This is a genomic window from Streptomyces hygroscopicus subsp. hygroscopicus, from assembly GCF_030269125.1.
GTDB classification, from domain to species: domain Bacteria; phylum Actinomycetota; class Actinomycetes; order Streptomycetales; family Streptomycetaceae; genus Streptomyces; species Streptomyces hygroscopicus_C.
Map to the genome: position 1 here is coordinate 114,338 of NZ_BSSM01000005.1, position 113,782 is coordinate 228,119.

Annotated in this window: 103 protein-coding genes, 3 tRNA genes and 6 pseudogenes (2 of these 112 cut by a window edge); 58 read left to right on the top strand and 54 right to left on the bottom strand. The window is 70.5% G+C overall.

Going from position 1 to position 113,782, the window contains the following annotated elements; all coding sequences use genetic code 11:
- Positions 1-238, top strand: the end of a protein-coding gene (locus QSK45_RS13610; protein WP_285556523.1) for a YibE/F family protein. It extends 1,211 nt beyond the left edge of the window; the window shows 238 of its 1,449 coding nt (coding positions 1,212-1,449); its start codon lies off the left edge, out of view; it ends in the stop codon at positions 236-238.
- Positions 239-403: 165 nt separating this feature from the next.
- Here the strand turns inward: QSK45_RS13610 and QSK45_RS13615 are convergent, their stop codons facing one another.
- From QSK45_RS13615 to QSK45_RS13630, 4 genes are all read right to left on the bottom strand, one after another.
- Complete coding sequence (locus QSK45_RS13615) at positions 404-841, bottom strand: SsgA family sporulation/cell division regulator (protein WP_285556525.1); 438 nt, start codon at positions 839-841, stop codon at positions 404-406.
- A 98-nt stretch (positions 842-939) separates the two neighbouring features.
- Positions 940-1,800: an IclR family transcriptional regulator gene (locus QSK45_RS13620; protein ID WP_285556527.1), complete on the bottom strand. Its 861-nt coding sequence runs from the start codon at positions 1,798-1,800 to the stop codon at positions 940-942.
- A gap of 202 nt (positions 1,801-2,002) precedes the next feature.
- Entirely contained in the window at positions 2,003-2,215 is a 213-nt protein-coding gene (locus tag QSK45_RS13625) for a DUF5326 family protein (protein WP_285556528.1), read from the bottom strand.
- A gap of 153 nt (positions 2,216-2,368) precedes the next feature.
- Positions 2,369-2,686: a cupin domain-containing protein gene (locus QSK45_RS13630; RefSeq protein ID WP_285556530.1), complete on the bottom strand. Its 318-nt coding sequence runs from the start codon at positions 2,684-2,686 to the stop codon at positions 2,369-2,371.
- Between the two features lie 59 nt (positions 2,687-2,745).
- On the opposite strand from QSK45_RS13630, the gene QSK45_RS13635 reads away from it, so the two are divergent.
- The 6 genes from QSK45_RS13635 (at position 2,746) to QSK45_RS13660 (ending at position 7,464) form a co-directional block, all read left to right on the top strand.
- Complete coding sequence (locus QSK45_RS13635; RefSeq protein WP_285556532.1) at positions 2,746-3,123, top strand: phage holin family protein; 378 nt, start codon at positions 2,746-2,748, stop codon at positions 3,121-3,123.
- 6 nt (positions 3,124-3,129) lie between these two features.
- Positions 3,130-3,651 (top strand): low molecular weight protein-tyrosine-phosphatase, encoded by a 522-nt coding sequence (locus QSK45_RS13640; protein ID WP_285556534.1) that lies wholly within the window; start codon positions 3,130-3,132, stop codon positions 3,649-3,651.
- Complete coding sequence (locus QSK45_RS13645; protein WP_285556536.1) at positions 3,648-4,793, top strand: cystathionine gamma-lyase; 1,146 nt, start codon at positions 3,648-3,650, stop codon at positions 4,791-4,793. The genes QSK45_RS13640 and QSK45_RS13645 overlap by 4 nt, the downstream gene beginning before the upstream one ends.
- Positions 4,794-5,039: 246 nt before the next feature.
- Entirely contained in the window at positions 5,040-5,945 is a 906-nt protein-coding gene (locus tag QSK45_RS13650) for a LysR family transcriptional regulator (protein WP_285556538.1), read from the top strand.
- Between the two features lie 82 nt (positions 5,946-6,027).
- A complete protein-coding gene (locus QSK45_RS13655; RefSeq protein ID WP_285556540.1) occupies positions 6,028-6,510 on the top strand; it encodes an NUDIX domain-containing protein in 483 nt (160 codons plus the stop codon).
- An 87-nt stretch (positions 6,511-6,597) separates the two neighbouring features.
- Positions 6,598-7,464 (top strand): GNAT family N-acetyltransferase, encoded by an 867-nt coding sequence (locus QSK45_RS13660; protein WP_285556542.1) that lies wholly within the window; start codon positions 6,598-6,600, stop codon positions 7,462-7,464.
- An 80-nt stretch (positions 7,465-7,544) separates the two neighbouring features.
- On the opposite strand, the gene QSK45_RS13665 is transcribed toward QSK45_RS13660, so the two are convergent.
- Together QSK45_RS13665 and QSK45_RS13670 are read right to left on the bottom strand one after the other, a co-directional pair.
- Complete coding sequence (locus QSK45_RS13665; RefSeq protein WP_285556544.1) at positions 7,545-7,964, bottom strand: GlcG/HbpS family heme-binding protein; 420 nt, start codon at positions 7,962-7,964, stop codon at positions 7,545-7,547.
- An 80-nt stretch (positions 7,965-8,044) separates the two neighbouring features.
- Positions 8,045-9,256 carry an MFS transporter gene (locus QSK45_RS13670; RefSeq protein WP_285556546.1) on the bottom strand — a complete coding sequence of 404 codons (1,212 nt, stop codon included), beginning with the start codon at positions 9,254-9,256 and terminating at the stop codon, positions 8,045-8,047.
- 141 nt (positions 9,257-9,397) lie between these two features.
- On the opposite strand from QSK45_RS13670, the gene QSK45_RS13675 reads away from it, so the two are divergent.
- On the top strand, positions 9,398-9,856 hold the full coding sequence (locus QSK45_RS13675; protein WP_285556548.1) for a MarR family winged helix-turn-helix transcriptional regulator: 459 nt from the start codon (positions 9,398-9,400) through the stop codon (positions 9,854-9,856).
- Between the two features lie 9 nt (positions 9,857-9,865).
- Positions 9,866-10,318 (top strand): GNAT family N-acetyltransferase, encoded by a 453-nt coding sequence (locus QSK45_RS13680; protein ID WP_285556550.1) that lies wholly within the window; start codon positions 9,866-9,868, stop codon positions 10,316-10,318.
- A 91-nt stretch (positions 10,319-10,409) separates the two neighbouring features.
- On the opposite strand, the gene QSK45_RS13685 is transcribed toward QSK45_RS13680, so the two are convergent.
- Positions 10,410-11,795 carry a serine hydrolase domain-containing protein gene (locus QSK45_RS13685; protein ID WP_285556552.1) on the bottom strand — a complete coding sequence of 462 codons (1,386 nt, stop codon included), beginning with the start codon at positions 11,793-11,795 and terminating at the stop codon, positions 10,410-10,412.
- Positions 11,796-12,000: 205 nt separating this feature from the next.
- Here QSK45_RS13685 and QSK45_RS13690 point away from each other — a divergent pair, with 205 nt between their 5' ends.
- Complete coding sequence (locus tag QSK45_RS13690) at positions 12,001-13,299, top strand: HEAT repeat domain-containing protein (protein WP_285556554.1); 1,299 nt, start codon at positions 12,001-12,003, stop codon at positions 13,297-13,299.
- Positions 13,300-13,450: 151 nt separating this feature from the next.
- Here QSK45_RS13690 and QSK45_RS13695 read toward each other — a convergent pair whose 3' ends face one another.
- From QSK45_RS13695 to QSK45_RS13705, 3 genes are all read right to left on the bottom strand, one after another.
- Positions 13,451-13,843: a hypothetical protein gene (locus QSK45_RS13695; protein ID WP_285556556.1), complete on the bottom strand. Its 393-nt coding sequence runs from the start codon at positions 13,841-13,843 to the stop codon at positions 13,451-13,453.
- A gap of 103 nt (positions 13,844-13,946) precedes the next feature.
- Complete coding sequence (locus QSK45_RS13700) at positions 13,947-14,303, bottom strand: immunity protein TriTu family protein (protein WP_285556557.1); 357 nt, start codon at positions 14,301-14,303, stop codon at positions 13,947-13,949.
- Positions 14,300-14,716 carry a hypothetical protein gene (locus QSK45_RS13705; protein ID WP_490993561.1) on the bottom strand — a complete coding sequence of 139 codons (417 nt, stop codon included), beginning with the start codon at positions 14,714-14,716 and terminating at the stop codon, positions 14,300-14,302. The genes QSK45_RS13700 and QSK45_RS13705 overlap by 4 nt, the downstream gene beginning before the upstream one ends.
- Before the next feature lie 119 nt (positions 14,717-14,835).
- Here QSK45_RS13705 and QSK45_RS13710 point away from each other — a divergent pair, with 119 nt between their 5' ends.
- The 3 genes from QSK45_RS13710 (at position 14,836) to QSK45_RS13720 (ending at position 17,198) form a co-directional block, all read left to right on the top strand.
- The gene (locus QSK45_RS13710) at positions 14,836-16,077 is read left to right on the top strand and encodes a hypothetical protein (RefSeq protein WP_285556559.1); all 1,242 of its coding nucleotides are present in this window, start codon (positions 14,836-14,838) and stop codon (positions 16,075-16,077) included.
- Between the two features lie 324 nt (positions 16,078-16,401).
- Entirely contained in the window at positions 16,402-16,800 is a 399-nt protein-coding gene (locus tag QSK45_RS13715; protein ID WP_285556561.1) for a hypothetical protein, read from the top strand.
- Positions 16,797-17,198: a hypothetical protein gene (locus QSK45_RS13720; protein ID WP_490993562.1), complete on the top strand. Its 402-nt coding sequence runs from the start codon at positions 16,797-16,799 to the stop codon at positions 17,196-17,198. The genes QSK45_RS13715 and QSK45_RS13720 overlap by 4 nt, the downstream gene beginning before the upstream one ends.
- Before the next feature lie 12 nt (positions 17,199-17,210).
- Here QSK45_RS13720 and QSK45_RS13725 read toward each other — a convergent pair whose 3' ends face one another.
- From QSK45_RS13725 to dnaB, 7 genes and pseudogenes are all read right to left on the bottom strand, one after another.
- A complete protein-coding gene (locus QSK45_RS13725) occupies positions 17,211-19,211 on the bottom strand; it encodes a LysR family transcriptional regulator (protein ID WP_285557083.1) in 2,001 nt (666 codons plus the stop codon).
- Positions 19,212-19,472: 261 nt separating this feature from the next.
- A pseudogene (locus QSK45_RS13730) lies at positions 19,473-19,865 on the bottom strand (TniQ family protein); the annotation flags it as partial.
- A complete protein-coding gene (locus QSK45_RS13735; RefSeq protein WP_490993563.1) occupies positions 19,862-20,977 on the bottom strand; it encodes an AAA family ATPase in 1,116 nt (371 codons plus the stop codon). The pseudogene QSK45_RS13730 and the gene QSK45_RS13735, both read right to left, overlap by 4 nt.
- Entirely contained in the window at positions 20,974-21,342 is a 369-nt protein-coding gene (locus QSK45_RS38515) for a hypothetical protein (RefSeq protein ID WP_490993564.1), read from the bottom strand. The genes QSK45_RS13735 and QSK45_RS38515 overlap by 4 nt, the downstream gene beginning before the upstream one ends.
- The gene (locus tag QSK45_RS13740; protein WP_490993565.1) at positions 21,333-23,093 is read right to left on the bottom strand and encodes a helix-turn-helix domain-containing protein; all 1,761 of its coding nucleotides are present in this window, start codon (positions 23,091-23,093) and stop codon (positions 21,333-21,335) included. The genes QSK45_RS38515 and QSK45_RS13740 overlap by 10 nt, the downstream gene beginning before the upstream one ends.
- A gap of 79 nt (positions 23,094-23,172) precedes the next feature.
- Positions 23,173-23,808 (bottom strand): annotated as a pseudogene (locus QSK45_RS13745) (TnsA-like heteromeric transposase endonuclease subunit); the annotation flags it as partial.
- Between the two features lie 204 nt (positions 23,809-24,012).
- Positions 24,013-25,491 (bottom strand): replicative DNA helicase, encoded by a 1,479-nt coding sequence (gene dnaB / locus QSK45_RS13750; RefSeq protein WP_285556564.1) that lies wholly within the window; start codon positions 25,489-25,491, stop codon positions 24,013-24,015.
- Between the two features lie 482 nt (positions 25,492-25,973).
- On the opposite strand from dnaB, the gene QSK45_RS13755 reads away from it, so the two are divergent.
- Positions 25,974-27,311, top strand: a complete 1,338-nt coding sequence (locus tag QSK45_RS13755; protein WP_285556566.1) for an MATE family efflux transporter — start codon at positions 25,974-25,976, stop codon at positions 27,309-27,311.
- Positions 27,312-27,420: 109 nt separating this feature from the next.
- Here QSK45_RS13755 and rplI read toward each other — a convergent pair whose 3' ends face one another.
- The 4 genes from rplI to rpsF form a co-directional block, all read right to left on the bottom strand.
- Positions 27,421-27,867 carry a 50S ribosomal protein L9 gene (gene rplI, locus QSK45_RS13760; protein WP_285556568.1) on the bottom strand — a complete coding sequence of 149 codons (447 nt, stop codon included), beginning with the start codon at positions 27,865-27,867 and terminating at the stop codon, positions 27,421-27,423.
- 18 nt (positions 27,868-27,885) lie between these two features.
- The gene (rpsR, locus tag QSK45_RS13765; RefSeq protein ID WP_003949403.1) at positions 27,886-28,122 is read right to left on the bottom strand and encodes a 30S ribosomal protein S18; all 237 of its coding nucleotides are present in this window, start codon (positions 28,120-28,122) and stop codon (positions 27,886-27,888) included.
- A gap of 42 nt (positions 28,123-28,164) precedes the next feature.
- Entirely contained in the window at positions 28,165-28,752 is a 588-nt protein-coding gene (locus QSK45_RS13770; protein WP_285556570.1) for a single-stranded DNA-binding protein, read from the bottom strand.
- Between the two features lie 73 nt (positions 28,753-28,825).
- Entirely contained in the window at positions 28,826-29,116 is a 291-nt protein-coding gene (rpsF, locus tag QSK45_RS13775) for a 30S ribosomal protein S6 (RefSeq protein WP_285556572.1), read from the bottom strand.
- A 283-nt stretch (positions 29,117-29,399) separates the two neighbouring features.
- Between rpsF and QSK45_RS13780 the strand changes: the two genes are divergently transcribed.
- The 3 genes from QSK45_RS13780 (at position 29,400) to QSK45_RS13790 (ending at position 32,066) form a co-directional block, all read left to right on the top strand.
- Positions 29,400-29,711 (top strand): hypothetical protein, encoded by a 312-nt coding sequence (locus tag QSK45_RS13780; protein ID WP_285556574.1) that lies wholly within the window; start codon positions 29,400-29,402, stop codon positions 29,709-29,711.
- Positions 29,712-29,829: 118 nt separating this feature from the next.
- Complete coding sequence (gene femX, locus QSK45_RS13785; protein WP_146468723.1) at positions 29,830-30,951, top strand: peptidoglycan bridge formation glycyltransferase FemX; 1,122 nt, start codon at positions 29,830-29,832, stop codon at positions 30,949-30,951.
- Between the two features lie 83 nt (positions 30,952-31,034).
- A complete protein-coding gene (locus tag QSK45_RS13790; protein WP_285556576.1) occupies positions 31,035-32,066 on the top strand; it encodes an alanine racemase in 1,032 nt (343 codons plus the stop codon).
- A gap of 102 nt (positions 32,067-32,168) precedes the next feature.
- Here the strand turns inward: QSK45_RS13790 and QSK45_RS13795 are convergent, their stop codons facing one another.
- Together QSK45_RS13795 and QSK45_RS13800 are read right to left on the bottom strand one after the other, a co-directional pair.
- Positions 32,169-33,710 (bottom strand): glycosyltransferase family 87 protein, encoded by a 1,542-nt coding sequence (locus QSK45_RS13795; protein WP_285556577.1) that lies wholly within the window; start codon positions 33,708-33,710, stop codon positions 32,169-32,171.
- Between the two features lie 129 nt (positions 33,711-33,839).
- Positions 33,840-36,521: a transglycosylase domain-containing protein gene (locus QSK45_RS13800; protein ID WP_285556578.1), complete on the bottom strand. Its 2,682-nt coding sequence runs from the start codon at positions 36,519-36,521 to the stop codon at positions 33,840-33,842.
- A gap of 394 nt (positions 36,522-36,915) precedes the next feature.
- On the opposite strand from QSK45_RS13800, the gene QSK45_RS13805 reads away from it, so the two are divergent.
- The 3 genes from QSK45_RS13805 (at position 36,916) to QSK45_RS13815 (ending at position 40,201) form a co-directional block, all read left to right on the top strand.
- On the top strand, positions 36,916-37,599 hold the full coding sequence (locus QSK45_RS13805; RefSeq protein WP_285556579.1) for a PadR family transcriptional regulator: 684 nt from the start codon (positions 36,916-36,918) through the stop codon (positions 37,597-37,599).
- 43 nt (positions 37,600-37,642) lie between these two features.
- The gene (locus tag QSK45_RS13810; RefSeq protein WP_285556580.1) at positions 37,643-38,725 is read left to right on the top strand and encodes an inositol-3-phosphate synthase; all 1,083 of its coding nucleotides are present in this window, start codon (positions 37,643-37,645) and stop codon (positions 38,723-38,725) included.
- A gap of 171 nt (positions 38,726-38,896) precedes the next feature.
- Positions 38,897-40,201, top strand: coding sequence for an MFS transporter (locus QSK45_RS13815; protein WP_285556581.1), 1,305 nt, complete (start codon positions 38,897-38,899; stop codon positions 40,199-40,201).
- Positions 40,202-40,267: 66 nt separating this feature from the next.
- Here QSK45_RS13815 and QSK45_RS13820 read toward each other — a convergent pair whose 3' ends face one another.
- Complete coding sequence (locus tag QSK45_RS13820) at positions 40,268-41,734, bottom strand: CCA tRNA nucleotidyltransferase (RefSeq protein ID WP_285556582.1); 1,467 nt, start codon at positions 41,732-41,734, stop codon at positions 40,268-40,270.
- 276 nt (positions 41,735-42,010) lie between these two features.
- Between QSK45_RS13820 and QSK45_RS13825 the strand changes: the two genes are divergently transcribed.
- The 7 genes from QSK45_RS13825 to trxA all read left to right on the top strand — a co-directional run bounded on the left by QSK45_RS13825 (position 42,011) and on the right by trxA (position 51,938).
- On the top strand, positions 42,011-44,383 hold the full coding sequence (locus tag QSK45_RS13825; RefSeq protein ID WP_285556583.1) for a DUF6049 family protein: 2,373 nt from the start codon (positions 42,011-42,013) through the stop codon (positions 44,381-44,383).
- 46 nt (positions 44,384-44,429) lie between these two features.
- Positions 44,430-46,820 carry a murein biosynthesis integral membrane protein MurJ gene (gene murJ / locus QSK45_RS13830; protein WP_285556584.1) on the top strand — a complete coding sequence of 797 codons (2,391 nt, stop codon included), beginning with the start codon at positions 44,430-44,432 and terminating at the stop codon, positions 46,818-46,820.
- A 118-nt stretch (positions 46,821-46,938) separates the two neighbouring features.
- Complete coding sequence (locus QSK45_RS13835) at positions 46,939-48,633, top strand: protein kinase family protein (RefSeq protein ID WP_285556585.1); 1,695 nt, start codon at positions 46,939-46,941, stop codon at positions 48,631-48,633.
- A 135-nt stretch (positions 48,634-48,768) separates the two neighbouring features.
- The gene (sigM, locus tag QSK45_RS13840) at positions 48,769-49,479 is read left to right on the top strand and encodes an RNA polymerase sigma factor SigM (protein WP_285556586.1); all 711 of its coding nucleotides are present in this window, start codon (positions 48,769-48,771) and stop codon (positions 49,477-49,479) included.
- Complete coding sequence (locus tag QSK45_RS13845; protein ID WP_285556587.1) at positions 49,476-50,432, top strand: anti-sigma factor family protein; 957 nt, start codon at positions 49,476-49,478, stop codon at positions 50,430-50,432. The genes sigM and QSK45_RS13845 overlap by 4 nt, the downstream gene beginning before the upstream one ends.
- A gap of 147 nt (positions 50,433-50,579) precedes the next feature.
- Positions 50,580-51,551, top strand: coding sequence for a thioredoxin-disulfide reductase (gene trxB / locus QSK45_RS13850; protein ID WP_285556588.1), 972 nt, complete (start codon positions 50,580-50,582; stop codon positions 51,549-51,551).
- Between the two features lie 57 nt (positions 51,552-51,608).
- The gene (gene trxA / locus QSK45_RS13855; protein ID WP_285556589.1) at positions 51,609-51,938 is read left to right on the top strand and encodes a thioredoxin; all 330 of its coding nucleotides are present in this window, start codon (positions 51,609-51,611) and stop codon (positions 51,936-51,938) included.
- Positions 51,939-52,059: 121 nt separating this feature from the next.
- On the opposite strand, the gene QSK45_RS13860 is transcribed toward trxA, so the two are convergent.
- The 9 genes from QSK45_RS13860 to rpmH all read right to left on the bottom strand — a co-directional run bounded on the left by QSK45_RS13860 (position 52,060) and on the right by rpmH (position 58,909).
- Positions 52,060-52,677, bottom strand: a complete 618-nt coding sequence (locus QSK45_RS13860; protein WP_285556590.1) for a GNAT family N-acetyltransferase — start codon at positions 52,675-52,677, stop codon at positions 52,060-52,062.
- A gap of 197 nt (positions 52,678-52,874) precedes the next feature.
- Positions 52,875-53,978, bottom strand: coding sequence for a ParB/RepB/Spo0J family partition protein (locus QSK45_RS13865; RefSeq protein ID WP_285556591.1), 1,104 nt, complete (start codon positions 53,976-53,978; stop codon positions 52,875-52,877).
- On the bottom strand, positions 53,975-55,048 hold the full coding sequence (locus tag QSK45_RS13870; protein ID WP_285557085.1) for a ParA family protein: 1,074 nt from the start codon (positions 55,046-55,048) through the stop codon (positions 53,975-53,977). Before QSK45_RS13870 ends, QSK45_RS13865 begins: the two co-directional genes overlap by 4 nt.
- Positions 55,049-55,343: 295 nt before the next feature.
- Complete coding sequence (rsmG, locus tag QSK45_RS13875; protein ID WP_285556592.1) at positions 55,344-56,060, bottom strand: 16S rRNA (guanine(527)-N(7))-methyltransferase RsmG; 717 nt, start codon at positions 56,058-56,060, stop codon at positions 55,344-55,346.
- Between the two features lie 117 nt (positions 56,061-56,177).
- Positions 56,178-56,690 (bottom strand): Jag family protein, encoded by a 513-nt coding sequence (locus QSK45_RS13880; protein WP_285556593.1) that lies wholly within the window; start codon positions 56,688-56,690, stop codon positions 56,178-56,180.
- Positions 56,691-56,705: 15 nt separating this feature from the next.
- Positions 56,706-58,004, bottom strand: a complete 1,299-nt coding sequence (gene yidC, locus QSK45_RS13885) for a membrane protein insertase YidC (protein ID WP_285556594.1) — start codon at positions 58,002-58,004, stop codon at positions 56,706-56,708.
- 3 nt (positions 58,005-58,007) lie between these two features.
- A complete protein-coding gene (gene yidD / locus QSK45_RS13890; RefSeq protein WP_285556595.1) occupies positions 58,008-58,382 on the bottom strand; it encodes a membrane protein insertion efficiency factor YidD in 375 nt (124 codons plus the stop codon).
- Positions 58,379-58,750, bottom strand: coding sequence for a ribonuclease P protein component (gene rnpA / locus QSK45_RS13895; RefSeq protein WP_285556596.1), 372 nt, complete (start codon positions 58,748-58,750; stop codon positions 58,379-58,381). Before rnpA ends, yidD begins: the two co-directional genes overlap by 4 nt.
- 21 nt (positions 58,751-58,771) lie before the next feature.
- Positions 58,772-58,909: a 50S ribosomal protein L34 gene (gene rpmH, locus QSK45_RS13900; protein ID WP_003956500.1), complete on the bottom strand. Its 138-nt coding sequence runs from the start codon at positions 58,907-58,909 to the stop codon at positions 58,772-58,774.
- A gap of 396 nt (positions 58,910-59,305) precedes the next feature.
- Between rpmH and dnaA the strand changes: the two genes are divergently transcribed.
- The 9 genes from dnaA to QSK45_RS13945 all read left to right on the top strand — a co-directional run bounded on the left by dnaA (position 59,306) and on the right by QSK45_RS13945 (position 72,128).
- Positions 59,306-61,270 carry a chromosomal replication initiator protein DnaA gene (dnaA, locus tag QSK45_RS13905; protein ID WP_285556597.1) on the top strand — a complete coding sequence of 655 codons (1,965 nt, stop codon included), beginning with the start codon at positions 59,306-59,308 and terminating at the stop codon, positions 61,268-61,270.
- A gap of 957 nt (positions 61,271-62,227) precedes the next feature.
- Positions 62,228-63,358 (top strand): DNA polymerase III subunit beta, encoded by a 1,131-nt coding sequence (gene dnaN / locus QSK45_RS13910; RefSeq protein ID WP_285556598.1) that lies wholly within the window; start codon positions 62,228-62,230, stop codon positions 63,356-63,358.
- Between the two features lie 173 nt (positions 63,359-63,531).
- Positions 63,532-64,407: a phosphogluconate dehydrogenase (NAD(+)-dependent, decarboxylating) gene (gene gnd / locus QSK45_RS13915; protein ID WP_285556599.1), complete on the top strand. Its 876-nt coding sequence runs from the start codon at positions 63,532-63,534 to the stop codon at positions 64,405-64,407.
- A gap of 61 nt (positions 64,408-64,468) precedes the next feature.
- Positions 64,469-65,590, top strand: coding sequence for a DNA replication/repair protein RecF (gene recF, locus QSK45_RS13920; protein WP_285556600.1), 1,122 nt, complete (start codon positions 64,469-64,471; stop codon positions 65,588-65,590).
- On the top strand, positions 65,587-66,123 hold the full coding sequence (locus QSK45_RS13925) for a DciA family protein (protein ID WP_285556601.1): 537 nt from the start codon (positions 65,587-65,589) through the stop codon (positions 66,121-66,123). Before recF ends, QSK45_RS13925 begins: the two co-directional genes overlap by 4 nt.
- 374 nt (positions 66,124-66,497) lie before the next feature.
- Positions 66,498-68,570, top strand: coding sequence for a DNA topoisomerase (ATP-hydrolyzing) subunit B (gene gyrB / locus QSK45_RS13930; protein WP_285556602.1), 2,073 nt, complete (start codon positions 66,498-66,500; stop codon positions 68,568-68,570).
- A gap of 42 nt (positions 68,571-68,612) precedes the next feature.
- Positions 68,613-71,207, top strand: a complete 2,595-nt coding sequence (gyrA, locus tag QSK45_RS13935; RefSeq protein WP_285556603.1) for a DNA gyrase subunit A — start codon at positions 68,613-68,615, stop codon at positions 71,205-71,207.
- Positions 71,208-71,225: 18 nt separating this feature from the next.
- Positions 71,226-71,951 carry a DUF3566 domain-containing protein gene (locus QSK45_RS13940; RefSeq protein WP_285556605.1) on the top strand — a complete coding sequence of 242 codons (726 nt, stop codon included), beginning with the start codon at positions 71,226-71,228 and terminating at the stop codon, positions 71,949-71,951.
- 100 nt (positions 71,952-72,051) lie between these two features.
- Positions 72,052-72,128: transfer RNA gene (locus tag QSK45_RS13945), tRNA-Ile, on the top strand.
- Positions 72,129-72,354: 226 nt separating this feature from the next.
- Here QSK45_RS13945 and QSK45_RS13950 read toward each other — a convergent pair.
- Complete coding sequence (locus QSK45_RS13950) at positions 72,355-76,437, bottom strand: nSTAND1 domain-containing NTPase (RefSeq protein WP_285556607.1); 4,083 nt, start codon at positions 76,435-76,437, stop codon at positions 72,355-72,357.
- A gap of 915 nt (positions 76,438-77,352) precedes the next feature.
- Here QSK45_RS13950 and QSK45_RS13955 point away from each other — a divergent pair.
- Complete coding sequence (locus QSK45_RS13955; protein WP_285556608.1) at positions 77,353-77,541, top strand: ferredoxin; 189 nt, start codon at positions 77,353-77,355, stop codon at positions 77,539-77,541.
- Between the two features lie 91 nt (positions 77,542-77,632).
- Here the strand turns inward: QSK45_RS13955 and QSK45_RS13960 are convergent, their stop codons facing one another.
- A complete protein-coding gene (locus QSK45_RS13960) occupies positions 77,633-78,409 on the bottom strand; it encodes a glycosyltransferase (RefSeq protein WP_285556610.1) in 777 nt (258 codons plus the stop codon).
- A 187-nt stretch (positions 78,410-78,596) separates the two neighbouring features.
- On the bottom strand, positions 78,597-78,995 hold the full coding sequence (locus QSK45_RS13965; RefSeq protein WP_285556612.1) for a DUF6344 domain-containing protein: 399 nt from the start codon (positions 78,993-78,995) through the stop codon (positions 78,597-78,599).
- A 349-nt stretch (positions 78,996-79,344) separates the two neighbouring features.
- On the opposite strand from QSK45_RS13965, the gene QSK45_RS13970 reads away from it, so the two are divergent.
- Positions 79,345-79,473 (top strand): DLW-39 family protein, encoded by a 129-nt coding sequence (locus QSK45_RS13970; RefSeq protein WP_003999697.1) that lies wholly within the window; start codon positions 79,345-79,347, stop codon positions 79,471-79,473.
- 193 nt (positions 79,474-79,666) lie between these two features.
- On the top strand, positions 79,667-81,007 hold the full coding sequence (locus QSK45_RS13975; RefSeq protein ID WP_285556613.1) for a hypothetical protein: 1,341 nt from the start codon (positions 79,667-79,669) through the stop codon (positions 81,005-81,007).
- Here the strand turns inward: QSK45_RS13975 and QSK45_RS13980 are convergent.
- A complete protein-coding gene (locus QSK45_RS13980) occupies positions 80,971-82,287 on the bottom strand; it encodes a serine/threonine-protein kinase (RefSeq protein WP_285556614.1) in 1,317 nt (438 codons plus the stop codon). The genes QSK45_RS13975 and QSK45_RS13980 overlap by 37 nt on opposite strands.
- Positions 82,288-82,362: 75 nt before the next feature.
- A complete protein-coding gene (locus QSK45_RS13985) occupies positions 82,363-82,911 on the bottom strand; it encodes a helix-turn-helix domain-containing protein (protein ID WP_285556615.1) in 549 nt (182 codons plus the stop codon).
- A 183-nt stretch (positions 82,912-83,094) separates the two neighbouring features.
- On the opposite strand from QSK45_RS13985, the gene QSK45_RS13990 reads away from it, so the two are divergent.
- A tRNA-Ala gene (locus QSK45_RS13990) sits at positions 83,095-83,167 on the top strand.
- 169 nt (positions 83,168-83,336) lie between these two features.
- On the opposite strand, the pseudogene QSK45_RS38520 reads toward QSK45_RS13990, so the two are convergent.
- Positions 83,337-83,777, bottom strand: a pseudogene (locus QSK45_RS38520) (MmyB family transcriptional regulator); the annotation flags it as partial.
- Positions 83,778-83,821: 44 nt separating this feature from the next.
- On the opposite strand from QSK45_RS38520, the gene QSK45_RS13995 reads away from it, so the two are divergent.
- Positions 83,822-84,364, top strand: a complete 543-nt coding sequence (locus tag QSK45_RS13995; RefSeq protein ID WP_285556617.1) for a DUF4232 domain-containing protein — start codon at positions 83,822-83,824, stop codon at positions 84,362-84,364.
- Here the strand turns inward: QSK45_RS13995 and QSK45_RS14000 are convergent.
- Positions 84,345-84,712 (bottom strand): annotated as a pseudogene (locus QSK45_RS14000) (hypothetical protein); the annotation flags it as partial. The gene QSK45_RS13995 and the pseudogene QSK45_RS14000 overlap by 20 nt on opposite strands.
- 670 nt (positions 84,713-85,382) lie before the next feature.
- On the opposite strand from QSK45_RS14000, the gene QSK45_RS14005 reads away from it, so the two are divergent.
- On the top strand, positions 85,383-85,811 hold the full coding sequence (locus tag QSK45_RS14005) for a DUF7144 family membrane protein (protein ID WP_285556618.1): 429 nt from the start codon (positions 85,383-85,385) through the stop codon (positions 85,809-85,811).
- A gap of 135 nt (positions 85,812-85,946) precedes the next feature.
- Here the strand turns inward: QSK45_RS14005 and QSK45_RS14010 are convergent, their stop codons facing one another.
- On the bottom strand, positions 85,947-86,612 hold the full coding sequence (locus QSK45_RS14010; protein ID WP_285556619.1) for a DUF5324 family protein: 666 nt from the start codon (positions 86,610-86,612) through the stop codon (positions 85,947-85,949).
- A gap of 193 nt (positions 86,613-86,805) precedes the next feature.
- Between QSK45_RS14010 and QSK45_RS14015 the strand changes: the two genes are divergently transcribed.
- Together QSK45_RS14015 and QSK45_RS14020 are read left to right on the top strand one after the other, a co-directional pair.
- Positions 86,806-87,336 (top strand): peptidylprolyl isomerase, encoded by a 531-nt coding sequence (locus tag QSK45_RS14015; RefSeq protein ID WP_285556621.1) that lies wholly within the window; start codon positions 86,806-86,808, stop codon positions 87,334-87,336.
- A 94-nt stretch (positions 87,337-87,430) separates the two neighbouring features.
- Complete coding sequence (locus tag QSK45_RS14020) at positions 87,431-88,351, top strand: rhomboid family intramembrane serine protease (protein WP_285556622.1); 921 nt, start codon at positions 87,431-87,433, stop codon at positions 88,349-88,351.
- A gap of 269 nt (positions 88,352-88,620) precedes the next feature.
- Here the strand turns inward: QSK45_RS14020 and crgA are convergent, their stop codons facing one another.
- Entirely contained in the window at positions 88,621-88,875 is a 255-nt protein-coding gene (gene crgA, locus QSK45_RS14025; RefSeq protein ID WP_046423655.1) for a cell division protein CrgA, read from the bottom strand.
- A 152-nt stretch (positions 88,876-89,027) separates the two neighbouring features.
- Between crgA and QSK45_RS14030 the strand changes: the two genes are divergently transcribed.
- The 6 genes and pseudogenes from QSK45_RS14030 (at position 89,028) to QSK45_RS14055 (ending at position 92,730) form a co-directional block, all read left to right on the top strand.
- Positions 89,028-89,816 carry a DUF881 domain-containing protein gene (locus tag QSK45_RS14030; protein ID WP_285556627.1) on the top strand — a complete coding sequence of 263 codons (789 nt, stop codon included), beginning with the start codon at positions 89,028-89,030 and terminating at the stop codon, positions 89,814-89,816.
- 7 nt (positions 89,817-89,823) lie between these two features.
- A pseudogene (locus QSK45_RS14035) lies at positions 89,824-90,060 on the top strand (class E sortase); the annotation flags it as partial.
- A 61-nt stretch (positions 90,061-90,121) separates the two neighbouring features.
- Positions 90,122-90,283, top strand: coding sequence for a hypothetical protein (locus tag QSK45_RS14040; RefSeq protein WP_285556629.1), 162 nt, complete (start codon positions 90,122-90,124; stop codon positions 90,281-90,283).
- Entirely contained in the window at positions 90,280-90,918 is a 639-nt protein-coding gene (locus tag QSK45_RS14045) for an aminodeoxychorismate/anthranilate synthase component II (protein WP_285556630.1), read from the top strand. The genes QSK45_RS14040 and QSK45_RS14045 overlap by 4 nt, the downstream gene beginning before the upstream one ends.
- Positions 90,915-91,955, top strand: coding sequence for a class E sortase (locus QSK45_RS14050; protein WP_395483363.1), 1,041 nt, complete (start codon positions 90,915-90,917; stop codon positions 91,953-91,955). Before QSK45_RS14045 ends, QSK45_RS14050 begins: the two co-directional genes overlap by 4 nt.
- 13 nt (positions 91,956-91,968) lie before the next feature.
- Positions 91,969-92,730 (top strand): class E sortase, encoded by a 762-nt coding sequence (locus tag QSK45_RS14055; RefSeq protein ID WP_285556631.1) that lies wholly within the window; start codon positions 91,969-91,971, stop codon positions 92,728-92,730.
- Positions 92,731-92,830: 100 nt separating this feature from the next.
- On the opposite strand, the gene pknB is transcribed toward QSK45_RS14055, so the two are convergent.
- From pknB to QSK45_RS14085, 6 genes are all read right to left on the bottom strand, one after another.
- Positions 92,831-94,822 (bottom strand): Stk1 family PASTA domain-containing Ser/Thr kinase, encoded by a 1,992-nt coding sequence (gene pknB / locus QSK45_RS14060; RefSeq protein ID WP_285556633.1) that lies wholly within the window; start codon positions 94,820-94,822, stop codon positions 92,831-92,833.
- A 170-nt stretch (positions 94,823-94,992) separates the two neighbouring features.
- Entirely contained in the window at positions 94,993-96,468 is a 1,476-nt protein-coding gene (locus tag QSK45_RS14065; protein WP_285556635.1) for a peptidoglycan D,D-transpeptidase FtsI family protein, read from the bottom strand.
- Positions 96,465-97,913, bottom strand: a complete 1,449-nt coding sequence (locus tag QSK45_RS14070) for an FtsW/RodA/SpoVE family cell cycle protein (protein WP_285556637.1) — start codon at positions 97,911-97,913, stop codon at positions 96,465-96,467. Before QSK45_RS14070 ends, QSK45_RS14065 begins: the two co-directional genes overlap by 4 nt.
- Positions 97,914-97,940: 27 nt before the next feature.
- A complete protein-coding gene (locus QSK45_RS14075) occupies positions 97,941-99,503 on the bottom strand; it encodes a Stp1/IreP family PP2C-type Ser/Thr phosphatase (RefSeq protein WP_285556639.1) in 1,563 nt (520 codons plus the stop codon).
- Positions 99,504-99,643: 140 nt separating this feature from the next.
- Complete coding sequence (locus QSK45_RS14080; RefSeq protein ID WP_285556641.1) at positions 99,644-100,177, bottom strand: FHA domain-containing protein FhaB/FipA; 534 nt, start codon at positions 100,175-100,177, stop codon at positions 99,644-99,646.
- Between the two features lie 10 nt (positions 100,178-100,187).
- Entirely contained in the window at positions 100,188-101,060 is an 873-nt protein-coding gene (locus tag QSK45_RS14085) for an FHA domain-containing protein (protein ID WP_285556643.1), read from the bottom strand.
- A 645-nt stretch (positions 101,061-101,705) separates the two neighbouring features.
- On the opposite strand from QSK45_RS14085, the gene QSK45_RS14090 reads away from it, so the two are divergent.
- From QSK45_RS14090 to QSK45_RS14115, 6 genes are all read left to right on the top strand, one after another.
- A tRNA-Leu gene (locus QSK45_RS14090) sits at positions 101,706-101,789 on the top strand.
- A gap of 370 nt (positions 101,790-102,159) precedes the next feature.
- Positions 102,160-103,596: an MFS transporter gene (locus QSK45_RS14095; protein ID WP_285556644.1), complete on the top strand. Its 1,437-nt coding sequence runs from the start codon at positions 102,160-102,162 to the stop codon at positions 103,594-103,596.
- Between the two features lie 454 nt (positions 103,597-104,050).
- A complete protein-coding gene (locus QSK45_RS14100) occupies positions 104,051-104,560 on the top strand; it encodes a MarR family winged helix-turn-helix transcriptional regulator (RefSeq protein WP_285556645.1) in 510 nt (169 codons plus the stop codon).
- Positions 104,561-104,711: 151 nt separating this feature from the next.
- Positions 104,712-106,181, top strand: a complete 1,470-nt coding sequence (locus QSK45_RS14105; RefSeq protein WP_490993574.1) for a DUF2252 domain-containing protein — start codon at positions 104,712-104,714, stop codon at positions 106,179-106,181.
- Positions 106,182-106,410: 229 nt separating this feature from the next.
- Complete coding sequence (locus QSK45_RS14110) at positions 106,411-107,223, top strand: hypothetical protein (RefSeq protein ID WP_285556647.1); 813 nt, start codon at positions 106,411-106,413, stop codon at positions 107,221-107,223.
- Positions 107,224-107,272: 49 nt separating this feature from the next.
- Entirely contained in the window at positions 107,273-107,602 is a 330-nt protein-coding gene (locus QSK45_RS14115; RefSeq protein ID WP_285557090.1) for a rhodanese-like domain-containing protein, read from the top strand.
- Positions 107,603-107,623: 21 nt separating this feature from the next.
- Here the strand turns inward: QSK45_RS14115 and QSK45_RS14120 are convergent.
- From QSK45_RS14120 to paaA, 6 genes and pseudogenes are all read right to left on the bottom strand, one after another.
- Positions 107,624-108,030, bottom strand: a pseudogene (locus QSK45_RS14120) (acyl-CoA dehydrogenase family protein); the annotation flags it as partial.
- 171 nt (positions 108,031-108,201) lie between these two features.
- Complete coding sequence (locus QSK45_RS14125; RefSeq protein WP_285556649.1) at positions 108,202-109,266, bottom strand: 2Fe-2S iron-sulfur cluster-binding protein; 1,065 nt, start codon at positions 109,264-109,266, stop codon at positions 108,202-108,204.
- Entirely contained in the window at positions 109,266-109,793 is a 528-nt protein-coding gene (paaD, locus tag QSK45_RS14130; RefSeq protein ID WP_285556651.1) for a 1,2-phenylacetyl-CoA epoxidase subunit PaaD, read from the bottom strand. Before paaD ends, QSK45_RS14125 begins: the two co-directional genes overlap by 1 nt.
- A complete protein-coding gene (paaC, locus tag QSK45_RS14135; RefSeq protein WP_285556653.1) occupies positions 109,787-110,518 on the bottom strand; it encodes a 1,2-phenylacetyl-CoA epoxidase subunit PaaC in 732 nt (243 codons plus the stop codon). Before paaC ends, paaD begins: the two co-directional genes overlap by 7 nt.
- The gene (paaB, locus tag QSK45_RS14140; RefSeq protein WP_014673816.1) at positions 110,515-110,802 is read right to left on the bottom strand and encodes a 1,2-phenylacetyl-CoA epoxidase subunit PaaB; all 288 of its coding nucleotides are present in this window, start codon (positions 110,800-110,802) and stop codon (positions 110,515-110,517) included. Before paaB ends, paaC begins: the two co-directional genes overlap by 4 nt.
- Positions 110,799-111,833, bottom strand: a complete 1,035-nt coding sequence (gene paaA, locus QSK45_RS14145; protein ID WP_285556655.1) for a 1,2-phenylacetyl-CoA epoxidase subunit PaaA — start codon at positions 111,831-111,833, stop codon at positions 110,799-110,801. The genes paaB and paaA overlap by 4 nt, the downstream gene beginning before the upstream one ends.
- Positions 111,834-112,627: 794 nt before the next feature.
- Between paaA and QSK45_RS14150 the strand changes: the two genes are divergently transcribed.
- Together QSK45_RS14150 and QSK45_RS14155 are read left to right on the top strand one after the other, a co-directional pair.
- On the top strand, positions 112,628-113,437 hold the full coding sequence (locus QSK45_RS14150) for a DUF5819 family protein (RefSeq protein WP_285556657.1): 810 nt from the start codon (positions 112,628-112,630) through the stop codon (positions 113,435-113,437).
- Positions 113,434-113,782: the beginning of an HTTM domain-containing protein gene (locus QSK45_RS14155; RefSeq protein WP_285556658.1), read on the top strand. Its footprint extends 965 nt past the window's final position; 349 of the gene's 1,314 nt are visible here — the first part of the coding sequence; its start codon is at positions 113,434-113,436; its stop codon lies off the right edge, out of view. Before QSK45_RS14150 ends, QSK45_RS14155 begins: the two co-directional genes overlap by 4 nt.

The window sequence follows — 113,782 nt, forward strand, 5'->3', positions numbered from 1 at the left end:
GCTGCTCTTCTCCATCGCGCAGAGCAGCGTGGGGGCGGTGGCCAACAGCGAGCTGGTGGCCGAGGAGATCGTGCGCACCCTGGTGGGCTCCATCGGACTGGTCGCCTCGGTTCCGGTCACCACCGCGCTCGCCGCCCTGGTGGTCGCGGCCGACCGCAGCGCCCCGGAGGCGGAGACCTCCACCGGCGGCCATCCCCTGCCGACGCGTGGGGGCCGGGGGCGGCGTCGGAAGCGGTGAGGGGGACGGGCCGGCCGACGGAGGGATGCCGGGCGGCCGCCCGGTGGTGGTGAGGCGGGACGGGGACACCCGCCGCACCGTACGGGAGCCCCCGCGAAGGCCCGTGAAGAAGCGTTACTGCACGACCCCGCGCCATCCGGTGGAGCGTCCCCGCCCCGCGGCGTCTCAGCCCGCGCTCTGCTCCTCGGCCAGGATGCGGTCCAGCGCCTCGTCCAGATGCGCGTCGAAGTCGGCGAGCGCTCCTTCCTGGCCGAGCGGCACCAGCTTGTCCGTACGGTCGAGGAAGGCCACCAGCGGCGACGCCGACGAGCGGAACAGGGCCTGGTCGCTGCCGACCTGAAGCCTGATCAGCACCTCGCCCAGCACCTCGGCCTCGACGGGGGAGATCCGCACATCGCCCTCCCCGCACGGCCGTCCGACGCCGTCGATCAGCAGTTCGCGGCCGAAGACCCAGGAGACCGGGGCATCGCCGGGCAGGTGGAAGGTGAGCCGCACGGCGTAGGGATCGCCGGTCTCGTAGCGCAACTCCACCGGAATACGGAAGGAGAGCTCCTCCGAGACGAGAAAGCTCATCATGACCTCTGCCTGTACGGACTCGCGCATCGCCTACCCCGTCATATGACATCGACTGGCCGGGTTTGATCCCTCTGACCGTGGTAAATCTTGCTGAAAGTACTCGATGTATCACAAGGAGTAAGTTTTCAGATGCTGATAGAGAGGGCGAGGGACCCCACGTGCCGGCCGACCTCGGCATGCAGCCGCTGGACGGCGGGCAGCAGCCGGTCGGCCTGATGGGCGGGGAGCGAGAGGGCCACGGTGGCCGCGGTCGTGCCGACTGTGATGGGGACCGCCGCGCAGACCGTGCCGACCGCATACTCCTGGCGCTCCGTCACCGGTTCCATGCGCCGCACCCGGGCCAGCCGCCGCAGCAGGGCGTCGCTGTCCCGCACCGTGTACGGCGTGAGGGTCTGCACCGGATAGCGCGCGAGATGCTCCCGCCGGGCGCCCTCGTCCAGCTGGGAGAGCAGGCACTGCCCGATGGCGTGCGCGTGCCCGGTCTCGCGGAAGTCGGCCCATTCCTCGGCCGCGGGGGCCTCACGGGAGTCGGCGACGCACAGCACCTCGACCTCCCCGTCCCGGTACATCGCGTAGTACATCGGGGCGCCGATGGAATCGCGCCAGTGCGCGAGCGTGTCCGCGACTCTGCCGCGACGTTTCTCCCGTGCCCCGCTGCTGCTCAGTCGCTCGGCCGCGTCACCGAGGAAGAAGAGCCCCTTGTCCCGGCGCAGATAGCCCTCGTGCACCAGGGTGCGCAGCAGGTGGTAGGTGGTGGGCAGGGCCAGGCCGGTCGCGCGCGCGAGCTGCTTGGCGGGGGCGCCGTACGGATGAGCCGCGACCGTCTCCAGCAGCCGCATGGCGCGCTGCACGGAGCCGATGAGGGTCGTGGGGGCCGACTGCCGCGGGACGGCCATCCCGGACGGCCGCCGGGCGGGCGGGGTGCGGGGGCGGGGCTGGACGGGGAGTGCGGGGGTTTCCGCCGGTGCGGTGTCGACCGTGGCCAAGGGTTTACTCCGGAAGCGCGAGGGGGCAGCCCGTGCGTGGGCGGGAAGCACGGATGGGGTGTCTGCGCCACCCGCGGGGCCGCACCCCGCGGGGAGTTCCGGACTCTAACCGCCCGCCACCGCGTGCGGCCGGGCTCACGGGGAAACTTCCCTCCCCCGAGGGAACCGGCACCCCCTTACCGGTCACCGGCTCCCTCGTGCGTCACCAGTCGCCGTGCGAGGACGAACCGGACATGAACTTGCGCACGACGTAGATCAGTCCGCCGACCAGCGCCACGAACACCAGCGCCTTGAACAGCAGACCGATCACGAATCCGACGACGCTCGCTATCAGGCCGCCGAACACGACCAGGGCGATGACCGGCACCGCGACCCACTTCACCCACCACGGCAGTCCCGCGAAGATCCCTCGCATGGCCCTCGTCCTTCTCGTCTCGTGCGTACGCGTTCGTCTCGTACGGTCCCGATGTTCCGCACTCGATGCTAGGGCCGCGGGAGGGCCTCGCGGGGGCCTCGCAGCCCTTGTCCTCCCCTGAACCGTCCCCTAGGGAACCCGGAGACCGCCCCCTCACGCCTCGGGGGGAGAGAACACGACGAGGACCCGCAGGTCCTCGCTGATGTGGTGGAACTTGTGCGCGACACCGGCGGGCACGTACACCACGCTGCCCCGCGCCACCTCGGTCGTCTCCAGGCCGACGGTGATCGACGCCCGGCCGCTGACCACGAAGTACACCTCGTCCTGGCCGTGCGGCTTCTGGGGGTCGTGCTCGCCCGCGTCGAGGGCGTAGAGGCCGACCGACATGTTCCGTTCGCGCAGGAACTGGAGGTAGGCGCCCTCGTTGGCGGCGCGTTCCGCCTCCAGTTCGTCCAGCCGGAATGCCTTCATCTCCGTTGCCGCCCTCGCCTCACTGCTCGTGTCCGATCGGTTCTGCCACGATCAGACACATGAAGAATTTCGTAGTCAAGACGATCGCGAACGCGGGCGCCCTTGCGGTGGCCGTCTGGCTCCTGGACAAGATCACACTGACCGGTGACAGCACCGCCAAGAAGGCCGGCACGCTGATCGTCGTCGCGCTGATCTTCGGCCTGGTGAACTGGCTGGTCAAGCCGGTCCTGAAGGTACTCACCTTCCCGCTGTTCATCCTGACCCTGGGCCTGATCACCCTGATCGTCAACGCGCTGATGCTGCTGCTGACGTCGTGGGTGTGCGGCAAGCTCCAGTTGAGCTTCCATGTGGAGGGCTTCTGGACGGCCGTTCTCGGCGGCCTGATCATCTCGGTCGTCTCCTGGGCCCTGCACATGATCCTGCCGGACGAGGACTGAGCCCCCATGACCTACCGCGTCTGCTTCGTGTGCACGGGCAACATCTGCCGTTCCCCGATGGCCGAGTACGTCTTCCGCGCGCGGGTGGCGGAGGCCGGGCTGGCGGACCGGGTGGAGATCGACAGCGCGGGCACCGGCGGCTGGCACGAGGGCGAGGCCGCCGACCCGCGCACCGCCGCCGTCCTGAACCGCCGCGGCTACGACTGCGACCACGTCGCACGCCGGTTCCAGCCGTCCTGGTTCGCCCGCCGCGACCTCGTGATCGCCCTCGACGCCGGTCATCTGAGGGATCTGCGCCGTCTGGCGCCCACCGAGGAGGACGCGCGCAAGGTCCGTCTGCTGCGCGCGTACGCCCGCCGTTCGCCCGGTGCCCTCACGCCGGACGAGTCCCTGGGCGACGACCTCGACGTACCGGACCCGTACTACGGCGGTCCGGACGGCTTCGAGGAATGCCTTGAGATGGTGGAGGAGGCGAGCGTGGCACTGCTCGCCGTCGTACGGGAACACCTGGAAGGACGAGCCGCATGAGCGACGCAACCGTCGACGAGGGACCCGGCGACGGCACGCGCGCGGTACGGGCCGGACTGCCCGAGCCGGTCAAGCACGAGCCGACGCTGCCGGGCCCCGTCTTCGCCGCGCACTTCCATCTGCCGGGCGAGGTGACGGGACCGTACTCCTACGGCCGTGACGACAACCCGACCTGGACGCTGCTGGAGAACGCCATCGGCGAGCTGGAGGCTCCCGGGCTGGCGGACATCGAGACGCTGGTGTTCGCCTCCGGCATGGCCGCGATCTCCGCCGTGCTGTTCTCCCAGCTGCGAGCCGGGGACGCGGTGGTGCTGCCGTCCGACGGCTACCAGGCGCTGGCGCTGGTCCGGGCCCAGCTGGAGGCGTACGGCGTCGAGGTGCGCACCGCCCCCACCGGCGGGGACGCCCAGCTGGAGGTCCTGGAGGGCGCGCGGCTGCTGTGGATCGAGTCCCCGTCGAACCCGGGGCTCGATGTGTGCGACATCCGGCGCCTGGCGGTCGCGGCACAGGCCCAGGGCACCCTGGTGGCCGTCGACAACACCCTCGCCACCCCGCTCGGCCAGCGCCCGCTGGCCCTGGGCGCCGACTTCGCCGTGGCCAGCGGCACCAAGCAGCTCACCGGGCACGGCGACGTCCTCCTCGGGTACGTGGCCGGCCGGGACGCCGAGGCGATGGCCGCCGTACGCCGCTGGCGCAAGATCGTCGGGGCGATCCCGGGGCCCATGGAGGCATGGCTCGCGCACCGTTCCATCGCCACGCTCCAGCTCCGTGTCGACCGGCAGAACGCCACCGCGCTCGCCGTCGCCGAGGCGCTGCGGCAGCGGCCGGATGTCTCCGCTCTGCGCTACCCGGGGCTGCCCGGGGACCCCGCGCACAAGACCGCCTCGCGGCAGATGCGCCGCTACGGCTGTGTCGTGTCGTTCACGCTGCCCACGCGTGCGCGCGCCGAACGATTTCTCGCCGCCCTGCGCCTGGTGGAGGACGCGACGAGCTTCGGCGGGGTGCGCTCCACGGCCGAGCGCCGCGGCCGCTGGGGCGGCGACGCGGTCCCGGAGGGCTTCGTCCGGATGTCCGTCGGCGCCGAGGACCCCGAGGACCTGGTGGCCGACGTCCTGCGCGCCCTGGACGAGTCGGCGGAGTAGCCGGCTTCGGCGGCCTCTGGGAGGGATGCCGTCGGGCGCATGCCATGCGACGGTCCGAGCCTCCCCCCTCGTGGCTCGGACCGCCTTCGGTTCCGCTTGCGAAGAACCGTGCGACCAAGGCTAGTTGACTCTCTGTCAGTGTCCAATCACGCTGACGACAGGCGCCTATCGACATATTTATCGTTGACGCCTGCGGGGCCGGACGAGGTCGAGTGCAGGGCAGGGCAGGGCAAGGGAGGGCACGCCATGGATCTGGCCTTGCTGCGCACCTTTGTCACCGTGTACCGGGCCGGTTCCTTCACCCGCGCCGCCGCCCTGCTCGGCCTCTCCCAGCCCGCCGTCACCTCGCAGATCCGCACCCTGGAACGCCAACTGGGCAAGCCCCTCTTCCTGCGCCACGCGCGCGGCGTCACCCCGACCACCATCGGCGACGAACTCGCGTACAAGGCCGCGCCCCACCTCGACGCGCTGATGGAGATAGCCGAGTGCCGCCCGGACGACGAGTCCTCGCCGGCGACGCTGCACCTGGCCGGGCCTCCCGAGTTCACCGCCGAACGGGCCCTGCCCGCCCTCGCCGAGCTGACCGGGGACGGCCGCCGGCGCCTCGCACTGCGCGTCTCCTTCGGAACCCCGGACGAGGTTCTGGAGGGGCTGGCGGCCGGCCGCCACGATCTGGCCATCAGCACCGCCCGGCCGCGCGGCGCCCCGTTCACCGCGACCGCGCTCTGCGACGAGGAGCACGTTCTGGTCGCCGCTCCCCGCTGGGCGAAGCACCTCGACCCGGACGCGCTACGGCTGAAGGGGGCGCCCGCGCTCCGGGACCTTCCCGTGGTCGACGTCCATGAGTCGCTGCCCTTCGTCTCCCGCTACTGGGCCTCCGTCTTCGACGCCCGTCCGGCCGCCCCCGGCACGGTCGTCGTCCCCGATCTGCGGGCCGTGCTCGCCTGCGCGACCGCGGGCGCGGGCCTGGCCGTACTGCCCCGCTATCTCTGCGCACCCGCCCTCGACCAGGGGGCGGTCGTGGCCCTGCACGACCCGGTGGTGCCACCACTGCGCACCTACTTCCTGGTCGTGCGCACGGGCACCCTCGCCCGGCCGCCCGTGGCCCGCGCCCATGAGTGGCTGCTGCGGGCGGCCGCGGGATGGTGCTGAGACCTTCGGGGACCACGCACCGCGACGGCCCGGTGCCGGTTTGCGATGTTTCACGTGGAACCAGCCGGGCCACATTTCTCCCATGACCGTCCGACCCGTGGTCAAGCGCACCGCCCGTGCCGTTCTGCTGGACGGTGACGACCTGATTCTGATCAAGCGCACCAAGCCCGGCGTCGATCCCTACTGGGTGACCCCCGGCGGCGGGGTCGAGCCCGGGGACCCGACCGTCGTGGACGCCCTGCACCGGGAGGTGTACGAGGAGCTGGGCGCCAAGATCACCGATGTGGTGCCGTGTTTCGTGGACACCGTGGAGCACATCGGTGAGGACGGCGGCGCGACCGGCGTGAAGGTGCAGCACTTCTTCGTCTGCCGCCTGGAGTCCATGGACCCGTCCCTGCGCCATGGCCCGGAGGTGGAGGAGCCGGCCGGCGAGTACGAGATCGTCCGCGTCCCGTTCACCCGCGTCGGCATCGCGTCCGTCCATCTCGTCCCGCTGTCGCTGCGCCACTATCTGGACGGCAACATCGAGGGCGTACGGGCCATGCACGCTCCCGACCTGGGATAGGGGTACCGACCGCCGGGTGGGCGACGGGTCGATGTTTCACGTGAAACGGGTGGACGCCGGGGGCCTGCTTCGGACAGCCTGACATGCGTGCCAACTCCTTCCCTCGACGCACTTCCCATCCGCCGTCTGACGCTGCGCGATCTCCCCGCCTGCGCCGACCTGTCCGAGGACAGGGGGTGGCCACGCGAGGAACACAAGTGGGGCTTCCTCCTCACGGCCGGCCGGGGCTTCGGCATCGACGACCCCCGGGGTGGTCTCGTCGCCGCATGCGTCATCACCGAGTACGGCTCCTGGGGGCAGCCGGAACTCGGTGCCGTGGGTATGGTCCTGGTCGCCGAACGCCACGCCCGCCAGGGCGTCGGGCGCCGCTTGATGCGCCACGTGATGTCCACCATGGCCGGCACCCCGCTGACCCTCTACGCCACGGAGAACGGCCGCCCCCTCTACGAGGAGCTGGGCTTCAAGGTGACGGGCCGGGCTGAGATGCTCAGAGGCCGCTTCACCCCCGGTGGCCCGGAGACCGGAGTCAAGACGCGCTCCGCCACCGCGGAGGATCTTCCCTCGGTCCTGCGACTGGACGAGGAGGTGTTCGGTGCCGACCGGACGCCTCTCGTCACGCGGCTGCCCGCCTTCGCGGACCAGCTCCGGGTGGCCGAGGAGGGCGGCCGGATCATCGGGTACGCGGGCGCGTGGCCCAACATGCACACCCATGTCGTCGGCCCGCTGATCGCGCGGGACACGGAGACCGCCCAGGCACTGGTCGCCTCGCTGGCGGCGGGCACGGACCGCCCGCTGCGCACCGACATCGACGTACGCCACGAGGAGCTGCTGGCCTGGGCGAAGGAGCGGGGCCTGGCATCGGTCACCTGCAACTCGGTGATGACGTACGGCATCGCCGAGCTTCCGGGCGACTGGACGCGGCGGTTCGCCCCGCTGACGGTGGCCGCCGGCTGAGGCGCCGTACGACGTCGTGGGACACGGCCAGGCCCCGCCGCTCGAAGCGGCGGGGCCTGGGTCCGTCGCGGACCGGGTGATCAGGCGAGTGCCTCCACGGCCGCGGTGGCGAAGCCGTGGTCCTGCTCCGGCGCGCCGCCACCGACACCGACCGCGCCGATCAGCCGGCCGTCGCGGCGCACCGGGACACCGCCCGCGATGAACAGCAGCGGCCGGTCGAGGGCCGTGGGCAGCGTGTGGAAGAGGCCGCCCGGCTGGACCGCGTCGACGAGGTCGGCGGTGGGGGCGTTCAGCTGGAGCGCGGTGTAAGCCTTGCGGGTGCTGGTCTCGCCGGAGATCAGCACCGCCCGGTCGTCCCGGCGGAAGGCGAGCAGATGGCCGCCCGCGTCCAGGACGGTGACGCTGACGGTGACTCCCGCCTCCTCGGCCGCCCGGCGAGCCGTGGCGACGAGCAGTTCGGCGTCCTCGGTGGTGAGCGGGGCGACGGCGGTGGTGGTCATGGATGTGTCTCCTCGGGTGTTGCTACGGGGGCCGCACCACGGTCCGGTGCGGGTGACGGGGGGGCCGCGGCGCGGGCGGCTCAGTGGTGGACGGCGGTGCGTCGGTCGGCGGGGGCACCGGAGGCGACCGCGGTGGTGCCGCGCGCGATGTCGCGGCGCTCCAGGGCCGCCGAGAGGACGGCGAGGACCAGGGCGGTCGCGGCGAGCGCGGCGCCGACCCAGTTGGGGGCCGTGTAGCCGAGACCGGCCGAGATCACCAGGCCGCCGAGCCAGGCGGACAGCGCGTTTCCCAGGTTGAAGGCGCCGATGTTCACGGCGGAAGCGAGCGTCGGCGCGCCGTGCGCCTGGTCGAGGACGCGCTTCTGCAACGGCGGGACGGTGGCGAAGCCGAGGGCGCCGATCAGGACGATGGTCACGGCGGCCGCGATCTTGTTGTGGGCGGTGAGCGTGAAGAGGGCGAGGACGAGGGCGAGGGCACCCAGCGAGACGTAGAGCATCGGCATCAGGGCGCGGTCGGCGAACCTGCCGCCGACGAGGTTGCCGCCGACCATGCCGAGGCCGAACAGGACCAGCAGCCAGGTGACCGATCCGTCGGCGAAGCCGGCGACGCGGGTCATCATCGGCGCGATGTAGGTGACGGCCGCGAAGACACCACCGAAGCCGAGGACGGTCATCGCCATGGCGAGCAGGACCTGGGCGTTCTTGAAGGCGGCCAGTTCGTGACGCAGGTGCACGCCCTCGGGCCGGGGCAGCTCGGGCACCAGCCTGGCGATGCCGGCGAGGCCGACGAGACCGAGCGCGGCGACGACCGCGAAGGTGACGCGCCAGCCGACGTGCTGGCCGATCAGCGTGCCCAGCGGGACGCCGACGACGTTGGCGACCGTCAGGCCGGTGAACATCATGGCGATGGCGCCGGCCTTCTTCTGGGGCGCGACCAGCTCGGCTGCGACGACCGAGCCGATACCGAAGAAGGCGCCGTGGGCGAGCGAGGCGACCACGCGGCCGATCAGCATGACCGCGAAGACGGGGGCGAGGGCCGACAGCAGGTTGCCGGCGACGAAGAGGCCCATCAGCAGCATCAGCATCCGCTTGCGCGGGACCTTGGTGCCGAGCACGGTCATCAGCGGAGCACCGAGGACCACGCCGAGCGCGTAGCCGGTGACGAGCAGGCCCGCCGTGGGGATGGAGACCCCGAAGTCGCCCGCGACCTCGGGCAGCAAGCCCATGATCACGAACTCGGTGGTACCGATTCCGAAGGCCCCGATCGCGAGGGCCAGAAGCGCGAGAGGCATGGGGGTGACCTTCCCAGACGATTGCATGAGCGCTTTGCGTGCTTCGACAATAATTGCAGACGCGGGCTATCTGCAAGCGCTGGATGTTGCGGAAGGTGGTCTACCCTGGACGCAGCCGCTCCGGGACCGAGGAGAACGCCCATGACAGCGACGGACCCCGCACTCACCGCCCTCGCCCAGGGCTGGTGCGCCCTCTCCGCACTGCACGGAAGGATCGAGACGCACATCGAGCGCGCCCTGCAGGCGGGGCACGATCTCAGCGTGCGCGAGTACTCACTGCTCGACGTGCTGAGCCGGCAGCACGACGGCGAGGGCGGGCATCTGCAGATGAAGCAGGTCGCCGACGCGGTCGTGCTCAGCCAGAGCGCCACCACGCGCCTGGTGACCCGGCTGGAGGACCGTGGCCTGCTGGAGCGCTATCTGTGCCCCACCGACCGGCGCGGCATCTACACCAACGTCACCGAAGCGGGTCTGCGGCTGCTCCAGGAGGCACGGCCCACGAATGACACCGCCCTGCGCGAGGCCCTGGACGAGGCGTCGGAGAACCCCGAACTGGCCCCGTTGGTACGGGTGGTGGAGTCGCTGAACGTGCCCGCATAGGGTGCGGGCATGGGAGAACTCGAGATACGGGCGGCGACCGCGGACGACCTTCCGGCGATCGTCGCCATGCTCGCGGACGACCCGCTGGGCGCTCAGCGGGAGTCCCCGGACGACCTGGCCCCGTACGGGGCGGCGCTGAAGCGCCTTGAAGCGGACCCGAACCAGCATCTCGTCGTCGCCGTGCGCGACGGTCGGGTGATCGGAACCCTCCAGCTCACGATCATTCCCGGGCTCTCCCACCGGGGCGCGACCCGTGCGCTCATCGAGGCCGTGCGCATCCACGCCGACGAACGCGGCAGCGGACTGGGCACCGAGCTGATCCGGTGGGCGATCGACACCGCCCGGCGGCTCGACTGCGTGATGGTGCAGCTGACATCCGACAAGAAGCGTCCCGACGCCCACCGCTTCTACGAGCGGCTCGGGTTCACCGCCTCGCATGAGGGCTTCAAACTGCGCCTCTGAGCCATGGGACCCCGGAAGCTGAACAAAGGGGTCGTGCCTCGTGTTTCACGTGAAACACGTCAACCGAGGCACAACCCCTGTCGCGTGCGGTCTACTTGATTCCCCGCCAGCCATCCGGGTCCACGCCGCCGGGCACCGGGGCGTCGGGGTCGTACGGCTGCCGGGTGAAGACGAACGAGCCCAGGTCGAGGTGGCTCAGGGATCCGTCCGGCCGTCGCACGGGCCGCAGCAGCTCCCCTGCGTAGTAGCCCTCCAGACCCGTCCAGGTACCGTCGCCGTTCGGCCGGAAGCGGGAGCGCCGTCCACCGATCGCCAGGGGGCCGAGCGCGATGAGGCCATCGGCCGTCACCCGCAGACCGAAGGCACCGGTCCCCCAGTACCACTGCCCGGCCAGCTCCAGCACCGCCGGGTCGACCTCGCGCAGCGGACGCCAGGGCTCGGGGATCCGGGGTTCCGCGTCGGCGACGATCCGTACCAGGTCGTCCCCCACCGCGCCCAGGGACGGCCCGCTGGTGCAGTTGGTGAGCACCACCGCGGCCACGTCGTCCTCCACGCTGATGGTGAGGTTCGCAAGGAAGCCGGGGAGCGAACCGGAGTGACCGACGAGCAGCCGCCCCTCGCGGGAGTGGATCTGCATGCCGAGGCCGTAGGTGACCCCGTCCACCACATCGGCGGCCTCGGCCGGCGCCGCCGGGGTCCGCATCTCACGCACCGACTCCGCGCCGAGCACCCGCTCGTCGCCACGAGCCAGGAACACCGCGAACCTCGCCAGGTCCCCCGTCGTCGACCACAGCTGGCCCGCAGCCGCCATCCGGCCGAGGTCCTCCACCGGCTCCGGCAGCAGGGCATCGGCCCACGGATGCACCGCCCAACCGCCCGCGTGCGGGGCATCCGGCCGGGGAGTGGTCCGGTTCAGGCCGAGCGGTTCGAGGATCTCCCGGCGCAGCACCTCCTCCCAGGGCGCGCCACGCAACTCCTCCACCAGCGCGCCGAGCAGCGAGTAACCGGGGTTGGAGTAGTGGTGCCGGCGGCCGACGGGGTGCAACAGGGGCTGTTCGCCCAGCACATCGCCGAGCTGGGGACGCAGGGAGCCCGGGGTCCGCTCCCACCAGGGGCCGGGCGACTCGGCCGCCACCCCGGCCGTGTGCGCGAGCAGTTCGGCGATCGTGGCCTCCCCCACGCCGGTGCCCGGCAGATGCTTGTCCAGCGGATCGTCGAGTTCGAGCACGCCCTCGTCGCGCAGCCGCATCACCAGAACGGCCGTGAAGGTCTTGGTGATCGACCCGATCCGGTACTGCGTGTTCTCGTCCGGCGCGTGCCCGTCCACCGAGCTGCGCGCCCCGTGCCACACGGCCCGCCCGTCCCGCACCACGGCGGCGACCAGCGACGGTGCCCGTCCCTCGCTCTGCGCGACGGCGATCCGGTGCAGCAACGCGCGCCGCGTCCCCGGGAGCAGCGCATCCTGTGAAGTCGTCATCCCCCCAGTCCACCTGCTGGAACGCCGGGCGTCGAATCCATTTCCGACCGGTTGCCCGGGGTGGCGCCGATGGGGAGAACTCCGGCCCGTCGCCGCGGCGAGGCCCGCTCCGGGGTGCGGGCTCACCGCATCCCGGAGGACGTCGACACCGTCCGCCGGGTCGACCGCCCGACCCGTTGTCGGTGGCATGTGCGACGGTCGTGCGGTGATCGACAGTGAACGCGGCCTCCTGGAAGGCCTGCACGCGGTGGACTGGTCCGAGTTGGGCCACGCGTACGGAAGAGCGCAGGACGTCCCAGCACAGCTCACCGCGTTGTGCGGTCATGACGAGGCCGCCCGTGAGGGCGCCTTGAGGTCGCTGTCCGGCAACATCTTCCACCAGGGCACCCGGTACTCCGCGTCACCGTACGCCGTGCCCTTCCTGGCCCGTATCGCCCTGGCCGGCCCCCGCACGGTCCGGGTCGGGGTGCTGTCGCTGCTGACCAGACTCGCGATCGACTGGCACGACGAGTACGACCTGCCCCGAGGCATCGACATCAGGGCCTGGCGCGCGGCGGCCGCCGAAGTGAGCATGGACGAGGCGCTGGCCTGGTACGACGAGCGCATAGCCGCCGAGCCCGACGAGGAGAAGCGCGAAAGGATCAGGGAGATCCGAGCGGAGTGGGCCGCCGGACGGCTGATGGACTCCCGGGCGAGCGCCCTGCTCTCCTACGACGCCGTCCGCGCCGAACTGCCCGGCCTGCTCCGGCTCCTCGACGATCCCGACCCCGCCGTCCGAACCGGAACCGCCTACCTGTCGGCCTGGTTCCCCGAGGAAGCGCCCACCACCCTGCCCCTCCTCCTCGACCGCCTGCGGATCGAGGACTCGGTGACGGTGACCGCCACCGCGCTGGTGGCGGTCGGCCTGCTCGGTGACCGGACCCTCGCGCCCCGGCTCAGCTCCCGCCTGGACGCCCCGGAGCCCCTGATCCGCTGGGCGGCGGCGACCGCGCTGGCCCGGATCGGCAGCGCCGAGGGCACCGACGGGCTCGGCACCGACCTGACCGAGCAGGTGATAGCCGAGCTCGCCGCGGCGGCGGCCGACCCCCCGAAGCCGGGCATCGACTACAACGAGGGCGACCTCCCCGGCTACACCAGTCGCTCTCTTCTGTCTCTCCCCGCGCTGTCGCTCTCCGCCCACGACCGGGAAACCGTGCTCCGCGGCGTGGCCGACTGTCTGACGGTGATGCCCGGCGACCACACGGAATGGACGGCGAGGACCGCACTGGCCGTGGCCTTCGCGGAGCCCTTCCAGCACGGTGTCCCCGCGTTCTCCGAACTCACCGGGGGACAGCGACGTCTCCTCCGGGCATTGGTGAAGGCCGGCCCCTGGGGCGCGTACGGCAGGAAGTTCGAAGAGTCTCTCCGAAACCGGCAGTTGCCCGACACCCGGGCCGCCCTGCGCGTCTACGCGGGCCTTCCGGACGACGGCCACGACGAGAGGACCGCATGCGTCTGGTGCTGAGTGCCCGCCCGTGTGTAGGTTCTCGCTTTCGGTGTCAGGCGCCGACGCTATGACCTGGACGTTCCCCTCCAGTCTCACGACGTGTCGGCAAGCGGCTGTCTCAGATCGATGTCATTTCCTCAGACAGCCCAGCCGGCTGCGCCGGACCCCATCAACCTGCATCGGCGGCCGTCCGTTCCATCCACTCCCGCACCTTCACTGCTTGCTCGATGCGGTTGACGATGTCCTTCTTGGACGCCGTGTCCAAGGTCTCCGGGATCTTGTCGAAGGTGTCGGGAAGGACGTCGAGGAGACCCCAGATCTGCTCGCCGGTGCTGACGGTCAGCAGTTGCTGGCACCTCCACTGCAGCGGCACCTCGGGACGGTGCGTGAGCCGCTGCACGAGTGTCGGGAACAGGTAGTGCGTCGCTTCTGCGGCGAGGTGCTCTCGTAGCCAGTCGACCGGAAGCCGCTGGCTGAAGCCATGCATGGCGGCCTCCTGGGCCAGGTCCAGGAGCTGAGCGGTGTCGACGGCTCGGATGGTGCGGGGAAGGGTCGGGGTCATGTCGCGATGATGCCAAGAAGCCCTCGGAACACCGAGAGGTCGGCGGGGTCGGGTTGCAATCCGTCAAGGACCTCGGCCCAGGCTTTCTCGAACTCGCCGGAGGTCACCCTTGCACGGACGGCTCGCCCTTTATGCGGATCCATTCGTGGATGGTCTCGATGGCGTAGAGGAGGTCCTGGAAGGTGCAGAGATCCCGGTGCTGTTGTCGGACCTGGCCTGTTGCCATGTCCCCGTACTCAAGCTCGGCTTCCCCGCTGCTCCAGACGATGAGCACGGCGACGAAGTCATCGTTTTCGAGCGTCATCCAGGTGCTGTTCTTGGTTCGGCCGTCCTCGGGCGACTGCTGGATCGCACCCGTGATTCCGCAGGATTGCAGGCGTTCCTCATGCTCGGTGAACCAGGCCTGGAGCCTCTGCGGCAGTTCAACCGATATAGGCTTCTTTTCTTCGCTTTGTCTCATGGCTGGGCGATGAACCCTGCGGATCGGTCGAGCTGGAAAGGAGATCCGGCCTTGGTTGGTTCCCAGCCTCGGTCCCGTGCTTCTCGGATGCTGGCGGCAACGTGGGCTGGGCGGTTGGGCACTGCCTCGGCACCCACCCAGTTGCTGGGATGGGCCTGGCCGCTGGTGACGATCAAGGTCGTGCCCGGCTGGCTGCCGCCAGCCGCTTCGACCGCGTAGGTCATCGGTGTCCAGCAGAGTCCCTGCATGTAGGAGGGCTTCCTGCGGATCCGCCAGCGGTACTCGATTCCGTCAACGGTTATGCGCCGGGAACCCTTCTTGTTCAGCGCCATCTTCGCCTCCTCCGCTGTTGGACTGTGCTGTGTCGCCGCGGGCGCGAAAAGCAGGTTGCACGCGAACGTACCGAACGTCATCGCCGACAAGTACCTTCGGGACTACGGATGGGTTGATCAGCCCATAAGTTGGTGTCAGTGCCGAGCGACCCGGCGCATCGCACCCACCCCGGGTGCACTCACCGCGATCGGAGAGCACCGTGAAGAACAGCCCGTTGTGGCGCGTGGTTGACAACGAGAGTGGTAGCCAGTCCATCGTCAGCACGCCCTCCGAGGCGGTCGCGTTCGTCAACAGCCGGTTCGACACTGATGACGACGACGAGCCGTTCAGCATCACCGAGGTCGGTCCTCTCCTTCCGAAGCCGCTCGGGGTCATCACCGCATGGGCCGCCGAGAAGGACGGCGAGCGAACCGACGGGCGTACTGCCCCGATCACCATCAGGCCGGTTGTGACGGACAACGCCAGCGAGTGCGATGACGTCGTGCTCTGGGGCGACGTGTACGTCTCCTGGGACCACGACATGTACACCGTCGAGGGGCCGGACGGCTCCGAGTACAGCGAGGCTTACAGCGCAACCGAGTTGAGTGCGATCCTTGACGAGTACGCCGACAACTATGAGTACGCGCCTGAAGGGCCCGACAGCCACAGGTGGCCGAAACCGGAAGAGTTGATCACCTACGGCGCCCAGGAGTGTACCAAGCGGTTCGGGCACCTCGACGACGACGCCCTGCTGTGGCTCGCTGCCACCCGCATCACGCTCGCCGTGTGGCGCAACACACCCGTCGAGAACTGGCATGCCGGGAAGAGTCCGCTGCACGACGGCACGATGATGCGGATCAACACGGCAACCACCCGACTCGTGCGCTCGATGCTGTCGTTCGACCATGTCGACTGGATCGGTCTCGGTCTCGCGATCGTCAACCCGTCCCGGGTTCTACCGACAGGGCAGTCCGTACTCGAGCTCGGGCTGGCCTGCCACAACCCTGACGACCCGGCGCACGAGGTTGATCCGCGAGAAGAACTCGCGGAGATGGCGCAGGTCGCGATCTCATGGGGGCGAAGGTACTGCCTTCACGAGAAGGAGTTCGGCCTGCGAACCCTGATCAAATCCTTCTGTGCGTCCGACAACGGCTGGTTCGGAGCACCGAGTTGGGGGCGCATCGTCGATCGGTTCCTTACGGCTGTCGACGACCGGGAGAATGCGCACTGGGGCATATACCAGGACAAGCCTTGGTTCAACGAGTGGTTCACCAACCGGCCGGCCGACATTGCGGATACCACGGAATTTCATCGGCTGCTCCTTGCCGGGCCCGACCTGCTTTCCGAGGAGGCCGCCGAATGGTGCGTGGATGGCGCCATCGGCTACGTCTGCCAGGACGACCACGCGAACGACTGCTGGCGGTGCGGTATCCCGCTGGCAACGGAATCCCCCAACGAGTGAATGTGTGCACCAGCATAGAAAAGCAGCAATCCACTGACCGCACTCTCTCCCGCCTACTCGGCGGCCTCCCCTGCTTGGGGAGCCAGTCGCGACTCCACTGACTGGAGATGTGCGGGTGCTTCTGACGGATCTGTGGCAGCAACGCTGGCCCGGCCGCCCGCTGGTCGGCCACAAGCTCCGTGAGCCCTATAGGAGTGTCTGGGTCCGCTTCCACAGTCCGTCGGGTCTTTGACATCAGTATCACCGGCCTGCTGGTTTCTTGATAACCACGCTTCCACGACACGGAGGTCGAGCAGGTCGTCGGACCTCCGGGATCATGACGCCATGCAACTCCGATACTTCAATCAGACCGGATGGACCGCCATCTTCGATGGCACTGAGACCGAGATCGGTCGCATGGTGCGCGTGGAGGGATGGGATCCCGCAACCGGGACAGCCTTGGTGGTCGACCCGCAACGAGGGGCACTGCGCCAGGTCACGGACTACGTGGACTTCTCCCACTTGGAGCGGGCCGATCAGGTGGTCGCCGCGATACCCGGTGGGGGATGGCGGGCACACTGGACGGATGAAGGGCCGGGTGGATCACCTCTCACGGAGCAGGTGCTGGCCTGGTTGATCACTTCGCAGGGCCGGGCGACTGCCATCACAGTCGATGCTCAGGGGCATGTGGAGGACGCCGACAGCGCCGACGCCTTCATACCGCCGGGTGAGGAACTTCAGTGACCGCGTCGATGCCGCAACAGGCGGGCCCGGCGTCCGAGGGTCGGGCTTCTGATGCCGGCTGGGAGGCTCCCTACTACCGGGTTCGGGCCGCCGGCTTCCAGGTGCTCTTCCTCGTGGAACCGGACGAGGCGATCGAAGAGGTCTGCAACGTCGATGCCGAGGTTCATCTTGCCGACGGGTCGCGCTGGAGTTCCACGATCTTCACTCTCGCCGAGGTGGATCGGCTCATGCGGAGCTGGGAGGCGAGCGGAGAGGCGGTCTCCGGGCAGTGCTTCTTCTGCGCGGACGGGCTGATCGTGCGGAATCCCGGCATCGGCAGCATGGTGCGCGTGATTGCCGGGCTCGTGGCCTCCGGCGAGTTGGACGGGGCGTTCCGACGCATTGCCGACCCGGAATGATCATGCCGCGTCTCAGGGCATCGTGTTGTCCTGCATCTTTCGAATGGCCTTGAGCACCTTCTTCCCCAGGGGAGTGAGCGTCATGGGCCTACCTCGTTCCGCCCGGACCAGGAGTCGTCCACCGAGTTCTCGTTCGATCCGGTTGATCTGTGCGACGAGGGTGAACGTGTTGAGGCCGAGGCCGCTCGCTGCGGCACCGAGGCTGGGGTAGGGAGATGCAGCCGCGAATCGGCTCAACCGTTCGCTGGCCCCCTGGCCGCCGAGTGCCGGCCGAAGGATGCTTGGTGCTCGGCTGGCCTGGTCGATTGCCCGAAGTACCTGGCTGTGACTGGACCCTCCGCGTGGTCGCAGCGGAACGTTGTGGGTCTTGGCCCAGCGGGCCATGTTCGCGGTGCTCATGCCAGCTTCTCGGGCGAGGTCCGGCAGGGTCCGGCGGCGGTGGACGTACTGCTCGATGAGCCAGGCCCGTTCGACAGTGCCGCGGCGCTTGTAGTCCTTGGGGCCCTCGCGAAGCGGGATGCCGTACTCCTTGGCAAGGTCGGTCAGCACTCTGCGGGAGAAGCCGGTGAGGGTGGCGATCTGCTGGAGGGACCGGTGTTCGTCGAGGTAGAGCCGGGTGAAGCGCTCTGCCGGAATGGCTTGCCGGGCCTGCTGCCGGATGCGGCCGGTGGCCCTGGCGGTGCTCTTCGTCAGCGGGGGTGCGGGGGCTGGATGTTCGTCGAGGACATGTCGGATGGCCTCGACGGTCGTGCCCAGGACCTGGGCGGCGTGCTGAACGGGGTGCTGGCGTTCGCGGACAAGCTGGTGCAGGCGGGGTAGGTCGACGTGTGCCGGGTCGGGGCCGGGAAGGGAGAGCCCTGCCAGCAGGGTGGCGGGCGGCTGCCAGGTCATGGGCTCGTCGTGGATGTGGTGTGAGGCCAGGAAGGTGAGGGCTTCCTGCTGGAGGGCGTGCACGAGTTCGGGGGTCTGGAGCGCGGTGAACCGCAGGGACGTCGCCCGGAACTCTGCACTGTCGGGTCCGCCCAGGTCGTCGGGGGCAGACTCGGCGGGCAGGCCGCTGAGACGTTGGAAGAGCTGGCTGCGTGCGATGCGTTCGCGCCGTCCGGTTCCCGGTGGTGTTCCGGTGCGGCGGCAGATCTCCAGCCAGCGGTCATGAGGAAGCAGGCCGGTGTAGTCGAGGAGTCGGCGCCGACCGTAGTCGATGGGGGTGCTGTTGGCACCGAGGTAGTCCGCGAGCCGGTCCAGGGCAGTGGCGATGTCCGGCCATTGCGGAAGGTCGTCGAGCTCCTGGAGGAGGCGTGAGACCTCAGTGCCGTCGATGACGTCACCGATCAGCCCGGCTGCCTGGTCCAGGGATGTGCGGCTGTCGGGAATCAGCAGCAGGGCGGCGAGAACGGGGGCCAGAGCCCGCGCATGGATTCCTTCAGGTGGTGCGAGGCGGATCGTCCAGGGCGGCCAGAACATCGTGGGGATCTTCCTGGCTCGCTGCTCGATGTCCCGAGTGGTATGGGTCGGCCGGCGGGGGGTCTCGGTCATGATGCGGTAGCGGACGTATTCGCTGGGGCGGAGGGAAGGGGCGAGGGCCGCCAGGTGCACGGACTGCAGCACCGGGCTGATGCCCCTGCCCCAGCTGTCGATGCTGGTCGTCGAGATCTGCGTGAGTTCCTCGCGTACTGCTTCCAGCAGGCTCCGCAGGGCCTCGCCGGCCGGGTGGATTCCTGGTTGCTCCAGGATGCTCAGGGCCATGGTGACCGCGACGGCTGTATCCGCGGCTCGGGGCGGGGCCATGAACCCCGGACGTTCCATGGCCTGTCCGGTGTGCGGGGAGACCGCATCGGTGCTGAGGTGAGCTTCTGCGATGTCAGCCGGGATCTGTTCTCGTAGGACAGCTGCGGGCAGGTCGCTCAGGACGCGTATGCCCAGGGCCCGGATGTCGGCCAGCACCGCCGAGGCCGGCTGGGGAGAGGTTCGGTAGGGGCCGAAAGCTGCCGTTGCCCTGTCGATGATCTCCATCACTCGGTCCTGCGCCGTGAGAACCGGATGACCAGGAGGCAGGAGAAGCGTCGAAGCGCGGGTCAGATCGGTGCCGCAGCCCGCCGAGAACGGGCGGGTGGGGCGGGTCGGTGGATTGCCGCAGAGTTCAGGCCGGGGGACGGACCGGCCGGAACGGGGCCGCTGCCGCGGCACCCTCCCGCAGTGCGGGCAGCAGTCCGCCAGTAGCCTGCGGTGCCGGGTGCAGGCGAAGGAGAAACCGAGCCTCCAGGACAATTGCCATCGCCCACCAGTGGCATGAAGGCACTCCGGACAGAACCGGGATCCCCCTCCGCGGCCCCAAAGGACGTGCCGTGACACGGCCCGGCCCCCGGCACTCAGGTGGAGGGCCCGTGCGTCGTAATGAGCCAGGGTCAGGGCAGCGACTGTCTCCGGGGACGTCCCGGTGGCGTGTGCGACAGCGGCGGCCAACCGCTCGTCGAGGACGATCGTCCAGTCTGCCGGGATGCCCCTGAACTGGTTTCCGGCCCGGTGCCGGACCGGGAAGCCGAAGTGCAGCAGGACATCACCGAGCGTGGTGTCCATCCGTCTTGCTATCGCCTCCAGCCATGAGTCCAGGGCCTCGCCGGGCAGTGGAGGCAGCCGGATCGGCAGGGTGCGGGCCGGCGTTCTCATGCGGGTCGCCGGCTCCGGGGCCGCGGGCGGCTGGTCAGCCGTTTCTTCTCCAGCGCGGCCTGCAGTTCGAGGCGGGCGGCCTCGGATGCCTCGTCGTTCTTCACCTGGTCCATGAGCTCCTGGTCAAGACGTTCGGCGCCGGTGCGGACCGCCCGCTGGCAGCTGCGGTTGATCAGCGTCATCAGCGAGCCCATGTGTCCGGTGCTGCGGGCGAAGAGGTAGTCCGACAGGTCGTCCGCGAGCATGCCGGGATGCTTGTCGGTGAGCACGACTCGCTGTTCGAGGGCCAGCAGCATCTGCCGCCACTCCCGGCGCCCGGCCTCCATATCGATGGTGAACGGACGAAGCCCGAGGCGGGTGGTGCGGCGGCCGGTCTGGGCCAGAGCGGTGTCGCGTCCGTTCGTTCCTTCGCCGAACAGGCCCTTCTTCGCGAGCTCGACCCCCACCATCAGCAACGTCACCGGGAACTCGTTGGCGATCCACTTCAGGTGGTTGCTCACCTCGATGCCGCTCTTCTGTCCCCATTTCAAAAAGTGCAGATCGTCCAGAACCACCAGGCGGACATCACAGGACAGCACGCAGTCCAGCACCCGCCGTCCGAACTGGGCGGTGGTCCCCCGGATCTGTCCGGGGTGGCCGAAGAACTCCAGCATGGCCCGGTTGAGATCCTTCATTCCGGTGTTCCCGGTCAGCCCGACCCGGCAGACCGGGATCCGCTCGTGCCCTTGGCTCGTGAACGCGCCCGACTCCTCGATCTCCCGCTGGTGGAAGTCGCGGGCGAAGGCCAGCACCGAGGTCGTCTTGCCCAGACCCGGGAACGCGTCGACGGCCACCGCCCCCTTGGCCTTGTCGCCGTCCTGCTCGTTGCTGTCGACGATGTCCCATAGGTCTTCATGGAGCTCTGTCAGTTGCGGCGTCTTGACCGGGCCGATGTTCGCGTGCCACTGCCGGCGCTGACGGTCGTAGTCCGCCCGCGCCTGTGTGGGCAGGGACTTCAGCTGCTTGCGGGTCAGCAGGTCGGGCCGGCTGCGGCGAGGGCTCTCTGCGAACGCCTTGAAGTCCTCCTTCCGCGACAAGGCAAGACTGCCTGGCTGCGGAACGCCGTCGTTCACACGTCCTCCAGGGCATCGGCGTAGAAGTCGTCCTCCCCGGCGAGGTCCTCCAGATCGGCCTCGTCGTCATCCCCGGTCTCCGTCACCACGTCGGGCTCCCGCAGTTCCGCGGTCTGCTCGTCCTGGCCGAGGGCCTTGCGTACGGACGGAAGCGAGACGACCGTCTCCGCCTCACTCTCCGGAAGCTCGATGGCGGCCTGCTCGCGCGAGAGCCGCAGGGCCATGCGCCGCTCGGCGATCGTGGTGCCCAGGCCGAGATTCCACCGCTCCAACAAGTCAGCGACGGCGAGCCGGTCGTCGGGAAAGCGATACTTCGAGGCAGCCAGCTGCCGGGCGAACTTCAACGCGTCCTCGCTCAGCGGCATCTCGGCCGACGGTGCATGTTCCCAGAGAGGCGTGTGCCAGGCCCGGGTAGTCGGATCTCGGAAGTAGATCCGGGTGATGTCGTCGGGGTCCACCTGGAAGGGCCAGCCGTTCTTGACCGGACTGTCGTAGGGGCTGCGGACTCCCGGCTCGGGCAGGCCAGGGCCGCTGTAGCGGCGCCGGCCGATTTCGACGCCGTAGTGCTGGACCGTGCGCCATTTCGTCTGGAGGAACTCGAAGGCGAGATCGCGATCCCGGGGAACCTCGATGTAGCCGGCGCGGGCCATGCCGTGCTCGAACATCTTCGCCGGGGACATCCGCAGCCCCGGCAGGTCGGATCGACCAGGCTGGAGTGCGGCCGGCAGTGATAGACCGCCGCGGTCCACTCCCGGATGATCGCCTCAAGCTCGTCGAGAAAGAAGAACGCGTCGTCCTCCGGGCTCTCGCCCCGCGAGTGGATGTCGGGTCCCTTGTAGCCGGGCAGCACCTGCAGCAGCCCCTCCCGCAGGGTCCGGAAGTAGCGCTCGACCGGCCCCTTGTCGCGGCCTCTCCGGAGCCGGGCCGGCTGGATGGAGATGCCCATCCGGCGGGCCAGATGCTCCGAGACGTAGACCTTGCCGTGGTCGACAACCAGCGTCTCCGGGACCAGAGGCGGCGAGGCCAGGCCCGGTCCGGTGGCGCCTTCGACGTCGACCAAGACGGTGCGGGGGATGCCGTGCTCGGGCCAGACCGCGTGCCGCGGCCAGTCCCGCCCCGCTGGCCTCGGCCGAAACGCCTGGAACAGCACCGCGCTGACATCCACCGCCTTCGTCGAGACCGGCGTCAGCCGGATCCCCGTGATGCAGCGGGAGTACCAGTCCATCCCGACACTCAACTCGGCCTGAACCCACTTCAGCGTCAACGGGTCGAACGCAAAGACGTCCAAGCGGGTGGAGTCCATCAGCAGATACTCACCCGGACGCGTCGGCCGCAGCTTCCCGTACGGACCCTCCGGCCGACCGGCGATATCCCGGTTCCGCTTCGTACTCAGTCGGAACAGCGGGTGTCGCCGCTCCAGCTCTGTGAGCACCCGGTAGGCCGTGGCTTGGCTGGGCTGGGGTACGACTTCAGGACCGAACCGCGCGATCACCCGGGCCTGAGTCCGATCTATGACCATCTTGCGTGATGGCTTCGACTCTCCGGTGTGCTCGACCATGACTTCCAGCGCGGTCTCCACCCATCGGTCATCGGCCCTGCCGAAGGACCGTGTCTGGGAACTTGTCCGCTGGACCAGGCCGGCCTCACCGTGTCGGCGGTAGTCGGCGACCCACCGTCGAATAGTGCGATCAGTGACTCCGAGTTCCGCAGCTTTCGCCGCATAGCGGGCGTCCAGCGATAGCGTCGGCGCGTACGGAGCTCGCGGTTCGCCTTCGCGCGCAAGTTCGGTGCTGCCGGACCGATATCCCGTGAGGAGTTCCCGAATGTGCTCGGCCCGCTCCAGGATCTGCTGTCTGTCCTTCTCGTCCAACTGCCCCAGTACCACCGAGGCAATCTCCTCGGCGTCGTCCGAGGACGGTCCAGGCCCCTCAGGGATAAGAGTGGCCCGGTCGGAGAAGAGCAGTTCCCGCAATGACAGACGCAGGAGCCTGCCGTGGCGGCCCTTGAGGACGACCTCGTTGCCGGCCGTGGTGGCGGCCATCTCGACCACCTCGACGGTCTCCCCGTCGTAGCGGAAGTGTGTACCGACGCCGACCCTCGCTTCGGCCCTGGTCACGCCGTTCTCCTGAGCAAGCGCGCCGGCTGAACGGCCGGTCGAGGTCCACCGTGAACTCGTGCGTCCACAGCAAGTGATAGACCGCAGATCGGACTTGCTCCTCCGGGCGACCGGGCAAGCTGGCCGCCGCACGCCGCAGAGAGACTCCGTTGAGATCAGCCCCACGGAGCTCGTCGACGAGCCCACGGTCGAACAGCCAGTCTCTGCGGTAGCCCGACAAGAAGCGGACGTTCTCCAGCTCAGCCGTGGGTGGCTCGCTCCAGACCTCGTACTTCCACCCCGCCTCACGGGTCCAGCCGAAAGTGAAGGCCACCTCCGGCTTCGACAACCGGTGCAGTGGCTTCACATCCACGACCACGGGCCCCTCGTCGGTGACGAGGAGGTAGTCCGGGATGTGCTTGCGCACAGCCCCGTCCACCTCGGCCTTGAGCAGAAATGGCTGGGCCACGACACGCCGTACGGACGGATCGAAATCAGCGAAGAGGAGCCTCGCCAGTTCGAGGCGCGACTCGTAGATCACGTGGTCGCGCATCGTGGCGGACCAGTAGGTGCCCGAGTAGTGCCGCTGGCCCCTATACCAGCGAAAGGTTCGCCAGGGTGACGCCGCGGCAAGCAGGTCGATCGAGGACGCGCTCCACTCCCGGTTCTCAACCTGGCTGCCATCCGGGCCCCGCAGGCTCATGGTGATCGATGCCGCTCTCAGCCCTGCCGCCATGCGTCACCCCCGGATCGTCGGCCGCCTCCTCCGCGAACGCTACGTTCGCATCCGTGCGAGGCTCCCACGCCGGACCTAAGGCAAGGTCAGCCGAACGAGTGAAGGCAGTGGCCAGCGATTCTCAATCCCATGTCAGTTCGGCCAATCAGATGACATTGCGACTGAGAAAATGACACGGAATTTGAGAACCTACACCGTGGTCGATCAGGTCTGGGCCATGTCCACGAAGCGGGAGTAGTGGCCCTGGAAGGCGACCGTGATGGTGGCCGTGGGGCCGTTACGGTGCTTGGCGACGATCAGGTCGGCCTCGCCGGCGCGGGGGGACTCCTTCTCGTAGGCGTCCTCGCGGTGCAGCAGGATGACCATGTCCGCGTCCTGCTCGATCGAACCGGACTCACGCAGGTCGGAGACCATCGGCTTCTTGTCGGTGCGCTGTTCGGGACCACGGTTCAGCTGGGACAGCGCGATGACCGGGATCTCCAGCTCCTTGGCGAGGAGCTTGAGGTTACGGGACATGTCCGAGACCTCCTGCTGGCGGCTCTCGGCGCGCTTGGAGCCGCCGGACTGCATCAGCTGGAGGTAGTCGATGACGACGAGCTTCAGGTCGTTGCGCTGCTTGAGGCGGCGGCACTTGGCGCGGATCTCCATCATCGACAGGTTCGGGGAGTCGTCGATGTAGAGCGGCGCGGCCGAGACGTCCGGCATCCGGCGGGCGAGCCGCGTCCAGTCCTCGTCGGTCATCGTGCCGGAGCGCATGTGGTGCAGGGCGACCCGGGCCTCGGCCGACAGCAGACGCATCGCGATCTCGTTGCGCCCCATTTCGAGCGAGAAGATGACGCTCGGCAGGTTGTGCTTGATCGAGGCGGCCCGCGCGAAGTCCAGCGCGAGCGTCGACTTACCCATGGCGGGGCGGGCAGCGATGACGATCATCTGGCCCGGGTGCAGCCCGTTGGTGAGCGAGTCGAAGTCGGTGAACCCGGTCGGCACACCGGTCATCTCACCGCTGCGCGAGCCGATCGCCTCGATCTCGTCGAGAGCGCCCTCCATGATGTCGCCCAGCGGCAGGTAGTCCTCGCTGGTGCGCTGCTCGGTGACGGCGTAGATCTCGGCCTGGGCACTGTTGACGATCTCGTCCACGTCGCCGTCGGCCGCGTATCCCATCTGGGTGATCCGCGTGCCGGCCTCCACCAGGCGGCGCAGCACCGCGCGCTCGTGGACGATCTCCGCGTAGTACTCGGCGTTGGCCGCGGTCGGCACGGTCTGGACGAGGCTGTGCAGATACGCGGCGCCGCCGACCTTGTTGATCTCACCGCGCTTGGTGAGTTCCGCGGCGATGGTGATCGGGTCGGCCGGCTCACCCTTCGCGTAGACGTCCAGGATCGCCTGGTAGATCGTCTCGTGCGCGGGCTTGTAGAAGTCGTGGCCCTTGAGGATCTCCACGACGTCGGCGATGGCGTCCTTGGACAGCAGCATGCCGCCGAGCACCGACTGCTCGGCGTCGAGGTCCTGCGGGGGCACCCGCTCGAAGGCGGAACCACCGCCGTCCCAGCCGGTGTTGTCCCGGCCCCGGTCGTGCTGATCGTCACGACCACGGCCGCCCTCGGGCCGCCGACGAGAGGCCGGCAGACGATCACTGGGCCCACTGTCGGCCCACGGATCGTCCAAGGGCTCGGAAATGCTCACCGAGCCACCTCCTCCCGTCACACGGCGGACCTCGCCGCGTCCTCTTTTGTACGGCACGACACTGACAAAACGAGCGGCCCGGCTCCGCTCAAGGAGCGTCGGTTTTGTGCCGTTTCCCGAGCCTCGGAGGGAACGCCCACCGGGGCCCGGAGAAGGAGCGGGCGCCGGACAACGGTAGGCCCGTCGGGGGCGTCAGCCAATCTGGTTATCCACAGGCCATGTGGACGACGGCCCCGATGCTGTGGAGAACTCGCCGAAACCTGTGCACGACCCGGTGGACAGCCCTGTGAACAAGCCCTCTCTTCCCCCCATACCACGTCTCTGACCTGCGCATTCAGCGTCCACCGGCTGTGCAGAAGAAAAACTTTCCCGGTCGGGCCAAGATCGGTTCGAACGGTGCGCGAGCGGACAGCGGCAAGGATCACGAGTAAGGGTCACTCCATCATTGCATCTCTTACCTGTGGACGATTACATTAGCGCCCATGACCCAGGCTCCCGAGATCCCCGTGGCCACTCGCCGGCGGCACGACCGAGAGATCGTCACGCTGGCCGTCCCGGCCTTCGGCGCACTCGTCGCCGAGCCCCTCTTCGTCATGGCGGACAGCGCCATTGTCGGCCATCTCGGCACCGCCCAGCTCGCCGGTCTCGGCATCGCCTCCGCCCTCCTCACCACCGCCGTGAGCGTCTTCGTCTTCCTCGCCTACGCCACCACGGCCGCTGTGGCCCGCCGGGTGGGCGCGGGCGATCGCCAGGGTGCCATCCGTCAGGGCATGGACGGCATCTGGCTGGCGCTGCTGCTCGGGATCGCCGTCATCGTGGTCGTCCTTCCGCTGGCACCCGGCATCGTGGACCTCTTCGGCGCCTCCCCGACGGCGGCCCCGTACGCCACGACGTATCTGCGCGTCTCCGCCCTCGGCATCCCGCCCATGCTCATGGTGCTCGCCGCCACCGGAGTGCTGCGCGGCCTCCAGGACACCAAGACCCCGCTCTACGTCGCCGTCGCCGGCTTCCTCGCCAACGCCGCCCTGAACGCGAGCCTGGTCTACGGCGCCGGACTGGGCATCGCCGGCTCGGCCTGGGGCACGGTCATCGCACAATGCGGCATGGCGGCCGTCTATCTGACGGTGGTCGTACGCGGCGCGCGTCGGCACGGCGCGTCCCTGCGGCCGGACGCGGCCGGCATCCGGGCCTCGGCACAGGCCGGTGTCCCGCTGCTGGTACGCACGCTGTCGCTGCGCGCGATTCTCATGATCGCCACCGCCGTCGCGGCCCGGCTCGGTGACGCCGACATCGCCGCCCACCAGATCATCCTGTCCCTGTGGAGCCTGCTGGCCTTCGCGCTCGACGCCATCGCCATCGCGGGGCAGGCCATCATCGGCCGCTACCTCGGTGCGGACGATCCCCAGGGCGCCCGCGATGCCTGCCGGCGGATGGTCCAGTGGGGCATCGCCACCGGTGTCGTCCTCGGACTGCTCGTCGTGGCCGCCCGGCCGCTCTTCCTCCCGCTGTTCACCGGCGACCCCGTGGTCAAGGACGCGGCGCTGCCCGCGCTGCTGATGGTGGCGTTGTCCCAGCCCGTCTGCGGGATCGTCTTCGTCCTGGACGGCGTCCTGATGGGCGCGGGCGACGGGCCGTATCTGGCCTGGGCGATGCTGCTGACCCTGGCGGTGTTCGTACCGGCCGCCCTGCTCGTCCCGGCACTCGGCGGCGGTCTGACCGCGCTCTGGGCGGCGATGACGCTGATGATGACCGTCCGCATGGCGACCCTGTGGTGGCGCAGCCGATCGGGCCGCTGGCTCGTGACGGGCGCGACCCGCTGACCGTTTCACGTGAAACATCCGGCCGCGCTCGGAACGCCCGGGCATGGGAGAGGGGCCGTACCCGTGACGGGTACGGCCCCTCTCCCAGCTGCTCAGACCGAGCGCGGGGTCACGCCGAGACGACCTCGATGTTGACCTTGGCGGCCACCTCGGGGTGCAGACGCACGGACGTCTCGTGGGCGCCCAGGGTCTTGATCGGGGCGGACAGCTCGATGCGGCGCTTGTCGACCTCGGGGCCACCGGAAGCCTTGATCGCGGACGCGATGTCGGCCGGGGTGACGGAACCGAAGAGACGACCGGCGTCGCCGGAGCGAACGGCCAGACGGACCTTCACGCCCTCGAGCTGGGCCTTGACCTGGTTGGCCTGCTCGATGGTCTGGATCTCGTGGATCTTGCGCGCGCGACGGATCTGCGCGACGTCCTTCTCGCCACCCTTGGTCCAGCGGATAGCGAACTTCCGCGGGATCAGGTAGTTGCGAGCGTAGCCGTCCTTGACGTCGACGACGTCGCCGGCGGCACCGAGGCCGGAGACCTCGTGGGTGAGGATGATCTTCATGAGTCGGTCACCCTTCCCTTATCGCGCGGTGGACGTGTAGGGCAGCAGCGCCATCTCACGGCTGTTCTTCACGGCCGTGGCGACGTCACGCTGGTGCTGCGTGCAGTTGCCGGTCACGCGGCGGGCACGGATCTTGCCGCGGTCGGAAATGAACTTCCGCAGCATGTTCGTGTCCTTGTAGTCCACGTACGTGACCTTGTCCTTGCAGAAAGCGCAGACCTTCTTCTTCGGCTTGCGCACAGGCGGCTTCGCCATGGTGTCTCTCCTGTGTGATCAAGAAGTGTGGGACACGAGCCCTTAGAAAGGAGGCTCGTCCGAGTAGCCGCCGCCGCTGCCGCCGGAGCCACCGCCCCAGCCGCCGCCACCCTGGTTGCCACCGGCGGGAGCGCCGGTCGCCCAGGGGTCGTCGGCCGGAGCGCCGCCACCCTGCTGGCCGCCGCCGGGGCCACCGCCCCAGCCGCCGCCACCCTGGCCGCCACCGCCGCCGTAACCGCCCTGGCCACCGCGGCCACCGCCACCACCGGAGGTCTTGGTGACCTTGGCCGTGGCGTTGCGCAGGCTGGGGCCGACCTCGTCGACGTCCAGCTCGTAGACCGTGCGCTTGACGCCCTCACGGTCCTCGTAGGACCGCTGCTTCAGCCGGCCCTGCACGATCACGCGCATGCCTCGCTGGAGCGACTCGGCGACGTTCTCCGCCGCCTGGCGCCAGACCGAGCAGGTCAGGAACAGGCTCTCGCCGTCCTTCCACTCGTTGGTCTGACGGTCGAAGGTGCGGGGAGTGGACGCGACACGGAACTTCGCGACCGCCGCACCGGACGGGGTGAAGCGCAGCTCGGGGTCGTCGACAAGATTGCCGATGACCGTGATGACGGTCTCGCCTGCCATGGGGGAACCTCTCGGCGGGTTTGCTGCTGGCTGCTTGCTGCTACTCGAATCCCGGGATCAGCTGAGCCGAGGCTCAGTGCATCTCGGGACGGAGGACCTTGGTCCGGAGGACCGACTCGTTCAGGTTCATCTGGCGGTCGAGCTCCTTGACGACCGCAGGCTCGGCCTGCAGGTCGATGACCGAGTAGATGCCCTCGGGCTTCTTCTTGATCTCGTAGGCGAGACGACGACGGCCCCAGGTGTCGACCTTCTCCACCTTGCCGCCGCCATCACGGACGACGGACATGAAGGACTCGATCAGCGGGGAGACAGCACGCTCCTCGAGATCGGGGTCGAGGATGACCATCACCTCGTAGTGACGCATGTGGAACCCACCTCCTTTGGACTCAGCGGCCACGGTCGTTCCGTGGCAGGAGGGTCGTGATGCGTTCGCAACGGTATCGGCCGGCACTGACAATCAGGGGTTTCACTGACGATCAGGGCTCCGCGGGGATTCCCCCGCCGCGGATCCGGGCAGACACCGGTGCAGACCGTACAGACTACCCGCACACCCGCTTCCGGTTGAAATCCGGCCGTGGGGACCGTCAGTCTGTACACGTCGGGTGTGTACGGCGCTACGATGCGCCGCCTTCCGCAGGAGGTGCCCTATGGCACAGGCTTTGCAGCCGAACACCGCCGGATCCCTCTTCGCCACCGATGGCAAGCCCCATCCGCTCCCGGACATCCTGATGGCCGTGACGCTGGTCCTGGGCCTGCTGTCCTTCATCACCGCGTTCTTCCCCGGCCTGCACCTGCTCGCGTCCTGGGCCGGTCTGGTCGGAATCCTCACCGGCGCGTACGGGCAGTGGGTCTCCGTGACCACGCGCGAACGCTTCGGGCTGATCCTGGGCCTCGGCGCCTCCGGCGTCGGCCTGCTGATCGGCATGTCGCACGGCGGACTGTTCGGCGGGCTCTTCTGAGGCGGGCTCTTCTAAGCCGTCCGCCCCATCGGGGCGCTCACCGGGCGCAGTAGGCTTCGGCGCGAGAGCCGGAGCCCCTGTACCCATGGGGACACACCAGCCCGAGGAGCGCCCCGACATGAGCCTGACCCTGAGGACCATCAGCCGCGAGCAGCATCTGGCCTACATCCAGAGCCTGCCGTCGGCGAGCCACATGCAGGTCCCGGCCTGGGCCGACGTGAAGGCGGAGTGGCGTTCGGAGAACCTCGGCTGGTTCGACGAGCGCACCGGTCAGCTGGTCGGCGTGGGCCTGGTCCTCTACCGCCAGCTGCCCAAGATCAAGCGCTACCTCGCCTACCTGCCCGAGGGCCCGGTCATCAACTGGTACGCACCGAACCTGGACGACTGGATCCAGCCGATGCTCGCGCACCTGAAGCAGCAGGGCGCCTTCTCCGTGAAGATGGGCCCGCCGGTGATCATCCGGCGCTGGAACGCCGAGACCATCAAGAAGGGCATCCAGGACCAGGACGTCAAGCGCCTGCGCGACCTGGAGGCCGACTACATCGAGCCGCGCGCCTTCGAGGTCGCCGACAAGCTGCGCCGCATGGGCTGGCAGCAGGGCGAGGACGGCGGCGCCGGCTTCGGCGACGTGCAGCCCCGCTACGTCTACCAGGTGCCGCTGGCGAACCGCTCCCTGGAAGAGGTCCACAAGAACTTCAACCAGCTGTGGCGCCGCAACATCAAGAAGGCCGAGAAGGCCGGCGTCGAGGTCGTCCAGGGCGGCTACCAGGACCTCGCCGAGTGGCAGCGGCTGTACGAGATCACGGCCGTGCGCGACCACTTCCGGCCGCGTCCGCTGTCGTACTTCCAGCGCATGTGGACGGCCCTCAACACCGAGGACCCCAACCGCATGCGGCTGTACTTCGCCCGGCACAACGGCGTGAACCTGTCCGCGGCCACGATGCTGATCGTCGGCGGGCACGTCTGGTACTCCTACGGCGCCTCCGACAACATCGGCCGCGAGGTCCGGCCCTCGAACGCGATGCAGTGGCGGATGCTGCGCGACGCCTACGCGCTCGGGGCGACCGTCTACGACCTGCGCGGCATCTCCGACTCGCTGGACGAGTCCGACCACCTGTTCGGCCTGATCCAGTTCAAGGTCGGCACGGGCGGACAGGCCGCCGAGTACCTCGGCGAATGGGACTTCCCGCTCAACAAGCTGCTCCACAAGGCGCTCGACATCTACATGTCGCGCCGCTGAGCCGCCGGCGTTTGATTCCATAGGGTGCACAGCACTCACACCCCCGATACACCTCAGCCACGAGAAAGGGTCCGGGTCCGGCCATGGCGCTCACGCTCTACGTCGACACCGCGCGCTGGCGGGCGCACCACAAGCACGTGCAGGAGCAGTTCCCGGGCCTGGTCCCGGTCTGCAAGGGCAACGGCTACGGCTTCGGGCACGAACGGCTGTCGGAGGAGGCCACCCGGCTCGGCTCGGACCTGCTCGCCGTCGGCACCACGTACGAGGCCGCGCGGGTCAAGGACTACTTCGGCGGCGACCTGCTGGTGCTGACGCCCTACCGGCGCGGCGAGGAACCGGTGCCCCTGCCGGACCGGGTGGTCCGCTCGGTCTCCTCGATCGACGGCGTGTACGGCCTGGTGGGCGCCCGTGTCGTCATCGAGGTGATGTCCTCGATGAAGCGGCACGGGATCAGCGAGCAGGACCTGCCGCAGCTGCACCAGGCCATAGAGAACGTCCGCCTGGAGGGCTTCGCCATCCATCTGCCGCTGGACCGCACCGACGGCTCGGACGCCGTCGAGGAGGTCATCGGCTGGATGGACCGGCTGCGCGCGGCCCGGCTGCCGCTGCACACGATGTTCGTCAGCCACCTCAAGGCCGACGAGCTCGTCCGGCTCCAGCAGCAGTTCCCGCAGACCCGGTTCCGCGCCCGCATCGGCACGCGGCTGTGGCTGGGGGACCACGAGGCCACCGAGTACCGCGGCGCCGTCCTGGACGTCACGCGGGTGACCAAGGGCGACCGGTTCGGCTACCGGCAGCAGAAGGCGGCCTCCGACGGCTACCTGGTGGTCGTGGCGGGCGGTACGTCGCACGGGGTGGGCCTGGAGGCCCCGAAGGCCCTGCACGGCGTCATGCCGCGCGCCAAGGGCGTCGCCCGCGCCGGTCTCGCCACGGTCAACCGGAACCTCTCCCCGTTCGTCTGGGGTGGCAAGCAGCGCTGGTTCGCCGAGCCGCCGCACATGCAGGTGTCGATCCTGTTCGTCCCCTCGGACGCCCCGGAGCCCAAGGTCGGCGACGAGCTGGTGGCCCATCTGCGGCACACCACCACGCAGTTCGACCGCCTCGTGGACTGCTGAGCACGTCTCACGGACCGCTGACCGACCACAGCGGGAAGGCCGTACACGGCTGCGTGTACGGCCTTCCTCATGCCCTCGTCCACGCCCTCGCAGGGCGTTCGCTCACAGCGAACCGTCCTGCCGAGGTGCCCCCTCCGGCCTTCCCCACTCCACCTGCGGCACCTCGTGGGCGGCGTGCCGGGGCGGACGGGCCACGGCGGCGAGCGCGAAGACGTCCTCCGCCCCGTCGAGCACCCCGCCGGAGGGATCGTCGTCCCCGGTCCGGCGCACCACGTCCCGCTCCGGCATCAGGATGTCGCGCACGACGACGGCGCACAGGTACAGCGTGCCCAGCAGGTGCAGCACGATCGCCCACTGGTAGCCGTGCGTCGGCAGGCCCTTGTGGGCGTCTCCGCTGGTCGTGTAGGCGAGGTACATCCAGATGCCGAGGAAGTACGCCACCTCGCAGGCCTGCCAGATCAGGAAGTCCCGCCACTTGGGCCGGGCGAGGGCCGCCAGCGGCACCAGCCAGAGCACGTACTGCGGCGAGTAGACCTTGTTGGTGAGGATGAAGACCGCCACGATCAGGAAGGCCAGCTGGGCGAAGCGCGGCCGGCGCGGGGCGGTGAACGTGAGCACGGCGATACCGAGGGAGCACAGCACCACCAGCACGGTGGCGGCGGTGTTCACGAAGTCGGTGCTCGGCGGGTGGTTCGAGTTCTGCGACCAGACCAGCCAGAACGAGCCGAAGTCGACGCCCCGGTCGTGGCTGAACGTGTAGAACTTCGACCAGCCCGGGAAGGCGAACAGCATCACCGGCAGGTTCACCATCAGCCAGGCGCCCGCGGTCCCCACCACGGCCTCCCCGAAGGCCCGCCATTTGCCGGCCCGCCAGCACAGCACGAACAGCGGACCGAGCAGCAGCACGGGGTAGAGCTTGGCGGCCGTGGCGAGCCCCAGGAGGACGCCGAAGGGGATCGGGCGGCCGCGGGACCACATCAGCATCGCGGCGGCCGTCAGCGCCACCGCCAGCAGGTCCCAGTTGATGGTGGCGGTCAGCGCCGCGGCGGGCGCCAGGGCGACCAGCAGGCCGTCCCAGGGGCGCCTGCGGTGGGTGCGGGCCACGCAGACGGCGAGTACCGCCGTGCAGACCATCAGCATCGCGGCGTTGACGAACCAGTACCACTGCTCCTGGTGCTGGATGCTCCCGCCGTGCGGGGTCAGCCAGGAGGCCACCTGCATGAACACCCCGGTCAGCACCGGGTATTCGAGATAGCCCATGCCGCCGGAGAGGGCGTCCGGGAGCCGGTCGAAGTAGGGCACGAGATGGTCGGCGAAGCCACGGCCCTGGTAGAGGTGCGGGATGTCCGAGTAGCACGCCTTGGTGTACTGGGAGCTCGCGCCGAAGAACCAGGCGCTGCGGTAGCACGGCACCTTCTGGACCATTCCGAGGGCGAACATGCCGATCGCCACGAGCACGACGACCCGCACGGGCGTCCACCAGGAGGTCCCGAGCAGGGCGTACCGCCCGATGGGGCCGCCGACCAGCTCACTGCCGGCCGCCGCGACCTCGTCCTCCCTGGTCGGGCGCACCGGCTCCGTTGGGGCGGACCGCTCCGGCTCGGGCTCGTACACGCCCTGGGGTGTCATCTCTGCACTGGGCATGAGCCACATCCTGCCGTACCCGCCCATGAAAACGCGGAGAGCCGCCGCACCCGGCGGGTGCGGCGGCCCATGTTTCACGTGAAACACGCATGGCGGGCGATATGGCCGCCAATCGGTCGGACGGCCGGGCTAGCCCGTCGCGCCTCCCCAGAGTGTTCCTCCATTGCCGTTGCCCCGGGTGCCGCCACCGGTGGGATCGGTGCCCGTCGGTGAGGGTGTCGTCCCGCCGTCCACGCCTCCGGTGCCGGTCCCGCCCGCACCATTGCCGTTGCCCCCGCCGTTGCCGTTGCCGCCGTCGGTGCAGCCCAAGAAGCCACAGGTCTGGCTGCTCGACGGGCTCGGGGAGACGCTGTCGCTCGGCGACGGGCTCGTGGACGGGGTGGCGGACGGGCTCTGCGTTGCCGACGGCTTCGGCGTCGGGCTCGGCTCCGGGTTCAGCACCGTGCCGATGGGCTGGGGCGCCGGGAACGTCAGCGCCGGCTGACCCTGCAGCGCCTGGGTCATGTAGTCGTGGAAGATCTCCGACGGGAACGAGGCGCCGTGGATCTGCTTCTGGCCACCCGTTCCGTACATCTCCAGGAACGTCCGCTGCTTGTTGTTCGCGTTGTCGTCCAGGCGGAACATGGTGATCGCGGTGGACAGCTGGGGGGTGTAGCCGACGAACCAGGCCGACTTGTTGCCGTCGGTGGTACCGGTCTTGCCGGCCACCTCGCGGCCGGGCAGCCGGGCGTTGGTACCCGTGCCCTTGTCGACCACGGTCCGCAGGACGTCGGTGACGTTGTTCGCCACGTTCGAGGGGAAGGCCTCCTTCGGCTTCACCTCGTGCGTGTAGACGATCCCGTCCTTGCTCTCGACCTTCTCGACCGAGTACGGATCGTTCTGCTTGCCGCTGTTGGCGAAGGTGCCGTAGGCCCCGGCCATGCGGATGGCGCTCGGGTCGGAGGTTCCGATCGAGAAGGACGGGTAGTTGGAGCTGGCCAGGCTGCTCTTCAGCAGGCCCGCGTCCAGCGCGGACTGCTCGACCTTGTCCAGGCCCACGTCCATGCCCAGCTGCACATAGGCGGAGTTCACCGAGTACTGCATCGCCTCGCGGAGGTCGATCTTGTAGTCCGGCGCGTCGCCGACGGACTCATCGCCGTCGTTGGTCTGGAGCCACTCCTTGCCGTCCTTGTCCGTCCAGACGGTGTGGTCGTAGTTCTCGATCTTGAGCTTGTTCTTGCCGCTGTACAGGCTCTTCGGAGAGGCGATCGTGCGCTCGTCCTCGCCCTGCGAGGCCGGACCGTGCGGGTCGCGCACGCCCCACTTCATCGAGGCGGCCAGCACGAAGGGCTTGAACGTCGACCCCACCTGGGCACCGGTCGAGTCGGCATTGTCGGTGAAGTGCTTGGTCGCGTCCTCACCGCCGTAGATGGCCCTGATGGCACCCGACACCGGCTCGACCGAGGCACCGCCGAACTGGACGTACGTGTCGTACTTCGGACGCCGCTTGGGGTCGATGTTCGTCTTCTGGACCTTCTTGACGGCCGCCTCCAGCGCGTCGACCTTCTTCTTGTCGAAGGTCGTGTGGATCCGGTAGCCGCCCTTCTGCAGATCGTCCGCGGTGATGTGGGTCTTGTCGCTGTTGTTGATCAGGTAGGACTTGGCGAGGTCGACCAGGTAACCGACCTGGCCGCTGAGCCGGCTGTTGGACCGCGGGTTCTGCGAGTGGGGGAGCGTGGTGTATTTGGCACGCTCCGCGGCGCTCAGGTGGCCGTACTTGACCATCTTGTCGAGCGTGTCCTGCATCTGCCCCAGGGCGCGCTTCTTGTTCGCCTCGGCCGTGGCGGCGGGGTCCAGGGAGGTCGCGCCGGCCGGGTCGAAATAGGTGGCACCCTTCAGCATCGCCGCGAGGAAGGCGCACTGGCCGGGGTTGAGGTCCTTGGCGTCGATGTTGAAGTAGGCGCGAGAGGCCGCCTGGATGCCGTAGGCGCCGCGGCCGAAGTACGCCGAGTTCAGGTAACCGGCCATGATCTTCGGCTTGGGGACCGTGGCGCCCACCTTGATCGCGACGAAGATCTCCTTGAACTTGCGGGAGAGGGTCTGCGACTGGTCGTCGAGCATGGCGTTCTTGACGTACTGCTGGGTGATCGTCGAACCACCCTGCGTCTGACCGCCCCGGGCCATGTTGAAGACCGCTCGCGCGATACCCGACGGGTCCACGCCGCTGTCGGTCTCGAAGGTCTTGTTCTCCTGGGAGATGACGGCGTAGCGCATCTCCTTGGGGATGTCCTCGTAGTTGATGATCTGGCGGTTGGTCTCACCGCCGGTGGCGACCATCACCGATCCGTCGGACCAGTAGTAGACGTTGTTCTGCGCCTGCGCGGTCTTGGCCACGTCGGGGACGCTCACCATCGCGTACCCGATGCCGGCGACGGCCACCAGGCAGCCCACGAAGCCGATGAACATCCCGGACACGAGCTTCCAGGACGGCACCCACCGGTGCCATCCGTACTTGTCCGCGCGGGGATAGTCGATGATCCGTTTCTTGCCGGGCGGCGCTGTGCGCCCCCGGCCGCGTCCGGGTCCGGACGGGCCGCCGCGGCGGCCGACGGGATCGGCTCTGCGGCGTCCTCCCCCGCTTCTCTGGGCCGCGCGCCGGGCCTCGGCGCGGCCGCCGAGCGACCGCCCCTCGTCTCCCGGAGAGTCGGCAGGCGATCCGCTGGCGCCTCGCGGTGCCGCGCGGCGGCCGGGGGACGAACCGGGCTGGCCGCGTCGGGCCGCGGCACGTCCGCCTCCCTGCGGCTGCGGCGGTTTGCGACGGTGCTCGCTCATCGAACGATTACTCCTCGGGCAGGCGCACCCGTGCGCGCCTGGACTGGCGGCTGGTTTCCGGTCCCCCCGACGTACGGATGTGGTCGATCGCGCATTCACCCGTACTGCACCGGGGACGACGACGCTCCCCAGGCGTCGCATGGTTCCCGGTGGTCTGCATGCCGCACAGACTACGCACCGCCAAAACCTGCCGAGCCCCGAAGTTCACCGCAAACCAGGCAAGTTGCCTCCTACGAATCGGTTATGTGATCCCGTTCACCACCGTCCCCCTTGTCGCACGCGAGTCACCGTTCTATCGTCGTGATGTATCGAGTCGATACATCAGCGCGAGATAAAGACGCTGAGAGGCACTGGGAGACCCGCGGTGGAACCCGCGGGCCGGGAGGAGGCGACGATGAGCAGGCGCTCCGGCATCCTCGAGTTCGCCGTGCTCGGCCTGCTGCGCGAGTCTCCTATGCACGGTTACGAACTCCGTAAACGACTCAACACGTCCCTGGGTGTGTTCCGCGCGTTCAGCTACGGAACCCTGTACCCCTGCCTCAAGACGCTGGTCGCGAGCGGCTGGTTGACCGAGGAACCGGGCAACACCCACGAGGACGCCCTCGCCGCTCCTCTCGCCGGACGCCGCGCCAAGATCGTCTACCGGTTGACGGCGGAGGGTAAGGAGCACTTCGAGGACCTGCTCTCGCAGACCGGTCCCGACGCGTACGAGGACGAGCACTTCGCCGCACGGTTCGCCTTCTTCGGGCAGACCTCGCGCGATGTGCGCATGCGCGTGCTGGAGGGCCGCCGCAGCCGTCTGGAGGAGCGTCTTGAGAAGATGCGCGCCTCCCTGGCTCGGACGCGGGAGCGCCTGGACGACTACACACTCGAGCTCCAGCGCCACGGGATGGAGTCCGTGGAGCGCGAAGTGCGCTGGCTGAACGAGCTCATCGAGAGCGAGCGAGCCGGACGGGACCTGAGGGGTTCCGCGTCCGGGGGGCCCGCTCGACAGGACACCACCACTGGATCGACGGGCGGCCTGCCCCGTCCCGGGAGTACCTCCCGGACGGATACGCCCGGCGACACCGCCACGTGAGTCCCAGTCAGGGCCTCACTCGTACACACAGGGAGCAACCGGAATGGGTTCGGTTCGCGTAGCCATCGTCGGCGTGGGCAACTGCGCCGCGTCGCTGGTGCAGGGAGTCGAGTACTACAAGGACGCCGACGCGTCGTCCAAGGTCCCCGGCCTGATGCACGTGCAGTTCGGTGACTACCACGTGCGCGACATCGAGTTCGTGGCCGCGTTCGACGTGGACGCCAAGAAGGTCGGCCTCGACCTCGCGGACGCGATCGGCGCCTCCGAGAACAACACCATCAAGATCTGCGACGTGCCCAACAGCGGTGTCACGGTGCAGCGTGGCCACACCCTCGACGGCCTGGGCAAGTACTACCGCCAGACCATCGAGGAGTCCGAGGCCGAGCCGGTCGACATCGTCCAGATCCTGAAGGACAAGCAGGTCGACGTCCTGGTCTGCTACCTGCCGGTCGGCTCCGAGGACGCGGCGAAGTTCTACGCCCAGTGCGCCATCGACGCCAAGGTCGCCTTCGTCAACGCCCTTCCGGTCTTCATCGCCGGTACCAAGGAGTGGGCGGACAAGTTCACCGAGGCCGGTGTGCCGATCGTCGGTGACGACATCAAGTCCCAGGTCGGCGCCACCATCACGCACCGCGTCATGGCGAAGCTGTTCGAGGACCGGGGTGTCATCCTGGACCGCACGATGCAGCTGAACGTCGGCGGCAACATGGACTTCAAGAACATGCTCGAGCGCGAGCGCCTGGAGTCCAAGAAGATCTCCAAGACGCAGGCCGTCACCTCCCAGATCCCCGACCGGGACCTCGGCGAGAAGAACGTCCACATCGGCCCGTCCGACTACGTGGCCTGGCTGGACGACCGCAAGTGGGCCTACGTCCGCCTCGAGGGCCGCGCCTTCGGTGACGTCCCGCTGAACCTCGAGTACAAGCTCGAGGTCTGGGACTCCCCGAACTCCGCCGGTGTCATCATCGACGCCCTGCGTGCCGCGAAGATCGCCAAGGACCGCGGCATCGGCGGCCCGATCCTCTCCGCGTCCTCCTACTTCATGAAGTCCCCGCCGGTCCAGTACTTCGACGACGAGGCCCGCGAGAACGTCGAGAAGTTCATCCGCGGCGACGTCGAGCGCTAGACCGACAAGGCGCACCGCGCCGAAGCTCGGCACCGTCTGACGGCGTGGCGCGCCGGCTCCTCGAAGCGCGGCGCGCGACGGGGAACCGCTCGTACAAATTCGCTCCTGCCAGGGCTGAGAAGGTCCCCGGGTCCGCCCCGGGGACCTTCCGCATATGTGAGGCTGTGCCCCATGCCCGTCGTCCGTGACCTGCGCGTCCTGTTGCGCCTGCGGTACTTCCGGCGCCTGCTGTACGTCCGTCTGCTGTCCCAGGGCGCCGACGGTGTGTACCAGGTCGCGCTCGCCGCCTATGTCGTCTTCTCCCCGGAGAAGCAGACCTCGGCGGCCGCGATCGCCTCGGCGATGGCGGTGCTGCTGCTCCCCTACTCGCTCGTCGGCCCTTTCGCGGGCGTCCTGCTGGACCGCTGGCGGCGGCGCCAGGTGTTCGTGTACGGGAATCTGCTGCGGGCCCTGCTGGCCGCGGGCACGGCCGTGCTGATGGCGGGCGATGTCCCGGCCTGGCTCTTCTACGCCTCCGCGCTGTGTGTCACGGCCGTCAACCGCTTCATCCTCGCCGGGCTGTCCGCAGCGCTTCCCCGTGTGGTCGACGACGAGCGCCTGGTGATCGCCAACTCCCTGTCCCCGACGGCCGGCACGCTCGCCGCGACCGCCGGAGGCGGACTCGCCTTCGCGGTACGGCTACTGTCCTCGGGCTCGGACGCCGCGGTGGTGCTGCTGGGCGCCCTGCTGTATCTGTGCGCGTGCCTGGCCTCCCTGAGCATGGCGCCCGCTCTCCTCGGCCCCGACCGGCAGCAGCTGCAACCGCACCTCGCGACCGCGCTCGCCGACACGGCCCGCGACCTGCTCGCGGCCCTACGACATCTGGCCGCACCCCGGCGCAGGGAGGCGGCCTGGGCGCTGGCCTCGATGACCCTGATGCGCTTCTGCTACGGCGCACTCCTCGTCCTGCTTCTCATGCTGTGCCGCTACGCCCTCGCGTCCGGCCCCGAGGAGGGGCTGCGGCTGCTCGGGCTGGCGCTGGCCCTGTCCGGCGCGGGGTTCTTCGTGGCGGCCGCGGTGACGCCCTGGGCGGTGGGACGGCTGGGGCCGCTCCGCTGGATCGTGGCATGTTCGGCGGCGGCCGCGCTGCTGGAACCCGCGCTCGGTCTGCCGTTCGCCGTCGCACCGCTGCTCGTCGCCGCCCTCGTACTGGGCCTGATCACCCAGGGCGCCAAGATCGCGACCGACACCATCGTCCAGTCCCGCGTCGCCGACGGCTTCCGCGGGCGGATCTTCTCCGTCTACGACGTCCTCTTCAACATGGCCTTCGTCGGCGCGGCCGGCGTGGCGGCCCTGATGCTCCCGCCGGACGGCAGATCACCGCTGTTGGTCGTCCTGGTCGCCGTGATCTACGCGGTCGTCGCCCTGGGGCTGGCGTACTTCGACCGGCTCGGACGAGGGGCCGGGAAACGGAAAGAGGGTCGATGTTTCACGTGAAACATCGACCCCCGGCGCGATGGGCCCGGCGGGTGTTTCACGTGAAACCACGGCCGGGTCGATCCCTCATTCCTGTCCGGCCCACCACTCCTTGAGCGCGGTGACCGCGGCGTCGTGCTCCATCGGACCGTTCTCCAACCGCAGCTCCAGCAGGAACTTGTACGCCTTGCCGATCACCGGGCCGGGGCTGACACCCAGGATCTCCATGATCTGGTTGCCGTCGAGGTCCGGGCGGATCGAGTCCAGCTCCTCCTGCTCCTGCAACTGGGCGATGCGGTCCTCCAGGCCGTCGTAGGCCCGGGACAGCGCGGCCGCCTTCCGCTTGTTGCGGGTGGTGCAGTCGGAGCGGGTCAGCTTGTGCAGGCGCTCCAGCAGGGGGCCCGCGTCACGGACGTAGCGGCGGACCGCCGAGTCCGTCCACTCCCCGGTGCCGTAGCCGTGGAAGCGCAGATGGAGTTCGACCAGCCGTGAGACGTCCTTCACCAGCTCGTTGGAGTACTTCAGGGCGGTCATGCGCTTCTTGGTCATCTTGGCGCCGACCACCTCGTGGTGGTGGAAGGAGACCCGGCCGTCCTTCTCGAAGCGGCGCGTGCGCGGCTTGCCGATGTCGTGCAGCAGCGCGGCCAGCCGCAGCGTGAGGTCGGGGCCGTTCTCCTCCAGCGCGATCGCCTGCTCCAGGACGATCAGCGTGTGCTCGTAGACGTCCTTGTGCCGGTGGTGCTCGTCGCTCTCCAGGCGCAGCGCCGGCAGCTCGGGCAGCACATGATCGGCGAGCCCGCTGTCGACGAGCAGGGTCAGGCCCTTGCGCGGGTGGTCGGAGAGGATCAGCTTGTTCAGCTCGTCCCGGACCCGCTCCGCGGAGACGATCTCGATGCGCTCGGCCATGTCCGTCATGGCGGCGACGACCTCGGGGGCGACCTCGAAGTCCAGCTGGGCGGCGAACCGGGCGGCCCGCATCATCCGCAGCGGGTCGTCCGAGAAGGACTCCTCCGGTGTGCCAGGCGTCCGCAGCACACGGGCCGCGAGGTCCTCCAGGCCACCGTGCGGGTCGATGAACTCCTTCTCCGGCACGGCCACGGCCATCGCGTTGACCGTGAAGTCCCGGCGGACCAGATCCTCGTCGATGGAGTCGCCGTAGGACACCTCGGGCTTGCGGGAGGTGCGGTCGTACGCCTCCGACCGGTACGTCGTGATCTCGATCTGGAAGTTCATGTCGGCGTCTCCGACCCGGGCGCCCTTGTTCGCGCCGACGGTGCCGAAGGCGATCCCCACCTCCCAGACGGCGTCCGCCCACGGCCGGACGATCTTCAGCACGTCCTCGGGACGGGCATCGGTGGTGAAGTCCAGATCATTGCCGAGCCGGCCGAGCAGTGCGTCGCGCACCGATCCGCCGACCAGGGCGAGGGAGAACCCCGCCTCCTGGAATCGGCGGGCGAGGTCGTCGGCGACCGGCGCCACCCGCAGCAGCTCGGTGACCGCGCGCTGCTGGGCCCGGCTCAGGGCGGAGGGAGTGTCTTCGTTGGGGTTCGGCACAACAGAAGAGGGTACGTGGCCCGGCCCCTTGCAGGCGCCCCCATGGGACCGGGGGATCCTTTCGGAACGAGGGCGCGGACGGGTTCCGGCATACCCGTGCAAGCGCAGCCGTTGCGGCGTACGGCCGCACTCACCTCGATACTGGATATAGAGGACGGGTCGTCCCGCCCAGCGATCTTGTGACCCGGACCGCGGCACTTCCGCTCGGCGCACATCGTTACCATGCGGGGACGCACATTCCGACGACCACTGAGACGACGAGGGACGGGCGAGCGCGTGGCCGAGGCGGCTGACTTCCAGGGGACCAGTGCCTCACCTGCGCGCCGATGGCTGCGGCGCACCGGAGCGCTGCTCGCCGGGGCGCCCCTGCTGGCCGGGCTGCTCCAGCTGCCCGCCGCCGCGCCCGCCGCGGCGGCGTCCGCGGACCCGGTGTCCGTCTCCCTGGACTCGCTGAGCCCCAATGCCCCCACGGACGGCGACACCCTCACCGTCTCCGGCACGGTGACCAACAACGGCAAGCAGGCCGTGACCGGCGCCCATGTGGGCCTGCGGGTCGGCCCGATGCTGAACACCCGCTCGGGGATCAGCGACGTGGCCCGGCACCCCGACGACATCCAGGGGCTCACCGGCTCCGAGGTGGGCGACAAGTACGCGCAGAAGTTCACCAAGCTGGCGCCGGGCGTCGCCGAGCACTTCAGCATCTCCGTTCCGGTGGACAAGCTCGACCTCGGCGCGGACGGCGTCTACGAGTTCGGGGTCGCCCTGTCCGGGCAGACCTCCGCCCAGCCCTGGCAGCAGGTGCTCGGCATCCAGCGGACGTTCCTGCCGTGGCAGCCCTCCGACGCCGACACCCGGACCAGGACGACCTTCCTGTGGCCGCTGCTGTCCACCGTCCACATGACGGCCAGGACCGGCGCCGGCGAACTGCAGACTCCGGTCTTCCTCGACGACGACCTGGCCAAGGAGCTGGCGCCGGGCGGCCGCCTGGACCAGATGGTCAGCCTGGGCAAGGACCTGGACGTCACCTGGGTGATAGACCCGGACCTGCTGGCCTCCGTGGACGCCATGGCATCGGGCAACTACCGGCTGCAGGGCGACGGCGACACCACGGTGCCCGGCCCCAAGGAGCACCAGGCCCTCGCGAAGCAGTGGCTGGCGAACCTGCAGAAGGCGGTGGTCGGCAAGGAGGTCGTCGCGCTGCCCTTCGCCGACCCGGACCTGGCCTCGCTGGCGCACCGCGGCACCAGCGTCACCGGTTCTCTCAGCCACCTCAAGGACGCCACGGACGTCGCCGCCACCACGGTGAAGACCGTGCTCCACGTCACACCGAGCACCGACTACGCCTGGCCGGTGAACGGCGCCGTGGACCCGTCGATCATGCGGGTCGCCACCTCCGCCGGCGCGGACCGGGTGATCACCCGCAGCGACAGCTTCCAGGAGACGGCCGGGCTGTCGTACACGCCCTCCGCCGCCCGTCCGGTCGGCGGCGGCACCACGGCGGTCGTCGCCGACGCCGCGCTGTCCACGGCCTTCGACGGCGATCTGACGAAGGCGGACTCGGCCACGCTCGCCGTGCAGGAGTTCCTGGCCCAGAGCCTGGAGATCAACGCGCAGACGGACCGGCAGCGCAGCATCGTCGTCGCCCCGCAGCGCATGCCCACGGCGGACCAGGCGCAGGCGATGGCGGCGGCGGTACGGGCGCTGCAGGGCGGCACCTGGTCCCAGGCGCAGGACCTGACGGGGGCGGCCAAGGCCAAGCCCGACCCGAGCGCGACCACCCGTATCCCGTCGACCTCGGTCTACCCCTCGTACCTGCGCCGGCAGGAGCTGCCGGCGCAGGCCTTCCAGCAGATCGCCCGGACCCAGGACAAGCTCGACGACTTCCAGGTGATCCTGTCCGACCAGTCCCGCGTGGTCACCCCGTTCGGGCGGGCCATAAACCGCGGGATGTCCACGTCGTGGCGGGGCCGGAGCGAGGCCGGAGACGGCTTCCGCAGCGGCGTGGAGGCGTGGCTGGACGATCTGGCCGGGCAGGTCAAGCTGATCGACAAGTCCGAGACCAAGCTGTCCGGACGCAGCGCGACCATCCCGGTGACCGTCCAGAACAACCTCGTCCAGCCGGTCGGCCATCTGGTGCTGCGCCTCACCTCGACCCAGCCGACCCGACTGAAGATCGGCGGCAAGGCCTACGCCGAGCAGTCCGTCGACATCGCCGGCGGCCACGCCGCGTCGGTGAAGTTCACCACGTCGGCCAACGCCAACGGCCGGGCCACGGTGATCGCCCAGCTGTACACCGAGGACGGCCAGGAATACGGCGCCCCGGTCAGCTTCGACGTGAAGGTCACCGAGGTCACGCCCACGGTGATGCTGGTCATCGGTGGCGGTGTGCTGCTCCTCGTCCTCGCCGGCTTCCGGATGTACACCCAGCGCAAGCGCGCGGCCGCCCGCCAGGCCGGGGAGGGCGGCGCGGGCAGCGCGGGAGAGGACCCGGACGAGCCGGGGAACCCGGACGAGCCCGGGGGTCGTCTCCCCGAGGAGTCCGACTCCGCCGGGGGGGCAGACGACCCGGAGCAGCCGAGTGACCCTGCGCCGGACACCGCACCGGAAAGCACCGACCCGTCCGCGACGGGTGAGAGAGTGGACCGTTGAGCGATGTCGTGGCCGGTGGGCCCGGGACGATGAGGTGGGGTAAGGCATGAACGCGCCGTACGACGGTGACCGCGGCCAGGGCGCGGCCGGCTCGGGCTACCCCGAGACGCCGCCCGAGCCCGGCCAGGTGCCGCCGCAGCAAGCGGCGGACATGTACCTCCAGGACGCCTACGACCAGGATCCCTACCGGGCGCACGATCTGACCGCCCAGGACCCGGTCGCCGAGGCGCTCTACGACCGCGCCGCGCACCCCCCGCCGCCCCCGGGCGCCTACGAGCAGCCGCTGTACGGACAGCCCGCCCAGTCGCCCTACGCGCCCGACCCGCGGGTGTGGGCGCAGCCCCCGGCACCCGAGCCGGACGGCGCGGCGCCCCACCTGCCCTACGGCGACGACCCGCGCACGACCCAGTTCGTGGGCGTGGACGACCTGGTCTCCAACTCCGGCGAGGAGTACCACGAGCCGGACGCCTTCGCGCATCTCTTCAAGGACCAGCAGCACAGCGGCGGGCACACGCCGATGGACCCGCCGGGCGTCCCGGGTCCGGCCGGCGCGCCGGGCATGGGAACGGGGCCCGGTGGCCAGTACCCACCCGCTTACGGCCGCCACCCGCGGCAGCAGGGCCCTTACGGGGGGCAGGGGTACCCGTCCGCGCCCGCCGCGCCCTACGCCGCCGGAAACCCGGTGCAACCCCCGGTGCCCGCACCGGCCGGTGCCCCGGCCCCCGGCGCCCCGACGGGGGCCGTCGCGGCCGAGCCGGCCATGGCTCCCGCGGCCTCCGTGGCGACCGCCGCGCCCGCGAAGAGGGGCGGCAAGGTCGGCGGGCTGATGAAGTCCAGCGCCGTCATGGCGGCGGGCACCCTGGTCTCCCGGCTCACCGGCTTCGTCCGCTCCGCGCTGATCGTCTCCGCGCTCGGCCTCGGCTTCCTGGGCGACTCCTTCCAGGTCGCCTACCAGCTGCCGACCATGATCTACATCCTCACCGTCGGCGGCGGCCTCAACTCGGTCTTCGTGCCGCAGCTGGTCCGCGCGATGAAGGAGGACGACGACGGCGGCGAGGCCTTCGCCAACCGGCTGCTGACCCTCGTCATGGTGGCGCTCGCCGCGCTGACCGGTCTCGCGATGCTCGCGGCACCCCTGCTGGTGCGCATGCTGTCCAACCCGGTCGCCAGCAACCCGGCGGCCAACGACGTCGCGGTCACCTTCACCCGTTACTTCCTGCCCTCGATCTTCTTCATGGGCATCCACGTGGTGATGGGTCAGGTGCTCAACGCGCGCGGCAAGTTCGGCGCGATGATGTGGACCCCGGTCCTCAACAACATCGTCATCATCGTGACGCTCGGCATGTTCATCTGGGTCTACGGCACCGCGTCGCACTCCCACATGACGGTCACGAACATCCCGCCGCAGGGCCAGCGTCTGCTCGGTGTCGGCGTGCTGCTCGGCCTGGTCGTGCAGGCGCTGGCGATGATCCCCTACCTGCGCGAGACCGGGTTCCGGATCCGGCCGCGCTTCGACTGGCGCGGCCACGGCCTGGGCAAGGCCGCGATGCTCGCCAAGTGGACGGTCCTGTTCGTCCTCGCCAACCAGGCCGGCGCGATGATCGTCACCCAGCTGTCCACCGCGGCCACCAAGGAATCCGGCATCGCGGGCACCGGCTTCGCCGCCTACGCCAACGCCCAGCTGATCTGGGGCCTGCCGCAGGCCATCATCACGGTCTCCCTGATGGCCGCCCTGCTGCCGCGCATCTCCCGCTCGGCGGCCGAGGGCGACGGCGGCGCCGTGCGCGACGACATCTCACAGGGCCTCAGGACCACCGCGGTCGCCATCGTCCCCGTCGCCTTCGGCTTCCTGGCGCTGGGCGTCCCGATGTGCACCCTGATCTTCGGCAGCTCGGGCATCGGCGAGGCCACCAACATGGGCTACATGCTGATGGCCTTCGGCCTCGGCCTGATCCCGTTCTCGGTGCAGTACGTCGTCCTGCGCGCCTTCTACGCCTTCGAGGACACGCGCACCCCCTTCTACAACACGGTCATCGTCGCCGCGGTCAACGCGGGCGCCTCGGCCCTCTGCTTCTTCCTGCTGCCGGCCCGCTGGGCGGTCACCGGCATGGCGGCCGCGTACGGAGCCGCCTACGCGATCGGCGTGATCGTCGCCTGGCGACGGCTGCGCAAGCGCCTGGGCGGTGACCTGGACGGCGCCCGCGTGATGCGGACGTACGCGCGGCTGTGCATCGCCTCGGTGCCGGCGGCGCTGCTCAGCGGCGCCGTCTGCTACGGCATCGGGCACACTCTCGGCCAGGGCGTCATCGGCTCCTTCGCGGCACTGATCGTCGGCGGGGCCGTCCTGTTCGGTGTCTTCTTCGTCGCCGCCCGCCGGATGCGGATCGACGAACTGAACTCGCTCGTGGGCATGGTGCGCGGGCGTCTGGGTCGCTGAGGCGGGGGTAGGGGCACAACCATCGTCCGCTGCCGTGTGTCGTGCATAGCGGCGGACTGTGGGCACAATTGGTTTCGGCGTCGGACAGCGTGCAACGGATGGGGAGGCAGGGACGACGGTGGCGGAACGGAGCACGGCTGCCGTCGACGTGGCAGACAACAGCGGCGAGCAGCCGCTGACCGCGAAGGCGGACCAGTCCACGGCCGACGGGGTGGCCAAGAACCCGATGCGGGACACGGACGGTGACGAGGCGCAGGGGACCGACGCGGAGGGTTCCCGCAAGCCCGCCTCGCCGCCCGAACTGCACAGCGGTCACAAGCTCGCCAGACGCTACCGGCTGGAGGAGTGCGTCACCCGTCTGGACGGGTTCAGCAGCTGGCGTGCCGTCGACGAGAAACTCCGCCGCGCCGTCGGCGTCCACGTCCTGCCGGCGGACCACGCACGGGCCCGTTCGGTGCTCGCCGCCGCCCGGTCCTCCGCACTGCTCGGCGACCCGCGCTTCGTCCAGGTCCTCGACGCCGTCGAGGAGAACGACCTGGTCTACGTCGTCCACGAATGGCTGCCCGACGCCACCGAGCTGACCACGCTGCTCACGGCCGGTCCGCTGGAGCCGCACGACGCGTACCAGATGGTCAGTCAGGTGGCCTCCGCGATGGCCGCCGCACACCGTGAGGGCCTCGCCCATCTGCGCCTGAACCCCAACGCCGTGCTGCGCACCTCGACCGGCCAGTGGCGCATCCGCGGCCTCGCGGTGAACGCCGCGCTGCGCGGCATCAGCTCCGACACCCCGCAGCGCACCGACACCGAGGCGATCGGTGCCCTGCTGTACGCCGCGCTGACCCAGCGCTGGCCCTACGAGAACGACGCCTACGGCCTGTCCGGCCTCCCCAAGGACATCGGCCTCATCGCACCCGACCAGGTGCGGGCCGGGATCCACCGCGGCCTGTCCGAGCTGGCCATGCGGGCACTCGCCAACGACGGGGCCACCGCGTCCCGGCACGAGGCGGCCTGCACCACGCCGGAGGAGCTGGTGAAGGCGATCGGCGAGATGCCCCGCATCCGCCCGCCGGAGCCGGTGTTCACCGCGCCGCCCGAGTACCAGCGCACCACCTACCAGCAGGGCACCTACGGCCGCCCGGCGACGCACCCCGGTGCCGCCCAGCCGATCGCGCCCCCGCCGCCCCCGCTGCAGAGCCGCACCGGCAAGGCGCTGAAGTGGGCGGTCTCCGCCCTCCTCATCGCCGCTCTCGGCCTGGGCAGCTGGCAGTTGGCGGACGCCCTGATGGACCGGAGCGGCAAGTCGAACGACACCAACAAGAGCCAGACCACGGACGGCGGGGACAAGTCCGACGCGACGACTCCCGGCCGCCTCGTCCCCGTCCAGGGCGCCCGTGACTTCGACCCGTTCAGCGCGGACCACTCCGAGAAGCCCAATGACGTCGGAAAGGTCTTCGACAGCAGTCCGTCCACGTACTGGCAGACGGACTTCTATCTGAGCCCGGAGTTCGGCAACCTGAAGCCCGGCGTCGGGGTCATCCTCGACCTGGGCAAGGTGCAGCAGGTCGGGAAGGTGACCGTCACCTTCCTCGGGCAGACCTCGGTCGAACTCCGTTCCGCGAGCGCGGACGCGGGGTCGGAACCGACCTCCTTCGACGCCTACACCAAGGTGGCCGACGGCTCGGGCACGACAGTGGTGCTCAAGCCCGGTAAGACCCTCAACACGAGGTATCTCCTGGTGTGGCTGACCAAGCTGCCCGCGGACGGCGGAGGCCACTGGCGGGGCCGGGTGGCGGACGTCAAGGTGACGAGCTGAGTTCTCCCTCGGGGGGAAGGGTGTCCGCGATCGGGGAAGTCTCGTGATCGCTTCCTGACGGCTCGGCTCGTAGGTACTACTCTCAGGGCCAGGTGGGAGGGAGGGGAACCGTTGCGCGAGCCGACAGGCGGATCCGTGAGCGACCAGGAGCTGCTCGCTCGCCACGTGCAGGGCGACCCCGACGCCTTCGGAGAGATCGTGCGGCGGCACCGGGACCGGCTCTGGGCGGTCGCGCTGCGCACGCTGGGGGACCGCGAGGAGGCCGCCGACGCGGTGCAGGACGCCCTGGTGTCGGCCTACCGCGCCGCCCACACCTTCCGAGGCCAGTCGGCGGTGACGACCTGGCTGCACCGGATCACGGTGAACGCCTGTCTCGACCGCGTCCGCAAGGCCGCCTCGCGCAAGACCGCCCCGGTGGACGACACCGAGCGGCTGGAGCAGCTGCTGGAGCCGCACGAGTCCGCGTCCGCGCCGGCCGAGCGCAACGATCTGCACCGCCAGCTCATCGAGGCGCTGGGCACCCTGGCGCCGGAGCAGCGGGCCGCGCTGGTCCTCGTGGACATGCAGGGCTACCCGGTCGCCGAGGCGGCCCGGATCCTCGACGTGCCGACGGGCACGGTGAAGAGCCGGTGCGCCCGGGGCAGAGCCCGACTGCTGCCGCTGCTCACTCATCTGCGCCCCGACCACGGCTCGGAAGAAGGCCGTGACGGAGAGGAAAACAGTTCTGGCCGGAACCGGGTGCAAGGGACATCCGTCCCATCCGCGACGGAGTCTTCCGGAGCGGGCCTCCAGGAGGCGGGACCGACCGATTCAGCCGTAGTGAAGGGCGGAGGTGGGCGAGCGTGACATCGACGACGGACACGGCCGGGCACCCGGACGTCACCGAGATCTCCGACCTCGCCGAGGGCCTTCTCCCGCCTGAGCGCGGCACGGACGTGCGGTACCACCTGGCCGCCTGCGAGCTGTGCGCGGACGTCTACGCCTCGCTGGAGGAGATCCGGGGGCTGCTCGGTTCCGCGCAGGCGCCGGAGGCCATGCCGATCGACGTGGCGCAGCGCATCGACGCCGCCCTGGCCGCCGAGGCACTGCTCAATGCGTCCGGCTCCGGCTCCGGCTCTAGTGAAGATTCCACGACCGATGTTTCACGTGAAACATCGGCTCCCGCGGCGCGCGAGCCCGCGCACGAACGTGAGCACGCGACATCCGTCCCGGCCGACCGTCCCACAGGCCGCCCGCAGGCCGCGACCGGACCGGGGCGGAAGAAGAGCGGACGCGGTCGTCGCCGCAGGGCCGTCGCGCTGGGCGGTGTGCTGACCGCTGCCGTCCTGGGGGCCGGCGCACTGGTGCTCCAGTCGTTCGGCGGTGGTACGTCGTCCACGACGGCCCATGGCAAGCCGAGCCCGTCCGCCGGTGCCTTCTCCGGCACCAGCGTCCAGAACCAGGTGCGGGACCTGCTGACCGCGGAGAAGAGCCCCCAGCGGGGGCACGGGGACAGCCAGCAGCCGCGGTCCGGCGGGAACTCCGAGCGGAACACCCCGCAGTCGGGCGAAAGCGCGAACACTCTTCTCCGGCCTCAGGTGGCGGTCCCGGACTGCGTTCGGCTGGCGATCCCCCGGGGTGAGCAGGCCCTGGCCGCGAAGACCGGTACCTACGCCGGGAAGAACGCCTATCTCGTCGTCCTTCCCGACTTCCAGGACAGTGCACGCGTCACGGCCTATGTGATCGATGCCGCCTGTGTCGGACAGCGGTCCGCCTCCTCCGGCAGGGTTCTGCTGAAGGAGCCCGTCGCCCGTCCGTGAGGCGGGATTCCGGTCGGTCGTTCCCCGCACGCGTGTGCCCGAACACAGCGGGAATGCGCGCCCCGTAGGATCCGTTGGGTGGGGTGAGAGTCCCGAAAGGGACGTCCACCGGTCGACTGACGCAGACCAGAGACGAGGAATCAAGCCGTGAGCGATGTCCGTAACGTGATCATCATCGGCTCCGGGCCCGCAGGCTATACGTCGGCGCTGTACACCGCCCGCGCTTCGCTGAAGCCCCTGGTGTTCGAGGGTGCCGTCACCGCCGGTGGCGCGCTGATGAACACCACCGAGGTGGAGAACTTCCCGGGCTTCCGTGACGGCATCATGGGCCCCGACCTCATGGACAACATGCGGGCCCAGGCCGAGCGCTTCGGCGCGGAACTGATCCCGGACGACATCGTCTCGGTCGACCTCACCGGGGAGATCAAGACCGTCACCGACACCGCGGGCACCGTCCACAAGGCGAAGGCCGTCATCGTCACCACCGGCTCCCAGCACCGCAAGCTCGGCCTCCCGAACGAGGACGCGCTGTCCGGCCGCGGTGTCTCCTGGTGTGCCACCTGCGACGGGTTCTTCTTCAAGGACCAGGACATCGCCGTGATCGGCGGTGGCGACACCGCGATGGAGGAGGCCACCTTCCTGTCGCGCTTCGCCAAGTCCGTGACGATCGTCCACCGCCGGGACACCCTGCGCGCCTCCAAGGCGATGCAGGAGCGCGCCTTCGGCGACCCGAAGATCAAGTTCGTGTGGGACAGCGAGGTCGCCGAGATCCAGGGCGAGCAGAAGCTCTCCGGCCTGAAGCTGCGCAACCTCAAGACCGGCGAGCTGTCCGACCTCCCCGTGACGGGTCTGTTCATCGCGATCGGCCACGACCCGCGCACCGAGCTGTTCAAGGGCCAGCTGGACCTCGACGAGGAGGGCTACCTGAAGGTCGACTCCCCGTCCACCCGCACCAACGTGACCGGTGTCTTCGCCGCCGGTGACGTGGTCGACCACACCTACCGGCAGGCGATCACCGCGGCCGGCACCGGCTGCTCCGCCGCCCTGGACGCCGAACGCTTCCTCGCCGCCCTCGCCGACGAGGACCAGGCCGAGCCCGAGAAGACCGCCGCGGTCTGACGCTCCTCACGGCTTCCCCTTCACCTCCCTCCCCACGACCAAGAAAAGGAGCCCAGCGTGGCCGCCCTGAAGAACGTGACCGACGCCTCCTTCGACGAGGACGTCCTCAAGAACGACAAGCCCGTCCTGGTGGACTTCTGGGCTGCCTGGTGCGGTCCGTGCCGCCAGATCGCCCCCTCCCTGGAGGCGATCGCCGCCGAGCACGGCGACAAGATCGAGATCGTCAAGCTCAACATCGACGAGAACCCGGCCACGGCCGCCAAGTACGGCGTCATGTCGATCCCGACCCTGAACGTCTACCAGGGCGGCGAGGTCGCCAAGACCATCGTCGGCGCCAAGCCCAAGGCCGCGATCGTCCGCGACCTCGAGGAATTCATCGCCGAGTGATGTTTCACGTGAAACATTGAAGGGGCCGACCTCCCACGGGTCGGCCCCTTCTTCGTGTCCGTTCGCTGGAGCGGTCGGATGTCCGCCCACCGCAGCGGATGTCTCCGCCCGGAAGCGCCCGCTACAGCGGCCGCAGCGCCGGTTCCTTCTGGACCGCGCCCAGGAGCCGGTCGATCGCCATCTCGACGTCCTCCTTCCAGGACAGCGTCGAGCGCAGCTCCAGCCGCAGCCGGGGGTACGCGGGATGCTGCCGTACCGTCTTGAAGCCCACGGCCAGGAGATGGTCGGCCGGCAGCAGACAGGCGGGTTCCTTCCATCGGGCGTCCCCGAATGCCTCTATGGCCTTGAAGCCCCGGCGCAGCAGATCCTTGGCCACCGTCTGCACCAGCACCCGGCCGAGCCCCTGCCCCTGGTATCCGGGCTTGATGAAGGACGTGATCAGCTGGACGGCATCCGGTGAGACCGGGCTCGTGGGGAAGGCAGCCGAACGCGGGACATAGGCGGGCGGGGCGTAGAGCACATAGCCCACCGGTACGTCGTCGACGTAGACCACACGGCCGCACGAACCCCAGTCGAGCAGGACGGCGGAGATCCAGGACTCCTTCTCCACGGCGGCCGTGCCGGCCTTGACCGCCGCCTCACCGCTGACGGGGTCCAGTTCCCAGAAGACACACGAGCGACAGCGTTGGGGAAGGTCCTGAAGGTTGTCCAGTGTGAGCGGCACAAGCCGACGCCCCATGAAGGCTGTTCCTCGCTTCCCTCACCGGCCGCCGCGGCGCGAACGACCGTCCGAGCACTGCACTCCCTGAGCACTCGCATCGTATCCACGATGCGATTCACTCGATACCGCCGCAAAGCAAAGAGCGGGCCGTGTTCCGGCACACACCGGACACGCCCGCTCGCTGCTCGAACCCAGGGGACCGAAGCGTCCAGGGATCAGTCGTCCCGACCCTCTTCGACGTCCTCCTGAAGGTCCTTGGGAAGGACCCGTCCCTCTCCCGGGGCAAGGGTGCCCAGGATCCGCTGGAGGTCGTCCATGGAGGCGAACTCGACCGTGATCTTGCCCTTCTTCTGCCCGAGGTCGACCTTCACCCGGGTCTCGAAGCGGTCCGACAGCCGGGTCGCCAGCTCGTTCAGCGCAGGGGAGAGGCGGGAGCCGGCACGCGGACCCTTGGGGCGCTGCGGCTTCTGGGGCCGGGAGCCCATGAGGGTCACGATCTCCTCGACGGCCCGCACCGACAGCCCCTCGGCCACGATGCGATGGGCCAGCCGGTCCTGCTCCTCCGAGTCCGCCACGGACAGCAGCGCCCGCGCGTGTCCGGCGGACAGTACCCCGGCGGCGACCCTCTTCTGCACCGTCGGCGAAAGCTTCAGCAGCCGGAGGGTGTTGGAGACCTGCGGGCGGGAACGCCCGATCCGGTCGGCCAGCTGGTCGTGCGTGCAGTTGAAGTCCTTGAGCAGCTGATCGTAGGCGGCGGCCTCTTCCAGCGGGTTCAGCTGCGCGCGGTGCAGGTTCTCCAGCAGCGCGTCCAGGAGGAGCTTCTCGTCGTCCGTGGCCCGGACGATCGCCGGGATGGCCTCCAGGCCGGCCTCGCGGCAGGCGCGCCAGCGGCGCTCGCCCATGATCAGCTCATAGCGGCCGGGTCCCAGCTGCCGTACGACGACCGGCTGGAGAAGGCCGACCTCCTGGATGGAGGTGACCAGCTCGTGCAGGGCGTCCTCGTCGAAGACCTCGCGCGGCTGGCGCGGGTTCGGTGTGATCGCGTCGAGGGGGATCTCGGCGAAGTGGGCACCCATCGGGGGCGCGGGCGTCTCCGCGACCGGGCCGGCCGACCGCTCCTGAGTCTCGTGAGAGGCAGCGGGCGGGAGCGTGGCCACCTTCGCCGCGGCCACCCCGCGGTCCGCCGTCAGTACCGGCACGCCCGTGGGAGAGGCGGACGCGCCGCCACCCAACGCGGCCGGGACCGGGTTCTTCTCCACCGGGGCAGCAGGGATCAACGCGCCCAGACCTCGGCCCAACCCCCTCCGTCGCTCACTCACTGGATCCCCTCCACCATGCTCGGGTCGCTCTGGGCGCCGACGTGGGCCTGGCTCGCGTCATAGCTGATGCCAACGCCCCTCAGCGCGATTTCTCGGGCCGCCTCAAGATACGAGAGGGCACCGCTCGATCCAGGATCGTAAGTCAGCACCGTCTGCCCGTAGCTCGGTGCCTCGGAGATACGGACCGAGCGGGGAATGCTCGTCCGCAGCACCTCTTCACCGAAGTGGCTGCGCACCTCTTCCGCGACCTGGGAGGCGAGACGCGTCCGGCCGTCGTACATGGTGAGCAGGATGGTCGATACATGCAGGCCGGGGTTGAGGTGCCCCCGCACCAGATCGACATTGCGCAGCAGCTGGCCCAACCCCTCCAGCGCGTAGTACTCGCACTGGATCGGGATCAGGACCTCCTGGCCCGCGACGAGCGCGTTGACCGTCAACAGGCCCAGCGAGGGCGGACAGTCGATGAGGATGTAGTCCAACGGCTGCTCGTACGCCTGGATCGCGCGCTCAAGCCGGCTTTCGCGCGCCACCAGGGACACCAGCTCGATCTCCGCACCGGCGAGATCGATGGTGGCCGGGGCGCAGAAGAGTCCTTCGACGTCCGGTACGGGCTGGACGACCTCGGCGAGCGGCTTGCTCTCCACCAACACGTCGTAGATCGAGGGAACTTCGGCGTGATGGTCGATCCCGAGGGCCGTCGACGCGTTGCCCTGGGGGTCCAGGTCGATCACCAGGACCCGGGCACCGTGCAGAGCCAGCGAAGCGGCAAGGTTGACGGTCGTCGTCGTCTTGCCCACGCCACCCTTCTGGTTGGCGACCACCATGACGCGGGTCTGCTCCGGTCGAGGCAGGCCTTCGCCGGCACGACCGAGAGCCTCCACTGCCAGTTGGGCCGCGCGACCGATAGGGGTGTCGTCCATCGGGGGCGGTGTTTCACGTGAAACATCCGCCCCCATCGACTCGGTTCGGGGACCGGGGACCGGATCGGTCATCGGTCCCGCGATGTTGGCGTCGGACCGCAAGGATTCACTCTCCTCGACTTCAGGCTCGCAATGAACAGAGCCTCCCATGCCTTCGGGGTCGTGAACCAGTGAGGCCGGGTCTTCTGTGGAGAAATCCACCTCTGTGGGCAACTCCGTGACCCCTGAGGGGGGCGGAGCCGGCCTGGCGGTGGGGCTGGGCCCCCCTCCGAGCGAACCGAGGGGCTTCCGGTCGCGGGGTTCGGCCGCGCGGCCGCGGCTGATGATGCCGTGCAACAGTGAGCGACGTTTCACGTGAAACACGATGCACAGCACCGGCGGCCGGTCCTCTGCGACACTCCGTCGTGCGTGGGTGGGCAGCTTGTGTGGAGTACGCTCGCCCGGCTCAGCGCCGTCGGCGGGCTCGTCCCGTGCGCGCGGCCTTCGCCCGCTTGGCGGCGAAGCGCACACCGCCAGGGCTCTCCCCGACCTCGACCCGGACCACCGTCGACATCGGATCCACGATGCCCTCGCCCACATGGAGGATGGACGTCTCCACCGCACCGAGCTTGCTCAGGGCGGTGGCGGAGGCCTTCAGCTCCTCCTCGGCGGTGTCGCCCTTGAGGGCGAGCATCTCGCCGTACGGGCGCAGCAGCGGGATCCCCCAGGCGGCCAGGCGGTCCAGCGGGGCGACGGCGCGGGCGGTCACCACATGGACCGGCTGAAGCTTGCCCAGGACTTCCTCGGCGCGTCCCCGCACGACGGTGACATGGTCCAGGCCGAGCAGCTCGACGACCTCGGAGAGGAAGTTGGTGCGCCGCAGCAGCGGCTCCAGCAGGGTGATGTTGAGGTCCTCGCGGACCAGGGCCAGCGGGATGCCCGGCAGCCCCGCGCCGGAGCCCACATCGCAGACCGTCACTCCCTCGGGGACGGCCTCCGAGAGCACCGCGCAGTTCAGCAGATGCCGCTCCCACAGGCGGGGTACTTCCCGCGGGCCGATCAGACCGCGCTGCACGCCCGCGTCCGCGAGCAGCTCCGCGTAACGCACCGCATCGTCGAAGCGATCACCGAATACTTCACGCGCCTGCTCGGGCGCGGGGGGAAGCTCCGCTGCCTCCGTCACGGGGACCGTCCTTCCGTACAGCGCCGGCGCTTCGCGCACCGACCACCAGAACTACCAGGCTGACAAAGTTCGGCCCCGCCTGCTCAACAGACGGGGCCGGTGGAACAAGGGGGCGGATCAGGCGGGCAGCACGACGACGAACCGCTGCGGTTCCTCGCCCTCGGACTCGCTGCGCAGCCCGGCGGCCTTGACCGCGTCGTGCACGACCTTGCGCTCGAAGGGGGTCATGGGCCGCAGCTTCACCGGCTCGCCGGAGCTCTTCACATCGGCGGCGGCCTTGGCGCCCAGCTCGGACAGCTCGGCCCGCTTCTTGGCCCGGTACTCGGCGATGTCCAGCATCAGCCGGCTGCGGTCACCGGTCTCCCGGTGCACGGCCAGACGCGTCAGCTCCTGCAGCGCCTCCAGCACCTCGCCGTCCCGGCCGACCAGCTTCTGCAGATCGCGGCTGCCGCTGTCGCTGATGATCGACACGGAGGCCCGGTCGGCCTCGACATCCATGTCGATGTCGCCGTCGAGGTCGGCGATGTCCAGCAGACCCTCCAGGTAGTCCGCCGCGATCTCACCCTCCTGCTCCAGGCGGGAGAGGGCGTCTGCACCCTCGGCAGCGGCGGAGGTGGTGCCTTCCGTCACGGGCTGGGCTCCTTCTTACTTCTTGGACGAGGACTTGGGCCGCTGCGAGCCGCCCTTGCGCTGGCCGCTCTGGGCCCTGCTACGGGCGCCCGTGCCGGGCTTCGGGGCCTGCTGGGCAGCGGCGGGCTTGCTGTCCTGCGGCTGGTCGGGCTGGTCGGTCTCTTCCGGCGAGTCGGACTTCTCCAGAGAGGGGGAGTCGCCCGTCTGCTTGGCCCCGCCGGACTGACGCTGGGCCTTGGACTGACGCTTGGGCTGCTGGCGCCGCGGGGCGGCACCGGCGGTGGTGGTCGCGCCGTCCTCGGTCTGCACCTCGGTCTCGGCCGCCACGCTCTTCGCCACGGTGCCGTCCGCCTGGGCGGCGAGGCCGGCCTTGTTCAGGGCGTTGATGAACTTGCGCTCGAACTCGTTGCGCTCGCGGCCCTTGGCGACGATCGCCTTGATGATCGCCTTCTCGCTGCGGCGGCTGACCTTGCCGTGGTGCGTGACGTGCTTGGTCAGGCGCTCCAGGTAGGCGGCCTGGGCCTTGGAACCCGGGGTCGGGTTGTTGCGGATGACGTACATCTGCTGGCCCATGGTCCACACGTTGGTGGTCAGCCAGTAGACGAGGACACCGACCGGGAAGCGGATACCGAAGAAGGCGAACATGATCGGGAAGACGTACATCAGCATCTTCTGCTGCTGCATGAACGGCGTCTTCACCGTGGTGTCGACGTTCTTCGTCATCAGCTGGCGCTGCGTGTAGAACTGCGACGCCGACATCAGGACGATCATGATCGCGGTCACGACGCGGACGTCGGTCAGCGAGGCGCCGAGCTTCTGCACGGTGTCGGCGCCGTCCAGGAACTTCGCGGCCAGCGGGGCCCCGAAGATGTGCGCCTGGCGGGCGCTGGCCAGCTGCTCGGCGTTGATGTAACCGATCTTGGTGCCCGACGCGATGCCGTTGAGCACGTGGTACAGGGCGAAGAAGAACGGGGACTGCGCCAGGATGGGAAGGCACGAGGAGAGCGGGTTGGTACCCGCCTCCTTGTACAGCTTCATCATCTCTTCGGACTGACGCTGCTTGTCGTTCTTGTAGCGCTCCTGGATCTTCTTCATCTCCGGCTGGAGCGTCTGCATCGCACGCGTCGCCTTGATCTGCTTCACGAAGAGCGGGATCAGGCAGATGCGGATCAGGACCACCAGGGACACGATGGACAGGCCCCAGGCCCATCCGGTGTTCGGGCCGAAGATGGCGCCGTACACCGCGTGGAACTGGACGATGACCCAGGAGACGGGCCAGGTGATGAAACTGAAGAGGCTGGCAATCGTGTCCACTAATCATGCTCCTTGGGCATGGGACGAGGTCTCTGCGGCCGGGCTCGGGGGAAGGTCGGAGACAGCGTTCTCCGGCTTCTCCCCGGTGGCCGGTTCGGCGGCGGAGGGCCCGCCCCGGCGTGCGCGCCAGGCGTCGCGCAGCATTTCGTGCCACCGCGGACGCTTGCGCGGCGGGACATGGTCCACACCGCCCAGCGACCACGGATTGCACCGGAGGATGCGCCAGGCGGTGAGTGCCGTGCCCTTGATCGCACCATGCCGGTCGATGGCCGTGTAGCCGTAATGGGAGCACGACGGGTAGTACTTGCACACTGGCCCGAGCAGTGGACTGATCGTCCACTGGTACAGCTTGATCAGAGCCAGCAGTGGGTACTTCATCGCGCGTCCCCTCCCAGCAGCCGCCGTAGGGCGGCGTCCAGGTCTTGGGCCAGCTGTGCATGGTCGGCGTCGCCCGATCCGGGCAGCGCTCGTACGACTACCAGGCTACCGGGGGGAAACAGGGCGACTCGCTCACGCATCAGATGACGCAGTCTGCGCTTCACTTTGTTGCGCACGACCGCGACACCCACGGCCTTGCTGACGACGAAACCCGCACGCGTCGGAGGAGCGCTCTCCCCAGGCGCGTGCGGGTCCGTGGCACCGCTACGAAGGTGGACGACGAGCGTCGGGCGGCCGGCCCGGCGACCTCGTCGTACCGCGGTCGCGAAGTCCTCGCGCCGCCTCAGCCGGTTCTCGGTGGGCAGCACGATGTCATGACCTGACCGGGATCAGGCGGACAGACGGGCGCGACCCTTGCTACGGCGGGACGCGAGAATCGCGCGGCCGGCACGGGTGCGCATACGCAGCCGGAAGCCGTGGGTCTTCGCGCGACGACGGTTGTTCGGCTGGAAGGTGCGCTTGCTCACTCGGGGGCTCCAGAAAGAATCGGTAGTGGCGGGGTGCCGTCCTGGCTGTCACCGTGCGCCCACGAGTAGCTCGCGTCACGCCCGATTGCACCGCTTCCCGATCACCTGACGTGATCTGTGCCCATCGGAGGCAGGCGGCAGCAGCCATCGACAACTCGACCTGGTTACGGTACGCGGGGCTACGCCATCCGGTCAAACCGAGAGTCGCTGGGAGACACTGTCCACAGGCTGGGGACAACAACTTGAACCCTACCGGCCGCGCTGACTACCGTGGCTGGACTCCGATTCGTTCTTTTGTCCCCCGCCCCGGCGGGTTTGCCCCGCCGACCACCCGAGATTCACCCCGACCCGTCCCCGCGACCACACCTTCGCGGGACCTGTGAGAGAGCGTGCCCTGTGGCTGACGTACCTGCCGATCTTGCCGCAGTGTGGCCACGCGTACTGGAGCAGCTCCTCGGGGAGGGCCGCGGGCAGGGCGTCGAGACGAAGGACGAACACTGGATCCGCCGCTGCCAGCCGCTCGCGCTGGTCGCGGACACCGCCCTGCTCGCCGTACCGAACGAATTCGCGAAGGGCGTACTGGAGGGCCGTCTCGCCCCGATCGTCAGCGAGACGCTGAGTCGCGAGTGCGGCCGCCCCATCCGCATCGCGATCACCGTCGACGACTCCGCGGGCGAGCCCCCGGCGCCGAGCGCGCAGCAGCCGGCCCCCTCGCGCTACGAGGAACCCGAGCCGCCCTCCGGCCCGTCGTACGACGGGTACGGGCGCCACCGCGCGGACCAGCACCCGGGCGGCGAACCCCAGCAGCGCGGCGACCAGTTGCCCACGGCGCGCCCCGTCTACCCCGCCGAGTACCACCGCCCGGAGCCCGGCGCCTGGCCGCGCGGCGGGCAGGACGACTACGGCTGGCAGCAGCAGCGGCTCGGCTTCCCCGAGCGCGACCCGTACGCCTCGCCCTCCTCCCACGCCCCGGACCCCTACGGCCCGGCGGCCCACGACTACCGTCAGCAGGGCGCGGACCGGCCGTCGTACGAGCAGCAGCGCGGGGGGTACGACAACCCGCGCGGGGAGCGCGGGGACTACGAGCCGTCGCGGCCGGACTACGACAAGCCCCGCTCCGACTACGAGCGGTCCGACTACGACCGCGGGGACTACAAGACCTCACGCGCCGAGTACGACCAGCGCGACCCCGTCCGGCGCGAGCTGCCCGAGCAGCCGGTGGGCGGGCCCGCGCACCGTGCCGGGACCGGCCGGCCGGACGGCTCCCCGGCGGGGGCGCCCGGACCGTCGGCGGCGCAGTCCGCGCCCGCGAGCGGTCCCGGTGAGCCGACGGCACGGCTGAACCCCAAGTACCTCTTCGACACGTTCGTCATCGGCGCGTCCAACCGGTTCGCGCACGCGGCCGCGGTGGCGGTCGCGGAGGCGCCGGCGAAGGCGTACAACCCCCTGTTCATCTACGGGGAGTCGGGGCTCGGCAAGACCCACCTGCTGCACGCCATCGGGCACTACGCGCGCAGCCTCTACCCGGGCACGCGCGTGCGGTACGTCAGCTCGGAGGAGTTCACCAACGAGTTCATCAACTCCATCCGCGACGGCAAGGGCGACAGTTTCCGCAAGCGGTACCGCGAGATGGACATCCTGCTCGTCGACGACATCCAGTTCCTCGCGGACAAGGAGTCGACGCAGGAGGAGTTCTTCCACACCTTCAACACGCTCCACAACGCCAACAAGCAGATTGTGCTGTCCAGCGACCGGCCGCCCAAGCAGCTGGTCACGCTGGAGGACCGGCTGCGCAACCGCTTCGAGTGGGGCCTGATCACCGACGTGCAGCCGCCGGAGCTGGAGACGCGGATCGCGATCCTGCGCAAGAAGGCGGTGCAGGAGCAGCTCAACGCGCCGCCGGAGGTGCTGGAGTTCATCGCGTCCCGGATCTCGCGGAACATCCGTGAGCTGGAGGGCGCGCTGATCCGGGTGACGGCGTTCGCCTCGCTCAACCGGCAGCCGGTGGACCTGGGGCTCACCGAGATCGTGCTCAAGGACCTGATCCCGGGCGGGGAGGACGCCGCGCCCGAGATCACGGCCACGGCGATCATGGCGGCGACCGCGGACTACTTCGGACTGACGGTCGAGGACCTGTGCGGGACGTCCCGGGGGCGGGCGCTGGTGACCGCGCGGCAGATCGCGATGTACCTGTGCCGGGAGCTGACGGATCTGTCGCTGCCGAAGATCGGGGCGCAGTTCGGGGGGCGGGACCATACGACGGTCATGCACGCCGATCGGAAGATCAGGGCGCTGATGGCGGAGCGGCGGTCGATCTACAACCAGGTGACGGAGCTGACGAACCGGATCAAGAACGGTTAGCCGACGCCGGACCCGGTGTGAGGGCGTCTTCGAGGCACAGGGCCTCGGAGGCGCCCTTTCGTATGTGCGCCGTCCCCGGGGGCTCGCTGCCGTGGCCGGCCGGGGCGGGAGTGCTCACCGGCGCCGGCCGGGTGCCGCCCGGACCCACCGGCGCCGCCCCGGCGGCACGACCGCCCGCGGGGGAAGCGGCCGCCGGTGTTCGATTTCTCGTCGGGTTACGGCCGTGCTCCACAGATTTGGCGACTTTCTTTCTTCCACATGGTGGGGATGGTGAAGTTGTCCCGAGGTGTGTCCACAGGGCAGTGCGGTGGATGGCGTCCGTGCAGTTCAGGGGGCTGTGGAATCGTGGACGACGAACATCCACAGGCTGTGGACGACGAAAGGATCCACAGGCTGTGCACGAAGTTGTCCACCGACTACCCACAGGCTGGGGGCCGTTGTCCCCAGTGTGGCGCGGCTTCTCCACATGGCTGTCCACTGTTCGGCAACGCGACGCACCCTCTCACCGCGTCGAGTGAAAGGCGTCACATGAAGGTGCCGGGTTGGGGTGTGGGAAACCTGGGTATTCCTGGGGACGCAGCTGGGGAGAACTGCCCTCAGCCTGTGGGCCGAGTGTGCAGAACTTTCTGTTCTCCACAGAGGACCCGGGTTGTCCACTGCTTCCACCCACAGGCCCGGTGGACAAAAAACATGCGCTGAGCTGGGCAAACGTGGTTATCCACGGTATCCACAGGCCCTACTACTACTCCCGACTAGAGAGAGCTCGGCAATCGCTTTGAAGCGGGGGCTGTGCACAACTCGCTGTCTCGAGCCCGACTGCCGCTCGGAGCGACTTGACCCCGACGGGCACCTGCTGTCAGTGCGGTGCGTCAGACTGGTCCCCGGTGTCCTTCCCGTCGCAGTGGGCGGTGACACCGAGTCGGAGGACTCAGAAGCAACAGCAGGAGGCGGCTTACGGTGAAGATCCGGGTGGAACGCGACGTACTGGCGGAGGCAGTGGCCTGGGCGGCACGCAGCCTCCCTGCCCGTCCGCCGGCGCCTGTGCTCGCCGGCCTGCTGCTGAGGGCCGAGGACGGCCAGCTGAGCCTGTCGAGCTTCGACTACGAGGTCTCGGCACGGGTGAGCGTCGAGGCCGAGGTCGAGGAGGAGGGCACCGTCCTGGTCTCCGGCCGGCTGCTCGCCGACATCTCGCGTGCGCTGCCCAACCGGCCGGTGGAGATTTCCACAGACGGTGTACGGGCGACCGTGGTCTGTGGATCGTCCCGGTTCACCCTGCACACCCTGCCGGTGGAGGAGTACCCGGCGCTGCCGCAGATGCCGAACGCGACCGGCACCGTGCCCGGCGAGGTCTTCGCCGCCGCCGTGTCCCAGGTGGCCATCGCCGCGGGCCGCGACGACACGCTGCCCGTGCTCACCGGTGTGCGCATCGAGATCGAGGGCGACACGGTGACGCTGGCGTCCACCGACCGCTACCGGTTCGCGGTGCGCGAGTTCCTGTGGAAGCCGGAGAACCCGGATGCCTCCGCGGTCGCCCTGGTGCCCGCGAAGACGCTGCTGGACACGGCGAAGTCGCTGGGGGCCGGGGACAGCGTGACGCTGGCCCTGTCGGGTTCCGGCGCGGGCGAGGGGCTCATCGGTTTCGAGGGCGCGGGCCGGCGTACGACCACGCGACTGCTCGAGGGCGACCTGCCGAAGTACCGGACGCTGTTCCCGACGGAGTTCAACTCGGTCGCGGTGATCGAGACGGCGCCGTTCGTGGAGGCCGTGAAGCGTGTGGCCCTGGTGGCCGAGCGCAACACCCCGGTGCGGCTGAGCTTCGAGCAGGGAGTGCTGATCCTGGAGGCCGGCTCCAGCGACGACGCACAGGCTGTGGAGCGGGTCGACGCACAGCTGGAGGGCGACGACATCTCGATCGCCTTCAACCCCACGTTCCTGCTGGACGGTCTCAGCGCGATCGACTCCCCGGTGGCCCAGCTGTCGTTCACGACGTCCACGAAGCCGGCGCTGCTCAGCGGCAAGCCGGCGCTGGACGCGGAGGCCGACGAGGCCTACAAGTACCTGATCATGCCGGTCCGGCTCAGCGGCTGACGTCGTCCACAGCCGTGCACGGTGCCGGGCGTCTTCCGGTGCGCCCGGCACCGTGCACGGCCGGCGCCGAATGAGCGCCAGAGCCCACAACTGTGCGTGAAAGGGGCCGTTTAGGCTCGGGGCGGCACTTCTCGTGCCCCAGACGCCAGCAGCGACCCTAAGGAACACAACTGATGGAGCTCGGTCTCGTCGGCCTCGGCAAAATGGGCGGCAACATGCGCGAGCGGATCCGCCGCGCGGGCCACACCGTCGTCGGATACGACCGCAACCCCGACGTCGCGGATGTCCACAGCCTGGAAGAGCTTGTGGGCAAGCTCAGCGCCCCGCGCGTGGTGTGGGTGATGGTCCCGGCCGGTGAGCCCACCCAGTCGACCGTCGACCAGCTCGCCGAGCTGCTGGAGCCGGGCGACGTGGTCGTGGACGGCGGCAACTCCCGCTGGACGGACGACGAGAAGCACGCCCGGGAGCTGGCCGCCAAGGGCATAGGCTTCGTGGACTGCGGCGTCTCCGGCGGCGTCTGGGGCCTGGAGAACGGGTACGCGCTGATGTACGGCGGCGACGCCGAGCACGTCGCCCGGGTGCAGCCGGTCTTCGACGCGCTCAAGCCGGAGGGCGACTTCGGCTCGGTGCACGCCGGCAAGGTCGGCGCGGGCCATTTCGCCAAGATGGTCCACAACGGCATCGAGTACGCCATGATGCAGGCCTACGCCGAGGGCTGGGAGCTGCTGGAGAAGGTCGACTCCGTCACGGACGTCCGTGAGGTCTTCCGCTCCTGGCAGGAGGGCACGGTCATCCGCTCCTGGCTGCTCGACCTCGCGGTGAACGCGCTGGACGAGGACGAGCACCTGGACGACCTGCGCGGTTACGCACAGGACTCCGGTGAGGGACGCTGGACGGTGGAGGCCGCGATCGACAACGCGGTGCCGCTGCCCGCGATCACCGCGTCGCTGTTCGCGCGGTTCGCCTCCCGCCAGGAGGACTCGCCGCAGATGAAGATGATCGCCGCGCTGCGCAACCAGTTCGGTGGCCACGCCGTAGAGAAGAAGTAGTCCACAGGGTCGCCCCGCGATCCACAGCCCGTCCGAGCGGAAGGAGGTCGGCACAAAGACCATGCACGTCACGCATCTCTCGCTGGCCGACTTCCGCTCGTACGCCAGGGCCGAGGTCCCGCTCGACCCCGGCGTCACGGCGTTCGTCGGGCCGAACGGGCAGGGCAAGACCAACCTGGTCGAGGCGGTCGGCTACCTGGCCACCCTCGGCAGCCACCGCGTCGCCTCCGACGCGCCGCTGGTGCGCATGGGCGCCGAGCGCGCCGTCGTCCGGGCCCAGGTCCGCCAGGGCGACCGGCAGCAGCTGATCGAGCTGGAGCTGAACCCCGGCCGCGCCAACCGCGCCCGCATCAACCGGTCCTCGCAGGTCAGACCGCGGGACGTGCTGGGCATCGTACGGACCGTGCTGTTCGCGCCCGAGGACCTCGCCCTGGTGAAGGGGGACCCCGGGGAGCGGCGGCGGTTCCTGGACGAGCTGATCACCGCCCGGTCCCCGCGGATGGCGGGCGTGCGCTCCGACTACGAGCGGGTGCTCAAGCAGCGCAACACGCTCCTGAAGACCGCGGCCCTCGCACGCAGGCACGGCGGGCGGTCCATGGACCTGTCCACCCTCGACGTGTGGGACCAGCACCTCGCGCGCGCCGGTGCCGAACTGCTCGCCCGGCGGCTCGATCTGATCGGCGCGCTGCGGCCGCTGGCCGACAAGGCGTACGAGCAGCTGGCGCCCGGCGGCGGCCCCCTCGCGCTGGAGTACAAGCCGTCCGCGCCCGGCGAGGCCCACACCCGCGAGGACCTGTACGCCCAGCTGCTGGCCGCCCTGGCCGAGGCACGCAAGCAGGAGATCGAGCGGGGCGTCACCCTCGTGGGCCCCCACCGGGACGATCTGGTCCTGAAACTGGGCCAGTTGCCCGCCAAGGGGTACGCCTCGCACGGCGAGTCCTGGTCGTACGCCCTCGCCCTGCGCCTGGCCTCGTACGAGCTGCTGCGCGCCGAGGGGAACGAGCCGGTCCTCGTCCTGGACGACGTCTTCGCCGAGCTGGACGCGCGCCGCCGCGAGCGGCTGGCCGAGCTGGTCGCGCCCGGCGAGCAGGTGCTGGTCACCGCCGCCGTGGACGACGACGTCCCGCAGGTGCTCAGCGGGACGCGCTACGCCGTCTCCGGCGGGACGGTGGAGCGCGTATGAGCGACGGGGCGCGTATGCCGAAGAAGAACGCCGAGCCCTCCGGCGTGGACCTCGCGCGCGTGGCGTTGCGCGCGGCGAAGGAGCAGGCCCGCGCGCGCGGCGACGCGGTCCGGCAGAAGAAGCAGGCCCGGCGGGGCGGCGGGCTGCGGTCCGGGGCACGGGCCGACGGCCGCGATCCGATGGCGCTCGGCTCGGCGATCAACCGGCTGATCACCGAGCGCGGCTGGGAGACCCCGGCCGCCGTGGGCGGGGTGATGGGACGCTGGCCGCAGATCGTCGGCGAGGACCTGGCCAAGCACTGTGTGCCGCAGCGGTACGACGAGGACGAGCGGGTGCTCGTCGTCGCGTGCGACTCCACGGCCTGGGCGACCCAGCTGCGGCTGCTCGCACCGGCGCTGGTCGCCCGGCTCAACGAGGACCTGGGCCATGGCACGGTCCGGCTGATCAAGGTCCTCGGCCCCGGCGGCCCGGCCCGCCGCTACGGCCCCCTGCGGGCCCCGGGAAGCACGGGTCCCGGCGACACCTACGGGTGACGTACCTCACGTCGTACGGCCCGCCACGCACCCCCTGTCCTGCGGTTTCACCCGTCCCGCGGCCCTTCGCGCACGGGTGCCGGACGCGTACCGACCCTGGAGTAGCCAAGGGTTGACGGCCCGAAGCTCTGAGTGCCGCTGTGAGGCTCTTGGAGCCCCCTTCCGCATATCGGGACCCGGCCGAGACCGGTTCAGGGCGGCACATGGGGACTCAGGTACCGGCAAACCCCCATCGATGTCAGCGCTACCGGTAGACTGGAAGCCAATCCCGCCCCAATGTGGGGACCGCCCGGGAAAAGCTGAGCAACGCTGATCAAGGCTTACCAACGCAACATGCCGCAGCCGCTCCGGCAACCTGCCGACGAGCCCGGCTCGTGCTGTGCCAGAAAGGGCGCTTCGTGGCCGATTCCGGCAACCCCAACGAGAACATCCCGTCCACCGACGCAGGCGTGCACGCCGAGGCCCCGGCCTCGCCGGCCTCGTACGACGCCAGCGCCATCACCGTGCTCGAAGGGCTGGACGCGGTCCGCAAGCGGCCCGGCATGTACATCGGCTCCACGGGCGAGCGCGGACTGCACCACCTGGTGTACGAGGTCGTCGACAACTCGGTCGACGAGGCGCTGGCGGGCTACGCCGACACCATCGACGTGACGATCCTCGCCGACGGCGGCGTCCGCGTCGTCGACAACGGCCGAGGCATCCCGGTCGGCATCGTGCCCTCCGAGGGCAAGCCGGCCCTCGAGGTCGTGCTGACCGTGCTGCACGCGGGCGGCAAGTTCGGCGGTGGCGGCTACGCCGTCTCCGGTGGTCTGCACGGCGTCGGCGTGTCCGTCGTCAACGCCCTGTCGGGCAAGGTCTCCGTCGAGGTCAAGACCGACGGCCACCGGTGGACGCAGGAGTACAAGATGGGCGTCCCGACCGCCCCGCTGGCCCAGCACGAGGCCACCGACGAGACGGGCACGTCGGTCACCTTCTGGGCCGACCCGGAGATCTTCGAGACCACCGAGTACTCCTTCGAGACGCTGTCCCGGCGCTTCCAGGAGATGGCCTTCCTCAACAAGGGCCTGAACATCAGGCTCACCGACGAGCGGGAGTCGGCGAAGGCCACCAGCGGCGCGGACGAGGCGGGCGCGGACGAGAAGGCCGAGGTCAAGTCGGTCACGTACCACTACGAGGGCGGCATCGTCGACTTCGTGAAGTACCTCAACTCCCGCAAGGGGGAGGTGGTGCACCCGACCATCATCGACCTGGAGGCGGAGGACAAGGACAAGAGCCTGTCCCTCGAGGTCGCGATGCAGTGGAACAACGGCTACAGCGAGGGTGTCTACTCGTTCGCCAACATCATCCACACCCACGAGGGCGGTACCCACGAGGAGGGCTTCCGCGCCGCGCTGACGTCGCTGATCAACAAGTACGCGCGCGACAAGAAGCTGCTCCGCGACAAGGACGACAACCTCACCGGCGACGACATCCGCGAGGGCCTGACCGCGATCATCTCGGTCAAGCTCAGCGAGCCGCAGTTCGAGGGCCAGACCAAGACCAAGCTGGGCAACACGGAGGCCAAGACCTTCGTCCAGAAGGCGGTCTACGAGCACCTGAACGACTGGCTGGACCGCAACCCGAACGAGGCCGCGGACATCATCCGCAAGGGCATCCAGGCCGCCACCGCGCGCGTCGCCGCCCGCAAGGCCCGCGACCTCACCCGGCGCAAGGGCCTGCTGGAGTCGGCGTCGCTGCCGGGCAAGCTGTCCGACTGCCAGTCGAACGACCCGACCAAGTGCGAGATCTTCATCGTCGAGGGTGACTCCGCCGGCGGCTCGGCCAAGTCCGGCCGCAACCCGCAGTACCAGGCGATCCTCCCGATCCGCGGCAAGATCCTGAACGTGGAGAAGGCGAGGATCGACAAGATCCTGCAGAACCAGGAGATCCAGGCGCTGATCTCCGCCTTCGGCACGGGTGTGCACGAGGACTTCGACATCGAGAAGCTCCGCTATCACAAGATCATCCTGATGGCGGACGCCGACGTCGACGGCCAGCACATCAACACGCTGCTGCTGACCTTCCTGTTCCGCTTCATGCGGCCGCTGGTCGAGGCCGGCCACGTGTTCCTCTCCCGCCCGCCGCTGTACAAGATCAAGTGGGGCCGGGACGACACCGAGTACGCCTACTCGGACCGCGAGCGCGACGCGCTGATCGAGCTGGGCCGCCAGCGCGGCAAGCGCATCCGCGAGGACTCGATCCAGCGCTTCAAGGGTCTCGGTGAGATGAACGCCGAGGAGCTGCGCGTGACCACCATGGACCAGGAGCACCGCGTCCTCGGCCAGGTCACCCTGGACGACGCCGCCCAGGCCGACGACCTGTTCTCCGTGCTGATGGGCGAGGACGTCGAGGCGCGCCGCCAGTTCATCCAGCGCAACGCCAAGGACGTCCGCTTCCTCGACATCTGAGTCGGTCTCAGCTGACCGCACAGGGAAGGATCTTCACCAGCAATGGCCGACGAGAACACTCCAGTCACCCCGGAAGAGGGCGGCGAAGTCACCATGCGTGTCGAGCCCGTCGGGCTCGAGACCGAGATGCAGCGCTCGTACCTGGACTACGCGATGTCCGTCATCGTGTCCCGAGCTCTGCCCGACGTCCGGGACGGCCTCAAGCCCGTCCACCGGCGCGTGCTCTACGCGATGTACGACGGCGGTTACCGCCCCGAGCGCGGCTTCTACAAGTGCGCCCGCGTGGTCGGCGACGTCATGGGCAACTACCACCCGCACGGCGACAGTTCGATCTACGACGCCCTGGTGCGGCTCGCCCAGCCGTGGGCGATGCGGATGCCGCTGGTGGACTCCAACGGCAACTTCGGCTCCCCGGGCAACGACCCGGCCGCGGCGATGCGCTACACCGAGTGCAAGATGGCGCCGCTGTCGATGGAGATGGTCCGCGACATCGACGAGGAGACCGTCGACTTCACGGACAACTACGACGGCCGCTCCCAGGAGCCGACCGTCCTGCCCTCCCGCTTCCCGAACCTGCTGATCAACGGCTCGGCGGGCATCGCGGTCGGCATGGCGACCAACATCCCGCCGCACAACCTGCGCGAGGTCGCCGCCGGCGCCCAGTGGTGCCTGGAGAACCCCGAGGCCTCGCACGAGGAGCTGCTGGACGCGCTGATCGAGCGCATCAAGGGCCCCGACTTCCCGACCGGCGCGCTGGTGGTGGGCCGCAAGGGCATCGAGGAGGCGTACCGCACCGGGCGCGGCTCGATCACGATGCGCGCGGTGGTCGAGGTCGAGGAGATCCAGGGCCGGCAGTGCCTGGTGGTCACCGAGCTGCCGTACCAGGTGAACCCGGACAACCTGGCGCAGAAGATCGCCGACCTGGTGAAGGACGGCAAGATCGGCGGCATCGCGGACGTCCGTGACGAGACGTCGTCGCGCACCGGCCAGCGCCTGGTGATCGTCCTGAAGCGGGACGCGGTCGCCAAGGTCGTGCTGAACAACCTGTACAAGCACACCGACCTCCAGACGAACTTCGGCGCCAACATGCTGGCGCTGGTCGACGGCGTGCCGCGCACGCTGTCCCTGGACGCGTTCATCCGGCACTGGGTGACCCACCAGATCGAGGTCGTCGTGCGCCGGACCAGGTTCCGGCTGCGCAAGGCCGAGGAGCGCGCGCACATCCTGCGCGGTCTGCTGAAGGCACTGGACGCGATCGACGAGGTCATCGCGCTGATCCGGCGCAGCGAGACCGTCGAGGTCGCGCGCACCGGCCTGATGGGCCTCCTGGAGATCGACGAGATCCAGGCCAACGCGATCCTCGAGATGCAGCTGCGGCGCCTGGCGGCCCTGGAGCGGCAGAAGATCGTCCAGGAGCACGACGAGCTCCAGGCGAAGATCAACGAGTACAACGAGATCCTGGCCTCCCCGGTGCGCCAGCGCGGCATCGTCAGCGAGGAGCTGGCGGCGATCGTCGAGAAGTACGGCGACGACCGCAAGACCAAGCTGATCCCGTACGAGGGCGACATGTCCATCGAGGACCTGATCGCCGAGGAGGACATCGTCGTCACGGTCTCGCGCGGCGGCTACGTCAAGCGGACCAAGACGGACGACTACCGGGCCCAGAAGCGCGGCGGCAAGGGCGTGCGGGGCACGAAGCTGAAGGAAGACGACATCGTCGACCACTTCTTCGTCTCCACCACGCACCACTGGCTGCTGTTCTTCACCAACAAGGGCCGGGTGTACCGGGCGAAGGCGTACGAGCTGCCCGAGGCGGGCCGCGAGGCGCGCGGTCAGCACGTGGCGAACCTGCTGGCCTTCCAGCCGGACGAGGCGATCGCCGAGATCCTGGCGATCCGGGACTACGAGGCGGCGCCGTACCTGGTGCTGGCCACCAAGTCCGGTCTGGTCAAGAAGACGCCTCTGAAGGATTACGATTCGCCCCGCTCCGGCGGCGTGATCGCGATCAACCTGCGGGAGCGCGAGGACGGCAGTGACGACGAGCTGATCGGCGCCGAGCTGGTCTCGGCGGAGGACGACCTCCTGCTGATCAGCAAGAAGGCGCAGTCGATCCGGTTCACCGCCACGGACGAGTCCCTTCGCCCGATGGGCCGCGCCACCTCGGGCGTCAAGGGGATGAGTTTCCGCGAGGGCGACGAGCTTCTCTCGATGAATGTCGTGCGACCCGGTACGTTCGTGTTCACTGCCACCGACGGCGGGTACGCGAAGCGGACCGCCGTCGACGAGTACCGCGTCCAGGGTCGCGGCGGCCTCGGCATCAAGGCCGCCAAGATCGTGGAGGACCGCGGTTCGCTCGTCGGGGCGCTGGTCGTGGAGGAGACCGACGAGATCCTCGCGATCACCCTGTCCGGCGGTGTGATTCGCACGCGAGTCAACGAGGTCAGGGAGACGGGCCGTGACACCATGGGCGTCCAACTGATCAACCTGGGCAAGCGCGATGCCGTGGTAGGTATCGCACGTAACGCCGAGGCGGGGCGCGAGGCGGAGGAGGTCGACGGCGAGGACGCCGACGACATCACCGCCGAGGGCGCCCAGGCCGCCGGCACGGACGAGGGTGAGGCGCCCTCGGCCGAGTAGCACGAGGAGTGAGTCATCGTGAGCGGAGCCACGGGCGCCGGATCGGCCGGTACCTCCACGGGTACGGAGACGGACGGCGGCGGCCGTGGCTCCGCCGCGCATGCGGGGACTGCCACCGACCCGCATACGACCAACCTGAAGCCGGTGCGGGCGTCCGCGGCGGACGCCTCCGGCACGTCTGCACCCCAGGGGGGAACTGTGACGGACACCCGAGGCCCGGCCGCGGCCGGCGAGGCGCAGTCGTCGTCTCCGCTCCCCGGGGAGCGGCGCCCGGAGCAGCCGGACGGGCCCTACCACCCGCCGCAGGCCTATCCGGCGCAGCAGCCGGCCGGCGCCGTACGGCGTCCGCGCACCGGGGTGCGCACGGCGCCGCGCACCCGTAAGGCGCGGCTGCGGGTGGCCAAGGCCGACCCGTGGTCGGTGATGAAGGTCAGCTTCCTGCTCTCCATCGCGCTCGGCATCTGCACGATCGTCGCGTCGGCGGTGCTGTGGATGGTCATGGACGCGATGGGCGTGTTCTCCACGGTCGGCGGCACGATCTCGGAGGCGACGGGCTCGAACGAGGCGAACGGCTTCGACCTCCAGTCCTTCCTCTCGCTCCCCCACGTCCTGATGTTCACGACGATCATCGCCGCCATCGACGTCGTCCTGGCCACCGCGCTCGCCACGCTCGGCGCCTTCATCTACAACCTCTCCGCGGGCTTCGTCGGCGGCGTCGAACTGACCCTCGCCGAGGACGAGTGACGGCCCGACGCCGGTCCCCCGACAACCGATTTTGGGACTGACGTGGTCGTGCGCTAATCTTCAGGAGTCAGCGCGCGGGACACACACCGCAGAGCGCGGCGGGGCTATAGCTCAGTTGGTTAGAGCGCATCCCTGATAAGGATGAGGCCACAGGTTCAAATCCTGTTAGCCCCACCAGCGAGAAGACCCCCGGTCCGGATGGACCGGGGGTCTTCGCCGTTCACGGCTCCGGTCCGAAGGCCGCTCCGTTGACCGCCCCCGGGTCGCGCGCCGGGGCGGGTGGGCATGAAAAGACCCGATCGCTGGCGACGGGGGATGCACCAGCGATCGGGCTATGGCCAAGGGTAACAAGGTTGTCGGTCGTGTGGAGCCAAGTCGGAGCAGAAAGAAGCAAGTTGGCCGATCAGCGGCCGCACGGAGGGTCGTAGGACAGGCGCGGGAGGTACTCGTGCCACTTGGCGGGGGTGAGGACGCCCCGGGTCACCGAGCAGATGTGGTCGATGGCCGTGCCGGCGTCCAGGTCCCACAGGCGGACCGTGTCGGGGCCGCTGGAGACGCCGAGGACCCGGCTGCCGGGGCTGAACGACAGGAAGGTGCCGGTCTTGGCGTTGGGCGTCATGGACTGGCCGATCGGGCGCGCCGTGGTGGGGTCGGTGACGTTCCACAGCCGGACCGTGTTGTCGTCGCCGCCACTGGCCAGGGTCCGCCCGTCCGTGTCGAAGGTCAGCGAGGTGACCGCCTCGGTGTGGCCGGTGAGCGGTGCGCCGATGGGGCGCGCCGAGGCGGGGTCGGCGACGTTCCACAGCCGGACCGTGTCGTCGTCGCTCCCGCTGGCCAGGGTCCGCCCGTCGGGGCTGAAGGCCAGCGCGTTGACCGGACCCGTGTGCCGGGTGAGCGGGGTGCCGAGCGGCTTCACCGCGGCCGGGTCGGTGACGTCCCACAGGCGTACGGTGCTGTCCGCGCTGCCGCTGGCCAGCGAGTGCCCGTCGGGGCTGAAGACGAGCGCGTTGATGTAGCCGTGGTGGCCGGTGAGCGGTGCGCCGAGCGGGGACGGGCGGGCCGGGTCGGCCACGTTCCACAGCCGTATGGTGCGGTCGTCGTTGGCGGTGGCCAGCGTGTTCCCGTCCGGGCTGAACGCGAGCGCGTTGGGGCCCATGAAGCGGGTGCGCAGCGGCAGGGGCGGGCCCGGCTGGAAGGGGTGGGCCGGGTCGGAGACGTTCCACAGGTACACCTTCTGCTCGCCCGTCAGGACGGCGAGGGTGCGGCCGTCCGGCGAGAAGACGAGGGTGTCGGCCCCGGTCCCGCTGATGAACGGCGGGCCCAGCGGCACCGGCCGCCCGGGACGCGCCACGTTCCACAGCCGCATCCGCCCGTCGCGGGCGGTCGTGGCCAGCATCCGCCCGTCCCGGCTGAACGCCCCGCTGCGGCCGATCATGTCCGAGGTCGGGATCGACCACAGGCGCACCCTGGCGTCCCCGCTGCCGGTGGCGAGGGTGCGTCCGTCGGGACTGAAGCCGAGCGCGTACATCTCGCCGCTGCTGCCCGCGAGGGGCTCGCCGATCTGCGAGGGGGAGCCCGGGTCGGTGACGTTCCACAGGCTGGCCGTGCTGTCCGCGCTCGCGGCGGCGAGCCGCCCGCCGTCGGGGCTGAACGCCACCGACCAGACGGGCCCGGTGTGCCCCGTCAGGGGCGCGCCGAGAGGCTTGGCCGCGGTCGGGCGGGCGACGTTCCACAGCCGTACGGTGTCGTCCGCGCTGCCGCTGGCCAGGGTGTGCCCGTCGGGGCTGAAGGCGACCGAGTGCACGACGTCCGTGTGGCCGCGCAGCACGCCGAGCGTGGCGGGCCGGCGCGGGTCGGTCACCTTCCACAGCCGGATCGTGTCGTCGTCGCCGCCTGCCGCGAGGGTGTGGCCGTCGGGGCTGAAGGCGACGCTGCGCACGGCCGCGGTGTGCCCGCGGAGCACGGCGAGCGCGGCGGGGTGCGCCGGGTCCGCCACGTTCCACAGCCGTACCGTGCCGTCCTCCCCGGCCGAGGCGAGGGTGCGGCCGTCGGGGCTGAAGGCGACGAGGTAGATGGTGCCCGCGTGCCCGGCCATGGGCGCGCCGAAGGAGGCCGGGCGGGCCGGGTCGGCGACGTTCCACAGCCGGATCGTGCCGTCGTCGCCCGCGCTGGCCAGCACCCGCCCGTCGGGGCTGAACACGGCGCTGCTCACCCAGCTGGAGTGCCCGGTCAGGGGCCGGCCGAGGGGGTGGGGCCGGGTCGGGTCGGCCACGTTCCACAGGCGTACCGTCCGGTCGTAGCTGGCCGTGGCCAGGGTGTGCCCGTCCGGGCTGAAGGAGGTCAGGTAGACGGCGCCGGTGTGGCCGGACAGCGGGGTGGCCAGCGGCGCGTTCACGATGGAGATCAGCCGGCTGTACGTGCCCTCGTCGCCGGGACGCAGCTGATGGGCGACCAGGTCCAGCTGGGCGGCGAGCGAGGGGTCGGTGCGCTGGACCCGGTCCGCCTCGGCGAGCACCTGTTCGAACACGGCGTCGTCGCGCTGCTGCCAGGCGATCACCGCCGAGCCGCCCGCGACCAGCGCGAGCACCACCAGGGCCGCCACCGCGGCCCGGCTCAGCCACACCGTGCGCTTGCGCAGCCGTACGGACGCGGCCAGGAACTCCACCGCGCTGCGGGTCAGATACGTGTCCCCCGCGGAACGCGCCCACAGGCGGGCCTGTTCGAGCCGGGAGCCCCGGTACAGCAGTGAGCTGTCCCGTTCCGAGTCCTCCCAGGAGCGGCCGTCCTCCTCCAGGCGCTGGCGCAGCAGATGGTCGTTGCGGTTGTCGTCGATCCAGTGCCGCAGCCGGGGCCAGGCGTGCAGCAGCGCCTCGTGGGTGATCTCCACGGTGTCCGCGTCCAGCGTCACCAGCCGGGCCCGGACCAGCGCCTCCAGGGACTCCTCGGTCTTGCCGGGGTCCGCCGACTCCTGCGCCAGCTGCCGCCGGGTGCCGCGCCGCCGGGTGGCCACGGTGTCCTCGCCCAGCCGTACCAGGCGCAGCAGGAGCAGCCGGGCCGCCGTACGGGCGGCCGGGTCGAGCCCCGACCAGGCGCGTTCGGCGGTCGCCGCGACCGCCCCCTGGATGCCGCCCGCCGCCCGGTAGCCGGCCAGCGTCAGCTTCCCGCCCTTGCGGCGCTGCCAGGTGGCCAGCAGGGCGTGCGACAACAGAGGGAGGACGCCCGCGTCGTGCGCCCCGCGCGGGCCGTCGGCGCTCACCTCGCGCACGATCAGCTCGGCCAGCCCCGGCTCCAGCTCCAGGCCCACCGCCTTGGCGGGGCCGGTCACCGCGTCGCGCAGTTCGCCGCTGGTCAGCGGGGGGAGCACCATGTGCCGGTGCTGGAGCGCGTCGGCCAGCTCGGGGTAGCCGAGGCACTGTTCGTAGAAGTCGGCGCGGATGCCGAGGACCACCAGGACGGGGGCGGGTCCGGCCGCGCCGAAGGGCGGGGTGCAGCAGGCGTGCAGCAGCTGGACGAAGGTACGGCGGTCCGCCTTGTCCGGGCAGAGGGTGAACGTCTCCTCGAACTGGTCCACGATCAGCACCGGCCGGACGCCCGCCGGTGCCTCGCGGAGTGCCCACTCGGTGACCGCCTCGCGGGCGCCGCGGACGATCCGGGGCGCCTCGCCGCCCGTCGGCGTGGAGCCCTCCGCGGCCTCCCCCCGGGCCGCGGCCTCCCGCTCGGCCGCGCGCGCCTCGGCGGCCACGGGCGCGAGATCGGGTATGCGGCGGACGAGTTCGGCGAGCGGATCGGCGCCCGGCACCAACTGGACGACGGGGGCGTGCGGTCCGGGAGCGCCGTCCGGCTGCGGGGCGAGACCCGGGCCGGTCAGGGCGCCGCCCGCGATCGCCGGGACCAGACCGGCGTTCAGCAGCGAGGACTTGCCCGCGCCCGAGGCGCCGACCAGCATCACCAGACCGCCGGTACGGCCCGCCGCGCGCAGCTGGGCGATGATCGCGTCGGTGCTGCGCTCCCGGCCGAAGAACCAGCGCGCGTCCTCCTGCCGGTACGGCGCGAGACCCCGGTAGGGGCACACGCCCCCGGCGACGGGCGGCGCCTGGGCGGGCGGCCGTCCGTCCTCCTCGGCGGGCGCGGCGGGCGGCGTGGCCCGGTCGCCCACCGGGTCGGCCAGCGCGCGCTCCCACTGCCGCTGCCAGTGGGCGAGGTCGTACAGGCCCGTGGAGACCGGCTGCGGGCGGGCGCGCCGCGCCTCCGGGATCAGGATCTGGAGCACCGCCGCGAGGGCGGTGAACTGGGCCGGCACGTTCTTGGCCCGCCGCCAGTCGCTGATCCGCTGCGCGGACACCCGCACCGGACGGCCGCGCTCGTCGACCCGCTGCAGTCGGCCGACCGCCTCGGCGACGCTTTTCAGGGGAGGATTTCCGGCCTCCTTGTAGAGCAGCGCGAGGCGCTCGGCGAAAGCTGTGCGTGCCCCTGAGTCGGAACCCAAGGCCCCACCCCTCACTTCCCCCCGCCTGCGGACGTCCGGACCGGAAAACTCACCTTATACGGCTGACCTGCGGATAAGCCCCGCTCCGGAGACCAGGATCTCCTCCCCGGTGGCGTCAGATGGCAGGATCGCAACCCCGGTAGCGGAACCGTCACACACCGTCCGGACAGGCCAAACGGCCCGGCGCTCGGAGAGACACCTCATGGCGTTGCACATTTTCGGTCGACTTCCATCGAAAGCCGCGAGCGGTCGGCGATCCGTCATCTGAGCCGGGCGCATCCGGCTGACCCCGCCCCCCACGACCCCGACCGCCTCCCATGCTTCGATCCGCGCCACCACGCCGACGAGGCGCGGATCGACGTCCCGCACCGTCCGGCACCGGTCCCCACGAGGGGAGGGACCGGTGCCGGCGGGCAGGGGACTTCTCCGCCGCGGCACACCCGGTCATCCGATGGAACGCCAGTCTCGTTCCCGGGGCTCCTGGGGGTCGGCCGCGGAGCACCCTTACCGGCCGCCCGTGCCGCACGCCGTCGGCGAGACGACCCCGACCGTACGGGCCCGCGGGACGGACTGGCGGTCGTGCCGCGGGGGCCGGGGGGCGGCGACCGGCGGCCGCATGACGCCCTGGCCGGGAAGGCCGCGTGGCGCATCCCGCCGTACCCGACATCCGAACCGGCTGGACCCACCACGCCCTTGACGAACCGTCGCCACCAGGCGCTCACCGCCGCCCTGAGCGGGGAGGGCCGGGGAGGGCGACGCCGCGGTGCGGGAGCTGCCGGCCGGCTGGACGAACCCGCGGTCCGCCGGGTCGCCCACTGGCTCGCGGCCGCGAGCGGGGCGGCGACGGCCGGTTGAGTGCCCGGCCGGCCGGGCAGTGACGTCCTGGAACCCCGATGGCCCAGGGCTGGAGGACGTATGAAGGTCACCGTCGACCGCGCCGCGTGTTACGGCTCCGCCGAGTGCGCGTTCCGGGCACCGGCCGTGTTCGCCTTCGAGGACGGCTACGGCGTGGTGCTGCCCGGCAAGGAGGAGGCCGCCGACGAGCCCGGCGTGCGGGAGGCGGCGGAGCGGTGCCCCTCGCAGGCGATCGTGTTCGGGGAGTAGGTCCCGCGGGCGCCGCGCGAAGGCCGCACGGACGCCCGCGAGGGTCCGGGCGGGGCTCCGTAGGGGGCCCGCTTCCATCCGTGCGACGGGCTCACCGGGCCGGATACGTCCAGCCGAGGCCGGCCAGCGCGCGGGCCCTGGCCTCCGCGACCGCCGCGCGGGCCGCGCGCTCGGCCGGATCGGTGTGGGAGGACTGGCCGGTGGCCTGCCCCTCCCACTTGCGGTAGAGCAGCCCCGCCTCGGCCGAGAACCAGCCGCGGCTCACCGCGTCCAGCGCCAGCAGCAGCCCCGTGTCCTCGGAGGCGGGCAGCGCCATCCAGCCGCCGAGCGCGGTCAGCAGCTCCCGGCGCACGCAGAGGGTCGCGGGATGGACGGGGGGACGGAAGTCGTGCGCCGCCCAGTGGGCGAGTACGGACCCGCGCTCCACCGGGCCCTCGTCCGGGTCGCCGGGGAAACCGGCCGTGGAACCGTCGGGCAGCAGGTCAAGGACCCGGCAGGAGGCCCAGCCGAGGCCGGGATCCGCCTCCAGGACGGCGAGGTCGCGGGCGAGCGCGCCCGGGGTGAGCCGGTCGTCGGCGTCCAGGACCTTCACATACGTGCCCCGCGCGTGCGCCAGCGCGATCGTGCGGGCGACGCCGGGGCCACCGGGTCTGCCCTGGCGAAAAGTGACGCGCGGGTCCTCGGGGACGTACGGGCGGACCTCGTCCGTCGTGCCGTCCTCCTGGATCACCCACTCCCAGCGCGCGCCGCCGGGCAGTTCCTGGTCGCGCAGGGAGGCCCAGGCGTCCGGCAGGAACCGGGCCGAGGGGGCGTGCACGGCGGTGACGACGGTGACAACGGTGGCGTGCCGGGTCACGGCAGCACTCACCACCTCTCAAGACCTCTCCGGGATGTCGCGGCCATCGTCTCAGGGTCCCGTCCCGGACGGTTCCGGCCCCCTTCGAACGCGCGCGTGACCCCCGGCCGGGGCCGGGGGTCCTTCCGTGTCGACTGGTGCGTACGCAAGTCGCCGAGTTGTCGAGACGTCGCGGTGCCGAGGAGGAGAGAGAGTCGGTTCAGCAGTCGAGCGGTGCGGAGGGCCGTCGGGCCCCGGTCTCCTGCCCCGTCTGATCCGTCTCCTGCGTCTCACGGGCCTTCTGTGTCTCGCGGCTGTCCGGTGTCAGCTCGGTCTCGTCGAGGGGTCGGTGCCGGCAGCTGGGGGACTTCCCGTGGGCCTCGGCCCTGATCCGCTGCTTCATCGTGGGGGGCAAGGCCCTGGTGGTGGGCCAGGACCAGTGGCGTGGTGCCGGGATCACCGGATCCGTGCCTTGCGCGGTCCCGGTGAGGGGGCTCTCGGTGTGCGGCGCGGCGGTCGCGGGGGCGGTGGCGGCGCTCATGAATCCGAGCGCCGTGCACAGCGCGAGAAAGGCGGTGACGATGGCGGTCCACAGCTTCATGACCTTGTTCTGGTCCATGGCCCCTCACTTTCGGGTTGGGCGATTTGCGTACTTTCCTCATGATGTGTATGTGGATCGCGAAGTGGTGGACCGACGCCCGTGGCGCGGCGATGTTCAGATGAACACCACTCGGATGGCCGTAAGAAGGTCGGAAAACCCCTAAACCGCGGTGAGCGTGCGCGAAGGGGGAGCAAAGTGACCGTCCGTGGGGATGCGCTCACCCTCCGATCGGAACAGCCCCCGACCTGCGCTATTGCGCTGGCAGGGGCCGGAGTTGGGGCCCGGCGCAGGTCACCGATCGATATCGGACGGTGTGTATAGTCGGGCGCCAGAGGTCCCCTACGTCAAGGAAAGACGAGGTCGCGCGGTGAAGAAGCTGCTCCTGGTCGCACTGGCCGCCATCGGCGGGCTCCTCGTGTACCGCCAGATTCAGGCGGATCGCGCCGAGCAGGACCTGTGGACGGAGGCGACTGACTCCGTGCCCACGGGTTCGTGAGTCCGATTCCAGATTTCGGCAGGCCCCGGTCGCACCAAGCGGCCGGGGTCTTTGCGTGGGGTTGCGGGGTCGCGCGGGGCGGGGTACGCGCGGCCGCGCCGGGCGGGTCGGGGCGCAGTCTTTCGGACGGTCCGGCGCATTGCCCTGATGGCGCGGCGGCTCCCGGGGCAGGATGGGCCCACGAGGCCGTGACATGGGGGGTGCACACGTGCGGGGGCGCAGGCGTACGGCGTGGGGCGGGCGTAGGGCCGCCGTGATCCTGGCGCTCGGGCTGTGCGGTACGGGCCTGCAGCCGGCCGCCGCCGCGACGGCCGCCCCCGACACCGGGTCCTACGCCTTCGCCCCCGGCGCCCGCGCCGTCACCGGCACGGCCTCCCCCGCCGACGCACCGCGGCTCGACCCCGGGCGGGTCTACCGCGGTTCGCTGCCCGCGCACGGCAGGCTCACCTATCGCCTCGACCTCGCCGACGCCGCGGCCACGGCGTACGTCCCCGTCACCGCCGTACCGCCCGCGCACGCCACCGTCACCTCCACCGACGGCATCCGGGTCTCCGTACGGGACGCGCAGGGCACCGCCTGCTCCTACGCCACCGCCCGCTTCGGCGCCGGGCTCAGCCCGCGTCCGGTCACCGCCCTCGGCAAGCGGGAGGCGGGCCGGGCCCTGTGCCAGGGCGCGGGCAGGTACTCCGTGCTGGTCGAACGCCTCGACACCGGGGACACGGGCACGTCGGCGCCCTGGGACCTGGAGATGGCCCCCGCCCTGGAACCCCGGCTCACCTCCCCGGCGCCGACCGGCGCGCCCCCGTCCCGGGACTCCGCCTCGCCCGAGCCGCTCACCGGCGAGGCCCGCGAGCGCGCCGGCGGAGCGGGCTTCGCCACGGCCCGGCCGCTGGGCCAGGGGGTCTGGCGGACCACGCTCGTGCCCGGCCGGACCCAGTTCTACAAGGTGCCGCTCGACTGGGGCCGCCGGCTCCAGGCCTCCGCCGAACTGGGCGGCACGCCGGGGCACGGCTACGTCGGCGGCGCGCTCGACCTCTCCCTGTACGACCCCGTGCGCGGCCTGGCCGACGACGCCACCCTCGGCTACACCGGCGTCCGCGCACCCGTCGCCCTCGCCCCGCTCCCGCCCGTCGAGTACGCGAACCGCTACGCCGCCCCCGCCGCGGTCTCCGCCCTGCGCTTCGCCGGGGACTACTACCTGGTGCTGCACCTCAGCGACCGCCTGACCGCGACGTTCGGGCAGGGGCCGTACGAGGTGACGCTGCGGGTCCGCGTGGACGGCCGGGCGCACGCCGGGCCGGGGTATGCCGGGCGGCCCGAGCCGGACGGCGTCTTCACGCCCTCGGCGTCGGACGGGCCGGCGACGGTGGTCGAGGGCGACGGAGGCGCCGGGGCCGACGGCTCGGCGGGGATGCGGGCCCTCGCGGCCGGCGGGATCGGGCTGGGGACCGCGCTGCTGCTGGTGCTCGGCGGCTGGACGCTGGCGGTCCGGCGCGCTCAGACGCGGGTCAGCGCCCAGAAGCCCACGGCGTAGCAGGCCAGCGCCAGCAGGAGGATCGGGACGACGGCCTTGGCCGGAGGGCCGGGACGGCGGCGCGCGCGGCGGCCGTGGGTGGCCGGGGTGCGGGGCGCGGCGAGCGGGGGCGCCTGGGGGGCCGGGGCGGTGTACGCGGCGGTGATGCTGTCGCCGGGTCGCACGGGGTGCGGGGGCCACGAGCCGTAGGTGGGCGTGGGCGTGGGCGTGGGCGTGGGCGGTGGAAAGGGCGTGGGCGTCGGGGGTGCGGCGGGGGGAGGCGGCGTGAGAGGCGGGGGTGGGGTGGGGTCGGTGGCCGGGGGAGGCGGGAGGCGGAAGCTTCCGGTGTCCGACAGGTCGCCGGTGCCGGAGGGGGTGTCCGGCGGTGGGGCTGCGCTTGGACCGGGCTTCGGCGAACTCCTCGGGGGGCCGTCGGGACCGAATCCCGGAGGCAGGGGAGGGAGCTGGTCGAAGATCTCGATCGGTTCGTCGTCCAGGGTCGGCTCCGGCAGGAGCTCGATGACGGCGGCCAGTGACTTGCGCGCTCCCGTGGCGGAGCGGTACCGCGCCTGCGGATCAGGTTGGAGCAGCGTGGCGACGACCTCCCACAGCGGCCCGGGGATGCCCTTGGGCGCGCCCGGTGTGCCGTGCTCCGTGAAGTACCGGACGATTTCACCGGCGTCGGGTTTGGCGCCTTCGAGGAGATAAAGGGCGACGAGGCCCACGGCGAACAGGTCGGCCGTGTAGTCCGGGTCGGCGCCCGCGAGTTGCTCCGGGGCGAGGTAACCGGGTGTTCCCACCACGAGGTTGGTCTCGGTCAGGCGCGGCTCGCCGAACCGCATGGCGATGCCGAAGTCCCCGAGCCGCAGCCGCGGGCGGCCCGTACCGGTCGCCTCCAGAAGGATGTTGGCGGGCTTGATGTCCCGGTGCACGACGCCCTCCGCGTGCACGGCGGCGAGCCCGGAGAGCAGCTGGTCGAGCAGGACGCACACGAACGCGGGCGGCAGGGGGCCGTAGTCGTTGACGAGGCGGACGAGGGAGCCGCCGGCGACCAGGTCCATGGTGAACAGCACCTGGTCGTCGTCGGCGGCCCAGCTGGCCGGGGCGAGCACATGGGGGTGGTCGATCCGCAGGGCCTGCTCGCGCACGAAGCGCAGGAGGGAGTGGGCGTCGCGCTGCTGGAGGACCTTGGCGGCCACGTAGCGCCGCCGCCGGTGGTCCCAGACCCGCCATACGTCGCCCGCGCCGCCGCGCCCGATCGGGTCGGCCAGTTCGTACCGGCCGTTGAACATCTCACCCATGACTGCCGCAGCTCCTCCCCCTCGGGCCCCTCGGGCCCCCGCCCCTCCCGGCTTCCCCCTGTGCCGGACGGGTGTTCAGTTCTGGTGCGACTGGTAGTGCGCGACCGCGTCGGAGGTGCGGCCGGCGCCGTAGACCCGCAGGAACTCGGCGAGTTCGGGCTGGGTCGGGGCGAGCGCGTCCGCGGCCTCGATGATGTCGCTCGCCGCGGCGACCGAGCGCAGCAGCGACTGGATCTCACGGACGACCCGCTTGACGGTGGGCGCGCCCGAACCGTTCGTCGTCTGCGTGGTGTTGCTCAGCACCGAGCCCCCCTGGGACTTCTTGATCTCGTCCATCCGCTCGGTCGCCTCGGCGGCGCTGACACTGCCGTCCGCCACCTGTGCCGCCAGCTCCTGGAGCAGCTGCACCCGCTGGACCACCGCGGGGTTGCCGATCTTGGCCCGCTGGCCGCTCATCAGCTGCGAGAGCATGGGAGCGGACAGCCCCAGGACCGCGGCGAGACGGGCCTGGTTGAGCCCCAGATCGTCGATCAGCTTACGGAAGAGCGCCCCCAGCGGCTCTCCGTACCAGTTCCGCTGAAGCTCTCTCGCTCTCGCGGTGGCTTCCTGCTGTGCGGCGTCCATTGCGTCTCCCCATCGCTTCCCCTGAATACCGCGGTTCGCTGTAGCGAACCACGGTTGAGCATCTTACGGAGCGTGGTCATCCCCGGGGACCCCCAATCTTTTTGCGGGATACGGGGGGTGACCCGGTAGTCTGGTCCCCGGCACCGGCCGGGACACGCATCCGCCGGGAGCCACTCCCTTCCCGGGGCCTTAGCTCAGTTGGTAGAGCGCCGTCTTTGCATGGCGGATGTCAGGGGTTCGACTCCCCTAGGCTCCACTTCCTCAAGAACCCTCTGACCTGCGGAAACGTCGGTCAGAGGGTTCTTTTTTCCGCACGGTCCGCCCGTCCGTGCGCGGCGGCGTCGGTTCGTCCGGCGAGCGTCCCCAGCGTCCTCAGCGCCTCCTTCGCCGCCTCGTCGTCGGGAAGGTAGGCCGGCGCCCGGCTCGTCCACCGCGGCGAGCCTGACGTACCGCAGCCGGAGGTCCCCGGCCACCGGGTGCCGGAAATGGCGCACGGCGGGATGGAACGCCGACGTCTCGTGCCGGTCGTACCAGCGGGCCGCGTCCGGGTCGGCCGGCAGTTCCCCGGTGATCTCCGCATAGCGGCGGTCCCCCGGACGCCGGGCCGCCTTCGCCCGGAACCGGCCGAGCAGACTCCGCGCCTCCTGCTCCCAACTGGCCGGCAGCGTACGGCTCGGGGTCGGCGGAAGGCCGGCCACAGCAGGTTGCGCTGCCTGGGCGCCAGCCGTGCCAGGTCGGTGAGCAGCGCCGTGTACCCCGAGTTCCAGGCCGGCAGGTCCCGGTGCGGGTCGTGGATCGCGGAAAGGTTGCTCGGCGCAACGAACCTCCGCCGGACATCGAGCGTCTTCAGGTGCGTGGGTGCGCACTGACCTCGCGCACCGAGTCGTATTCGAGGGGAACCGAACACGTCATGAAGACCAAAATGACCACCGTGGCCCTTGCGGCGATCGTCGCCGCCGGCACCGCCGTCGCCGCCGTCCCGGCCTCGGCCGCCACCGCCAAGGCCGCGCCGACGCGTTGCCACACCGCCGACCTGAAGGCCGGTTTCGCCACCGGGGACGACGCGAAGCCGGAGATGGGGCGGGCCGGGAAGCAGACGCAGGCGTTCATCTGGTTCACCAACAAGAGCAACCGCACCTGCACCCTGTCCGGCTTCGCCGGTGTCGACATGGTCGGTGCCCAGAAGACCGACGGCACCTGGTCCCTGGTGCGCTCCTCCAAGAGGCCCACGAAGATCACCCTGGGGCGGGGGGACACGACGGACTTCAGCATCAACCTGCTCCCCGTTGCCGGGTCCACGCCGCAGAAGGAGAAGTTCGTCCCCGCGACGTTCCTGGTCACCCCGCCGAACGAGACAAAGCACTTCACCCTGAAGTGGCCGTTCGGCGGCCAGATCCTGAAGCAGGACGGCGCCACCCACCCGGGCACCTATCTCAACCCGGTCGGGCAGTAATCCCCCGGGGCCGCGCGGTCGGGGCTGCCAGGGGGGCCTTGACCGCGCGGCGCTCGTCCGTCGCCCGGTAGCCCCCGGCGACCTGGCCCAGGGGCAGGACGAGGTCGAGACCCTGCCCGGCTGGATCCGGCCGGACAGGACGCGGTCGATCAGGTCGGGCAGGAAGCGGCGGCCGGGTGCCGGGCCGCCGCGCAGGCCGACCTGGGAGAAGAACAGCTCCTGTCCGTCGACGGCCACCTCGTGCGGGACGCCGACGTTGCCGCCGGGGCGGGACGAGTGCGGGGCCTGCCGCGTGGACTCGGCGGTGCCGACGCAATCCAGGGCCGAGTCCGCGCCGATGCCGCCGGTCCCGCGGAACACCACGCCTACGCGGGGATGTTCCTGACGGCCGCGGTCCTCGGCGTCCCGCTGACCGTGGCCGCCGCCGTGGGCCGTGCCCGTTACCGGAACTGACCGAGCCGCGCGCGCCGGGCGCCGCCGACCGGGTGGGTTTTCCGGGGGCGGTACGGGTGTCGGCCGGGGGACGGTGCGTGCGATCCCGTAGGAGATGGGTCGTGAGATTTTCCTCGTATGCGATGAGACCACGACCGCGGAGCCGGGCGAGCGCCGCGCTGACGGTGCTGCTGGCGGCCCTGTTCGCCCCCCTGTTCGCCGCCCTGCGCCTGGCCGCCCTCGCCGCGCCGTCCGCGCGTGCCGTCGCGCCGGCCCGGGACGCCGACGGCCGGGGGCGGTCGGAAGACGGGGCGGACACCGACGGCCGCGCGTGGATCGGGCCGCAGTCGCCCGACGGCCGTGTCTCCACCTCACCTCCCCGGTCACGTTCGCCCCCCGTGGAGGCCGGCCCCCGGAGCGCGCCGGAGCGACGCGCGCGACCGGAACGAACCTGTGATCCACACGCCCGGCAAGCGGGCCCCCGGTCGCCGGGTGGGCCGATTGCGGTGATCCTGTCAGGGAGAGCGTGGCTGGTTCGCACGGCCGCTGTGCGTACGGGGCCGTGCCGCACAGGAAGGCGACGCCCATGGCGGCGATATCCAACAAGACACAGCGCGGACACGGGGAGGCCGGGGGCGGTCCTGCCGTCGACAGCGCTTCCCTGGCCGCCGGGGCCATGCTGATGCTCAGCGGGCCGCTCAGCATCCTCATGGGCGCGGCGGGCATCGCGAACGACAGCCTGTTCGCCGCGTCGACCGGGTACGCCTACGGCTTCGGCCTGACGGCCTGGGGCATCATCCACCTCGTCATCGGCGTGTTGCTGGTCGTGGCGGCCTTCGGCCTGCTCGCCGGCAAGAGCTGGGGCCGCGGGGCCGGCATGGTGGCAGCGGGCGTCAGCCTGATCACCCAGTTCATGTTCGTCCCGTACTACCCCGCGTGGGCGATACCCGTGATGGCGCTGGACCTGTTGATCCTTTTCGCCCTGACCAGGACCCACATCGAGACCGCCCGGTAGGCGCCCTCCCACTGACCGGCTGACCGGCCGCGGGCCCTCCCACCGGCCGCGGGCCTCCTACCGACCGGCCGCGGCGGACGTTTCACGTGAAACGGGCTCCTCCCGGGGAAGGAGCCCGCTCCCCGGGCCCGTTGTTCAGGCCGGCTCGTCGCCGCCGCCGTCCACCGAGCCGCTGCCGTCCACCGAGCCGAGGCCGCCGCCCGACTCGGGTACCTCCGTCGCGGCCGGCGGCTCGACCAGCCACTCGGGGTTGGCCTGCCGGTCCCACCACTTCCATGCCGCGTAGGCGCCGCCCGTCACCAGGGCCGCCAGCGCCAGCATCTTCGCGGCACGCCCAGCCCGGCACCTGCGCGCCTTGCGCCGGGCCAGCTTCTGGATGTCCCGCGCCGAGACCTGACCGCGCAGCGCGGCCAGTGCGGCGGCGCCCCGGGCAGCGGCCTCGTCCGCCACGGGCGCGGCGGCGGCCATCGCGTGCTCGATCCGGGGCCGGGAGTACTCGGCCGCCTGCCGGGCGGCCTTACGGGTACGGCAGGCGGCCTCGTGCGCGGCGAGGTCCACCTTCGGCGGGACACAGGTGCGCCGAGCCTGTTCCAGACGCGGGGCGAGCCGGGCGTCGTACTGCACGCGGGCCTGTTCGGCGGCCTGCGACACCACGGGCGCCAGCCGTACGCGTGCCTCCTGCGCGTAGAACGCGGCACGCTCCTTGGCCGTGTCGGCGTAAGGCGCCACCACTTCCGCGGCGTGCAGCACGCTGTCCTTCGCCGAGCCGGTCGCGGCGCGCACGCTGTCAATGCGGGTCACGGTTTTCCTCCTCCTCGGTGGCGTACGGAATTCGACTTTCCACCCATTTACGGATCATGCCTGTCCGCGCGCCATGCGGCATGCGCGGACGGGCATACGGGTGCCGCTCCTTCCTTCGGTTGGCCGACTGGCGCCGTGGGGGCCCATGCATGCGAGGATCGGAGCGTCACAGGAAGACAACGGAAGGCAGATCGTGGCCGAGCAGCTTTACGCCACCCTGAAGACCAACCACGGCGACATCGAGGTCCGGCTGCTGCCGAACCACGCGCCCGTCACGGTCAGGAACTTTGTCGAGCTGGCCAAGGGCGAGCGCGAGTGGACCCACCCGGAGACCGGCAAGAAGAGCACCGACCCGCTCTACGACGGCACGATCTTCCACCGTGTCATCAGCGGCTTCATGATCCAGGGCGGCGACCCGCTGGGCAGCGGCATCGGCGGTCCGGGCTACAAGTTCGCGGACGAGTTCCACCCGGACCTCTCCTTCAACAAGCCCTACCTGCTGGCCATGGCCAACGCCGGCCCGGGTACCAACGGCTCGCAGTTCTTCATCACCGTCGCGCCGACCACCTGGCTGACCGGCAAGCACACGATCTTCGGCGAGGTCACCGACCCCGCCAGCCAGAAGGTCGTGGACGAGATCGCGGCCGTGAAGACCGGTCGTAACGACCGTCCCGCCCAGGACGTCGTGATCAACTCGGTCGTCGTCGAGACCCGCGAGGGCTGACGGAACGCCCCACGGGGAACCAATCGCCCCGCTCGTCCGTAAGGATGGGCGGGGCGGGGTATGTGCCGGGGGAGTGCCAGAGGAGCGAGGGATCATGGACCACGTCGCAAGCAGCACGCCGGACGCCCGGAGCGTGCCCGTGTGCTACCGGCACCCGGACCGTGAGACCGGAGTGCGCTGCACCCGCTGCGAGCGTCCCATCTGCCCCGAGTGCATGGTCAGCGCCTCCGTCGGCTTCCAGTGCCCCGAGTGCGTCCACGGGGGCGGCCCCGCCCACCCGGACACCCCGGCGGGCGCCGGCGCCGGGCGCTCGATGGCCGCGGCCCGCCCGCGCACCCTGGCCGGCGGCACCATGACGGCGGACCCCCGGCTGTTCACCAAGGTGCTGATCGGGGTCAACATCGCCCTGTTCCTGGTGCAGCAGGCCGTCGGCGAGAGCTTCACCCAGCGGTTCGAGATGATCGGGCAGGCGTACACCCATCTGCTCCCGGGGGTACAGGGGATCGCCGAGGGGCAGTACTACCGCCTGCTGACCGCCATGTTCCTGCATGCCGGGTTCACCCATCTGCTGTTCAACATGCTCAGCCTGTGGTGGATCGGCGGCCCTCTGGAGGCGGCCCTCGGCCGCGCCCGCTATCTCGCCCTGTACTTCGTCTCGGGCTTCGCGGGCAGCGCGCTCACCTATCTGCTCGCCGCCCCGAACGCGCCGTCGCTCGGCGCCTCCGGAGCGATCTTCGGCCTCTTCGGTGCCACCGGCGTGCTGATGCGGCGGCTCAACTACGACATGCGGCCGCTGTTCGCCCTGCTGGTGATCAACCTGATCATCACCTTCACCCCGGGCTTCAACATCGCCTGGGAGGCGCACGTCGGCGGTCTGGTGGCGGGTGTCGTCACCGGGTACGCCATGGTGCACGCCCCGCGCCGCAACCGGGCGCTCGTCCAGTACGGCACCTGTGCGCTGGTGCTCGTGGCTGTGGCCGTTCTCACCCTGGTCCGGACGACTCAGCTCACCTGATACCGAACCGTTGTCCACAACGGGTGCCGGATCTTGTGCACCCTGTGCGGGAACAGCTGCGCCCCTTACCGCTCGGATGTGTTTCCGCAGGTGGCACGGGGTGCGAACGGGTGTGTGTCAACCGGTAGGGCAGTCGTACCGGCGTCAACGCCCAGTGAGTTATCCACAGATCGTAGTCTTTTCCCCAGGGGGATGTGGAAATCCTCAGGCCTGTGGATAACTCAGCGGAGAAGCCATGGGCAGAGCCCCGCGGCGGCTGGCGGACCGCCCTACTTCCACTGCGTGGAGACGCCGAACCCGGCGGCGATGAAGCCGAAGCCGACCACGATGTTCCAGTTGTCCAGCGCGTCGATGGGCAGCGAGCCGTCGGTCACATAGAAGACGACGATCCAGGCCAGGCCGATGACGAACATGGCCAGCATGACAGGGGCGACCCAGCCGTGGCTGTTCAGCTTGATCGCCGCGGCCTGCTTCGCCGGCGGCGGCGTGAAGTCGGCCTTCTTGCGGATACGTGACTTCGGCACGAGGGTCTCTCCTGTCGATGCGCTGCGTGGCCGCGCAGGTAACTGGGTCGGGCTCGGGCAGCGTACAAGTGGCCAACATGACGACTCTGTGTGCTCCCCCGGGCGTCCGTTAGCGTAGTGCTTCAGTGGCGCCGAAGGAGAGTAAGGGTCCGTTGAGCAATTCTGCCGACTCCCCCGGTACGGGAGCAATGGGTTCCGGCCCCCGCCGTGGGCCTCGGGTGCGCCCGGTGCGGATGCTCACCGCGGCCGTCTTCGCGCTCGCGGGGCTGATCTTCTTCACCAGCTTCGACACGGCCAAGGGCACCGACATCCGCCAGGACGGCTCCCTGCTGAAGCTGTCCGACCTGATCCAGCAGCGCAGCCGCAAGAACAAGGACCTGGACGAGTCCAACGCCTCCCTGCGCGGGGGCGTGGAGTCCCTGGCCAGGAGCGACGGCGGCAGCACCGAGGCGCAGGACCGGCGGCTCACCGGCCTGGAGAAGACCGCGGGCACCCGGAAGCTCACCGGCAGGGCCGTCACCGTGACCTTGAACGACGCCCCGCCGAACGCCACCGCCAAGCTTCCCGGATATCCCCCGCCGCAGCCCGACTACCTGGTCATCCACCAGCAGGACCTCCAGGCCGTGGTGAACGCCCTGTGGCAGGGCGGCGCCAAGGGCATCAAGGTCATGGACCAGCGGCTGATCTCCACCAGCGCGGTCCGCTGCGTCGGCAACACGCTGATCCTCCAGGGCCGCGTCTACTCGCCGCCCTACAAGATCACGGCGATCGGGGACCCGGGGCGGCTCCAGCGGGCGCTCGCGGACAGCAAGGCGATCCAGACGTACATGGTGTACGTCAACGTCTACGGCCTCGGCTGGAAAGTCACCGACGACGGCACGGTGACTCTTCCGGGTTACTCCGGCACGGTCGACCTCCACTACGCGAAGCCCGTGCCGTAGCCGACCGCGGACGTACGGCGACCCGTCCGAGGACTTCCCGATCCGCGGCCGGGCGACGCGGTGGTGCGCACCGGCGGGACCACCTGGTTCACGTATCGGATCGACAAAGGACCCTGCAAATCCTCCCCGACCGGCATCGGCGTCACCGACCCTGTGCCACGGAAGTCCGGACACGCGCGTCCGGGCGCGTCCGGACTCCACCCGGCCTGTGAAGTCAGGCGAACCGGACGCGCCGCGCCGCTAGTCTGGTGACGTACGGCGTGTGTCTGGTGCCGTAGGGATACGGAAGGGACGGCAAGGACGGCATGTACGGCTGGATCTGGCGGCATCTGCCGGGAAACGTATGGGTGAAGTTGCTGGTCTCCGTCGTCCTGGTGCTGGCCGTGGTGTACGTCCTCTTCCAGTACGTCTTCCCCTGGGCCGAGCCGCTGCTGCCCTTCAACGATGTGACGGTGGACAACCAGTGAGTGCGCGCATTCTCGTCGTGGACAACTACGACAGCTTCGTCTTCAACCTCGTCCAGTACCTGTACCAGCTGGGCGCCGAGTGCGAGGTGCTGCGCAACGACGAGGTGTCGACCGCGCACGCCCAGGACGGCTTCGACGGCGTCCTGCTGTCGCCCGGACCCGGCACCCCCGAGCAGGCCGGCGTCTGCGTGGAGATGGTCCGCCACTGCGCGGCCACCGGGGTGCCGGTCTTCGGCGTCTGCCTGGGCATGCAGTCCATGCAGGTGGCGTACGGCGGGGTGGTGGACCGGGCGCCCGAGCTGCTGCACGGCAAGACCTCCCCGGTCGAGCACGAGGGCAAGGGCGTCTTCGCCGGACTGCCCTCACCCTTCACCGCGACCCGCTACCACTCCCTGGCCGCCGAGCCCGCGACGGTCCCGGCCGAGCTGGAGGTCACGGCCCGCACGCACGACGGCATCATCATGGGCCTGCGCCACCGTGAACTGCCCGTCGAGGGCGTGCAGTTCCACCCGGAGTCGGTGCTGACCGAGCACGGGCACCGGATGCTGGCCAACTGGCTGGTGGAGTGCGGCGACCAGGACGCCGTGGCGAGGTCGGCGGGGCTCGCCCCGGTGGTGGGCAGGGCCACGGCGTGACCGCCCTGCGCCCCGAGCGCGAGGACTTGTACGGCGGCGGGGAACCGTACGAGTCCCACGACGGTGCGCCTCATGAACCTCCCTTCGACGCGGAGACCATGGCGCTGCGGGTGGCCGGCCCGGCGTCCGCCGGGCCCACAGGGGCCTCTGGAGCCCCCTCGGCCCCGTCCGCGATCGGACCGGCCCTCGGCGGCCGCGCGGCCCGCAGAAAGGCGGCCAAGCGGCGCGGCGGGCGCCGTGCCGGGCACCGGGAGCCGGCGGCCTCGGGCCCGCCCGCCGCGAAGGTCTCTCCGACCTGGACGGAGTCCGACCCCGACCGCCCGCTGACCCGGGTCGAGGCCCGGCGGCGGGCGCGGCTGGCCAAGCCCGGCCCGGGAGTGATCGCGAGCCGGGTGATCGGCGAGGCGTTCATCACCACCGGCGTGCTGATGCTGCTGTTCGTCACCTACCAGCTGTGGTGGACCAACGTCCGCGCGCACGCGCAGTCCTCCAGCGAGGCCCACCAGCTCCAGGACGACTGGGCGAACGGCAAGCGCAACCCCGGGGTCTTCGCGCCCGGACAGGGCTTCGCCATCCTGCACATCCCCAAGCTGGACGTCGTGGCGCCGATCGCGGAGGGCGTCAGCACCACCCGGGTCCTCGACAAGGGCATGGTCGGGCACTACGGCGAGGCGCCGCTGAAGACGGCGATGCCCGACGCCAGGACCGGCAACTTCGGGCTCGCGGCACACCGCAACACCCACGGCGAGCCGTTCCGGTACATCAACCGGCTCACGCCCGGTGACCCCGTGGTGGTCGAGACCCAGGACACCTACTACGTCTACAAGGTGACGTCGACACTGCCGGTCACCTCGCCGTCCAACACCAGCGTGCTGGACCCCGTCCCGAAGGGCTCGGGCTTCACCCGTCCCGGGCGCTACATCACGCTGACCACCTGTACACCGGAGTTCACCAGCAAGTACCGGCTGATCGTCTGGGGCAAGATGGTCGAGGTACGCCCCCGCAGCAAGGGCAAGCCGGACGCGCTCATCGAGTAAGGGCTAGGACACTGTGGCAGCCACCGCCGACGAGAACGAAGAGACCGAGGAAAGCACTGCCGCGCCCGGTCCGGAGCCCGCCGGGCGACGCCGGCGTCCGGGCAGGATCGCGCAGGCCGTCAGTGTCTTCGGCGAACTGCTCATCACCGTGGGCCTGTTGCTCGGCCTCTTCGTCGTCTACTCGCTGTGGTGGACGAACGTCCTGGCGGACCGCAAGGCCGACAAGCAGGCCGAGAAGGTGCGCGAGCACTGGGCGCGGAGCACGGACACCGGGCCCGGCGCGCTGGACACCAAGGACGGCATCGGCTTCCTGCACGTGCCCGCGATGAAGAACGGCTCGGTCCTGGTCGAGAAGGGCACCAGCACCGACGTCCTCAACAACGGCGTCGCCGGCTACTACACCGACCCGGTCGAGGCCGTGCTCCCCATGACCGGCAAGAAGGGGAACTTCGCCCTCGCCGCTCACCGCGACGGCCACGGCGCCAAGTTCCACAACATCGACAAGCTGCGCAAGGGCGACCCGATCGTCTTCGAGACGCGGGACGAGTGGTACGTCTACAAGGTCGCCTCGATCCTCCCCGAGACCTCGAAGTACGACGTCGGCGTCGTCGACGCGGTCCCCAAGGAGTCCGGCTGGAAGAAGCCCGGCCACTACATCACGCTGACCACCTGCACCCCCGTCTACACCTCGCGCTACCGCTACATCGTGTGGGGCGAACTGGTCCGGGTGCAGAAGGTCGACAGCAAGCGCACGCCACCGGCGGAACTGCGCTGACCGTCCTCGGAACAGCTGACCGTCCTCGGAACAGGTGAGTGGGCCCCTGCCGGAATCCTCCGGCAGGGGCCCACTCGTGTCCTCGCGGTCCGTGCGGCCGTCAGCCGCTGACACCGCCGAAGATGTTGGTGCCCCCGTTGTCGCCGCCTCCGTTGCCCGGGTTGCCGCCCATGGTGGTCACGTCGATGGCCTGCCCCTGGTTGACCGGGGTGCCCTGCTGCGGGTTCGAGCTGATCACGAGCGCGTTGTCGTCGTTCGCGCCCTGGACGGTGCCGAGCGACAGGCCGGCCTGGGCGAGCATCTGCTTCACCTGGCCGAGCTTCTTGCCGAGGATGCCCGGGACCTGGACCTGGCCGCCCTGCGCCTTGCCGACGTTGACGGCGATCGGCGTGTTCTTGGCCACCTGCTGACCGGCCGCCGGGTTGGTCGCCAGGACCTTGCCGTCGTCGTCCGGGTTGTTCGTCGGCTGGTCGCTGCAGGTCGGCACCAGGCCCATGCCCTGAAGCTCGGCCTTGGCCTCGTCACAGGACTTGCCGATGACGTCGCTCGGGATGGTCACCTTCTCCTCCGCCTTGGCGACGGTGAGGGTGATCGTGGTGCCCTTCTGCTGGCTGGTGCCGCCCTGCGGGTTCTGCTCGGTGACCACGCCCGGCGTCTGGGCCGACACCACGTCCTTGCGCTCGACGTTGAAGCCCTTGTCCTTGAGCTGGGCCTCGGCCTGGTCGTACTGGATGCCCCGGACGTCCGGCACGGTCACCTTGGGCGCGCCCGTGGAGATCACCAGCTCGACGGTGGTGTTCTTGGCGACCTTGGTGCCCTTCTCCGGGGTCTGCGAGCACACGAGGCCCTTGGGCTGGTCCTCGCAGGGCTTGCGGTCGGAGACGCTGACCTTCAGGTCGACGTTCCCCGCGGTGTTGCGGGCGTCCTTCTCCGACATGCCGACGAAATTGGGCACCGAGGGCTTGTCGTTCACCCCGTGCCCGCTGAACGCGTACTTGCCGATCAGGATGGCGCCGACGAGCACCAGCACGCCCGCGACGATCAGCAGGATCGTGGACGTGTTCGTCTTCTTCGGCTGCTGGCGGCGCCGGTCGGGGCGGTCGTCGTAGCCGAAGCCGCCGTCGTCCGGGTTCATCGGCGGCAGCATCGTCGTGGCGGCCGCGGGCGACTCCGGGCGCAGTGCCGCGGTCGCCTGGTCGTCGCCGTAGCCGGCGTAACCGGCCGCGCCCATCGCGGCGGTGGCGCCGACCGGCTGCCCGTCCAGGCACGCCTCGATGTCGGCGCGCATCTCGTCGGCCGACTGGTAGCGGTAGTTCGGGTCCTTGACCAGCGCCTTGAGGACGATCGCGTCCATCTCGGGGGTGATCTCGGGGTCGAAGACGGAGGGCGCCTGAGGCTCCTCGCGGACGTGCTGGTAGGCCACGGCCACCGGGGAGTCGCCGACGAAGGGCGGACGGACGGTCAGCAGTTCGTAGAGGAGGCAGCCCGTGGAGTACAGGTCGGAGCGGGCGTCGACCTGCTCGCCCTTGGCCTGCTCCGGCGAGAGGTACTGGGCCGTGCCGATGACCGCCGCGGTCTGCGTCATCGTCATGCCGGAGTCGCCCATCGCGCGGGCGATGCCGAAGTCCATCACCTTGACCTGACCGTTGCGGGTCAGCATCACGTTGGCCGGCTTGATGTCGCGGTGGACGATGCCGTTGCGATGGGCGTACTCAAGGCCCTGGAGGATGCCGATGGTCATCTCCATGGCGCGCTCCGGCAGCAGCTTGCGGCCGGAGTGCAGCAGCTCACGCAGCGTGGAGCCGTCGACGTACTCCATCACGATGTACGGGATGGACACCCCGTCGATGTAGTCCTCGCCGGTGTCGTAGACGGCGACGATCGCGGGATGGTTGAGCGAGGCGGCCGACTGGGCCTCCCGGCGGAACCGGGCCTGGAAGGACGGGTCGCGCGCGAGGTCCGCGCGCAGCGTCTTCACCGCCACGGTGCGGCCGAGCCGGGTGTCATGCGCGAGGTAGACCTCGGCCATGCCACCACGGCCGAGCACGTGGCCCAGCTCGTACCGGCCGCCGAGGCGACGCGGCTCTTCCATAGCTACCTACCAGCCCTCTCCGTCGGTCTCGGACGTCACATCGGATGTGCGCCGAGGCTGCCGTCCGGGCCTACGGTACCCGGCTCGCTTTGTATGACCTGGCCAAGCCCGGATCCCGATATCGGACCGGTATCGCAACGTGCATCGTTGTGAAGGGGATGTGATGGGCGTCACTTCTTGGATTTGATGACCGCCTCCATCACGCTCTTCGCGATCGGCGCGGCCAGGCCGCCGCCGGAGATGTCGTCACGGTTGGCGTGCTCGTCCTCGACGACGACGGCCACGGCCACCGGGGAGCTGCCGTCGGGGAGCCTCGCGTAGGAGATGAACCAGGCGTAGGGGTTGGCGCTGTTGGCCACGCCGTGCTGGGCGGTACCCGTCTTGCCGCCGACGACGACGCCGGGGATCTGGGCGTTGGTGCCGGTGCCCTGCTTGACCACGGTCTCCATCATCGACTGCAGGATCTGCGCGTTCTGCGGCGACAGCGGCCGGCTCATCTCCTGCGGCTTGGTCTTCTCCACCGGGTCGAGGTAGGAGGACTCCAGCTCGTCCACCATGTACGGCTTCATCAGCCGGCCGTCGTTGGCGACCGCCGAGGCGACCATGGCCATCTGCAGCGGGGTGGCGGCGGTGTTGTACTGCCCGATGGAGGACAGCGCGGTCTGCGAGGTGTTCATGTTGTCGGAGAACACCGAGGCGTTGGAGCGCACCGGGGTGAACTGCTGCGCGTCGAAGCCGAACTTCTTCGCCTCCGCCAGCATCTTGTCGTTGCCGAGGTCGGCGCCGATCTTGCCGAAGACGGTGTTGCAGGAGTACTGGAGCGCGACCCGCATGGTGGCGTTCCTGCAGGGCAGGTTGCCCTCGTTGGGCAGCGGGGTCGTGGTGCCCGGCATGATGTACGGCAGCGGGGAGTCGGTCGGCTGGTCGGCCGAGGTGTACTTCCCGTTCTCCAGCGCCGCGGCGGCGGTGACGACCTTGAAGGTGGAGCCCGGCGGGTAGGTCTCGCGCAGCGCCCGGTTGAGCGTCGGGTCGGCCGGGTTGTTCTCCTTCAGGAGCTTGTTCCTGGCCTTGGCGTCGTCGTTGGTGTTCCCCGCGAAGGTCGAGGGGTCGTACGACGGGTACGAGGCCAGAGCCAGGATCTTGCCGGTGGACGGTTCGAGCGCGACGACCGCGCCCTTGCCGCCCTGGGCCTTCAGGCCGTCGTACGCGGCCTTCTGCGCGGCGCCGTTGAGCGTGGTGACGACATTGCCGCCCTGCTTGGGCTTGCCCGTGATCATGTCCAGGGTGTTGCGGAAGAAGAGCCGGTCGTCGTTGCCGGTGAGGATGCCGTCGTCCAGGTTCTCCAGCTGGGTGCCGCCGAAGGCCTGGGAGGAGAAACCGGTCACCGGAGCCCACATGGGCCCGTTCTTGTACGTGCGCTTGTACTTGAAGTCGCCGTGCTTGAGCTCGACCGAGCCGGTCACCGGGTCGCCGTCCACGATGATGTCGCCGCGCGGCGCGGAGTACCGCTCGATGGCGACCCGGCGGTTGAGCGGGTCGCTGCGCAGGCTGTCCGCCTTGACGTACTGCAGGTAGTTGTCGCGGACGAGCAGGGCCAGGATGAGCAGGCCGCAGAAGATCGCGATCCGGCGCAGGGGCTTGTTCATGACGGGCGGACCACCTGGGTCATCTCGGCGTCGGGGTTGGCTGCGGGGGTCGGGGCCGGGCGGCGGGCGGTGTCGCTGATGCGGATCAGGACGCCGATGAGCGCCCAGTTGGCGATCACGGAGGAACCGCCGTACGCGAGGAACGGCATGGTCATACCGGTCAGCGGGATGAGGCCCATCACACCGCCGGCCACGACGAAGACCTGGAGCGCGAAGGCGCCGGAGAGGCCGATGGCGAGCAGCTTGCCGAACGGGTCGCGGGCGGCGAGGGCGGTGCGCACGCCGCGTTCCGCGATCAGGCCGTAGATCAGCAGGATCGCCATGAGGCCGGCCAGGCCCAGCTCCTCGCCGAAGGTCGCGAGGATGAAGTCGGAGTTGGCGGCGAACTTGATCAGCTCGGAGTGGCCCTGGCCCCAGCCGGTGCCGAGGGTGCCGCCGGAGCCGAAGGCCCACAGGGCCTGCTGGAGCTGGTCGGAGTGGGCGATGCCGTCGTGGGTCACCATCCGGCTGAGCTTGTACTCGCGCATCGGGTTGAGCCAGGCCTGCACACGGGTCTGGATGTGCGGCTCGAAGCTCGCCACGCCGACGGCGCCGACCGCGGACATCAGCAGACCGAAGACGATCCAGCTGGTCCGCTCGGTGGCGACGTACAGCATGATCACGAACATGCCGAAGAACAGCAGCGACGTACCGAGGTCGGTCTCGAAGACCAGGATCAGGATGGACATCGCCCAGACCACGAGGATCGGTCCGAGGTCGCGGCCACGCGGCAGGTAGAGGCCCATGAAGCGGCGGCTGGCGAGAGCCAGCGCGTCGCGCTTCACCATCAGATAGCCGGCGAAGAAGATCGTCAGCACGATCTTGGCGAACTCACCGGGCTGGATGCTGAAGCTGCCGACGTGGATCCAGATCTTGGCGCCGAAGACGTTGGTGCCGAGGCCCGGCACCAGCGGGAGCAGCAGAAGGATCAGCGCGCACACCATCGAGATGTAGGTGTAACGCTGAAGCGTGCGGTGGTCCTTGAGGAAGTACAGGACGGCCACGAACAGGGCGATGCCCATCGCCGTGTACATGAGCTGGTTGGTGGCCTTGCCGCCTGCGACATGGATCTGCTGGAGCGCCTTGGACTGGTCGAGCCGCCAGATGGCGACGAGTCCGAGGCCGTTGAGCAGGGTGGCCAGCGGCAGCAGCAGCGGGTCGGCGTACGGGGCGAACTTCCGTACGACGAGATGGGCCACGCCGGCCAGCAGGCCGAGCCCCAGGCCGTAGCTCAGCAGGCCGGCGGGCACCCGGTTGTCGAGGGCCAGACCCACGTTGGCGTAGGCGAACACCGGGATGAGCACCGCGAAGATCAGCAGGGCCAGCTCGGTGTTGCGGCGGCTCGGCGCGCCGATCGCGCCGATGGTGGACGTGTGGTGCGTCGGCGAGTTAGTCGTACTGCTCATCGTGTGACAGGGCCTCTCACGGCTTGCCTACTGCTTACCGCACAGCGAGACGACCTTCTGCTCATCCTCCGAGAGGGTGGGGCCGGGGCTGGGGGTCGCGGACGGGGTCGTGGACGGAGACTTCGAAGATCCCGGGGTGCCCGTGGACGGGGACGCCTTCGGGTTCGTGGTCGCGGTCGTCTGGGTGAAGGCGGTACGGGTCACGGTGCCGGTGGCGCTGCCCGCGGTGTTCTTGGTGCCGCCGGTCCTGCCCGGCTTGGCGGGCTGGGTGCGCTCGGCGTCCTGACGCTCGGTCTCCTTCTTGCAGGCGGAGGCCTGCACGGCGAGCTCCTGGATCTTCGACTGGGCCTCCTTGAGGCCGCCCTCGGCGATCGTCGCCTTGACCTGCTTCTGCTGGTACGACGGCAGGTACTTGAGTTCGATCTCCGGGTGGTCCTGCTGCATCTTCGACAGCGACACCCAGGCCAGGTCCTGGCTGATCCCGCGGTACAGCGCGACGTGCTCCTCGTTGGCGCCGACGTAGTACTGCGTCTGCGTCCAGCGGTAGCCGCCGTAGAGGCCGCCGCCGATGACCGCGAGGGCGAGGGCGCTGTAGAGGGATGCCTTCAGCCAGGTGCGGCCCTTGCGGGGCTTGGTGAAGTCGCCGTCGGCGTAGTCGTCGAAGCTGCCCGCCGGGAGGTAGCCGGTGGTGTCGCCGGAGCCGGGCGGGCCGAACTCGCCGCCGCCGTGGCTCTGTCGGCCCAGGTGGGAGGCGCGGCCGGCCGGGGTCTGCATGATCCCGTTGTCGTGCAGGTGGCTCTGGTTCTCGGCGACGGCGCCGACGACGACCGGCTGGTCGGACAGCTGGCCCGCGAGGGTGTCGCCGGTGTCCAGGTCGAGGACGTCGGCCACGATGACGGTGATGTTGTCCGGGCCGCCGCCGCGCAGCGCGAGCTGGATCAGCTCCTGCACGGTCTCCTGCGGGCCCTGGTAGCTGGCGAGGGTCTCCTCCATCGTCTGGTGGGAGACGACGCCGGACAGGCCGTCGGAGCAGATCAGGTAACGGTCGCCGGCGCGGACCTCGCGGATGGAGAGGTCGGGCTCGACGTGGTCACCGCTGCCGAGGGCGCGCATCAGCAGCGAGCGCTGCGGATGGGTGGTGGCCTCCTCCTCGGTGATCCGGCCCTCGTCCACGAGCCGCTGCACCCAGGTGTGGTCCTGGGTGATCTGCGTGAGTACCCCGTCGCGCAGCAGGTAGGCGCGCGAGTCGCCGACGTGCACCAGACCGAGCCGCTGGCCCGTCCACAGCAGCGCGGTGAGCGTGGTGCCCATGCCTTCGAGCTGGGGGTCCTCCTCGACCATGGAGCGCAGCTGGTCGTTGGCGCGCTGCACGGCCACGCCGAGGGAGGTGAGGATGTCGGAGCCGGGCACGTCGTCGTCGAGCGTGACCAGGGTGGAGATCACCTCGGAGGAGGCGACCTCGCCGGCCGCCTGGCCGCCCATGCCGTCGGCGATGGCGAGCAGGCGCGGGCCGGCGTAACCGGAGTCCTCGTTGCCCTCGCGGATCATGCCCTTGTGCGAACCGGCGGCAAAGCGCAGTGACAGACTCATGCGCACCTCGCCCGTCGGCTCCGAATGCAGCCGGTCGTGTCGAGCCACACTGCCCACCCTCCGGTCGGGAGCGCGCCGGGGACCGGAAGGCGGTCCTCCGCCGCGTGCTCGCTCCGCTCGCGCTCACTCATGATGTCGCACTACTTCCGCAGCTCGATGACGGTCTTGCCGATGCGGATCGGCGCGCCCAGCGGGATCGGCGTGGGAGTCGTCAGCCGGGACCGGTCCAGGTAGGTGCCGTTGGTCGACCCCAGGTCCTCGACGATCCACTGTCCGTCGCGGTCGGGGTAGATCCTGGCATGGCGGCTGGAGGCGTAGTCGTCGTCCAGCACGATCGTGGAGTCGTGCGCCCGGCCCAGCGTGATGGTCTGGCCCTGGAGCGCGACGGTGGTGCCGGTCAGGGTGCCTTCGGTCACGACCAGCTTGCTCGGGGCGTTGCGCCCGCGCCGGCCGCCGCCGCCCTGCTGACCGCGCTGCTGCGGGGGCGTGGCCTGCTGCCGGGCGGCCTGTCGGCCGCCCGCGGGCTGGGCCCGCCCGGCCTCCCTACGCGATCCGCGCTGGGTGACGCGCGTACCGAACAGGTCGCTGCGGATGACCTGCACGGCCACGATCACGAACAGCCACAGTACGGCCAGGAAACCCAGCCGCATGACCGTGAGGGTCAGCTCTGACATTGCCCCCGCTTCACCCTTCGGCTTGCCTATAGATAACGGTGGTGCTGCCCACGACGATCCGCGAGCCGTCGCGGAGCGTAGCGCGGGTGGTGTGCTGCCCGTCCACCACGATGCCGTTGGTGGAGCCGAGATCCTGGATCGTCGAGGGCGTGCCGGTCCGGATCTCGCAGTGCCGGCGGGAGACGCCGGGATCGTCGATCCGCACGTCTGCCTCGGTGCTGCGGCCCAGTACGAGGGTCGCCCGGGAGATCTGGTGGCGGGTGCCGTTGATCTCGATCCAGTAGCGGGTGCGCCCGCCGCTCATCGGGGCGGCCGCGGGGCGCTGGGTGGCGGGCTGCGGGTAGCCGTAGCCGCCGGGGCGGGCGCCGGGCGGCGGGGCGGCGGGCATGGGGGGCGCGCCGGCGGGCATGGCGGGCGGATAGCCGTATCCGCCCTGGCCGCCCTGTCCGGGGCGGCCCGCGGGTGCCGAGGGGCCCGGTCCCTGGGCGGGGCCGGCCTGCTGGTTGCTGGAGGAGGCGAGGGTGCGCGAGCGCACCCGGTAGAGCCCGGTGTCCAGGTCCTCGGCCTTCTCCAGGTTCACCTTGATCGGGCCCATGAAGGTGTAGCGCTGCTGCTTCGCGTAGTCACGCACCATGCCGGCCAGCTCGTCGCCGAGCTGCCCGGAGTAGGGGCTGAGGCGCTCGTAGTCGGGCGCGCTGAGCTCCACGATGAAGTCGTTGGGTACGACGGTGCGGTCGCGGTTCCAGATGGTCGCGTTGTTGTCGCACTCCCGCTGGAGCGCGCCGGCGATCTCCACAGGCTGGACCTCGGACTTGAAGACCTTGGCGAAGGTGCCGTTCACCAGACCTTCGAGACGCTGCTCGAACTTCTTCAGGACTCCCATGGGGCACCTCCTCCGTCCCTTGTCGGTTCCTTGCCCTGCTCGGTGTGGTGCGGGTGGTGCTCGGTGCGTTGCCTTGCCGGGTACCGCCGGTACTGCTTACTGATCGTATCCACGCCCCCGGCAAACAGCCGGTTCCCCCAGCCGCTCCGCTCCGAACTCCTCCCCGGCATGGATCGTAGAGCCGGGCGAGGACCAGTGTCCCGCACGCGGACCCGGACCCGTCCCTCTCCTGGGGAGATGGCCGGGACCGGTACGAGGTTGATACGTGAACCGGCACTCCTTGATACGCGCTCGGACGGCGTGACGCTGTGCGGATGGTCACGGGTGTGGGGACGGTCACGGTCCGGGGGCGCAGGTAAGCGGTGCCGGGGACGTGCCCCGGGAACGGGAGGACGGTGGGCGCGGAGGGGCGGCCGGGTGGGGTGGGGTGGTGCGGCCGGGGTCGGTGGTCGGTGGTTGCCGGTGAGGGGTGGCGGTGGTGGCGTCCGGAGGCGGTGCGGTCCGGGGAAGGGTGCCCGCGGGCGGGGTCGGCGGTGTCCGGGGCCACCGGGAAAGGGATGTGAACCCACCCCGTACGACGTGCTAATGTTCTGCATGTCGGAAGGGGCCAGCCCGAAAGGGCGAAACCCGGAAGACACACCCAATGCGCGGGTGGCGGAATAGGCAGACGCGCTGGATTCAGGTTCCAGTGCCCGCAAGGGCGTGGGGGTTCAACTCCCCCCTCGCGCACAACGAGACCGGGCCTCCGCGGTGACGAAAGTCACCGCGGAGGCCCGGTTCTTTTGTCGTTTCCTGCGGGGTCTGGTCCGGTGGTCAGTGAGCCATCTCACGTCCTGGAGTCCCTCGCCGGTCAACGGGGGTGTGGCGGGAGGCGGTTCGGGATCGTCCCGCGCGACTCGGCCGGGGCGTCGGCGACATGGCGGTGTGTCGTACGCGGGGACGTGCCGCGGGACGCTGGGCGATCGCCTCCCGGCGCCCGCTCGTGGATCTTCTTCGTCAGGGGGTGACAGGCGGCCTCCGCGGCCCTCGCCGTCTCGGGGTGTGGTGACCGAGATAGGACGCTGACCAAGTATTTCGGTGACCGATGTAATCTGGGGGCATGGCCACCGGCGCGCGACCGCACCCGTCCCCGCGGCGCGGGCTCGCCCTGCTCACCGCGGAGCGGCCCCGCCCCGAGGTGATCCGCACGTGGCCGAACAGCTGGTGGCTGGCCGTGGGCACGGTGTGCTTCGGCGCGTTCATGGGCCAGCTGGACGCCAGCATCGTCACGCTCACCTACGGCGGTCTGCGCGCGGACTTCCATGCCTCGCTCGCGGCCGTCGAATGGGTCTCGCTGGCCTATCTGCTGGCCCTGGTGGCGCTGCTGGTGCCCGCGGGCCGGCTGGCCGACGCCCATGGCCGCAAGCTGCTCTACCTGTACGGCTTCGCGGTCTTCACCCTCGCCTCCGCCGCCTGCGGCTTCGCGCCCTCGCTCTGGGCCCTCGTGGCGTTCCGCGTCGTCCAGGCGGCCGGGGCGGCCCTGATGCAGGCCAACAGCGTGGCGCTGGTGACCACGAGCGCGCCGCGCACGCGGATGCGCAGCGCCCTCGGGGTGCAGGCCGCCGCCCAGGCCCTGGGACTGGCCCTGGGGCCGACGGTGGGCGGGGCCCTGGTGTCGACGCTCGGCTGGCGCTGGGTGTTCTGGGTGAACGTGCCCGTCGGCGTCGTCGCGCTCGTCGGCGGGCACTATCTGCTGCCCCGTACCCGCGCCCGTACCCGGGTCGCCCGCTTCGACTGGCCGGGCCTGCTGTTGCTGGCCGTGGCGACCACCGGCGCCCTGACGGGCGTCTCCGCGGCCTCCGGGCTGCCGGTGCCCGGCTGGGGCGTGGTCGCGTTGTCCGCGGTCGCGGCGGCGGCGGCCCTGGGCTTCGTCCGGCGCCAGCGACGGGCGGCCGCGCCGCTGCTCGACCTCGCCCTGCTGCGGGTACGGGCGGTGGCGTACGGCCTGGTGGGCGCCCTGAGCGGCTACCTGGTGCTGTTCGGACCGCTGGTGCTGGTGCCCGTCGTGCTCACCGCGCGCGGAGCCTCCGCGCTGACGGCGGGGCTGGTGCTCACCGCTCTGCCGGCCGGGTTCGCGCTGGCGGCGACCGGGGGCGACCGGGTGCTGCCGCGCCGCCTCTCGGACCGGGGGCGGTGTCTGGCGGGGGCGGCGGTCTTCACCGCGGCGACGGCCGCGCTGCTGGTCGTGCCCCCGGGTGTCGGTGGGCTGGTGCCGGTGCTCGCGGTCACCGGGCTGGGGCTCGGGATGTTCACCCCGGCCAACAACGCGTTGATCATGGGCGCGATACCCGCGCGGTCGTCCGGGACGGGCGGGGGGCTCGTGAACATGACGCGGGGGCTGGGCACCGCGCTGGGGGTCGCGCTGGTGACGCTGGCGTTGCAGGTCGGGGGCGGCGGGGACCTGCGGGGCGGGGTCCGGGGGGCCGCTGTGGTTCTCGTGATGGCGTCGGTGGTCGCGGTGGTGGCGGCTTGGTCCGGTCCGCGGGAGGGGGCGTAGGGGCGTAGGGGGAAGGGGCGGAGGTGCCGCGGGGAGGGGGCGTAGTGGCGGTCGCGGGAGGGGCGTAGGGGCGCTGCGGGAGGGCGTCGAGGTGTCTGGCGGTCGCGGGAGGGGCCTAGGGGCGGCCCCGAGGGGCGTGTCCTGCGGCGGGTCCGGGGCCGGTTGTTCCGGGCGTCCGCGGAACTCCTCGGGGCCGTGCGGGGGCCGTGCGGGGGCGTTCGGAGGGAATGCCTCGGGGTGTCGTCGGAAGCGGCTCGGTGCCGGCGGATCGGTAGTCGTGGTGCCGGCCTCCCGGTGCCGGTGCCGGGTTCCGTTTTCGCTTCCGTTTCCGCTTCCGGTCCCGGCTGCTGATGCCCGTGCCGGTGCGGGTACCGGTGGGGGCGCGTGTGCCGTCGGCCGTCCGAGCCCCGGACGGACCGGCCGTCCTTGGACACCGCCCGGCTACGCTTTCCGCATGTCCGCGCAGCCACGTCCCGACGTCTCCGCGCCCCGCCCCGCCGTCCGGGCGCCCGAGGCCCGTCTGCTCACCGAGGCCGTCACCCGGCTGCGCCGCGCGCTGCGCTCCTCGATCCGCACGGACTATCCGTGGGAGACCCTTCCCATGGCGCAGGTCGAGCTGCTCCAGGTGCTCGGTGAGCACTCGCCCGCGCGGATCAGCGACCTCGCCGCGCGCCGCCGCCTGGCGCCGAGCACGGTCAGCGGGCTGATCGGTCAGATGATCAGCGCAGGGCTGGTCGCGCGGGACGTCGACGCCGCCGACCGCCGGGCCTCCGTCGTCACCCTCACCGACGCGGGCCGCGAGAAGCTCGCGGCCTGGACCACCGCGCATGAACGCCGCATCGACGCCGCGCTCGGCGCACTGGACGACGACTCGCGCGAGGCCATCGGGAACGCCCTGCCCGCGCTGTTCCGGCTGGCGGAGAACCTCGGCGCGGAGGCGGGGGAGGGCACGCCGGAGCGGTGAACTCGGCGGTGCGGCGCCGAACCCGCCCGTGGCGGGCGGGTCGTCCACAACCGGCGGGGTTGTCCACAGGGGCTGACGCGGTCTCCCCCATCGGCTGTACCGTCTTGCCGAGTTGATGTTCGTGTGGGTGCGTACGGGGGAGGCGGTCGCCATGGCCGGGAGCGGTGCGGGCGTCGTGGTGGGCGGGTCGGAGCACGCGGAGCCGGGAGACCGGGGCACGTCGGGGGAGCCTGGCGCTTGTCGGCTGCCCCGGGTGCGTGGGTTCGCCGCGTGGCCGCGGCAGGGTTCGCCCAAGGAGGAGGGCAAAGCGCTGCGGACGAGCGTGCCGCGCCGTGCCCACAGCGCCTTCGAACCGGCTGCCGACCGCCCGGACGCGGTGAGGGCCGTCGTCGAGTCCAACGCCGGGCGGATACCGGAGCTGACCCCGATCCGCGTCGGCCGGATGGCGGCCACCCCCTTCGCCTTCCTGCGGGGTTCGGCCGGGCTCATGGCGTACGACCTGGCGCGCACTCCCGTGACCGGGACGGGCACCCAGATCTGCGGCGACGCCCACGCCGCCAACTTCGGTCTGTACGGCGACGCCCGCGGCGGCCTCGTCATCGACCTGAACGACTTCGACGAGACCGTGCACGGCCCCTGGGAGTGGGACCTGAAGCGGCTCGCCACCTCGCTGGTGCTTGCGGGCCGCGAGGCGGGCGCCGACGAGGACACCTGCCGTGCCGCGGCGCGGGACGCGGCCGGCGCCTACCGCCGCACCATGCGGCTGCTGGCCAAGCTGCCGGCGCTGGACGCGTGGAACGCCATCGCGGACGAGGAACTCGTCTCCCACGCCGACGCGCACGACCTGCTCGGCACCCTGGACCGGGTCTCGGAGAAGGCGCGGGCCAACACCAGCGGCCGGTTCGCGGCGAAGTCGACCGAGCCGCACCCGGACGGCGGGCGGCGCTTCGTCGACGCCCCGCCGGTGCTGAGCCGGATACCGGACCGCGAGGCCGCCGCGGTCGCCGCGTCGCTGGAGGACTACCTGACGACGCTGCCCGAGGACCGCCGCCCGCTGCTCGCCCGGCACGCGGTGCACGACGTGGCCTTCCGCGTGGTCGGCACCGGCAGCGTCGGCACCCGCTCGTACGTCGTCCTGCTGCTCGACCACCGCGGACACCCGCTGGTCCTCCAGGTGAAGGAGGCCCGCCCCTCCGCGCTGGTCCCGCACCTGGCCACCGCCGGCTTCGAGACCCCGCCGGTGGCGCACGAGGGCCGCCGGGTCGTGCTCGGGCAGCAGCGGATGCAGGTGGTCAGCGACACCCTGCTGGGCTGGACCACGGTCGACGGACGCCCGTACCAGGTACGCCAGTTCCGCAACCGCAAGGGCAGCGTCGACCCCGCCGCCCTCGCCGCCGACCACGTCGACGACTACGCCCGCATGACGGGCGCCCTCCTGGCCCGCGCCCACTCCCACAGCGCCGACCCCCGCCTGATCGCCGCCTACTGCGGCAAGAACGAGGACCTGGACGACGCCATCGCCACCTTCGCCGTGACCTACGCCGACATCACGGAGTCCGACCACTCGGCGCTGGTCACGGCGATACGGGCGGGCCGCGTAGCGGCGGAGCTCGGCGTGTAAGCGCGCGCCGGGCCGTGCGAGGGGACCCGGCGGTTCGCCCAGGGACGCGGGAACCACGCGACCGGCCGTTCGCCGTCGGCGCGGGGCCGCGTCCGCCCGTCCGCGGACCCGAACCCGCCGGCGACCCCGCACGCCCCCGCGGAGGGACGCGACCCCGCCCCCCGGCCGGGATTCCGTACCGCCGCCCGCACCACCGTCCCCAGGCCGGCGCAGCGACTACGCTGGGCGGGTGACCACCCCGGAAGCCGAACAACCCCACGCCCCCCGCCCCGAGGCGCGGCTCGAACAGGCCGTACGGGCCGCAGAGCAGGCGTTGATCGAGTACGAGATCGCCGTGGAGACCTTCCGCGTCGAGGTCGAGAACTTCTCCCGGCTGCACGAACAGCGCCTCGGCCCGCTCTACCTGCGCCTGGAAGAGCTGGACGCCGAGATCGCCGAGGCGACGGCGGCCCGCACCGGTGACCCGGAGGACGTGCGCCGTGCCGAGGAGGCCCGCGCCAACGTCCTGCCGATCCCCGGTGTCGAGGAGCTGATGCACGGCTGGATGGACGGCCACGGCCTCTATCCCGAGGCCGCCGCCATGCTCACCGACCAGGCGGTGCGTCCCCCGGAGCGGGTACGGCCCGGCGAGGAGGCCCGCAAGCTCTACCGCGAGCTGGCCCGCAAGGCCCACCCGGACCTGGCGCAGGAGGAGGACGAGCGCGCCCGGCGCGAGGAGTTCATCACCCGCGTCAACGCCGCCTACGCCCGCGGCGACGAGGCCCTGCTGAAGGAACTGGCCGAGGAGTGGGCGGCGGGACCGGTACCGCCCGAGCGGCGCCCGAGCCCCGCCGAGGAGCTGTACGCCCGCCTCGAATGGCTCTCCCAGCGCAAGGAACTGCTCAACCTGGTCGCCCGCGAACTGGAGGACGGCGCCATCGCCGGCATGCTCCGCCTCGCCCCGGACGATCCCGACGCGCTGCTGGAGGAGATCGCCGAAAAGCTCCGCGCCGACATCACCCGGCGGGAGGCTGAGTTGGCGGCCCTGCTGGAGCAGGGCTGAACCGCGCCCGCGGTCGGGTAGCGTCGGAGGCATGAACTTCGGAGCTGGTGTGCCCACGGTCGGTGTCACGGACCTCAAGGACGACGACTTCCTGCTGGACGTCCGCGAGGACGACGAGTGGCGGGCGGGCCACGCCGGGGGAGCGCTGCACATCCCGACCAGCGAGTTCGTGGCCCGGTACGGCGAGCTGACCGAGGCCGCGCCGCAGGACGGCCGCGTCCATGTGATCTGCCGCTCCGGCGGCCGGTCCGCCCAGGTCACCATGTACCTGGTGCAGCAGGGCATCGACGCGGTGAACGTCGACGGCGGCATGCAGTCCTGGGCGGCCGCGGGCCGCCCGGTGGTCACCGACGACGGCCGGCCGGGCCACGTGCTCTAGTCACCCCGGCAGGCCGCGCGGTCAGCCGAGCGGGTGTGCCGCCAGCGTGTCCCGAGCCCTCCTCGTACGCCGCCGCCGGGCCGAGCGCCAGTTCCAGGTGCTTGACCCCGGCGTGGTGGCGGTGCGGGAGAGAGAGTCGTTGTCCGCGCCGGAGCCACCGTGCAGATGCTGTGCCGTCTGCACGGCGGGCAGTTCCGGGCCGCCGGGGGGTGCGGAGGGGGTGTGGCGGGTGGCCGGCATGGCCCGCAGATCGATGTACCGTTCCGCGGCCTGCACGGCCACCGCCTGGAAGGCCGCGGCCGGGTGTTTGAACTGCTCCCGCGCGCCGGTGTGTTCACCGGTCATGTCCAGCACCCGCTCGCCCGGCCCGAGCACCGCGCACAGGTGCCGGTGGCGAGCAGGGCGTGCAGCCGCTCCCCGGCGCCCTCGGTCCTCGGCCGCCGCGTGCTGCTCCTCGGTGAAGATGAGGTCCATGGCCTGTCCCCCGACGGTGCGAGTCGCCGACTGAGGGGCCGTCAGGACGGAACAGCCTCAGGAAAAGGGAGCCTCGACGGTCCTTCCTCCGCGGCGGGTTGCCTCGCGGGTTGCGTGGTACGTCCTCAGCGGTCGAAGTCCAGCTCCACCTGTTCGGTCAGCGGATGGGACTGGCAGGCCAGTACGTATCCGGCGTCCGTCTCGTCCTCTTCCAGGGCGAAGTTGCGGTCCATGCGGACCTCGCCGGAGACCAGGAAGGCCCGGCAGGTGCCGCAGACCCCGCCCTTGCAGGCGTAGGGCGCGTCGGGACGGTTGCGCAGCACCGTCTCCAGCAGGGACTCGCCCTCCTGCACGGGCCAGGTGCCGCCGCGTCCGTCGAGGCGGGCCGTGACGGTGCTGTGCGCGGCCGCCGGTGCGGTGCCCGCCGCGGTCGGGCCGGAGTCCACGTGGAAGATCTCCTGGTGGATCCGCGCGCGGTCCACGCCCAGTTCGCGCAGCGCCCCCTCGGCGCCCTGCACCAGCCCGTAGGGCCCGCACAGGAACCATCCCGCCACCTGCTCCAACGGCAGCAGCGCGGGCAGGAGTCCGGCGAGGCGCGCCCGGTCGAGCCGGCCGGACGGCAGGCCCGCCTGCTGCTCCTCCCGGGAGAGCACGGTCACCAGTTGGAGCCGCTCCGGATAGCGGTCCTTCAGATCGGCGACCTCCTCCAGGAACATCGTGGACGCGGCCGTACGGTCACCCCGTATCAGACAGAACCGCGCCCCCGGCTCACGCGCCAGCAGGGTGGAGACGATGGACAGCACCGGGGTGATGCCGCTGCCGCCGACGATCGCCGCGTACAGCCCCGGCGCCGGTTCCAGGGTGAAGCGCCCGGCCGGGGTCATCACCTCCAGCTCGTCCCCGACGTTGATCTCCTTGAGCGCGTAGGTGGAGAAGGCGCCGCCCTCCACCAGGCGAACCCCCACCCGCAGGCTGCTGGGTCCCTCGGTGTCCGGGCCGGGCGCGGGGGAGCAGATCGAATAGGTCCGGCGCACCTCCGCGCCGTCCACCCGGCGCCGCAGCGCGAGGTGCTGGCCGGGTGCGTGCCGGTAATCCGCGCGCAGCTCGGGCGGGACGGTGAGGGTGAGGGCCACGGAGTCGTCGGTGAGCCGGTCGACCGCGGCCACCTGGAGCGGGTGGAAGCGCGCCATCACAACTCCTTGAAGTGGTCGAACGGTTCGCGGCAGGACAGACAGCGGCGCAGTGCCTTGCACGCGGTGGAGGAGAACCTGCTCAGCAGCTCGGTGTCGGGCGAGCCGCAGTGCGGGCAGGGGACCGGCTCGGCCTCGGTGGCGTCGGTGCGCGTCGGGCCGAGGGTCAGCGGTACGGGACCGGAGGTCTCGCGCACCCTCGGCGGGGCTATGCCGAACTCCCTGAGTTTGCGCCGGCCCTCGGGCGTGATGTCGTCGGTCGACCAGGCGGGTGTGAGCACCCTGCGCACCGTGACCTCGCGCAGGCCGTGCTCCCGCAGGACCCGCTCGATGTCGAGGGACATCGCCTCGACGGCCGGGCAGCCGGTGTAGGTGGGGGTCAGGTCGACCTCGGCGGCGTCGGTGCCGTGCAGGTGCACCGCACGCACCACGCCCAGCTCATGGAGCGTCAGCACCGGAAGCTCGGGATCGGGGACCGAGCCGGCCAGCTCCAGCAGCTCCGCCTCCAGGGCGGTGGCGGTCACCATGACGCCCCCGGATGGCTGCGGTGCAGATGCTGCATCTCCGCGAGCATCCGGCCGAAGGGCTCGGTGTGGATGCCCTGGCGGCCCGCGCCCGCCGACCAGGCCCCGGTGCGCGGCCCCTCGGGAACCGTCAGGGTGGCCCGGTCGAGCACCTCGGCGACCGACTCCAGCCAACGGGACTCCAGGGCCGCCCAGTCGACGTCCAGTCCCTCCACGGGCTGGAACATCTCCCCGGTGAACCGCCACAGCGCGGCACAGGCGCGCCGCATCCGCTCATGGCTGGTCCCGGTGCCGTCACCGAGGCGCCGGGTCCACTGCTCGGCGTGGTCGCGGTGGTAGGCGACCTCCTTGACCGCCTTCGCGGCCAGCGGGGCGAACGGTCCGTCCCCGGCGGCGAGTTCGGCGTGCAGGAGATGCTGGTAGGTGGAGAAGTACAGCTGCCGGGCGATGGTGTGGGCGAAGTCGCCGTTCGGCTGCTCGACCAGCTGGAGGTTGCGGAAGGACCGTTCCTCGCGCAGATAGGCCAGTTCGTCCTCGTCGCCGACCAGGGACAGCAGGACCCGGGCCTGGCCGAGCAGGTCGAGGGCGATGTTCGCGAGGGCGACCTCCTCCTCCAGCGCGGGGGCGTGCCCGGCCCACTCCCCCAGGCGGTGGGAGAGCACCAGGGCGTCGTCGCCGAGCGCGAGCGCGGCGGTCACCGGGACGGTGGCGGAGCCGGTGGCGGTCACAGGTGCTTCACCCCTTCCGGGATCTCGTAGAAGGTCGGATGCCGGTAGGGCTTGTCGGCGGCCGGCTCGAAGAAGGGGTCCTTCTCGTCCGGCGAGGACGCGGTGATCGCGGCGGCCGGGACGACCCAGATGGAGACGCCCTCGCCGCGCCGGGTGTACAGATCGCGGGCGTTGCGCAGGGCCAGCTCGGCGTCGGGCGCGTGCAGGCTGCCGGCGTGGGTGTGGGAGAGGCCGCGCCGGGAGCGCACGAAGACCTCCCACAGGGGCCAGTCGGTGGTGCTCATGCTCGCTCCGCTCCCGTCGTCTCGTGTCCGGCGGCCTTGGTGGCGCCGGTGTGCTTGGCCGCGTGGGCCGCGGCCGCTTCCCTCACCCAGGCGCCCTCGTCATGGGCGCGTTTGCGCTGGGTGAGGCGCTGTTCGTTGCACGGGCCGTTGCCCTTGAGGACCTCCCAGAACTCCGTCCAGTCGATCCGGCCGAATTCGTGGTGCCCCCGTTCCTCGTTCCACTTCAGGTCCGGGTCGGGGAGGGTCAGGCCCAGGGACTCGGCCTGGGGGACGCAGATGTCGACGAAGCGCTGGCGCAGCTCGTCGTTCGAATGGCGCTTGATCTTCCATTCCATGGACTGCGCGGAGTGCTGGGACTCGTCGTCGGGCGGGCCGAACATCATCAGGGAGGGCCACCACCAGCGGTCCACCGCGTCCTGGGCCATCGCGTGCTGTTCCGGAGTGCCCTGGCTCAGGGCCAGGAGCAGCTCGTAGCCCTGGCGCTGGTGGAAGGACTCCTCCTTGCAGATCCGCACCATGGCGCGCGCGTACGGGCCGTAGGAGCAGCGGCACAGGGGGACCTGGTTGGTGATCGCGGCGCCGTCCACCAGCCAGCCGATAGCGCCGACGTCGGCCCAGGTCAGCGTGGGGTAGTTGAAGATCGAGGAGTACTTCTGGCGGCCGCTGTGCAGCTTGTCGAGCAGTTCGTCCCGGCTGGTGCCGAGGGTCTCCGCCGCGCTGTACAGATACAGGCCGTGCCCCGCCTCGTCCTGGACCTTGGCCATCAGGATCGCCTTGCGGCGCAGGGAGGGCGCGCGGGTGATCCAGTTGGCCTCCGGTTGCATCCCGATGATCTCGGAGTGCGCGTGCTGGGCGATCTGGCGCACCAGCGTCGCGCGGTAGGCGTCGGGCATCCAGTCGCGCGGTTCGATGCGCTCGTCGGCGGCCACGGCCGCGTCGAAGACGCGCTGGTATTCCGCCGGGTCCCCGGCGGTGTTCCGGGCGCCGTCCGCCTCCGGGCGGGCCGTGCGCTGCGCGGCTGCTGTGGCCATGCGATCTCCCTGACCTCGGGCTCTGCGGTGGAATTCTCCCGACCGATCGTTCGGTCCGTGCGCATCAATGGTGTGCCGGGCCGCCGGACAGTGTCAACCGCTGTGGAAAACTCCGCGCGGAAGCTGTGGACGAGTGAGGCTCTTGGACGAGTGAGGCTCGTGGACCGGCGATGCCCGCGGACCGGCGATGCCCGCGGACGAGCGAGGCCGTCGGCGGGCGGAGTCGGTGGACCGGGCTGCGGGGAAGGGAGGGGCGGCCCCCGGGGCTGCGCTCGGAGGCCGGGGCTGAGTACCGTTCCGTGCATGTGCCGCGATGGGGCGCTCGTGGACCGCGCGGCGCCTGTGCCGGGCGGCCGTATCGGATGGGCCGGCCCCTGGGACCGACCCGGTGGGCCGACCCACGACTGAGGCGGAATTGGGGGACGGGCGGAATGGACGCGTACGACGAGGACCCGGGGGCCGCGCGCGGCCCGGACGGGCAGGGCGGGGCGCGTCCCCCGGAGACACCGCGGGACCGGAAGACCTCAGAGGCCCCGGAGGTCGGTGAGGAGCCGGAGGCACCGGCGAACCCAGGGATGCAGCAGGCACAAGGGCATCCCGGGATACAGCAGGCCCCGGAGACGTGGGAGGAGCCCGAGGCCCCAGGGACACCTGAGATGCAGGCGCCTCCAGAGGCTTCGGAGGCACCGGAGGCTTCGGAGGCTTCGGAGGCATCAGAGGTCTCGCAGGCCGCGAGGACCTCCGAGGCGCCGGAGACCCCTGGGAGCCGTGGATTGTCCGCGGGCCCGGAGGTCATGGGGATACAAGGGGAGCCCGAGAGTCCGACAAGCCCGGAAGGCACCCCGGAAGGCAGCCCGGAACGCCTCCCGGAGGACGGGCGCGACGCCGGCTCCGCCGAGCAGGAACCGGCGGCCCCCTTCCCTGCGCCCCGGAGCCCGACGCCTCAGGCCCCGGTCCCCCGCGGGCTCGCCGCCCTCTCCCTCCGCTACCAGATCGTCGCCGCCCTCGCCGTCGCCGTCGTCGCCGTCGGCGTGGGGGTGCACCTGCTGATGGTGTTCCTCAGCGTCGCGCCGCAGAACACGGTGTCCGAGCAGCACGGCAAGGCCGTCGAGGCATGGGTGTTCCCGGAGTTCGAACAGAACTGGAAGCTGTTCGCACCCAATCCGCTCCAGCAGAACATCGCCGTGCAGGTACGGGCCGATGTGCGGATGAAGGACGGCAGCGTGCGCACCACCGGCTGGACCGACCTGTCCGCCCAGGACGGCGCCGCCATCGACGGCAACCCGGTGCCGAGCCACACCCAGCAGAACGAGCTGCGCCGCGCCTGGGACTTCCTCACGGCGACGCACACCGCGGACAACCGTCCCGTCGGCCTGCGCGGCTCCCTGTCGGAGGAGTACCTGCGCCGGATCGTGGTGATGCGCCTGTACCGCACCGATCCGACCAGCCGGCTCGGCATCGTCCAGCGGGTGCAGGTCCGGTCCTGCACCGTCGATGTGCAACCCCCCTCATGGAGCGGTGAGAAGGTGCCCGACAAGCCCTTGTACCGCGTGCTGCCCTGGTGGACCGTGAGCGCCGACGAGGCCGCCGGAGGTGTGCGGTGAACCGGCTCTCCCAGTCCCTGTCCCGCGGGCTCGCCCGCGTCACCGAGGCGGCCCTCGGGCCGTACCAGAGCGCCGTGATCCGGATCGGCTTCGCGGGGACCTGGCTCTTCTTCCTGCTGCGCGAGTTTCCGCACCGCCAGGAGCTGTACGGCCCGAGCGGCCCCTGGGACTGGGGCATGGGCCGGCGGCTGACCGAGGACAACCACGCCTTCACGGCCCTGATGTGGTCGGACGGGCAGCTGTGGTTCGAGTGCTTCTACACGCTCGCGATCCTCGCCAGTGCCGCGCTGCTGCTCGGCTGGCGCACCCGTACGGCGTCCGTGCTGTTCATGGTGGGCGTCCTGT

Bases quoted from the DNA above. Each gene is read 5' to 3' on its own strand.
- QSK45_RS13755 (WP_285556566.1), top strand. From the start codon at position 25,974: ATGACCCAGGCTCCCGAGATCCCCGTGGCCACTCGCCGGCGGCACGAC.
- QSK45_RS13635 (WP_285556532.1), top strand. From the start codon at position 2,746: ATGAAGAATTTCGTAGTCAAGACGATCGCGAACGCGGGCGCCCTTGCG.
- QSK45_RS13770 (WP_285556570.1), bottom strand. From the start codon at position 28,752: ATGGCAGGCGAGACCGTCATCACGGTCATCGGCAATCTTGTCGACGAC.
- paaD (WP_285556651.1), bottom strand. From the start codon at position 109,793: ATGGTGACCGCCACCGCCCTGGAGGCGGAGCTGCTGGAGCTGGCCGGC.
- QSK45_RS14040 (WP_285556629.1), top strand. From the start codon at position 90,122: ATGTACGGCTGGATCTGGCGGCATCTGCCGGGAAACGTATGGGTGAAG.
- QSK45_RS14080 (WP_285556641.1), bottom strand. From the start codon at position 100,177: ATGTCAGAGCTGACCCTCACGGTCATGCGGCTGGGTTTCCTGGCCGTA.
- QSK45_RS13645 (WP_285556536.1), top strand. From the start codon at position 3,648: ATGAGCGACGCAACCGTCGACGAGGGACCCGGCGACGGCACGCGCGCG.
- QSK45_RS13670 (WP_285556546.1), bottom strand. From the start codon at position 9,256: ATGCCTCTCGCGCTTCTGGCCCTCGCGATCGGGGCCTTCGGAATCGGT.
- QSK45_RS14070 (WP_285556637.1), bottom strand. From the start codon at position 97,913: ATGAGCAGTACGACTAACTCGCCGACGCACCACACGTCCACCATCGGC.
- gnd (WP_285556599.1), top strand. From the start codon at position 63,532: ATGGAGCTCGGTCTCGTCGGCCTCGGCAAAATGGGCGGCAACATGCGC.
- QSK45_RS14075 (WP_285556639.1), bottom strand. From the start codon at position 99,503: ATGAGTCTGTCACTGCGCTTTGCCGCCGGTTCGCACAAGGGCATGATC.
- QSK45_RS14020 (WP_285556622.1), top strand. From the start codon at position 87,431: ATGGACCACGTCGCAAGCAGCACGCCGGACGCCCGGAGCGTGCCCGTG.
- yidD (WP_285556595.1), bottom strand. From the start codon at position 58,382: ATGAAGTACCCACTGCTGGCTCTGATCAAGCTGTACCAGTGGACGATC.
- QSK45_RS13700 (WP_285556557.1), bottom strand. From the start codon at position 14,303: ATGAGACAAAGCGAAGAAAAGAAGCCTATATCGGTTGAACTGCCGCAG.
- QSK45_RS13665 (WP_285556544.1), bottom strand. From the start codon at position 7,964: ATGACCACCACCGCCGTCGCCCCGCTCACCACCGAGGACGCCGAACTG.
- QSK45_RS13815 (WP_285556581.1), top strand. From the start codon at position 38,897: ATGCCCGTCGTCCGTGACCTGCGCGTCCTGTTGCGCCTGCGGTACTTC.
- rpsR (WP_003949403.1), bottom strand. From the start codon at position 28,122: ATGGCGAAGCCGCCTGTGCGCAAGCCGAAGAAGAAGGTCTGCGCTTTC.
- QSK45_RS13965 (WP_285556612.1), bottom strand. From the start codon at position 78,995: ATGGACCAGAACAAGGTCATGAAGCTGTGGACCGCCATCGTCACCGCC.
- QSK45_RS13630 (WP_285556530.1), bottom strand. From the start codon at position 2,686: ATGAAGGCATTCCGGCTGGACGAACTGGAGGCGGAACGCGCCGCCAAC.
- QSK45_RS13860 (WP_285556590.1), bottom strand. From the start codon at position 52,677: ATGGGGCGTCGGCTTGTGCCGCTCACACTGGACAACCTTCAGGACCTT.
- QSK45_RS13640 (WP_285556534.1), top strand. From the start codon at position 3,130: ATGACCTACCGCGTCTGCTTCGTGTGCACGGGCAACATCTGCCGTTCC.
- QSK45_RS13795 (WP_285556577.1), bottom strand. From the start codon at position 33,710: ATGCCCAGTGCAGAGATGACACCCCAGGGCGTGTACGAGCCCGAGCCG.
- QSK45_RS13995 (WP_285556617.1), top strand. From the start codon at position 83,822: ATGAAGACCAAAATGACCACCGTGGCCCTTGCGGCGATCGTCGCCGCC.
- rplI (WP_285556568.1), bottom strand. From the start codon at position 27,867: ATGAAGATCATCCTCACCCACGAGGTCTCCGGCCTCGGTGCCGCCGGC.
- QSK45_RS13925 (WP_285556601.1), top strand. From the start codon at position 65,587: ATGAGCGACGGGGCGCGTATGCCGAAGAAGAACGCCGAGCCCTCCGGC.
- QSK45_RS13625 (WP_285556528.1), bottom strand. From the start codon at position 2,215: ATGCGAGGGATCTTCGCGGGACTGCCGTGGTGGGTGAAGTGGGTCGCG.
- QSK45_RS13955 (WP_285556608.1), top strand. From the start codon at position 77,353: ATGAAGGTCACCGTCGACCGCGCCGCGTGTTACGGCTCCGCCGAGTGC.
- QSK45_RS13680 (WP_285556550.1), top strand. From the start codon at position 9,866: ATGGGAGAACTCGAGATACGGGCGGCGACCGCGGACGACCTTCCGGCG.
- QSK45_RS14005 (WP_285556618.1), top strand. From the start codon at position 85,383: ATGGCGGCGATATCCAACAAGACACAGCGCGGACACGGGGAGGCCGGG.
- QSK45_RS13870 (WP_285557085.1), bottom strand. From the start codon at position 55,048: ATGGGAGGCTCTGTTCATTGCGAGCCTGAAGTCGAGGAGAGTGAATCC.
- QSK45_RS13975 (WP_285556613.1), top strand. From the start codon at position 79,667: ATGGGGGGTGCACACGTGCGGGGGCGCAGGCGTACGGCGTGGGGCGGG.
- QSK45_RS13615 (WP_285556525.1), bottom strand. From the start codon at position 841: ATGCGCGAGTCCGTACAGGCAGAGGTCATGATGAGCTTTCTCGTCTCG.
- QSK45_RS13655 (WP_285556540.1), top strand. From the start codon at position 6,028: ATGACCGTCCGACCCGTGGTCAAGCGCACCGCCCGTGCCGTTCTGCTG.
- QSK45_RS14065 (WP_285556635.1), bottom strand. From the start codon at position 96,468: ATGAACAAGCCCCTGCGCCGGATCGCGATCTTCTGCGGCCTGCTCATC.
- QSK45_RS13685 (WP_285556552.1), bottom strand. From the start codon at position 11,795: ATGACGACTTCACAGGATGCGCTGCTCCCGGGGACGCGGCGCGCGTTG.
- recF (WP_285556600.1), top strand. From the start codon at position 64,469: ATGCACGTCACGCATCTCTCGCTGGCCGACTTCCGCTCGTACGCCAGG.
- QSK45_RS38515 (WP_490993564.1), bottom strand. From the start codon at position 21,342: ATGCCGCTGAGCGAGGACGCGTTGAAGTTCGCCCGGCAGCTGGCTGCC.
- murJ (WP_285556584.1), top strand. From the start codon at position 44,430: ATGAACGCGCCGTACGACGGTGACCGCGGCCAGGGCGCGGCCGGCTCG.
- QSK45_RS14100 (WP_285556645.1), top strand. From the start codon at position 104,051: ATGTCCGCGCAGCCACGTCCCGACGTCTCCGCGCCCCGCCCCGCCGTC.
- femX (WP_146468723.1), top strand. From the start codon at position 29,830: ATGAGCCTGACCCTGAGGACCATCAGCCGCGAGCAGCATCTGGCCTAC.
- QSK45_RS13810 (WP_285556580.1), top strand. From the start codon at position 37,643: ATGGGTTCGGTTCGCGTAGCCATCGTCGGCGTGGGCAACTGCGCCGCG.
- QSK45_RS14150 (WP_285556657.1), top strand. From the start codon at position 112,628: ATGGGGATACAAGGGGAGCCCGAGAGTCCGACAAGCCCGGAAGGCACC.
- QSK45_RS13985 (WP_285556615.1), bottom strand. From the start codon at position 82,911: ATGGACGCCGCACAGCAGGAAGCCACCGCGAGAGCGAGAGAGCTTCAG.
- QSK45_RS13800 (WP_285556578.1), bottom strand. From the start codon at position 36,521: ATGAGCGAGCACCGTCGCAAACCGCCGCAGCCGCAGGGAGGCGGACGT.
- QSK45_RS13715 (WP_285556561.1), top strand. From the start codon at position 16,402: ATGCAACTCCGATACTTCAATCAGACCGGATGGACCGCCATCTTCGAT.
- QSK45_RS14105 (WP_490993574.1), top strand. From the start codon at position 104,712: ATGGCCGGGAGCGGTGCGGGCGTCGTGGTGGGCGGGTCGGAGCACGCG.
- QSK45_RS13695 (WP_285556556.1), bottom strand. From the start codon at position 13,843: ATGACCCCGACCCTTCCCCGCACCATCCGAGCCGTCGACACCGCTCAG.
- QSK45_RS13725 (WP_285557083.1), bottom strand. From the start codon at position 19,211: ATGGAGATCATCGACAGGGCAACGGCAGCTTTCGGCCCCTACCGAACC.
- QSK45_RS14125 (WP_285556649.1), bottom strand. From the start codon at position 109,266: ATGGCGCGCTTCCACCCGCTCCAGGTGGCCGCGGTCGACCGGCTCACC.
- QSK45_RS13805 (WP_285556579.1), top strand. From the start codon at position 36,916: ATGAGCAGGCGCTCCGGCATCCTCGAGTTCGCCGTGCTCGGCCTGCTG.
- QSK45_RS13980 (WP_285556614.1), bottom strand. From the start codon at position 82,287: ATGGGTGAGATGTTCAACGGCCGGTACGAACTGGCCGACCCGATCGGG.
- rpsF (WP_285556572.1), bottom strand. From the start codon at position 29,116: ATGCGTCACTACGAGGTGATGGTCATCCTCGACCCCGATCTCGAGGAG.
- QSK45_RS13790 (WP_285556576.1), top strand. From the start codon at position 31,035: ATGGCGCTCACGCTCTACGTCGACACCGCGCGCTGGCGGGCGCACCAC.
- pknB (WP_285556633.1), bottom strand. From the start codon at position 94,822: ATGGAAGAGCCGCGTCGCCTCGGCGGCCGGTACGAGCTGGGCCACGTG.
- paaA (WP_285556655.1), bottom strand. From the start codon at position 111,833: ATGGCCACAGCAGCCGCGCAGCGCACGGCCCGCCCGGAGGCGGACGGC.
- QSK45_RS14095 (WP_285556644.1), top strand. From the start codon at position 102,160: ATGGCCACCGGCGCGCGACCGCACCCGTCCCCGCGGCGCGGGCTCGCC.
- paaB (WP_014673816.1), bottom strand. From the start codon at position 110,802: ATGAGCACCACCGACTGGCCCCTGTGGGAGGTCTTCGTGCGCTCCCGG.
- QSK45_RS13675 (WP_285556548.1), top strand. From the start codon at position 9,398: ATGACAGCGACGGACCCCGCACTCACCGCCCTCGCCCAGGGCTGGTGC.
- QSK45_RS13705 (WP_490993561.1), bottom strand. From the start codon at position 14,716: ATGACGTTCGGTACGTTCGCGTGCAACCTGCTTTTCGCGCCCGCGGCG.
- gyrA (WP_285556603.1), top strand. From the start codon at position 68,613: ATGGCCGACGAGAACACTCCAGTCACCCCGGAAGAGGGCGGCGAAGTC.
- QSK45_RS13650 (WP_285556538.1), top strand. From the start codon at position 5,040: ATGGATCTGGCCTTGCTGCGCACCTTTGTCACCGTGTACCGGGCCGGT.
- QSK45_RS13780 (WP_285556574.1), top strand. From the start codon at position 29,400: ATGGCACAGGCTTTGCAGCCGAACACCGCCGGATCCCTCTTCGCCACC.
- QSK45_RS14085 (WP_285556643.1), bottom strand. From the start codon at position 101,060: ATGGGAGTCCTGAAGAAGTTCGAGCAGCGTCTCGAAGGTCTGGTGAAC.